Genomic DNA, 111,387 nt, shown 5'->3' with positions numbered 1-111,387 from the left:
TAGCCTTTCATGTCTCTCAGCTTGATCGAAGAATTCGGCAGGACCAAGCAGGAGTTGCTTGCGGCGGGCGGGCGCTGGTACGCGTTGCAGTTTGGCGCGCGCGAACCGCGCTCGCCAGCGAGATCATTCAGCCCGGCCCCCGCGCCAGCGGCGCGGGAGACTCCCGCTTGATCAATGGCGCGAACGGCCGCGGCGTCGCGTCGCCCTTCAGCCGGCCGTCGTCCAGAGCCCCTTGCCTTGTCGGCATATCCGACGTCAATCACGGCGCCGACGCGCCGTGGCTGGATCCCTGTGACCAGCACAGGGATGAGGGAGTTCTGGGTTGGCCGCCCAACAGCATCAACCGCCGCGGCTGGCTCGATCTTGCTCGGCCATGGCCGCGGTTGGCTCATTCCTGTGCGCGTCATGCGGATGCGGGAGTGTGTGGTCATGGCGGAGGAAAAATGAAGGCGGGGAGTGTTCGGAGGTCGCTGTTGGCCGCCTGCGGCTGACCATCCGCACCTCATTCCTGTGCTCGTCACAGGAATCCAGCCGCGCCGCGTCGGCGGCGCGTGCGGGACTCGCTCCAACAATGAGCCAGCGCGGATCACGCCCGCCAAAACTGCAACGCGTACCAGCCGCCCGCGCGCCGCAAGCAACTCCTGCTTGCTCATGCCGAATTCTTCAATCAAGGTGAGAGACATGAAAGGCTATGTCTACATCCTCGCGTCGAAACGAAACGGCACGCTTTACACAGGCGTCACCCGCGACCTGGCCCGCCGTCTCCTTGAGCACCAACACGAGCTCACACCCGGTTTCACATCGAAATACGGCGTCAAGACCCTGGTCTGGTTCGAGGAATTCGACCTTTTGACGGCTGCGATCACGCGGGAAAAGACCATGAAGAAATGGCCACGGCAGTGGAAGCTGAACCTCATCGAGGCCATGAATCCGGAATGGCAGGACATCTCGCACTATTTGCACGGCCTGTGAGGCCACGCGATACGCCGCGGCTATTCACGCCATTGATCAAGCGGAGTCTTCCGCGCCGCCGGTGCGGCGCCGGGCTGAATGACGTCTCTGGCTATCCGTCGATCGCCTGTCACGAAACCCCGATATTCCGGTTTCAGCGCTGCTGCTTTGATTCTGCGCGCTTTGTGGAAACGACATCTCCGGGCGCGCGCCCATGGTCACACAAGTAATGCGATACAACTCCGCCATTATCGACTTTCAAAGAAAACGCGGGGGCGATTCCATCGCGTTTTTCGTGCCGTTTCTGACGCGCGATATGGACCTGCTCGACGTCGGTTGCGGGCCGGGCACGATTACGGCCGGCTTCGCCGATGTCGTGCGGACTGTTACCGGCCTTGACCTGGAGCCGAAAGCCATTGCCGCCGCCAATCAGATGGTCGCGACAGCCGGCCATGCCAATCTGGGCTTTGTGGCAGGCGACATGACTTCGCTGCCATTCGAGGACGGCAGTTTTGACGCGGTCTTCTTCCACGCGGTGCTCTATCACCTCGATGCCGCGAAACTCCGGCAAACGCTCGCGGAAGCATTGCGGGTGCTGAAGCCGGGCGGGCTGATCGCCACGCGCGATGCCGATGCCGGCGGCAATGTCATATACCCGGAGACGCCAGGCATCCTGCTTTCGCTGGACCTGTGGCAGCGCTGGTACGAGCACTCATCGAACGACGCCGTTTATTTCGGGCGGCGCCAGGGGGCTGTGCTGCGATCTCATGGTTTCGTGCCGGTCTGGAGCGGCGCAAGTCATGTCAATCACAGCGCCGATGCGCCGACCCGGCGGGAAACCGTTGAGGACGCGAAAAGGAGCCTCGAAAGCCTCGCCGAAGGCCTTGTTCAACGGGGTCTCGCCGACCGCCAGGAGATCGAGACGGCGCTCTCGGCCTGGGACAGGTGGGGCAGCGATCCGGATGCGGTCTACCTGCGTTGTCGATGCGAATGCGTCGCTACAGCGCCGCGCGTCTGATCAGGGCGCGCAAGGGTCGCTGTAGGTCTTTGAACTGCACACATGCAGTAAAACCTTTGGCTGCGGCTCGATGACCTGCTCCCCGAACGGCGTGACAGGCGCAGCGCCCAAGGCTGTGGCCGACCTGTGAGTGGCCTCGGAATCGATTGGCCCATCCAGTCAGTTGTGTCTCGCGCCGCCGACGTAGCGCTGCTGATTGTGGAATGGGAGCCTCAGCGCCCGTTGCGGACCATCGGAAATCAGTTAATGGATGGAGAGCTCATTGGAGGGTCTCTGATTGTGCGCCTGAACCAGGTGACAGTTACGATGCCGGACTTGGACGCGGGATGGCGTTTCTATTCCACGCTGGGCCTCAAGCCTGTGGTTGACGCGCGTCCCCGGTATGCACGTTTTGTTTGCCCGGACGGAGAGAGCACCTTTTCCCTGGTTCAGGGCGAAGGTGGTGGCCGCGGAACAACCGTGTATTTCGAGTGCGAGAATCTGGACGCAACGGTCCGCGCTCTTCGCGACGTCGGCCTCCAGTTCGCAAGCGAGCCCGAGGATAAGAGCTGGCTCTGGCGAGAGGCCGAGCTATTCGACCCCGGCGGAAACCGAGTGGTCCTTTACTTTGCCGGACGGAATCGCATCGATCCTCCGTGGCGCGTGTTCCCACGGTGACGCGACACGGACGGAGCGCCTTGTGACAAGGTTTCCGGACGAAAAACCTTTCCCGGAATTGCTCTAACTACGCCCGGTCAGCCGCTCAGGGGGCTGTCGGCGGGGGCGTGACTCCCAGGTAGTAATCGCCCTGGTGGCTACCCTGGTATTCGTTGGTATAGCGATCGCGGGCTGCGCCGAGGTTGGCCGGCGGTATCCGCTCGACGTAGATGCTGCCGGTCGGCGCCGGATCGACATAGATCACTCCCGGGGGTGCCGGCTCGACATAGACGCTGCCTGTCGGCGCGCGATCTACATAGTACATGTCGGCAAGGGCCGGCCCGGCCGCGCCGAAAAGGGCGGCGGAGAGGACGAATGCAGCGGATGATGTTCTCAGGGATACTCTCATGGCATTGCTCCTGTTCCGTTCGGCATCCGGCCGCGGCACGCCCCATCGGACATGCAAAGGCCGCTTCGATGCTGCGGTCGGAAGAATAACGCCTTATCGGTCAGACCGTTCCGACGGTCGTGAGGACTCCGGGGGGTACCGGATACGGATTCCGGCAAATTCTCGGTTCCGTTATCCCGCAATCCGGATCGGCGTGCCGTCCGGCACCCGCGACCAGATTTCGCGCATTTCCTCGTCGGTGACGGCGATGCAGCCGTCGGTCCAGTCGAGGAAGAGGTGGAGCCGGCCGATGAAGCCCCAGCCATTCGGCAGGCCGTGGATCATGATGTCGCCGCCGGGGTCTTCGCCGGCGGAGGCGGCGCGGGTCTTGTCGGCTGCGTCGGGGTAGGAGATGTGGAGGCTCAGGTGGTAGCGCGATTTCGGGTTGCGCCAGTCGATCAGGTAGTCGCCCTCCGGCGTCCGCCGGTCGCCCTGGCGCTCCTTGTGGCCCAACGGATTGCCGCCGAGCGACACACTGTATTCGCCAAGCGTCGTGCCGTCGCGCAGCAGCCGCAGGGTGCGCTCGGACTTGTCGACGAGCACTTCCTTGGCCTGGAGCTCGGGCGCCGCCATTTCGGGCGGGGTGCCGGAGCCGTGGTTTCCCGCCGAAAGCGTGTAAACGCCGGCGCCGGCGATGAGGAATATCGCCGCCAAAAGCGTTTGCTTCAATATCCGTAAGACCGTCATCGAACGTCCGTTATCGAGAACTAAAAAGCGGGGTGAGGAAAAGTGTGAAGCGGTTTTTCGTCCCACCCCGCGCCAAAAAAAGCGGGGTGAGGAAAAGTGTGAAGCGGTTTTTCGTTCCACCCCGCGCCAAAAAAAGCGGGGTGAGGAAAAGTGTGAAGCGGTTTTCCGTCCCACCCCGCGCCAAAAAAGCGGGGTGAGGAAAAGTGTGAAGCGGTTTTCCGTTCCACCCCGCGCCGACCATGTTTGCCTAAAGGATAAAAACATGCAGCAGTTCAAAGTGCTACAGCGATTTTGTGCGTCTGAAAGCATGCACGGCGCTGCACGCATCGCTATGCAACCTACGTGCCGGTTTCGCGTTGTTCTACTACATGGCGGCCGTTTCGATCGGTGCGTGTGATCGGCGCGTTTTGCGAGCGACAAAATCGCGATTTTTCCGCGCCGGGCGACGCTCCACCGCGATTCGGCCATTATTGACAGGAATGATTTCCTGTTGCTGCATAATTGCTTGAACCGGAACAGGATTTCGGGACAGAATTATGCGGCAGGTTCAAGGTGCTGCGGCGTCCTTTGCGCGTCATGTCCGACGGCGGGCGCCGTAGAGGAAAAGGTGAAGCCAATGAAGAGGCTAGCAATCATTGCCTTGTCGCTGGCGACGGCGCTGACCAGCGTCCCGCCCGCCATGGCGTTTCCTACCATTGTCGTGCCGAAGATCGATGTTCAGGAGGCAGAGCCGGTCCAGTACAGGCGCTACCGTGGCGGCTATCGCGGCGGCTATCGTGGTGGCTACCGTGGTGGTTATCGCGGCGGCTATTACGGGCATCGACGCCATTACGACGATGACGATGACGAATTGGGCTGGGCGCTCGGCGGGTTAGCGGCCGGCGCGATCCTCGGCGGCCTGTTGGCGCAGCCGAGGTATTACGGCCCAAGCTACTACGATCCTGGCTACTATGGCTCGGGCTACCCGGCCTATCGCCCGCGCTACTATGGTGCGCCGCGTTATTACCGCCCGGCCTATGGCGGCAATGCGCACACGCGCTGGTGCTTTGCGCGCTACCGGTCCTACAGGGCTTACGACAACACGTTCCAGCCCTATTACGGCCCGCGCCAGCCCTGCGTCTCGCCCTACTATTGACGGCGAGCCTGCGTGAGGCGATCTCAAGCGCCGTGCGCCCTTCCGGGCGCGCGAAGGTCTCGGTCGCGACGGTCCGAAACTTTTGACGCCCGCGTCATCGAGCCGGAAGGTGCCTTCAAGCGCCGCCGACTTGCGGCGCTGCCGGATTCCCGTGATGAGCGCAGGAAGAGGGCGTTAGCGGCTGCGGCCGGGCAAAAAAACCGGCGACGCGGCGGACGGTAAATGGTCATCGCCCGTGGGCGGTTTTTACCGCACACCTCATTCCCGTTACTCGGCGCGTCTGCGCCTGAGCGAGTCCCTTGGCACCGGACGCGCGGCGCCATAGGGCGAGCGGGCGCTTTTCCGAATCGTGCGTCCTTTCGCCGGCAGATGGTATAAGGTGGCGCGTTGGATCATTTCCTCCATGAAAATCGTTCCCTCTTGAGAAAAGGGAAAAGGTGAAGCCCGTTGAAGATTGCAGCCACCATCGCGCTTGCGCTTATAACCGCCGCCTCCAGCGTGCCGCCGGTCGCGGCCCAGACGACGTGCATCGGCATATGCCCGCCGCTCAGGGGCGATTACGGAAAGACCTACCGGAACAACCCCGCGGGTCCCTCCCGCCACGAGCTCTTCATCGACCGGGAATACCGCGACTTCCTCAACAGGCGCTATCCGAGCTATGGCGGGCGCTTTCGCGGCCAGCGCTACGACATCGGCATCGGCCCGGGCGCCATCGTCGGCGGCCCGCCGCCCGCCGCGCTCGACCGGGGCCGCGTGCGCCAGCGGCTCCGCTACGACGCCACCGCGCATGCTCGCTGGTGCCGCCAGCGCTACATCTCGTACCGGTCGACCGACAACACGTTCCAGCCCTTCGACGGGCCGCGGCGGAGCTGTGACTCACCGTATAATTGAGGCGGGGTAGGGGCGCCTGAGTGTGTTGCCGCCGGAATCGGGCGAGGCCGTGAGGGAAGGGCGCCTCGACCGCTTGCGACCGACGCGTCTAAATCGACTGCGATTCAAGCGGTAGCTGGACGAGGAGAAAATCCGATGACCAGCGAAAAGGCTGAAGGATACGAGCTCCGACTGGAGGGCCTCCTGGATGCGCCGCGCGCGAAAGTGTGGCGCTGCTGGACGGAGCCCAGGCTCTTGGAGCAATGGTTCGCGCCGCAGTCCTGGACGACCGAGGTGAAGATCCTCGAGCCCCGCCCCGGCGGCACGTCTCACATCGTCATGCGCGGCCCGAACGGCGAGGAGTCGGACGGCGTCGGCGTGTTCCTGGAAGCGGCTCCGGAGCGTCGGCTGGTGTTCACCAACGCCTTTGCCCCGGGCTGGATCCCCTCCGCCCAACCGGCGGTCGTTCCCTTCATGACCACGATCGTCGAGATGTCCGACGAAGGCGGCAAGACCCGCCATGTCGTGCGCGCCCTGCACTGGACTGAGGAGGCGCGCAAACAGCATGAGGAGATGGGCTTTTATGAAGGCTGGCGACAGACGACCGGCCAGCTCGAAGCTCTCGCCCGGACGCTCTGAACCGGACCCCAGGATAACGGGAGGCCGCACATGACGGTCGCCGCGGCAGGGCCGGGCCTGACCCGGTAGCGCCGCCGCTTCAATGTTGCCCGGATCAAGCTGATGCGGCAGCGCACAATAGCGGTTGTCCTTGACGGCTCATTTTCATATAAGGGCACCACTCACCACGGACCCGGTGAAACTCCGGGTGGCTCTTCTGGCCGCCGATCCGCCAGACAACGCAACAGCATCAAATCCAAGCAGGACCTCCCGCCTGCAGCGATCCAGCGTGTTACAGCGGCCTTTGTGCGTCCGAAAAGACGCATGGCGCCGTAGCGCAGTACTTTTGCGAAGAAAAATCATGACATTGACAATTGCCAGCTACAAACGCGAATGGTTCTCCAGCATCCGCGCCGACGTCCTTTCGGGCATCGTCGTGGCGCTTGCCCTGATACCGGAGGCGATCGGCTTCTCGGTCATTGCCGGCGTCGATCCGAAGGTGGGGCTGTTTGCCTCCTTCGCCATTGCCTGTGTTTCCGCCTTCGCCGGCGGCCGTCCGGGCATGATTTCGGCGGCGACCGCCGCCACCGCCGTGCTGATGGTCACGCTCGTCAAGGAGCACGGTCTCGAATACCTCTTCGCCGCAACGCTGCTGATGGGCCTCATCCAGATCGCAGCCGGCTTCCTGAAGCTCGGCCGGGTCATGCGCTTTGTCTCGCGCTCGGTCATCACCGGCTTCGTCAACGCGCTTGCCATCCTGATCTTCATGGCGCAGCTTCCGGAACTCATCGGCGTGCCGCAGGCGACTTATGTGATGATCGCGGCGGGATTGGCGATCATCTATCTCTTCCCCTATGTCACAAAGGCCGTTCCTTCGCCTCTGGTCGCGATCGCCGTTCTGACCGGCATCGCCTACTGGACCGGCATGGATATCCGCACCGTCGGCGACCTTGGCGAATTGCCCTCGAGCCTGCCGATCCTTGCCCTGCCTCACGTGCCGTTCACGCTCGAGACGCTGCAGATCATCTTCCCCTATTCGGTGGCGCTGGCCGCGGTGGGGCTGCTTGAATCCCTGCTGACCGCCCAGATCGTCGACGACATGACGGACACGACGAGCAACAAGAGCCAGGAATGCATCGGTCAGGGCGCGAGCAACATCGCTTCCGGCCTCATCGGCGGGATGGGCGGCTGCGCCATGATCGGCCAGTCGGTCATCAATGTCAGTTCCGGCGGGCGAGGGCGGCTCTCGACGTTCGTCGCCGGCGCCTTTCTCCTCTTCCTCATCCTCGTTCTCGACGATCTCGTGCGGATCATCCCGATGGCCGCCCTCGTCGCCGTCATGATCATGGTGTCGATCGGCACCTTCTCCTGGCGCTCGATCGTCGATCTCGGCCGCAATCCGCTGCCGTCCTCCGTCGTCATGCTGGCGACGGTCGTCACCACGGTCGGCACGCACGATCTGGCCAAGGGGGTGCTCGTCGGCGTGCTGCTCTCCGGCGTGTTCTTTGCCGGCAAGGTCGCGCGCCTCTTCCATGTGCGCTCGACGGTCGACGAGAGCGGGAAGGTGCGCACCTATCATGTCGACGGCGAGATCTTCTTCGCTTCGACCGAGGCCTTCATCGCTGCCTTCGACTTCGCCGAGCCGCTCGAGAAGGCCATCATCGATGTCAGCGAGGCGCATCTCTGGGACATCACCGCCGTCGGCGCGCTCGACAAGGTCGTGCTCAAATACCGCCGCCATAATGTCGCCGTCGAGGTTATCGGGCTGAACGAGGCGAGCGCGCATATGCTCGACCGGTTCGCCGTGCATGACAAGGGTGAGGGCGGGGCACTGACGGCGCATTGAGCGGGCCGGCAACGGAACCCACATGGCAGTCGCGGCTCTTCCGGCTGGAAACCGGCGATGGCTGGCAGGTGGGGTCCTGCCGTGCGTTTTTCTTTCTTCGGGCAGTTTCCTGCCTGGAAACGCACCTTCTCCGATCGCCGTGGCGCCGCAAGCGTCCGGCGGAGGGCTCCAATGGCCTGCGTACCTGGCGGTGTGGTAAGGTCCCCGTTCGGCCCATCTGGAGAGGCCATCTGGAGAGTGCCATGACGGGTGCATCGACGTTCAACGCCAGCACTGGTGAGGGTTATGAACTGCAGATGGGGCGTTGGAGCCGCCGGCTTGCTGTACCGTTTCTGGCATTTGCCGGGGCCTCGAGCGGTGAACGCGTGCTGGACGTCGGCTGCGGCACCGGCAGCCTGACGTTTCTATTGTCCGAGCGGCCCGACCTCGAAGCGATCTGCGGAATAGACTACGCGCCCGCCTACATCGAGCACGCGAGCCGCAGCAATTCGGATCCGCGCGTCTCCTTCCGCGTCGGCGACGCATGCGCTCTGCCTTTCCCCGACGCGGCATTCGACCGGGTCCTGTCGCTCCTGATGCTGCACTTCGTTTCCGAGCCGCATCGGGCCGTCGCGGAGATGCGCCGCGTCGCGCGGCCGGGAGCGACGGTCGCGGCCACCGTATGGGACGCGCGCGGCGGCTTCGTCGCCGGTCGCATGTTCCTCGATACCGCGGCTACGCTTGATCCCACCGCTGGATTGCTTCGGGCGCGCGCCTGCACGCGCCCGATGACCCGGCCGGGCGAACTGGAATCGGCCTGGCGTCAGGCCGGCCTTGCCGAGGTCGAGACGGCAGAGCTTGCGATACGCATGGAGTACTCTTCCTTCGACGACTACTGGGCGCCATACCTCGGCAAGGATGGGCCGGGTGCCGAATACGTCGCGACACTCGATGACAAGGCACGCATGAGACTGCGCGATGCGGTCCGTTCCGCTTACCTCGACGGTGACGTCGATGGCCCGCGATCCTACATGGCGGTCGCCTGGGCCGTGAAGGGAATCGTGGCACCCTGAGCCTGGGGAGCGCGCATCTGCTCGATCGGTTCGCCGTGCCTGATAAAGGCGAGGGCGGGGCGGCGCAGTGCCCCCTCATTCCTGTGCTCGTCACAGGAATCCAGCAGCGGCCAAGTCCTTGGGCGCGAAAGACTCCGCTGGATTTCACGGTCCCGCTTCCGGTGTCTGCTTACGTCCAGGCGCTGAATGCAAGTCATTCACGGCGCCGACGCGCCGTGGCTGGATCCCTGTGACGAGCACAGGGATGAGGGCCGGGAGAGAGCACTGTCGGCCGGTACGGGAACGGGAGCTCTCCGCAATTCCGGACGGAAGCTGGAATTGCTTAGGCCGGACGCTCCGCCATCACCAGCAGCAGGAAGGCGGCGAGGTCTCGCCAGCGGGCGAACCGGGGAACGGCGTCGCAGGCCTCGGGCGATGGCTGCGGCTCTTCAATTCGCCTGATCCGGAACCCGGCCGCGGCGATCGCATTGAGGTAATCGCCGATCGTTCGGGGAAAGCGCGGCACGGCGAACGGCACGACCTCCTCGTCCTTCGGGCGGTCTCCAAAGCGCCAGTGCTCGGTGAAGCTGGTCCGATCGAAATAGTTCGAGACGCAGAGCGCCACCGTGCCTCCCTCGCGATCCTTCTCCCAATGCAGCCCCGGCGTGATGAAGCAGGGATGAAGAACGCTGAAGGCGATGAAGCCGCCGGGGCGCAGCAGCCGATGGGCCTCCTTCATCGCACCTTCGAAATCAGGCCCGTCCATCAACGCCATGGTGGAAAGGACGGCATCGAAGGAGGCATCGGGAAACCCTGTGTCGGCGCTGTAGGACGACACCCTGTAGCCGATCCCCAGCGGGTCGGCCTCTTCCTCCCGGCGGGCGTGATCGATCAGCCGTTCGGAAATGTCGATGCCGGTCAGCCGGGCACCCATCCGTGCGAGCCGCCGCGTGTTCGTGCCCTCGCCACAGCCGAAATCGATGACGTCAAGGCCATCGAGCGGCGGCAGGAATTCCTGAAATGCAGGGAAGGTGAAGAGGTCGCGGTAAACGTCGTAGCCACCCCGGACATCGCGCGTCCACTGATCGGCATTCGCGTTCCAGCGCGCGGCCACTTCGGCGTGAGACCCATCCGTCATTGCGCAACCTCCTGCTGCATGATTCCTTAAATCGGAATCGATTCATGGGCAAAGCCATGCGGAAATTCAAAGCGCCACAGGGTTACGTCCCAGGCGGAGGTAGCGCGCGCCCAATCCGGCGAAGTGTCCACAGAAACAATGCAGTTTGAGGATACCCACCCGCAGGCGCTTCGGGTAGCGTGCGCATCAGGATTAGGAGGACACATGGGCCTATCAGATATTTTCGGTCGACTGGTCGCACTGATCGGCGCCGTAGCAATCCGTTTGCGGCACCAGGACGGTGATTCTCTGGAACCGGCCTATGGCAGCGCACCGAAAATCCCGAGAGCCAAGCCGCAGGGCATTCCGACCCTGAAGATGCCCACAGCCAAGGGATGGACAGCGGAGCAAGTGCCGACTGCGGCGGCCGGGCTCAAGGTGAACGCATTTGCAGCCGGGCTCAAACATCCCCGTTGGATTCACGTGTTGCCGAATGGCGACGTACTGGTCGCCGAGGCACTGAGCGAGCCGGGGGGCATCAAATCCGCCTTCGACTACGCCATGTTCAGCACAATGAAGCGCGCTGCCGCAGTGGGCGCAAGCCCGAACCGCATCACGCTGTTGCGGGATGCGGATGGCGACGGCGTGGCCGAGACACGTACGGCATTTCTCGAGGGACTCAATCAGCCGTTCGGCATGGCGTTGCTGGGCGATACGTTGTACGTCGGCAACACGGACGGGGTGGTTGCATTCCCGTATGCAACGGGCGACACGCGTATCGGCGCGACGGGGCGAAAGCTGACGGACTTCAAGCCCGGCGGGCATTGGACGCGGAGCCTGCTTGCGAGCCGCGATGGACGAAAGCTTTTCATCGGCGTCGGTTCGCTCAGCAACATAGGCGAGCGCGGCATGGCGGCAGAGGAAGGCCGGGCCGCCATTCACGAGCTTGACCTCGAGAGTAGTGAGTGCCGCATATTTGCCTCCGGCCTGCGCAACCCGGTGGGCATGGCGTGGGAGCCAACGACGGATGCGCTCTGGACGGTGGTCAATGAGCGCGACGGCCTGGGCGACGAAACGCCGCCCGACTATCTGACATCGGTGCGCGACGGCGGCTTCTATGGATGGCCCTATTGCTACTGGGGGCAGATCGTGGACGACCGGGTGCCGCAGGACCCGGCGATGGTCGCAACCGCTCTGACGCCGGACTATGCCTTGGGCGGGCACACTGCATCGCTCGGCCTTTGCTGGCTTCCCGCAGGCACTCTGCCCGGCTTCCCGGACGGTATGGTCATCGGGCAGCATGGCTCCTGGAACCGCAGCACGCTGCGCGGCTACAAGGTTGTCTTCGTGCCGTTCGTGAACGGACGTCCAGCCGGGCCTCCGCGCGACATTCTGACCGGTTTCCTTTCGCCTGACGAACGGGCGTCCTATGGACGGCCGGTTGGGGTTACCATCGGCCCGGACGGCTCCCTGTTGGTGGCGGACGATGTCGGCGATGTGATCTGGCGCGTGACGGGCGAGTGAGGCTGAACGCGCAACGGGCGCCGCGCACCGCAGGGGCCATGGCGTTGCGGTCATGGCATTGCGCGCTTGTCAATCTTCGTCGCCGATAAAGCGGTATCCGACGCCCGGCTCCGTGCGGATGATTCTCGGGTCGGCCGGATCGCGTTCGATCTTCCCACGCAGCTGGCCTATGAAAACTCTGAGGTAGTGCAGGTCTTCGCCGTGCGCCACACCCCAGACCGAGGTGAGCAGCGCCTTGTGGGTGACAACGCGGCCGGCATGCCGCGCGAGCATGACGAGCAGGTCGTATTCCTTCGGCGTCAGCCGCAGCGCCTTGCCGTCACGGCTCACCAGCCGCTTGATGATATCGACCGTCAGTCCGTCGGCAGCAAGGCTCGTTTGGCCGCCCTCCATCTGGATACGGTGGCGCAACGCCGTGCGAATGCGTGCGGTCAACTCGCCGATGCCGAAAGGCTTTTCGATATAATCATCAGCGCCGAGATCGAGTGCCGCAACCTTTTCGCTTTCCCGATCACGCGCCGAAAGAATGATGATCGGCACATTCGACCATGCGCGTAAATTGGTGACAACGTCCTTGCCGTCCATGTCCGGCAGACCGAGGTCAAGGATAATCACGTCGGGTACGCACGTCGCGGCTGCCTTCAGCGCCTCGCCGCCGGTGATCGCCTCAACAACTTCGTATCCGGCAGCCCCGAGGGCAGGGCGGAGAAACCGCTGGATTTGCGGTTCGTCGTCGACCACCAGAATGCGCGCAGCCTTCATCGCTACTCCTTCTCCGGCAGCTGATGCTGGGCTGCGGGCAGGCGCATGGAAATGCGCGTGCCGCGCCGCCGGACTGCAGGGCTTTCGGCCTTGATCTGCCCACCCATCGCCTCAATGAAGCCCTTGGCTATCGCAAGCCCGAGCCCCGTCCCGAGCGAGCGGCCGTCCGGTTTTCCCTTCCGGAAAAACTTGTCGAAGATTCGTTCGAGATCGCCCGGCGGGATGCCCTTGCCGAGGTCGGTCACGGCAAGGACCAGCTCGTCGCCCTCGCGTCGGGCGTAGATGCTGACCGGTTCATCGCCGCCGAAGCGGTTCGCGTTGTCGAGCACGTTGAAGAGCACCTGGCCGAGCAGCACGCTATCGCCGCGTATGAACGGCAGATCGGCAGAGATGCTCGTTTCAAAGACGCGGTCGGGGAAATACTTTCGCGCTCGCTCCACGGCCGAACGAACGACATCCGCGACATCGACCCAGTCACGCTTGGCGTTCACCGTTCCCGCCTCGACGCGCGTCATGTCAAGCAGGTTGGCGACGAAACGCGTCAGCCTCTCGCTTTCTTCCTCGATCGATTTCAACAGGTCGTCACGACTTTCGGCGGGCATCCGGTTGCCGAGTTGTCGAAGGCTCGTCACCGCGCCGGTGATTGTCGCCAGCGGCGTTCTCAGATCGTGCGACATGGAGGAGAGCAGCGCGGCCCGAAACTTGTCCCCCTCGAGCTGCGCAGCCCGATCGAGGCTCTCGCGGGAAAGCCGCGCGCGATCGATTGCGATGGCCGCCTGGTCGAGGACCGGTGCGAGCGCCCGCTCCTCATCGGCGTCCAGTGGCTGGTCCTTTTGCAGGAAACCGCATACTCCGACAACACCGTGCGGACTGAGAAGCGGCCGGAACTGGAACGAGATGTTCGGCAGTGTTCCGGTATCGTCGCCGGCTGCCTCGCTTTTTTCGAAGGCCCAGCGTGCAGCCATCATGTCGGTCATTCCGAGTTCGGTGTCCGGCGGCCAGGCGGCCTTCAGGGCAATGTCGCCATCTTCCGGCACCAGAAGCACGGCGTTACGCCTTAGCGTGGTCTGTATCTGGGTGACTGCGGCGCACAGCACATCCTCGGCATTGGCGGTACCGGAGAGCTTTCGGGAGAAATCATAGAGCGCCTGCATTGCCGCCGCACGCCGCTGGGCCGCCTTTGCCTGGTCGCGCACGCGAGATGCCAGCCCGCCGGCAAGGATGGCGGCGACGAGAAAGACGAAGAGGGCGAAGACCTCGTGCGGCTCGGCCACGGTGAAAGTACCGATGGGGTCAATGAAGAAGAAATTGTAAGCAAGCACCGACAGCAGTGCCGCCCCGATCGCCGCGATGTAGCCGGCATAAGTAGCCGAGATGAGCACCGCCAGCAGGTACAGAAGCGAAATATTTTGCAGAACAATGAAGCGCTCGATCAGCAGCCCGATCACCGTGGCCGCTGCGGCGGAGGCGCCGGCGATGGCGAGCGCGCGCGCTGTATTCCTGGGAAGCGTCGGAAACCGCGGTCTCTTTGGCTTTTGGACCGGCTCATCCTTGTCGGTGACGAGGTGAATCCCTATCCCCGACGCCCGCGCCGCCAAGGCATCCGGCAGAGAGCGCCGGATAAGTCGAAGCGGGAACCGGTGGCGCCGCGTGCCGATGACGATCTGCGTCGCATGCTCCCGCCTCGCGACTTTGAGAATCTCCTCGACGAAATCGCTGCCTATGATGCGGCGCGTCTCCGCACCCAGTTGCTCGGCGAGCCGAAAGGTCTCATCGAGCTGCCGCATCGCCTCGCTGTCTGCCACCTCATGGTCCGCCCGTTCGATGGAAACCACGATCCAGTCGGCGTTCAGGCCCGAAGCGAGCCGGCTTGCCGTCCTCACCACCTTGTCCGACAGCCGGTCCGGCCCGATGCAGACGATAAGCCTTTCGCCGGCCGCCCAGGGGCCCTCGATGGCGTTCTGCCGGAGGTAGTCGACCATCTGGTCGTCGACCCGGTCGGCGGTGCGCCTGAGCGCCAGTTCGCGCAGCGCCGTCAGGTTGCCGAGCCGGAAGAAGCGGTCCACGGCGCGTTTGGCGTTGTCGGGCAGGTAGATCTTGCCCTCCTTCAGCCGCTCGATGAGCTCGGCCGGCGGCACGTCGACCAGAATGACATCGTCGGCGCGTTTCAGCACCGTATCGGGGATGCGCTCGCGCACCGGGACGCCGGCGATCTGGGCGACGACATCGGAGAGGCTTTCCAGGTGCTGGATGTTGACGGCCGTCCACACGTCGATGCCGGCGTCGACAAGCTCCTTGATGTCCTGATAGCGCTTTGGATGGCGGCATTCGCCGATATTGGTGTGGGCGATCTCGTCGACGACGATGACGCGCGGACGGCGGGCGAGCGCCGCGTCGAGATCGAATTCGGAAAGAGTGCGGCCGCCATGGACGACCTCGCGGCGCGGCAGCACCTCCAGCCCTTCGAGGAGCGCAGCCGTCTCGCCGCGGCCATGCGTCTCCACAAGCCCGATGACGATATCGGCGCCCTCCTCCTTCAGGCGCCGCGCCCGCAGGAGCATGGCATAGGTCTTGCCGACGCCGGGCGCGGCGCCGAGGAATACCGTCAGTTTCCCTCTGTTGCCCTGTTCCGCCAGCGCCAGCAGGGCATCAGGATCGGGGCGGCTCGTCAGCTCGCGGTCATTCTCGGGCATTCAACATCTCGAAGTCGCTCAGGCCCCGGACGCGTCCAGGGCGAGGTTCAGTTCTAGCACATTGACGCGCGGCTCGCCTATGATCCCGAAGAGCCGGCGCTCCGTTGTCCTCTCGACGAGAGAGGCGACGTCGGCTTCGGAAAGGCCCCTTGCTTTCGCGACGCGGGCGACCTGGGCTCTTGCGAATTCCGGCGAGATGTGCGGATCGAGACCTGATCCCGACGCCGTGGCGGCGTCGGCGGGAACATCGCTGCCGATGCCTGTGGCGCGGAGCCGTTCGATATCGGCGGCAACCCGCTCCTTGAGCTTGACGGATGTGGTGCCGAGATTGGAGCCGCTGGACGCACCGGCATTGTAGGCATCCGGGCCCGTCGCCGAAGGACGCGGCCAGAAATATTTCTCGGAGACGAGGTTCTGGCCGATCAGTTGGGAACCGATGACGGTGCCATGCTTCAGGATCAGGCTGCCATTGGCCTCAGCCGGCATCAACGCCTGCGCAGCGCCGGTGATCGCCAGCGGATAGGCGAGACCCGTGATCGCAGTCAGACCCAGGATGAAGACGAGGGCGGGGCGAAGTTGCTTGAACATGATCACACCAGATTGAGGTTGGAGACGACGACGTCGATGAGCTTGATCCCGGCGAAGGGCAGCACGAGACCGCCGAGGCCGTAAACCAGCAGGTTGCGGCGCAGGAGCGCGGCCGCGCCGACGGGACGGTATGTGACGCCCTTCAGCGCCAGCGGAATGAGCGCCACGATGATCAACGCGTTGAAGATGACGGCCGAGAGGATCGCCGACTGCGGCGAGCCGAGGCCCATGATGTTGAGCGCGCCGAGCGCCGGATAGGTCGTCACGAACAGCGCCGGGATGATGGCGAAATACTTCGCTACGTCGTTGGCGATCGAGAAGGTGGTGAGCGAGCCGCGCGTCATCAGCAATTGCTTGCCGATCCCGACGATCTCAATGAGCTTGGTCGGGCTCGAATCGAGGTCGACCATGTTCGCCGCCTCGCGGGCGGCCTGTGTCCCGGTCTGCATGGCGACACCGACATCGGCCTGGGCAAGCGCCGGTGCGTCGTTGGTGCCGTCGCCGCACATGGCGATGAGCCTGCCGCCCTTCTGCTCCTTGCGGATATAGGCGAGCTTGTCCTCCGGCGTCGCTTCCGCGAGGAAATCGTCGACGCCCGCCTCGGAGGCGATTGCCGCAGCGGTGATGGGGTTGTCGCCGGTCACCATCACCGTGCGGATGCCCATGGCGCGCAGCGCTGCGAAGCGCTCCTTGATGCCGGGCTTGACGATGTCCTTCAGGTGGATGACGCCGAGAAGCCCGCTGCCATCCGCCACCGCAAGCGGCGTGCCGCCGGTGCGGGCTATCCGGTCGACCGCCTGGCGGAACTCGACGGGGACCTTATCCTCAGCGAGGCCGGCGAATTTCAGGACCGAGTCCACCGCCCCCTTGCGCAGCCGGCGACCGCCATGGTCGACGCCGGAAAGCCGGGTTTCGGCGGCGAAGGGAATGATCGCGTCGATTCTCGCATCGGGCGCCCGCCGTCCGAACTCGCCGGTTGCGAGCGCGACGATCGAGCGGCCCTCCGGCGTCTCGTCCGCGAGACTGGCGAGCAGCGCCGCATCGGCAAGCTCCGCCTCGGTGACGCCCGGCACGGGCAGGAAATCGCTCGCCATGCGGTTGCCGAAGGTGATCGTGCCGGTCTTGTCGAGGAGCAGCGTATCCACGTCGCCGGCGGCTTCGACGGCGCGGCCGGAGGTGGCGATGACGTTGAAGCGCACCAGCCGATCCATGCCGGCAATGCCGATCGCCGACAATAGCCCGCCTATGGTCGTCGGGATCAGGGTGACAAGCAGTGCGGCGAGCACCGTGACCGAAAGCACGGTCGCGGAATAGCCGGCAAGGCCCCAAAGCGTGACGACGGCGATCAGGAAGATCAGGGTCAGGCCGGAGAGCAGGATCGACAGCGCGATCTCGTTCGGTGTCTTCTGCCGCTGCGCCCCCTCGATGAGGGCGATCATGCGGTCGACGAAGGTCGAGCCGGGCGCCGTGGTGATGCGGACCTTGATCCAGTCGGAAAGCACCTCCGTGCCGCCGGTGACGGCAGAACGGTCGCCGCCAGCCTCGCGGATCACCGGCGCCGACTCGCCGGTGATCGCGCTCTCGTTGACCGAAGCCACGCCTTCGATGACTTCGCCATCGCCGGGGATCAGTTCGCCGGCCTCGACGAGGACGAGGTCGCCGACCTTCAGCATGGTGGCCGGGATCTCCTCCGTCTCCCGCCCCTCGGGGGACAGAAGCTTGCGCGCGGCGAGCTCCGATTTGGTGCGGCGCAGGAAGTCGGCCTGGGCCTTGCCGCGCCCCTCGGCGACCGCTTCGGCGAAGGTGGCGAAGAGCACCGTGAACCACAGCCAGGCGGCGATCTGGCCCGAAAAGAGCGGGCTTCCGCCAGCGGTGACGAGATCGCGGACGAAGAAGAGCGTGACCATCGCCGCCACGACCTCGGTCACGAAGATCACGGGGTTGCATACGAGCTGGCGCGGGTCGAGCTTGATAAAGGCTGCCTTCGCCGCCGGCAGAAGGATCGCCGGATCGACAACGCCCGCAGCCATTGCTTTCTTGGACATGGTGGTTTCCTTCAAAAGGTCTGGCCCGCGAGCATGGCGAAATGCTCGATGATCGGACCGAGGGCGAGCGCCGGGAAGAACTGCAGCCCGCCGAGAATGAGGATGATGCCGATCAGGAGGCCGACAAAGAGCGGCGTGTCGGTCGGGAAGGTGCCCTTCGAGGCCGGGACGCGCGCCTTGGCGGCAATGGAGCCGGCGATCGCGAGCACGGGGACGGCATAGGCGAAGCGGCCGAGCAGCATCGCGACGCCAAGCGTGGTGTTGTACCAGAGCGTATTGCCCGAAAGCCCGCCGAAGGCCGAACCGTTGTTGCCGGCGGCGGAGGTGAAGGCATAGAGGATTTCCGAAAGGCCGTGCGGGCCGACGGTGCCGATGCTGGCGACGGCCGAAGGCAGGACGGCGGAAATCGCCGTGAAGCCGAGGATTGCGAGAGGCAGGATCAGCACCGCGAACATCGCATATTTCATTTCGCGCGCTTCGATCTTCTTGCCGAGCAGTTCCGGCGTGCGGCCGACCATCAGACCGGCGACGAAAACGGCGAGGATCGCGAAGACAATCATGCCGTAGAGGCCGGAGCCGACGCCGCCGGGCAGAACCTCGCCGAGTTGGATGAGGAACATCGGAACGAGGCCGCCGAGACCGGTGAACGAACCGTGCATGCCGTTGACGCCGCCGTCTGAAAGGCCGGTCGTGACCGTCGCATAAAGCGCGGTCATGGCCTGGCCGAAGCGGACTTCCTTGCCCTCCATATTGCCCTGCGCCGGATCGAGCCCGAGCGCGGTGAGGATCGGGTTGCCGGCCGCCTCCGCCCAATAGACGACGCCGACGCTGACGATCAGGAAGGCGAAGGTAACTGCGATGAAGGCCCAGCCCTGGCGGCGGTTGCCGACGAGCTGACCGAAGGTGTAGAGCAGCGCCGCCGAGAGCGACAGCATGGCGAAGATGTTGAGGTAGTTCGATAGCGCCGTCGGGTTCTCGAAGGGATGCGCGGCATTGACGTTGAAGAAGCCGCCGCCATTGGTGCCCAATTGCTTGATCGCCTCCTGGCTGGCAACCGGACCGAGCGCGATCGTCTGCCTTACGCCTTCAAGCGTCGTCGCCTCTACGGACGCGCGAAATGTCTGCGGCAGGCCCATCGCCACGAAGGCGAGCGCCACGACGACGGCGATCGGCAGGAGCACGTAGAGGGTCGCACGGGTGAGGTCGACCCAGAGGTTGCCGACCGTAGACACGGCCGAGCGTGCGAAGGCCCTCGTCACGGCAAGCGCGATCGCGATGCCGCTCGCGGCGGAAACGAAGTTCTGCACCGTCAGGCCCGCCATCTGGCTGAAGTGGCTGAGCGTCGTCTCGCCACCGTAGTTCTGCCAGTTGGTATTGGTGACGAAGCTGACGGCGGTGTTGAAGGCGAGATCCGGAGGCACATTGCCGAAGCGCTGCGGGTTGAGGGGCCGCAAGGCCTGGCATCTCAGGATCGCGTAGAGCGACACGAAGCCCGCCATGCTGAAGGCGAGCATGGACAAGGTGTAGGCGAGCCAGCCCTGCTCTTTCGCCGGATCGACGCCGGCGGCGGCATAGAGGCCGCGCTCGACGGGACCGAAAATGGGCGAGAAGACGTTGCGCCCGCCGGAAAGGACCTGAGCCATGTAAAGCCCCAGCGGCTTGATGACGATCAGGACGGCGAGGAAGAGGAGGCTGATCTGCAGCCACCCGATGACAGTCATGGGAATTCTCCGTGGAGGCGGGTCAGAAACGTTCGGGCCGAACGAGCGTCACGAGCAGGTAGGCCGCGAGCGCAATGGCAACGGCGAGGCCGATGAGGGCTTCGAACATCGAACCTCCTACAGCCGGCTGAGCGTGCGCGCGTATACCGCAAGCACGATAAAACCGCCGATGCTGGCGGCAATGAAAAGAATGTCGGACATGGGCATTCTCCGATTGTCTGTGACATCCGGATGATGCTCCTGCCTCGGGTCAAATATCGATTGGGATCATTGGGCGGCCGCGTAAGGGAAAGATAAAGAGCCGGAATGGGCGCGGGAGCACAATTACGTGCGGGCGCGGACAGGCAGCGGCGCCATTGATCCGTGAAGTAATTGATCCGTGAAGTAGAATTTGGCGATGACGAGAGCATCTGTCGCAAAGTCAGGAATTTCGGCGCGCCTTTACTTCCGCGGGCTCGCCTGCCGGAGCAATGCCCGGTTTTGATCGAGCTACTTTCGTGCTAGAGTAGCCGAAAAATTCGGGGGCCATGTCTTGAAACGGGAGGAAGAAACATGGCTATTCAGGTCCCGACGGATTTCCGCCGTGTGATCATTGCCGCGTCGGTTGGAAACATTATCGAATGGTATGACTTCTATATTTTCGGGAGCCTGGCCGCGGTTCTGTCGGTCAAGTTCTTCGAACAGTCGCACCCGGTCGCAGCTCTGTTGAGTACGATTGCGCTGTTCACCGCGGGCTTCCTGATCCGTCCGCTCGGAGCGTTTCTCTTCGGCTGGATGGGTGACAGGGTCGGCCGCAAATACACGTTCCTCATCACGCTGAGCGGCATGGGGCTCGGCACCGGCGCGATCGGGCTGATCCCGACCTACGAGGCGATCGGCCTCACCGCTGCGTTCCTTCTCTTCGGCCTGAGGATGATCCAGGGCCTGTGCCTGGGGGGCGAGTATGGCGGCGCCATCACCTATGTCGCCGAGCATGTGCCCGACGAACGCCGCGGCTACTATACCGGCTGGCTGCAGACCTCGCCGACGCTCGGGATCGTGGTGTCGCTGGCCGTGATCATCGCGACGCGCACCTATTTCGGCAACGAGGTCTTCGACGCCTGGGCATGGCGCGTGCCGTTCCTGGTGTCGTTCCTGCTGGTTGCGGTCGCCATCTACATCCGGCTGCAGCTCCAGGAGACGCCGATCTTCGAGGAGATCAAGGCCAAGGGGCAGATGACGCGAAACCCTTGGAAGGAAGCCTTCCTCAGCTCCAACATCAAATATGTCGGGATCGCCACCATCGTGCTGATCGGGCAGGGGGTGGTCTGGTACAGCGGCCAGTTCTGGGCCTTGTACTTCCTGCAGCAGGTTTCCAAGGTGGACGCGCTGAGCTCCTCCTACATCGTCGGCGCAGCGCTGCTCATCGCAACGCCGAGCCTGATCTTCTTCGGCTGGCTCTCCGACATCATCGGCCGCAAACCGGTGATCCTCGGCGGCATGCTGCTTGCGGCGATCACCTACTATCCGCTCTATCTGTGGCTCGGAACCGTGACGCAGCCCGACAACATCAATTATCCGACCGCGATCTTCATCATCTTCATCCTCGTCTGCTATGTCGGGATGGTCTATGGCCCGGTCGGGGCGTTCCTGGCGGAATATTTCCCCGGCAGGATCCGCTACACCTCGGTGTCGGTGCCTTATCACATCGGCAACGGCTGGGGCGGCGGCCTGGTGCCCTTCGTCACCTCGGCGGCCTTCGCGGCCACCAACAGCATCGGCTACGCGCTGATCTATCCGATCGCGGTGCCTGCCGTGTGCTTCCTGCTCGCCCTGTACCTGATGCCCGAGACCCGGCAGGTCAGCATATGGAACCCGGTCGAGCCTAAAGTGGGGTGAGGAGAGGCGGCCCCGGAATTGCGTGGACTGACGGAGAGGATCGGCGCGGCCCCATCCTCTCCGGAGCCTTCGCCTCCTGACCGTATTACAGCTTGGGGCAGCCGCTATTCTCCCGCGCCGCAGACGCGGCGCTGCTGGATTCCTGTGACGAGCACAGGAATGAGGAGAGCGGGGGGTGTGGCAGAGCGAAAAGAGCTGGCGGCGGAGTGTTCGGCGGCCGATGCGTCGATGCAGCAATTCGAAGTGCGACGGCATCCTTTGCGGCGCTGTAGCCGCAGAACAATGGCCGCCCACGTCGCGTTGGTTTCCGCAGTCGCGGCCGGCAGCAGGTTGCCTCACCTCGGCCGGGCGCTGCCTTCGTACATGAAGGTCATCGGCTTTGGTCCGGCCATGTAGCCGGTCTCGACACGGTCGATCCGAAAGCCGGCGCCCTCGATCATCGAGCGGATCGGCCGGTTGAGGTGACAGCCGCCGCCGATGCGCCGCCAGATCGGCGTGAGGCAATTCTGGCACCAGCGCACGCCGCGGTCGGGCGACAGCCCGTGTTCGACAAACAGCAGCGTCCCTTCCGGCCGCAGCACCCGGCGCATTTCCGACAGAGCCGTGTCGGCCCCCGGAATCGTGCATAGCGTCCAGGTCGTCACCACCGTGTCGACGCTCCCGTCGTCGAGAGGGATCGCCTCAGCCGAGGCCTCGATGAAATCGACCCGTACGCCGGAATGCGGCGCGCGGCGGGCCATCTCCAGGAGACTCGGGGAGGGCTCGAGCGCCAGGACTTCCCGGACCGTCGTACGATAGAAAGGCAGGTTGAGGCCGGAGCCGGCGCCGATTTCCAGGACACGGCCCGCCGCCGCGCCGATCACCCGCCGGCGATAGGGGTGCAGGCGGTCGTTGCGCATGGAACGATCGCAGAGTTTCGGCAGGATGACGTCGCGGTAGATGCCCATATGCGCCCCTCCCGTTTCAATTCTCCCGCAGGTTCCGGCTTCTGACAAGCCGGCGTCCGCAAAGCCTGTCATAACCGGGCAAGAGCGCCGACTACGCCCGAACAGGACGATATCCGCCCCCGAGGCAGGGATACAGGCGTCCCTGCCAAAGCCAGTGTCAGAGAGGCGCGAGCCGCGACACATTTCCTTGGAATCGGCGTCCGCTTTGCGCCGATATCGGCCGTAGAGGAACGCTCCTCACCGGTAAGCGATCGGTTCTCGAGGTCAATCCAACCCGTCAATTCAGGCCGGCACGGGCAAGTCCCTCGATCAGGCGCGCCCGATCCTCGGCGCGGACGAAAGAAGATGTCGCTCCGACCGCGTCCCGTGAGATGTCAGGGACTAGCGACTTGAGCCGTCCGAGCAAGTCCGTGGCAGCCTCCTGGTTGTCCAGAAGTCCGGCACAGGCCGTGCCGATGATCAGCGGAACCGCGTGGCCGGACCGCAAGCGATGCGCCTCCCGTGCATAACTCAATCCAAGCTCGTAATTCGCGCCCTGGAAGTAAGCCATGGCGTAGTAGAACTGAAAGTCGCCGAGGAAAGCCTCGCGCGGGCTCAGTCTGAGGGCGTAGTCGATGCAAGGAATGGCGTCCGCCGCGCGGCCCCCGTTGGCATGCGCAAGTCCCAACTGGCCGTGTGCAAACGCGGAGTTGGGGTTGATCGCGACAGCCTGGCTGATCGCCGCCATCGCCAGGACATTGTCACGCGTCGCAAAGGCTATCATCGCCTGCGCAAGGTAAGCCCACGGTTCCTTATCGTCCGCGGCAATGGCTTGTTGGACGATACCCCTGGAAAGGGCCAGGGCAAGTCCCATGTGCTCCCACCCCTGGAACGCGCGCCACACCGTAATCCAACCTTTCATGGCGAGCGCCTGGGCATAATCGGGAGCCAGTCCGATTGCCCGATCGAGCAGGGGGAGCATCTTCCGGCTGCTCTCCTCAGACAACTGGGAACACAGGAACACCGCCCGCACGACACATTCCCAGGCATCAAGGCCATGATGCGGCTTGGGGCTTTCGCGGGCATGCTCTGCCGCCAGGAGTTCCGGCCCGATGCGGCCGACGACGCTTGCGGTGATTTCGTCCTGAATGACGAAGATGTCGCCGAGGTTGCGGTCGTACCTCTCGGCCCAGAGATGGGCTTCGGAGGCCGCATCGATGAGCTGCGCGGTCACCCTCAGGCGGTTGCCGGACTTGCGGACACTCCCCTCGAGAACATAGCGGATCCCGAGTTCGCGCCCGATGGCGCGCACATCCACGGGCTTTCCCTTGTAGGTGAACATCGTGTTGCGGGCGATCACGAAGAAGCCCTTGAGCCTGGATAGCGCGGTGGTGATGTCCTCAGTGAGCCCATCGCTGAAGAAGTCCTGCTCCGGGTCGGCGCTCATGGCGTTGAAGGGCAGCACGGCAATGGATGGTCGGTCCGGAAGCGCGGGCCTGGGCGATGCCGTTCGTGCGGTCGTCCCTTCCAGAAGGGGGCGGTACAGTCGCACCGGCCGCTCCATGTTCTTGAGCGCGCGTTCGCCGACGTACTCGTAGTCGCAGTCAAGCTTGCCCTGAAGGTGATCGTACGCCGTGCCGGAAATGCAAATGCCGCCTGGATCCGCCAAGGTCTGGAGGCGGGCCGCGATGTTGACGCCATCGCCGTAGAGATCCCCATCAACCTCGTGGATCACATCACCGAGATTGACGCCGATCCGGAAGATGATGCGTCGCTCCGTTGGGATATCGGCCTGGTTCTCGGCAACGCCCTTCTGGATGGCGACCGCGCACGCGACGGCATCGACCACCGAACCGAATTCCACGAGCGCACCGTCGCCCATCAGCTTGACAATACGGCCCTGATGCTCGGCCAGCAGCGGATCGATCACCTCCCGGCGCAGAACCTTCAGGGCCGACAACGTCCCAGCCTCGTCATGTTCGACGAGGCGTGAATAGCCCACGACGTCAGCGGCCAGGATCGCGGCCAGCCGCCGCTCCGCTCTTGCAGTTGCCATGGCTGTCTCTCCCTCAGGAGATCCGCCGGATGAAGCCCAGGCGATTGACGCGACATGCACCATCCGGCTGCCCGACACCGCGACCGTGCTGGTTCATGATACCACTGAGACGGCCATGTTGCGACGCTTCACGAGAGTGCCGCCTTCAACAGGAACAGGATCCGCGAAGCGGTCTCAGGCCTCGGGCTCGTGGCAAACCACTTCGATGTTGTGGCCGTCCGGACCAATGACGAAAGCCGCATAGTAGTTCGCGTGGTAGTGCGGGCGCAGACCGGGCGCACCATTGTCTTTGCCACCTGCCTCCAGAGCCGCGCGATAGAAAGCTTCGACTTGCTGGCGATTTTCGGCCGTGAACGCCAAGTGAAGATGCGCCGGCTTCTCTTCGGTCTGGTACAGGCACAGGGAAGCCTTCCCCTTCGGGCTAAGCTCGACGCCGTAGGAAGGCGGCCCCTCCGAGACCACAGCTACGCCGAGCGGTTCGAGTGCCTTGAGGAAGAACGCCTTGCTCGCCGCATAGTCGCTGACTCCGAATTTGACGTGGTCGAACATGAGTCCTCCTGAAGCGTGGGTCCTCGCGAGGCCTAACGCGGTTTGCAGGCATGGGCAAGCGGACGTGCCTACTGAATGTTTCCTTAAATCCTAGCCGATTTGAGGAGACATGCAGTAGCCGAGCCGGCTGCTTTGGGCCGATCTTTCCGGTTCCTATCCGTCGTGGAAGGGCATTTGCGGACTTGTGCACGCCTCCAGCGCGCCATGAGCCGCATGATCGCGCTTGCCATCCGCGAAGACTCGTAATAATTAAAGTTACATGAAACGCGACAGCCGCCTCTCGTCCGTCCTCCACGCGCTCCTGCACATGGCCGAGCACAACGGCCCCATGACTTCGGAGACGCTTGCGGAGTGCATGAACACCAATCCCGTGGTGGTGCGCCGCACGATGGGCCTCCTCAGGGAGGCCGGGATCGTCGCCTCCGCGCGCGGGCATGCCGGGGGATGGACCATCACGGCCGACCTTGGCACCGTCACGCTCCGCCAGTTGCATGAGGTGCTGGGGGAGCCTGCGATCTTTGCCATCGGCAATCGCAACGAGACGCCGGACTGTCTCGTCGAGCAATCGGTGAACGCCGCGCTGGACGCGGCCTTCACTGAGGCCGAGGCGCTGCTGCTCGACCGCTTTGCCGATGTCACCCTCGCCGATCTTGCCGCCGACTTTGCCCGTCGGCACGCGGAGCGGCGAGCCAGAAAAGGAGTGGGTAATGCAAAATGACGTGATCGTCGTCGGGGGCAGCTATGCGGGCATGGCCGCCGCCCTCCAGCTTCTCCGTGCCCGTCGCAGCGTCCTCGTGATCGATGCCGGGCTCAGGCGGAACCGCTTCGCCAGCCACTCCCACGGCTTTCTCGGCCAGGATGGCGTGGACCCCGCCGAAATCGCCGCGAAGGCGCGGGCGCAACTCGGCGCCTATCCGACGCTGACATGGATCGACGGCCATGCGGAAGCGGCCGCGGGGAGCAAGGATGCCTTTACAGTCACGATGGCGGACGGCGCGCGGCAGGAAGGGCGGCGGCTGCTCTTTGCCGTCGGCGTGGCGGACAGGCTGCCTGAGATCGACGGCGTGGCGGAACGCTGGGGGCGAAGCATCTTCCACTGCCCCTATTGCCACGGCTACGAACTCGACCGGGGCCGGATCGGCGTGATCGCGACCGGGCCGATGTCGGTGCATCAGGCCCAGCTCATTCCCGAATGGGGCGAGGTGACCTTTTTTACAAATGGTGCGGTGACGCTCGACGAGGCGGCCAGCGGCGACCTGAAGGCGCGGGGCGTGACGATCGAGGACACGCCCATCACGCGGATCGAGGGCCACGCCGACGTCCTCCTTGCGGACGGGCGGAGCCTGTCCTTCGCGGGGCTCTTTACCGCTTCGCGCAACGCCCCTGCGACGCCGATTGCCGCGTCGCTCGGCTGCGAGATCGAGGAGACGCCGGTCGGCACGCAGATCCGCACCGATGCCGCGAAGGAAACGACTGTCCCCGGCGCTTTCGCCTGCGGCGACGCGGCGCGCACGCCTCACTCGGTCTCGCTCGCCGTCGGCGACGGAGCCTGGGCGGGTGCGCAGTTGCACCGGTCGCTGGTGTTCTGATTTCGGTGAGGATCGCCCGAGCTTCGGAACAACGGACGGGGCCGGGGCGTTAATCCGGCCTCCGTCGCGTTTGTAGCTTCCCTACAGTACCACGCGTCTTACTTCCGAGAGACCAAGATGGCCATCCACTTCAATCATACCATCCTGTCGGCGCGCGACAGCAAGGCGTCGGCGGAGTTCCTGGCCGAGATGCTCGGGCTGCCGGCGCCGCGGCGCTGGGGGCCGTTCCACATGGTCACGACCGACAACGATGCCAATCTCGACTATATGGATACGCAAGGCGAGATCGGACGCCAACACTACGCCTTCCTGGTCGGCGACGCCGAATTCGACGCGATATTCGATCGAATCCGCGAGCGGAACCTCGAATATTGGGCTGACCCCGGCCAGCGGAGGCCCGGCGAGACCAACGACCACGACGGCGGGCGCGGCCTCTATTTCGAAGATCCGAACGGCCACCTGCTCGAAATCATCACGCGCCCCTATGGCAGCGGCGGCTGGAATCCCTGAGCCTGGCGCGGACCTAGCCGTCCTTGATGCCGACTATGCCTAGTCAATGTCGAGCAACGCCTGACGGTGCCCCCTGGCCTTGCTCCAGGAATTCACGCAGTCCGCTTCACCATGATTTTGCGCATCCGTTTCTCGTCGTTTCGTTCCGTGTGGCGCGCCAGACGTGCGACCGGCGTTGCCTCCGCCGCGTCTCGCGAGGAAAGCGAGTCATTCACGGCGCCGACGCGCCGTGGCTGGATTCCTGTGACAAGCACAGGAATGAGGGAGGGTGTTGTCGTGGCGCGGCAAAAAAATGGGGCGACGTGTTCGGCGGCCGCCCGTGGCCACCGAGCGGCCAAACCATGCTCCCCTCATTCCTGTGACAAGCACAGGAATGAGGGAGGGTGTTGTCGTGGCGCGGCGAAAAAAAATGGGGCGACGTGTTCGACGGCCGCCCGTGGCCACCGAGCGGCCAAACCATGCTCCCGTCATTCCTGTGACAAGCAGAGGGGATGAGGGAGGGTTTGGGGTCGCCGCATTGCCATTGCGCCGCAACTGCGGCGCGTTGCCGGCTTCGCTTCATCAAAAACAGGCGGCTCGCCGGTGAGCATTCTCCGGCTGCCGGATCTTGCTCAGTCATGGCCCAATCCACCTCATTCCTGTGCTTGTCACAGGAATCCAGCAGCGCCGCGTCGGCGGCGCGTAGACTCCGCGGCCTGTGACGAGCACAGAGACAAAACAGGCGGCTCGCCGGGGAACATTCTGCGGCTGCCGGATGTTGCTCAGTCATGGCCCCAATCCACCTCATTCCTGTGCTTGTCACAGGAATCCAGCAGCGCCGCGTCGGCGGCGCGTAGATTCCGCGGCCTGTGACGAGCACAGAGACAAAACAGGCGGCTCGCCGGTGAGCATTCTCCGGCTGCCGGATCTTGCTCAGCCATGGCCCCAATCCACCTCATTCCTGTGCTTGTCACAGGAATCCAGCAGCGCCGCGTCGGCGGCGCGTAAGACTCCGCGGCCTGTGACGAGCACAGAGATGAGAGAGGGTGTTCTCGTGACCTGGCGTTCAACAGAGCGCACCCATCACCCTTCGCCGGCGGCGCTGGCTGCGGGAGGTCGGCTTGTCTTGCCGAAGCGCTCCACGAGCCACTGGATGAAGGCCTTCAGCCTGGCGCTCTGATGCCTGCCGGGCGGATAGACGACATGGAACGGCAAGGGCGGGTGGCTCCATTCGGAAAGGATCTCGACGAGTTGCCCCGACTGCAGATAGGGCAAGAGGAATGACTTGAGGTTTTGCCCCACACCTAGTCCCGCCAGCATCATCGCGATCTGGCCATTGTCTTCATTGGTCGAGAACTGCAGATCGCTGACGACGTGTCTGCGGTCGGGTTTCATGAAGACCAGCGGCTTCATCCTGCCGTCGGCGTGGGAGAAGAAGCCGACCTTGGCGTGCTTGCTGTCGAGGTCCTCCGGCGTCATGGGCGTCCCCATCCGCTCCAGGTAGGCAGGCGACGCGCATGTGACGAACTCGGCATCGAAGAGGTGCCTTGCGACCAGGGATACATCGCCGATTTCCCCGGCCCGGATGGCGCAGTCGACGCCTTCTCCCATGATGTTCGCAGGTCGATTGCCAATGCCCAATGCGATGGAGACGTGCGGATAGCGCCGATGGAAATCCGGCAGATGAGGGATCAGAACATTCTGCGCGAAGGTCGGGTGAGATTCGATGCGAAGATGTCCTCTGGGCGCAAGCTTCTTGCCGCGCACGGCGCTGTCGGCCTCGTCGACCTCCGCGACCAAGCGCGCGGCATATCGGTAGTATTCCTCGCCCTCCGGCGTCACCACGATGCTGCGCGTGGTCCTGTGCATCAGCCTTGTTCCGAGATGTCTTTCGAGATCCGTCACAAGTTTGCTGACGGTCGAGCGCGGCACCAGAAGCTGATTGGCGGCTCCCCGGAAAGACCCTGATTCAACGACCCGCACAAACGCTCGCATCGCAAGCAACTGGTTCATCGCGTTTCTCCAAGTATGGGAGATTGTCCACGTTCATGGACAGATATGTCACGGATGAGCCATTTTGTTTCCGATTTCAATCACCAGCTATGTCCTGCTTCGGCCAGAGCGCCGATCAGAACTCCAGACTTCTGACAGGAAAGAGCGAGACCATGACAATCGATCCGAAAAAAATTCTGCGCCTGAACCTGCCGCAATGGCAGGGCGGGGACCACCCTGACTACAGAACAGGCGCGCGTGTCCTCGCCGCGATCGCCCCGGAAGCGCTGGGACCGGAGGAGACGGTGGCGGTCCCCGAAGCCCGTGACGATGTCAGGCCGGTCGAGCAAGGCATCGTCTCCCGCCGGCCGCTTCTCGATCTCATTGCTGCCGCCAGCGCGGCGATCGACCGGCACAAGCCCGACGCCGTCGTCACCCTCGGAGGCGACTGCCTCGTGGATCTCGCGCCGATCGCCTATCTCAGCGAGCGATACGGCGACGATCTGGCGGTTCTGTGGGTGGACGCCCACCCCGACGTGATGGGGCCGCAGCAGTTCAGAAACGCCCATGCGCATGTCCTTGCCATGCTGATGGGAATAGGCGATGCGGATTTCGTGGCCTCGGTGCCGAAGCCGGTGAAGGGGGGTCGAATCCTTTATGTCGGCCTCACCGAGACCACGCCGTTCGAAACGGACTTCATCGCGAAGCATGGAATGGCGCGTCTCAGCCCGGAAGATCTGGCCGGCTCGGCGGAACCGGTGCTCGCGTGGCTGCGTGCCTCGGGCGCGAAGAAGGTAGCGGTGCACTTCGACCTGGATGTGCTCGATCCCTCGCTCTACGACTTCCTTCTCTCCCAGGATCCCGCCGCCGCGCCGGATGCCTTCGAAGGCATCGCGAAAGGGCGGATGCGCTTCGAGGAGGTCGCGGGGATCCTGAGAGCAGTGGATGCCGAAGCCGACGTCGTGGGGCTGGCGATCACCGAATACATGCCCTGGAGCGCGATGCAGCTGTCGAGATCGCTGCAGACGCTCCCGCTTCTTGGCGAGCGGTAGACGGGGTACGTCACGGGCGGGGCCGCGAAAGCCCCGCCTGTCCATGCAATTCCGGCCGGAAAGCCATTACACACTTCCTGGAGTTGCCCTAAATGGACACCGGCCTCTCGAGCGACGGCCAGTCTCCAAATTTGCGCAAGTAGGCGCGGGAGAATGCCGCAGCGCTGCCGAATCCGACTTCCCGCGCCACTGCCTTCACCTTGGCCCCCTTGGATAGCTTCCGCCGGGCAATGGTCAAGCGCCATCCCGTCAGATAAGCCAGTGGCGTCGTGCCGACCACGTCGCGAAAAAGAGCCATAAAATGACTTCGGGACATTCCTGCCGCGGCAGCAAGCTCTTCGCTGTTCCAAGAGCGGGTCGGCGCATCATGCATTGCTGCCAGTGCGCGGTGCAGAGCAGGGTGGGACAGGCCCGCCAGCAACCCGGGTCGGGTGGCCCCGCGGTCAATTGCCGAGCGTAAAATAAGCAAAACCATCACTTCGCAGAGCCGATTGAGTGCCGCGCTCCGCCCGCAACGGGATTCCAAGGCCTCTGCCAAGAAAGCGGCTGTCGTGTCGCGCAGGGCCGGTATGTCGTTGATCTCGACCCGGACTTGATCCGGCAAGGCGTTCATGAGCGGGTTATGCGCACCCTCGAAATCGACGGCTACAGTCACGAGAACCGGCGGCTCGGGCGTCGCGTCGCCGCGCACACAAAGGATGACTGCTTCCGCGGGACCTCCCGGTGCACCTACCACAAACAGCATCGCTTGGCCGTCGCTGGCACGGGCTGGCTCTAACGAGGCCGCCAGCTCGAACATGTCGAAGAAGGCTGAGAGGCGATCTCTTTTCGGGTGAGAAATCAGATTTTCGATCATGTTTTTCGGACCAACGATTGCTTCAGGTATGGAAGGTTAAAGGCCCGACGTCAACGCAGCAGCGTCGGCAGCATCACACCAATGGAGTTAATCAATGTTAATCCCGCGAATGCCGGCCCCTGGCCTGACGGTCAGAACGCTGGATCATGGAACCTTCGATCTCGCCAGCGAAGCGCCCTCGCTCATGACGCTGGTGTGCTTCTACCGTGGCCTCCACTGCCCCCTGTGCGCAACGTATCTGAAGGAGCTTGACCGACTGACGCCATCCTTCGCGGAACGAGGCGTCAGCACAATCGCCATAAGCTCCGACGGCGAAGAACGCGCCCGGCAAATGGCGAACAAGATCGGCGCCGAGCACCTCCGCGTCGGCTACGGGCTCCCATTGAGCGTGGCGCGGCAATGGGGCCTTTACGTTTCGACCTCGCGCGGCAAGACGTCTCTTGGTATCGAGGAGCCCGAACTATTCTCCGAGCCGGGGGTCTTTTTGGTCAAGCCGGATCAAACGGTTTATTGGCTCTCCGTGCAATCCATGCCGTTCGCTCGACCCAATTTCGCTGAAATGGTGCAAGCGTTGGATTTCGTGATCAAGAACGACTACCCGGCACGCGGCGAGTATACCGGCGAGGTGTGATCCTCGCCTGCCGCTATCCGTCCCTCGCTCGCGTCGATGGCATTCGGACGCCGGAACACAGCTCTGGCGCATTCGGCCTCGTTTCGGATCGTGCAACCTTCGGCGTGATCATTGATCAGGCCCATCGCCTGCATGAAGGCATAAACCGGAGTGGGGTGGCCCGCCGCGAACCTTCGGGTGCTTCTCCTCCGGTGAAGCGCGATCAATGCATCGGAGGGATTGACAGACCTCATAAATAGGTAGATCGGTCTACATAGTGGTTTTGGAGAGACGACGTGACCGGGAAGACGCCAGCCAGGGAGCGCCTGCTGAACGCCGCAGCCGAGCTGTTCTATCGCGAGGGTGTCGGGGCGACGGGCATCGATACGATCACCGCCCATGCGGGGGTCGCGAAAATGAGCCTCTACAACAATTTCTCGTCCAAGGCCGATCTCGTTGAAGCCTATATGCAGAGGCGCCTCGAGGAATGGAGGGAACTCCTTCAGGAGCGGCTGAGCCATGCGGCGACGCCTCGGGAGCGCGTGCTGGCGGTCTTCGATTCCTATGTGGACCACGCGGCCCTTGCCTATGAGTGGGGATTTCGCGGATGCGGCCTTCTCAACGCCGCCGGGGAACTCGCCCCAGGCGATCCCGGCCGGGCGGTCGTCGCCTTCCAGAAGGAAGAAGTGGAGCGGCTGTTCAGGGAACATCTTCTCGACATGCAGCCGGCGGCCGGCACATCGATCGACGAGACGGCGCAGCATCTCTCCTTTCTGCTCGAAGGCGCGATGTCCCGCGCCGGCCTCGAGGGGCATGACGCGCGGCTGAAAACCGCGCGCAAGATCGCCGTCTCGATTTTGGAACAGCTATGACGTCGAGGTTCCCGCGATGTCGGGACCGTGCCTCCTGCCACCCCCGGAAACCGGATCCCCATAGATGAGTGAAGCTGTTGCCACGGCCCCGTGCCGTCCAAGGAGCGGAATCTCGGCGATTGTCATCCTGGTCATCCTCGAGGCGGCGCTGGTGATTTCCTGGAGCGCCGGGTTCGTCGGCATCCGGTTTGCGATCGACCATGCTCCGATCTTCCTGATCCTTCTGTGGCGAAGCCTGTTGTCCGGGCTGATCCTGCTTCCCTTCGCGCTCGCGATGGGGCCGGCGATCCGGTGGAAGGACGCGCTTCCGCAGATGCTGTTCGGCGCGCTCGCCATGTCCGGTTATCTCGCCGGCTTCGCGCTCGCGATCTCCCATGGCGTCCCGACGGGGCTCGTCGCCCTGATTACCGACATGCTGCCGCTGGCTGTGGCGATATTGTCCTGGCCGGTTCTCGGACAGGCGCTGACCGCGCGCCAGTGGCTCGGCTCGTTCATCGGTCTCGCAGGCGTTCTGATCGCTTCGGGCTGGTCTCTCGACATGGGCGACGTGCCGCTCTGGGCCTATGGCCTGCCGGTTCTCGGCACGCTTTCGCTGGCGATGGCGACGCTGCTCCAGAAACGCAGCCCGACCAGTTCCATGCCTGTCTATCAGAGCCTGTGCATCCAGTGCCTTGCCGCATCGGCGATCTTCGCCGTGTTCGCCTGGCACGAGGGAGGCGTACTGCCGGTGCTCGACAAGGGTTTTATCGGCGGCATTCTCTGGCTCGTCTTCGTGGCGACGTTCGGGGCATGGAGCCTCTACTACATCGCGCTTCGGAAATCGTCTCCGGCGCGGGTCACGGCGATCCTGTATCTGAGCCCGCCGGTGACGATGATCTGGGCCTGGGTGATGTTTGGCGAACCATTGTCCTTTGCGATGGCAGGGGGACTGGTCGTTTCACTGTTCGGCATCATCATCGTCGCGAGATCGCAGAAGCCGGGTGATGCGGTTTAGCCGCATGGCTCTGCAGGACGGCGCTTGCAACACGGCGTGGCAACAAAGAGCTTGGCATGGCGTGTTCGGCGGCCATTGTGCGTCCGATCGGACGCACGGCAGCCGTTTTGCTCCGCCACGAGCAAACGCCCATCCTCATTCCTGTGCTCGGCACAGGAATCCAGCGGCGCCGCGTCGGCGGCGCGGGAGACGCCATTGGATCGACGGCGCGAACGGCTTCGGGGTGCCGGCCGCCCGATTGGCAGCTCTTCCACCCCGTCTCAAGCCCTGAAAGCAAGTCATTCACGGCGCCGACGCGCCGTGGCTGGCTTCCTGTGACGAGCACAGGAATGAGGGAGGGCAAAAAATAGCACGGAATATTCGGGCGGCTGCTTGTGGCCATTGGCGGTCAACCACGCTCCCCTCATTCCTGTGCTTGTCGTAGAAATGGGGGAGGCATTGTCGTGGCGCGGCAAAAATAGTGGGAGTATTCGGGCGACTGCTTGTAGCCATTGGCGGTCAACCACCCACGCCCCCTCATTCCTGTGCTTGTCACAGGAATCCAGCAGCGTCGCGTCGGCGGCGCGGGAGAATCCGCCGTATCGACGATGCCAGCGGTCTCGCATCGCCCGCTGGAGGTATCACCGGCATCTCCTCCGCCGCGTCTCCAGCGAGTCATTCACTGCGCCGACGCGCCGTGGCTGGATTCCTGTGACGAGCACAGGAATGAGGGCGGCGGAGGGTATGCGACGGCGTGTTCGGCGGCCATTGTGCGTCCGAGCGGATGCACGGCAGCCGTTTTGCTTCGCCACGAGCAAACCCCCATCCTCATTCCTGTGCTCGTCACAGGAATCCAGCGGCGCCGCGTCGGCGGCGCGGGAGACGCCATTGGATCGACGGCGCGAACGGCTTCGGGGGGTGCCGGCCGCCCGATTGGCATCTCTTCCACCCCGTCTCAAGCCCTGAAAGCAAGTCGTTCACGGCGCCGACGCGCCGTGGCTGGATTCCTGTGACGAGCACAGGAATGAGGGAGGGCAAAAAATAGCACGGAGTATTCGGGCGGCTGCTTGTGGCCATTGGCGGTCAACCACGCTCCCCTCATTCCTGTGCTTGTCGTAGAAATGGGGGAGGCGTTGTCGTGGCGCGGCAAAAATAGTGGGAGTATTCGGGCGACTGCTTGTAGCCATTGGCGGTCAACCCACGCCCCCTCATTCCTGTGCTTGTCACAGGAATCCAGCAGCGTCGCGTTGGTGGCGCGGGAGAATCCGCCGTATCGACGATGCCAGCGGTCTCGCATGGCCCGCTGGAGGCACCACCGGCATCTCCTCCGCCGCGTCTCCAGCAAGTCATTCACGGCGCCGACGCGCCGTGGCTGGCAACTGTGACGAGCACAGGAATGAGGGCGGCGGAGGGTATGCGACGGCGTGCCCGGCGGCCATTGTGCGTCCGATCGGACGCGCGGACCCCGTATCTTGAACTGCTGCACACACCCGAACGCATTGACAGCCACGACCTGGGGCGGAACACTCCGGGGCATGGCTTCTGCTTTCATCATCGGCGGTACCGGACAGATAGGCATCGCGGTCGCCAGGCGCCTGGCGGAGGAGGGCTGGGCGGTGCGGCTCGGTTCGCGTACGCCGCCGCCAGCTGAAGGCCCATGGCAGCACGTCCCCTTCGACCGCAGCGCTCCAGACGCGCTGAAGACCGCGATCGACGACGGTGCAGATCTATTGATGGACTGCATAGCGTTCGACGAAGCGGATGCGGACGGACTGCTCTCGGCGCAGGCGTCCGTTGGTCACATTATCGCGGTGTCCAGCGCGAGCGTCTATCGCGATGAGCAAGGCCGCACCCTGGATGAAGCCGGTGAGCGCGGCTTCCCGCGTCTTCCTGTTCCAATCCGCGAAGATCAGCCGACAGTTGATCCGGGCCCCGGCACCTATTCCACCAGGAAGGCAGCAATGGAGAGGCGGCTCCTCGATCGCGCGCAATGCCGCGCCACCATCCTTCGTCCTGCGGCGATCCACGGGCCCTACAGCAAGCACGCTCGGGAGTGGTGGTTTGTGCGCCGGCTGCTCGATGGCCGGCAGCGAATTCCGTTGGCCTATGGAGGGCGAAGCCGGTTTCAAACGACCTCGGTCGCCGCAATCGCCGAGGCGGTGGTGTGGGCGGTTGCAGAAGACCGGCCGCCGATCCTCAACGTCGCCGACGCCGACGCGCCGACGGCTGCTGAAATCGGCCGCGCCATCATGGCCGCGATGGGGCGCAGTGCCGAGATCGTCGGGCTTTCCGACGAGCGCTATCCGCCATCCGCCGGAATGAGCCCGTGGTCGGTCGCAGGTCCGTTCGTCTGCTCGAGCCTCGCGCCGAACGCCGGTACCTATGCGCAGACCGTGCGCGATGCCGTCATCTGGCTTATCGAGGCGACACGCGGGCGAGATTGGCGAAGCGTCCTCCCGCAGCTCGCTGCCTATCCCTGGGACCTGTTCGACTATGAAGGCGAGGACCGCGTTCTGAGTGCGGCGCGATGACCGGCGCGAGCGGTTTCAGGCGGCTTCAGAAAGCAGGCGCCCTGAAGCACTCGGCCAATTGAGTCCACACTTTCAAGATCAGGTATTCCTGACCGTCTATCCGTCCACTGCATGGTTTCTTAAACGACTTAAGGATAAAACATGCAGCAATTCAAAGTGCTACAGCGTCCTTTGCGCGCTTCACAAGACGCGCGGCGCTTCAGGTGGAGTGAACGCAATGGCTGACAAGTCATCCGTCAAATCAACGAAGGCCGCAAAGACGCCGGCGGCTGCGAAGGCGGCCAAGACCACGGAGGCCAAGACCACGGCAGCCAAGGACGCCGCGATGGGCGCGAAGCCGACGCTTCTCTCAGGCGGCAATCCTCAGATCGCCAAGGCCGATGGCGATGCGCCGGTGCAGGCCTATATCGCGGCGATGCCGGGCTGGAAAAGCGACGTCGGGCGCCGCTTCGACGCGCTCATCGTCCGCACGGTCCCCGGCGTGCTGAAGGCGGTCAAATGGAACTCGCCGTTTTACGGAGTCGAGGGCCAGGGCTGGTTCCTGAGTTTCCATTGCTTCACCAGGTACATCAAGGTGACCTTCTTCCGCGGTGCGTCGCTCAGTCCCGTTCCGCCGGTCGAGTCCAAGGACAAGAACGTGCGCTACTTCCACATCCACGAGGATGAAGAGATCGACGAGGAGCTGGTGGCGTCCTGGATCCGGCAGGCATCGGAGCTGCCCGGCTGGGTGCCGTAGCGCAAGTGGACGCCCAAAGATCGCTGCAGCAAGAAATGCGGTGTCGATGCCGGACCGTTTCACCGTTTCCTCGAAACAATGAAATGGTCTAACTCTTTGGAATTGCGCAATTCCGGACGGAAGCACACTTTTCCTGGAATTGCTGTGAAGCGACGGGGAGCGACAACAAGATGAAGAAAGCGACACCCATGGAGAATCGAAAGAGCAGCTCGAATGAAGGAGACGCTTCTCCCTCCGAGCTGATAGACGCGAGAATCGAGGAGCTGAGTGACTGGCGGGGCGAGACGCTCGCGCGGATCAGGATGCTGATCAAGCAAGCCGATCCTGAAGTGGTCGAGGAGTGGAAGTGGAGAGGGGTTCCGGTTTGGTCGCATGCCGGAATCATCTGCACCGGAGAGACCTACAAGGCCGTGGTGAAGATGACGTTCGCCAAGGGCGCCTCGCTGGAGGACCCGTCGGGCCTCTTCAACTCCAGCCTCGAAGGCAACACCAGGCGAGCCATCGATCTCCATGAGGGCGAGAAGATCGACGAAGAGGCGTTGAAGGCGCTCATTCGCGCCGCCGTGGCGCTGAACACATCGGTGCAGGCTGCGCGCTCCAGGAAGAAAACGAAGAGCGCTTGAGGAGCGATAACCCGAGGTGCCTCCTTCACGTTTCCTCGTGGTCGCCTTGCTACCAGCGAGCGAGCATGATGGTGGCATGCCTGCGCTTGTCACGGGCAGGAGGTGTTGTGGCGCAACTTCGGATGGAAAACCGGTACACAATTTTCCCCGGAACTAATTCGTTTTAGCTAATAGACATTGCAATTCTGATTATGCAAAGTGATTCGGCTACAACTTTGTAGCGTCGACCATTACCCAATCCTTTTCAGTAGCAATTTAGAGCAGAGCCCCTGATAGAAGACTGGGGGCTCTGTTTGCTCATGCGCGCGGGTGGGCCTGCCGAAGGGCTTATTGTCCGTCGCAAGGTGCAGTCACGGTTTTCCCGGCTCGCCCTGCGTGGCGCGCAGGAGATTGTCGCGCAGCCTCGCCACGTTCCTCTGCACGTCCTCAAGTTCGTCTCCGAGCCCGGTGGCGTCGATCAGCGATGCGGCGGCATCGGTTTCAAGAAGCTGGCGGCCGGCGGGCGTCAGGGTCACGCGCACCTGCCGCTCGTCGTCGGGATCGCGGCGGCGCCGGATATAGCCGACCGACTCGAGCTTCTTCAGGATCGGCGTCAGGGTGTTGGATTCCAGAAACAGCTTTTCGCCGAGCTCCCGCACGGTCTGGTCATCCTCCTCGGAGAGCGCCTGCAGGGCGATGTACTGGGTGTAGGTCAGGCCGAGCTCGTCCAGGATCGGCTTGTAGGCGCGACCAAAGGCGAGGTTCGCCGAATAGATGGCGAAGCACAGGAAATTCGAAAGCTTCGGGCCTTTGCCGCCGGCCTGCGGGGATTGGGGCGGCGCCTTCGTTTTCTTGGAAGTGGGCATATTCACGGGTCCTTGTTGTTCGGTCCAGATATAAATCGGATCCGATTAAATTGGAAGCGCTTGACATCGGATTCCGTTTCGCTTATTTAACTCGCATCCGAATGAATCGGATCCGAGCAAAATTGGACAGAAAGGATTTCGCCATGACCGAGAAGCTTCTTTTCACAGGTAAGACCCACAACACCGGCGGCCGTGACGGCGGCACCCGCAGCAGCGACGGCAAGCTCGACCTCAGGCTGTCGCAACCGCATCCGGCTGCGGAAAACCTCTTTGGCGCCGCCTGGTCGGCCTGCTACATCGGGGCGCTGGAGCTTGCTGCCTCCCAGAGAAACATCAAGCTTCCGGCGGGTACCGCGGTCGATGCCGAGATCGATCTCAACGTCGACGATGGCTCCTATTTCCTGCGGGCGCGCCTCAATGTCAGCGTGCCGGGCATCGAGCGCGAGCTCGCGCAGGAGCTGATCGAGGCGGCGCACGGGATCTGTCCTTACTCCAAGGCGACCCACGGCAACATCGACGTCGCCACCAGCCTGGTCTGACCGGGCAGGGCCGCCGCAATTCAAAGTGTTGCAGCACCGTGCGCCTGAAAAGACGCACGGTGCTGCAAGCGGCGCCGTCCGGCACGCTCGACCGACAACTTGCCTGACAGGGGCGGACGGGTCAGCGAAGGCTCTGTTCGTCGACGAGAATTTGATGGATCTCGATGCGCTCGGGCAGCGCAATGAGGAATTCGGGGTCGCGGTCGAGGTGGTGGACCTTAGTCGGCTCGCCCTTGGTGAACGAGGTCATGGCCTCCATGTCGGCCCAGTAGGAGATCGTGGTGAACCAGATCTCCTCGTCGCGATCCTCGCGGAAGAGCTGAACGCCGAGCGCTGTCTTCTCGAGCGGCGGGATGCCCTCGGCACGGATGTAACGCTCGTATTCATCGGCGACATCAGGGCGGGTCCGGCCGCGCCAGATGCGGGCGATGGTCGGCTTGGTCGGCATGGCATTCTCCTTCGTGCAGGCAGGAGCCACAGCGCCCCGGCGCCGGCCGGGACGGCGCGGCAGTCAGGCGTGGTGACGGGTGAGAAAGTCGCGAACGAGCGGCAGCGCGGCGTCGAAATGGGTTTCCAGAAGCCAATGGCCGGCCCCCTGGATCAGATGCAGTTCGGCATCCGGCAGGTCGCGGAGATAGGCCCGGGCGGACTCGGCGGGCATGTAGCCGTCCTCCGGCCCCCAGACGATCAGCGTCGCCGGACCATGGTCGCGAAGGTACGCCTGATAGCGCGGGAACCAGGCAAGGTTCGCCTCCAGCTTCTCCATCAGCGCGACCGCCACCTGCCGGCGCACGGCGCTGTCCATCAGGGGCCAGTGCAGCTTCCATAGGTCAGGCGGGACTCGTGCGGCCACTTCCTCGGACACCTCGCCGACGAACTCGGCGCGGAAGCCTTCCTCGCTCACCGCCTTCTCGAGCGGGCGGTGCTTCTCATCGCTCTTGTCCGCCCACCAGGCCTTGATGGTCTTGTACTTCGGGCCAAGCACATCCTCGTAGATGTCGCCGTTCTGGATAATGAGCGCGGCGATGCGCTCGGGATGGGCGATCGCGTGGCGCAGGCCGATCTGCGAGCCGTAATCGTGGAGCCACAGCGCATAGCGATCGAGGCCAAGATGGTTTGCAACCGCCGTCAGCACGCTTTCGTAGGCGTCGAAGTCGTAGCCGAACGAGGCCGGGCCGGGCGTATCGCTGTAACCGAAGCCCGGCCAATCGAACGCCACGGTCCGCCAACGATCGGCGAGCGCCGGCATGAGGCGGCGGAACTGGTAGGACGAGCAGGGATAGCCGTGCGGCAGGAGCAGCACCGGCGCGTTGGCCGGCCCGGCCTCGCGCAGGAACAGGCGGTGTTGGCCGATTGTCTCATGGCGGTGTTCGACGAAGCAGTTCGGCATCGGGCTTCTCCGCTGGGTGCACTGGCCAAACGCATTTAGCCCGTCCCGGTTCCGAGCGGTTCGCCGGGCATACGGAGGAGCGGCAAGAAATCGTTGTCAGGCGTCAGCGAGCCGACCGTCGCGAAACCACCACCGCCGACGCGGGATGCAAGCCGGAAAACCGCTGCGCACTTTTCCTCATCCCGCAGTTTTTGAGACGCGGGATGCGAGCGGAAAACCGCTGCGCACTTTTCCTCATCCCGGAGCTTTTGAGACGCGGGATGCGGGCGGAAAACTGCTGCGCACTCTCATCCCGCAGCTTTTTGAGACGCGGGATGCGAGCCGGAAAACCGCTACGCACTTTTCCTCATCCCGCTTGGGGATCAGCCGCGTCTCTCGAGGAGCTTCTTCGCCGCATGGGCGGCGGCCTGCGCCTGGAGCGGGGAGGCAAATTGACCCTCGGCCGGATAGGTCACGCCGCGATAGGTGAGCACGAAGGCCCAGCGGCCGTTTGCTCGCTTCTCGACCTTGATGGTGGCGTCGGGCGTGTTGTCGGCGTTCAAAGCAGTTTCCTCGAAAATTCTCGTCGCGTCGGGCAGGGCCCATTCGCGCGTAACTTGCCCATTCGCGGGCGAAAGGCAAGACGGGATGGGGCGGCATGCCGCCTTCGTCGATGCTCCAACACTACGCTTGCGCCGGGGCGCGGTTTTTCTTCGCCCGATTTTCCATTTCTTAAGAAGAACCCATCAAGTTACTGCATGATTTCCGAGGTCGCAGACGATTTAAGGAATCGCACAGTAATTCAAAGCTTTACAGCGGCCTTTGCGCCTCGGGAGAGACGCGCGCTGTAAGGCGAGTGAGTGTTCGGAGCACATGATGGGCTACGATTGGACCGGCGAGAAAACCCGGCGAATGAAAATGTTGCGCGCCTGCGCCTATGCGGTGCTCTGCGGCGCCGTTGCCGCCTTCATCGTCACGGCGGTTGTCCGATGACCAATGCGGTGCGGTGCGTCTTTCCGATGCAGCAGGCAATGAAAAACCCCGCCGAAGCGGGGTTTCGTCTGGTTACTGCATGATGACGCAAGGCGGCTCACAGGATGAAATAGTCCTTCGTCAGCGTGACGGCGTCGTCGAGATGGATCTTGAGGTCGGCAACCTTGTCGCCGTTCACGTCGGCATAGATGTAGGTGTCCGATAGCTGTTTCTCGTAGCGAAGCTCCCCCGCGACACCCTTGAAGGCCGCCGTGCCGACGAAGCTGAACGCCTGGTTTCCCGTCAGTTTGGTGCTGGCGTCGATGGCCGAAAGATCGATCCTGTCCTGCTCGCTCGTGAGAAAGTCGTAGATCGAATCATAGGACGTTCCGGCGGATTCGGTCGTGGCCTTGAAGACGAACCGGTCGGCGCCGGTGCCCCCGTAAAGCAGGTCGCGGCCGGCGCCGCCGTAAAGCAGGTCGTTGCCGGCATAGCCCGCCAGCAGGTCGTTGCCGGCGCCGCCGGTCAGGCCGTTGGCGACGGCATTGCCGTAGAGCTTGTCCGCGTAGCTCGTGCCGATAAGGCTTTCCACCTCGGAATAGATGTCGCCCTTGGCGTCGTTGGTGTTTGCCGCAGCGCTCGTAAGATTGGCGACCACGCCGGCCGTGGCACCCGCATAGGAGACGGTGTCGGTGCCGCTGCGGCCATAGAGCCTGTCCGCACCGGCGCCGCCGATGAGCGTGTCGTTGCCGAGCCCGCCATCAAGCGTATTGGCGCCGGCATTGCCGGTGAGCACGTCGTTGTAGCTCGACCCGGTGAGGTTCTCGATCGAGGAGTAGGCGTCGCCCCTGGCGTCGTTGGTGTTTGCCGCAGCGGTGGTGAGATTGGCGACCACGCCGAGCGAAGCGCCGGCGTAGGAGGCGGTGTCCGTGCCGGTGCCGCCATAGAGCTTGTCACCGCCGGTGCCGCCGATCAGTGTGTCGTTGCCGTCGCCACCACTCAGAATGTTGGCCCATCCATTTCCGATAAGAATGTCGCCATAGCGCGAGCCAGTCAGGTTCTCGATGGAGGTGTAGGTGTCTCCATAGGCATCATTGGTGTTACTCGATGGCGTTGCGAGACTTGCCCTGACCGATGCCGAGGCGGTTCCGTAAGATGCTGTGTCGCTTCCGGTCCCGCCGTTGAGCTCGTCCTGACCGGCCCCTCCGATGATCGTGTCGTTGCCGTCATAGCCCCAAAGGACATCGCTTCCGCTGTTGCCATTGATCCAGTCGTTGCCAGCAAAGCCCAACAGCACATCGGCGAAGTTTCCGCCGGTGAGAGTATCGTTACCGCTGAGGACCTGAATCATCAGGCCATAGTCATCATTGAGACTGTAGGTTTGCGCCGCCGCAACGATTGCCGTGGCGGCGACGGAGCCTTCGACGGAGTAGAGCCGCTGCCCGCCATAATAGCCGGCGAAGCTCGTCACCGTGCCGGAGATCGCTTCGCCGTAGGCGTTATAGGTGAACCCATAGCCCTGGAACTCTTCCACGAAACCATTCGAGTAGGTGACCCGGAAAAGCGTTCCATCCCCGTAGTAGGAAACGCCCGAATAGAACGCGCTAAAATCCATATTCGTCTGATCGAAGCTGTAGTTCGACGCAACGGTAATCTTTGCCATGCCATGCCCCCATGCCTGTACACGCGATGCATAAAACAGTTTCAGGTTGCAGACAATCGCCATATTGGACGCAAAATTTGCTCGCCGACCACGAATGAAGTCGAATCGAAGCGCTGTGCTGAGAGGCACGGTTCAGTCGGTTTCCTTTCCTCTTGGGCAAAGAAACCTCCGCAGTAGCGGGTGCATTCAGGTACTTTCTGGAACTTTTTCCTAACACTGCCAGTTAACTCACTCTACGTCGTCGTCAGACGCGTAAGGGATGCTGTAACGCCTTGAATTGCTGCATGCTTTTTTAACCAGGGAAACATGCAGCAGCTCGTCGAAAGAATGCGAGCGTTGGCATGGATTTGCAGAAGGCAGGGATGGCCAGGCTGCTCTTGGCAGCCCCTGAATTGCGAGACAGTCCTTGGATGGCCCGGGATCTCGTATTCCTGCATCTATGCGAGGTCTATGAGCATGCGTGCTTGCGGCGCGATGCCATGCGATGCTCTCCCGAGAAAGACGATGAGACCCTGCTCCGGTTCGAGGAGGAGTGCAGAGCCCTGCAGGCTGCGGCAGTCGCTTACATCCGCGAGCAGCGGAAATTTTCCGGCATTGTCTGAACGGCGACGTCGATCAGGGGAGCAGCGTTGCGATCATTAACGCCGCGACGAGAGCGAATGCGGCAACCACTGCAATCCACTCGATCATCCTGGCACGCCGGACAGGAATCATTGCCAGTCCTCCGTACTTTTGGGCGCATGCACTGTTGCAGGCTGCAAGGAAACGTTCGGCGAGCAAAAATGTTCATGTCACCGCTGCTCGACACCGGCAACGCGACGATGAAATCTTCCACGCTCGGCTGCGACAGACGACGCCACAACACGATCGGCCGGAAGCGCCAGCGTGTTTTCCGGCCGATTGCGATGCGGATTCAAATCAAGGACTGGCTGCGCGGCGGCTATTCCACCGAGCGCGCGGGGCCGAAGCGTTCCATGACGAACGACGCCTGGACGGCGGGGCCCTGGACGCGGTCTGTCTTTTCGAGTTTCACCGTCGGCATCCCGGTCGGCGGCGTGCGCTGCCAGGAAGTGGCGAGAAACAGGCCGGCGCCGGCAACAAATCCTAAAGCAACATAGATCCAGTGATTACGCATGACTGAAACTCCTTCTGTCGGAAGGCAAATGCGTGGAGGGCTTGTCTGGTTCCCCCGGTATCGGTCCGGGAGCCATGGGGTTATCAAAGACTAAAATATATGCGCCGCACCGTCATTTCTTGGCATTACAAGTATAAATATCTATCGGCTTGCCGGTTTTTCTAGCCTCGCTCACGCGTTTTTTACCGGCAGGTCAGGCAATGGCTTCCCTGGGCACGCGCATCGGCTCGCCATCGGCCTCAAAGGCGCGATCGGTCTTTCCGTCGCTCTGCTTGCGGAGATTTCCACCAGTATAATCATGCCCAAGCCCCTTGAGCATCGACCCGTTTTCGATTGAAGCAGAGGGCTTTGTCTTATGCAAGAAAATTATAATATACGTTCGTACAACAACGGCTTGAGCCGGATTTACGTGCTCGCGGCGTGAGGCAAGCCCGCCGCGGCCAAGGCCAGGGGAGGTGCCGGCTGCGGGTCCGGGCGGGCAAGGCGTGAGCGGCGGCGGGCAAAATTGCTGTCGCTAAATGGGCGATCGGAAGCTTTGTCCTTTGCCGGCTCTTGCAAGGGCGAGGTGAATCGGATTATTCCGTAAATCAAGGATAGGAATTTTGTCCTGATGCGACGGCTGCTTCGGCAGCCGTTTCGATTCCGGCGGCTGATTGCCGGATGAGCTTATCAAACCATCGTCACACAACGGATTACGGCAGCCGCCGCGCGTCTCACGCTGCGGCGCGGCGCCGTATGCGGCCGGTGATGCGCCTGAACGGAACAGCGACCTTGAGGCGTCCGAAAGGATGCGCGGCGCTGCGGCCGTGGCAGTATCACCGGCCGCTCCCCGCAGCCGCCCGGCCGATCGCAAGGCGCAAGACGCTTGAACGACGTTGACTGAGAGGCGCAACGCGACGGCCGGGCGGGTGCGATGAGCGGGAGAGAGTCTACGGGGAACCGTATAAAAGCGAACCTCAACTGAGAGGTGAAGAGTGGGCGCCTTGGGACAATCCAAACCGCATGCGTCCTACTTTGCGAGAGCCGCTTTCCAAATAGGTCGATGATCCGGCTACCGCAAATCCTCGAGTGCGATGAAGAGCGTGCCGAATTCCACGCGACCCCTGTCCGCGAGCGCATCGGGGGCCGAAAATAGAGCTTCTCGGCGTGTGGCGATCCTCCGCCGACGAAAACCTCTTCGGACCTGTTGGCGAAGACGCAGCAGGTGGCGGGGTCGTCGGGCGTTGCGCGCACGCTCAAGCGGTAGCTCTCGCCCGACAGAAAGAAGCGAATGCGGATATCGTGCTCGCCGACTTTGAGCGTGCAAAGGTCGCCGGTGCCGCACCAGCCGGTCGCGTGTACGAAACTCTTGTCGTATTTCTGAATCCATGCCTTGACGAGGTAGCGCGGATCCCCGGTCTGACCCTCTGCCAAGGCCGGGGAGCCGCATAGGGCGGCCAAAGTGGCGGTGGCAAGAACCTTCAGCATGTTGCTGCTCCGTGACATTGCTGCGTGCCGAGTCCGTATCCAGAGTGTTGCGGGCGGTCGCGAGCTAATCTGAGTCGCGATTCTGGCGCAATTGTGGGTAGCGAAGCGCGAACTGTTGCACGTTCGATCGCGGGAACTCCCGGCGGATAGAGACGGATGCAAAAGAGGCGGTGCAGATGATCGACGACGATTTCTCGAGCATGCCTTCGGGCGAAGCAATCAACGACGTTGTCGACGAGACTAACGTCGGTCCTACGTGTGCCGCGAAGGGCTCGCGGACCCGGCTCGGCGGGGCCTTCCTCGAGGCGGTGCAGGCGGATTTCGAGGCGCATGGCGTCGACGTGATCGCGCGGCTGCGCGAGGAGAAGCCGGAATCCTATCTGAAGCTCCTGGCCTCGATCCTGCCAAAGGATCTCTCGGCGAATGCCAACGCGCTGGACGAGCTTACGGATGAAGAGCTTGTCCGGCGCATCCGGATGCTCGATCAGACGATCCGGCCGCTGATCGAAGCGCCGGCGAAGAACAGGGCGGCGCGCAAACCCGCACGGACGCGGCGCCCCGCGGGGCGGTGCCCCGGATCGAAACTGGCTCAGGGCTGAATCCTGCGGCAATTCCCAAGTGCTGCAGGGCGTTTTTAATGTCAGGCGTACGTGTGCCGCCGCGGGTGGATCTGCGCAGATTGCTTCAGGATTTCAGCCTTAACAGGCAGGTAGGATGAGGTGGAGGCCACCTCATCCCGATTGCATCAGCGCACCGGCGAGACACCGGCTGGAACCGTGGCCTCGCTGCTCGAGAAGATGATGACCGCAAACATCAGGACGCCGGCGAAGGCGATGAGCGAGGAAATGGCGACGACAGGCTCCATCGCGGCGTTTCCGGAAAGCATCAGGTAAAGCGACGGGATCAGCACGGCGACGCCGAAGGTGTAGACGACATACTGGATCATCGCCAGGCGCTTCTCGGCCTTGCGCGGATTGAGCGCGTGGTAGACGCCGAAGAGCGCCATGGTGACCCAGCCGAGCAGGTTGGCGTGGGCGTGGGCGCCGGTTGGCGCGTGATTACCCGAAATCGACATGTGAAGGCCGATCGAGATGCCGGCGATCAGGAAAATGATGGCGGTTTTGAAAAAAAGATTTGCGATACGTGGCATTGGTTCTCCCCCTCTTTTTGCCGAAGGAATTTTAGCACGTTCTCAAGGGTCTGAGAACGAACCGATAAAAGGATCTTTGGCGCGCCGGCGCTGTTACCGATGTTACATCCGAAATAGCGCCGCGCGGCGAGCGGGCGAGCGGGATTTACCTGACCGCCGGGCGTGCGGTTCGCCGGAACTTATTGCTCCGGTAGGCATTCGTTAGGAATGACAACCATCCGCTGCGGCAGCGCGTCCGCGCCAATAATTGCCGCGGCACGTTGCATTGCTGCAGGAATTCGTCCGCGGGTCGAATCATGCAGCGGAGGACCGCGACATGCTTGGAACCGTACTTCTTGTTATTCTGATCCTGCTTTTGATCGGCGCCATCCCCACATGGCCGTATTCGAGCGGCTGGGGCTATGGCCCCTCCGGTATTCTCGGCATTCTGGTGATCGTGCTGATCGTCCTCCTGTTGATGGGCAGGATCTGAGCGGGGGAGGACAGGCCAAGGCGCGAGTCGCGCCGGCTACCAGCTTGCGCCGTCGATCAGCCGGTGGGGGATTTCCTCCCAGACCGAACGGTCGAATATCCGCATGTTGACGCCCATGCGGGTGCCGTCGCGCCCGCGCGGCGACCAATGGGTCGTGCAGCCGCAGCGGCCGCAATGGTGCATGGTCAGGCTCGCGGCACCCTGGACGTAGCCGACGAGCGTTTTGTGCTCGTCGCTGACCGTGACACCGTTCACAGGATAATAGCCCCAAAGCGCGCCGAGCCGGCTGCAGAGCGAGCAGTTGCAATCGCCGAGCGTCTCGGGGCGGCTGGGAACGGTGATGCGCACCGACCTGCAATGGCAATGACCTTCGATCATGGGAATGCCTCCTTCCGTGACCCGGCTCGTCCAAGCATTGGCCAGTGCCAGTGGAAGCGCAAGGGGCTTCGAAGATTTGGCGAAGCGAGACCGGGCATGGAACCGAGGCTGGGGCCCGGACGTTTTCAGGGCAAGTACGAAGGCCCAGCGCGGCCACGGCGCCCGCGTGTCCTGGCAGGCGCGCAAAGGTTGCTGGAACATGTAGATTGCTGCATGCAGCAGGCCGCGCCAGAGCCCCGTCCAGCCGGGCCTTCCCGGACGGGGTCTGTTCACATCATCGCGGGATCGACGAGGTGATTTCGCCTGACACGGCGGGGAGAGCGCCTGTGCGGTACTGGGACAGCGCGAAATGGAGAACGCCGGCGACGACCAGCGAGAAGGTGAGAGCGGCTAACGAAGCGCCAAGACCTGTTTTGACCATGCCATACCCCCTTCAAGGCCTCGTTTTCGGCCCGTTGTCTTCAGATCGTGACATGGAGTTATTCTTGTGGCGCCGGTCGCTCTGTTCCCCGAGTAACGCGAAACATGGTTAACGGGCGGTTTAAGACCAATTCGGCCGGCGCGTGAAATGCGCTGCGCGCGCGGCGCGTGAGCGCAGCGCCGTTTGTTGCGGCGTCCTTTGCGCGTCGAGCGCGCGGCACACGCGGGTGGCTTATTTTGTGGTGACGCCGTGGTCGGGAGCGCCTGCGCTCGACCAGCAGGAGCAGGGTTCGCCGGCCGGACCGGTGCCATAGTAGCACTGCGTCTGGCGGGTCGTGCATTGCCGCGGGGAATTATCCACGACGGCGGCGGCCACCTTGGGGCGGCGCGTGGGCGCGGGGGCGTCGGCGATCTCGGTGCACGAGGACGCCAGCGCCGAGAGGCAGAGCGTAATCAATAAGGTACGGCTGATTCTCATTCCGATGGAATTTCCACGCCTGATCGCCAAAGGCAAGAGCCAATAATGGAACAATGCGCGAACCGGCGGGGAAAAACGTGTCAAACCGATCCTGCGACCCCCTGACCGCAACGCCTGAAGCCTCGTCGCGCCCCGAGCCCTCCGATCTGCACGCGCTGCTGAAGGAGCAGGCTGTGCTGATGGCGGAGCTCGACCGCCGGCGGCGCACCAATATTCTCGCCGGCTACCGGCCCTATGCCAGGCAGCGCGATTTCCATGCGGCGGGTGCCACCTTTCGCGAACGCCTGTTCATGGCTGGAAACCAGCTCGGCAAGACGCTGGCCGGCGCGGCGGAAGCGGCAATGCACCTGACGGGGCGCTACCCAAACTGGTGGGTGGGCCGGCGGTTCGACAAGCCGATCGTGATGCTGGCGGGCTCCGAATCCTACGAGCTGACGCGCGACGGCGTGCAGCGCTTGCTCGTCGGCCCGCCGCTCAACGAGGAGGACTGGGGCACCGGCTTCATCCCCAAGGCGGCGATCCAGGCGACCACGCGGCGTTCCGGCGCCTCCGGCGCGCTCGACAGCGTGACGGTGCGCCATGTCACGGGAAACACCTCGACGCTGCTCTTCAAGGCTTATGAGCAGGGGCGCGGCAAATGGCAGGCGAACACGGTCGACTATGTCTGGTTCGACGAGGAGCCGCCGGAGGACGTCTATTTCGAGGGGATCACGCGCACCAATGCGACACGCGGGTCGGTCGCCGTCACCTTCACGCCGCTCAAGGGCTTAAGCAGCGTGGTGGCGCGATATCTCATGGAAAAGTCGCCGGATCGCGAGGTCATCACCATGACGATCGAGGATGCCGAACACTATACGGCGGAGGAGCGGCAGCGCATCATCGACAGCTATCCGGCGCATGAGCGCGAGGCGCGCACGAAAGGCGTGCCGGCGCTCGGTTCGGGGCGCGTCTTCCCGATTGCGGAGGAGGCGATCCGCGTCGATCCCTTCGAGATCCCGAAGCACTGGGTGCAGATCGGCGGGCTCGACTTCGGCTGGGACCATCCCTTCGCGGCCACGGCCTGCGCCTGGGATCGGGACGCCGACGTTTTTTATGTGACGAAAACCTATCGCGAGCGCGAGGCGACGCCGATCATCCATGCGGCGGCGCTGAAACCCTGGGGGCCGTGGCTGCCCTTCGCCTGGCCGCATGACGGCTTGCAGCACGACAAGGGCAGCGGTGAACAGCTTGCCGCGCAATATCGCGGGCAGGGGCTGGCGCTGCTTCCCGACCGAGCAACCTTCGACGATGGCACCAACGGCGTCGAGGCGGGGCTTTCCGACATGCTGCAGCGGATGCAGACCGGGCGGTGGAAGGTGTTTTCCACCGCGACTGAATGGTTCGAGGAGTTCCGCCTCTACCACCGCAAGGACGGCCGGATCGTCAAGGAACGCGACGACCTCCTCTCCGCCTCGCGCTACGCGCTGATGATGAAACGGTTCGCGAGGGTGAAGGCCGATGCCGCGGCGTGGAGGTTCACGGATCGGAAGGTGGTTTGAGGGGGGATGCCGAGGAAGCGGCTGACGAGGGATTAGCCCGCAGGTGGTAGAGATCCACGCTTCGTTCGCGAAGCGTTCCGCCGCCGTTCGTAATTACTTGAGCCGAGCGTTGTGTAAGCGGCGAGCAACGGGCGTGGCGAACTGCGCAATCGCGGACGGAATTGCTTCCAGATCTAGTTTTCCGGAATGATTGGCGGCGTGGTGGGCGGCTGTGGCGCTTCAGGTTTGAACGCGAGGATGCTCACCACCAGAGCGATGAGGATGAGTATGAGCGCCAGAAACGCGATGCCTGCCTTGTCCATTTCCCATCATGGGGAACCGAATGTGAGCAAATCTAGGCATGATGGGCTCGCGGGACGCAAAAGCCTTGTTTTCAGGTCCAGCCTGTCATTGCGCCTGGGTCTGGGCAGCCGGCAAGTAAACCTTGGCGGCGGCGTGCTCCTCGCTGGTCAAGGATCCTGCGAGTAAAAGATAGCCTGATATGGCGACCGCAGAGAGCAGTAGAATGCTCACGGGCAGGCCCGTCGAAGCGTGATATTCCGGTCCTCGGTAGTCTTTTCCAGCCATGATAACGAACTCCACTCTTGCACATACGACAACGTGCCATCTGCGCGGCTGGTTCCGGCAAGATGGTTGGTTATGGATAACAAAGGTCGAGGCTTTGTAACGCACCGGCATTATACCATGCCGGTCTGCGTACGGCCGGAGATTACGGGTGATGGGCAGCCATCTGCCGCCACAAGTTCACGATCCGTTCGTAGCTATTCCTGGCAACGCTGGGAATCCAGGAAACATGCAGCGGGGGGCGCCCTACCGACATCACTGCGTCAGGCGATCGGACTGGTTGATTTGATCTGCCGTTGGCGGCGTTTTGTAGCCGGTAAAGATGGTAGGCTCCGGTCGGAAAGCCCAAACCACCATGATGCTTATCGTGACGAGGATCAGAGAGAAAACAAGACGATGTGACATGGCGCTTACCTCCTTGAGTGGAGCGCTGGGAATGCAGGTTTCAGCATTCGTCGCCGTTGTCAGGTCAGGCATCTCTGGCAAGGAAACGCGCAAGCGGCTTTTTAAGTCCTCGCGGGCCGTGCGGCTCAGGAATGGTCGCCGCATGGCAACACGAGTGGGAGCGTAGCATGTTCTTTGCTTGCCGTCCCCGACCGTGGTCGCGGCAGCCTCAAATTATCAATTGCACGATATGGGAGAAGGGCGTCATCGCCCACTTGCCGCTATCGTCCTTCGCCGTCTTGTAGATGATGAAGTCCCGGCCGACAGTGAACTTTCCGTGCATGGTGATCTCATTGCCGGTCGAGAGAATTGCTCGAAGTTCGTTCGTGTGGCGTTGCTCGATTTGGGCACTGATCAGATCGGCGAGGACCTGATCCAGAGTATCCGGTTTCGTATCGGTCATTGGAAGCCCCAGAGCGTGTTGCGACAGGCAGGCTGTTGATGGCGCCATAAATCGAGGCGGTAGGCAAGGGTTACGCGGTTTCTCCAATTATCGCCATCCCATTCACGAGGAGGCGGCCGATAGCTCGCCAGCCTCCCCGCAACCATTTCGCAACGGCCGTTCAAGGCGTCGGCAATCGTTCAACGATGTCGAAGCGCTGGCATGTGCTGGCTGCTGGCACGATATCGAGGCGATCACCGATCTTGTAGCCGTCCTCCGGGACGCCCAGTTCCACCGACGCTTCGCACTGATAGGTCTTTCGGTTGTGCGTCCTGGTGAATTAAATCGTGCCCACCGTGACAGTCTTTCGCCGGCCGGTGTCCAAACCTCGTGATCTGACGGCAATCACCTCGTCACGCACGCTCGTGACCGTTGCGACCGAATGCGGGAAACTGTTCACGCGCCATGCCCAAAAGGCAAGGCAAAGGGCGAGAAAGATCGCGGCGCTTCCGCAGAACGCGCCGTAAACGGCAAGGCTTATCGCCTTCCGGTCTTTGTCAATAGTCATTTGTGCCCCCGCAATCGATGCGCAAGCTAACGGCTCGCGCAGGCTTAGCCAAGCGCGCCGAGACGAAGCCCCGGGCGCACCATCACAACACAAAATGGAAATCCCACCGCCCGAAAGGTTCTCCGATGGCTGCAATGACCGATGAACGCCTGGCCGCACTGGTCAGCCAACTGGTGAAGGACTGCGAAGACTATCGCGATACGCTCGCGGTCGATCGCATCAAGGCGATGGAATATTACGACGGCACGATGAGGGACGTTCCGGCGGACGCCAACCGCTCGAAAGTGGTTTCGCGTGATTGCCGCGCGGCGATCAAGAAGGTGCTGCCGTCGCTGATCCGCACCATCCTCGGCAACGACAAGGTGGTGGAATACGCGCCCGTCAACGAGGGCGACGAGGCGGCGGCGGAACAGGCGACCGACTACATCAACTACATCGTCTTTCCCGAAAGCGACGGCTACGACGCCGTGCAGGACGCGGCGCACGACGCCTTGAAGCTCCGCAACGGCATCATCCGCTGGTGGTACGAGAACAAGATTTCCGTCGCGGTCTCCACCCATACGGGGCTCGACGAGGCGGCGCTCGTCCAGCTCGTCGGCGACGACGCGGTGGAGGTGCTGGAGCAGTCGCGGACGATCGAGAAGATCCAGACACTCGAGGGCGTGATCGAGCAGCCGAGCTACAGCGTGAAGATCCGCCGAAAGGTGGAGCGCGGCACGCCGCGACTGGCGGCGGTGCCGCTCGAAGAGTTCATGATCCATCCGGACGCGCTCTCGATCGAGGAGAGCCCGATCACCGGCATTGCCACACGCATGCGCCGCTCGGATCTCATCGCGATGGGGCATGACCGCGACCTCATCGAAGGCCTGCCGGCCTCGACCGGCGATAGCGGCCGCGACGACGAAGAGTTCATCCGACGGCGCGATGCCTTCGCCGCAAGGGATGCGGTGCCGAAGGCGCTGGAGGAGGTGGATTATTACGAGCTCTACGTGAAGGTCGACGCGGACGACGACGGCATTGCGGAGCTACGCCGGCTCGTCTTTGCCGGCGGCACGGGCGCGGAGAACCTGCTTTCGAACGACGAATGGGACGAGGTGCCGTTTGCCGACTTGATCGTCGAGCGGCGGCCGCACCAGCGCGAGGGCGGCTCGGTCACCGACGACATGGCGGAAATCCAGCGGGTGAAGACCGTGCTGATGCGCCAGACGCTCGACAATCTCTACTGGCAGAACAACCAGCAGCCGATCGTCCAGGAAGGGGCGATCGCCAATCCGGAAGCCGTGCTCAACCCGAAATTCGGGCAGCCGATCCGCGTCAGCCAGGGCATCGATGCGCGCGCGGCGCTCGGCTACACGATGGTGCCGTTCGTCGCGAAAGAGTCTTTCGCGATGCTTTCCTATCTTGACCAGGAGGCGACAGACCGCACCGGCATTTCCGACGCCTCGAGCGGGCTTGCCCCGGACGCGCTTCAGAACATGACGGCGCGGGCGACGGCGCTGGTCGAGCAGGCGGGGATCGGCCAGACGGAACTGATGGTGCGCACCTTTGCGCAAGGGTTGCGGCGCGTGTTCAAGGGGCTGCTCAGGCTTGTCATCAAGCACCAGGACCGGCCGCGCACAGTCAGGCTGCGCGGCCAATGGGCGAGCTTCGACCCGCGCCACTGGAACGCCGAGATGGACGCGACCGTCAATACCGGGCTCGGCGCCGGCACCCGCGAGCGCGACATGATGATGATCCAGATGATCCAGCAGCTGCAGGAAAAGCTTCTGATGACGCTCGGGCCGGACAATCCTTATGTCTCGCCGGACAACCTCTACAACGGCATTGCCAAATCGGTGGAGGCGGCCGGGCTGAAATCGCCCGATCTCTATTTCACCAAGCCGACGCCGGAGGAGATTGAGCGGCGGATGCAGGCAAGCGCCAGCCAGCCGAACCCGGAAATGCAGAAGCTGGAGATGCGGGCCAAGGCCGATGCCGAGAGGGCGCGGCTTTCAGCGGAGAACGACCGGCGGAAGCTGGAGATCGACCGCGAGCTGAAGCTTGCCGAGATCCAGCAGAAGGGTGCTCTCAAGCGCTACCAGATTGACGCGGAGCTGAACCTGAAACGTCAGCAGAACGCCGCGGAAATGATGGGCGGCGAGCCGCTGGCGGCGGCGCATATTGGGGGGCTCCCGGGGTGAGGAGAATTAGCGACTTAGACGACTTTTACGAAGCGCCGATGGGAATCGGCGGCGCCCTAGAACTGCGCGATTTCGGCGAGGGGGCGAGAAGCCACTTACCGACGTGGGGCCGCAGCGAGAGCCGGCATAGCTGGGGCGGCACTGAATTTGCCCAGGCTCGGCCGCCTGCAAGGCGCGGCCTCCCGGCAAGAACGCCGGCGCAAGAACAGATGGCGGATCAAATAGGGATCCTCATGAGGCAGATACGACGCCTCAACCGACGCGTTTCTGGAGCCGCCGGGCGGCTCCTCTTCCATTCAGGCGAGAGACAATTTGCAGCGGCGGCTGGAAGAGCTTCAAAGAGCTCAGACTGTGGATCCCTGCACCGGGCTACCCATTCAACGCTACATCGTCGACCGGAGAGGCAACATCGCCTTCGAACCGCTGGGAGGAAGTACGGTACCTGGCGCAAATCCTGTCGATACACACACGCGCTATCCGAATGGCTCGAACTATCACAGAATGAACCCCCAGGGGCATGGCTCCAGAAAAACGCCGCATGGACATGGACACCTGTTGGGCACTGGTACAGGCAAGACGTATCAGGGCCCTTCGATTGACATTTGGGGTAATGTGGTGCCGTACAACAGCCCTGATGCACATTGGCCGATGAGGTAAGAGAATGAAGCCCGACGAATTCCTGAACACGATCTATCTCGGCGACCGCGCCTGCAAGACCATCATGCTTGATGGTTGGAAGAAGGAGGTCAAAATCCAGGTCGACGCCATATCGCGGGTTCGCGGAGAGACCTGGGATTTCTATACGGCCGAAGATATTGAGGATGGCTTCTTGGTGTTCGAGGGGGTCGATTACATCTCATTCGATCCGCCTGGCATCATCCCGAATGACGATTTCGGTGATATCGAATTCCTGGGTTTTGACGACGGCCGATTCACGGTGATGATCAGTATGGGTTTTTGTGACGAAGCTGGAGTTTATGGTTCCGTGAAAACCAAAATCCGGGCGAAGGCGGTGGCCATCGAGAAGCCGGGCGAGGAAGATGCGCGGATTCGGGACTAGATTGGCGGCTGCAATTATCGGACGAGGCGAGTGCGCCTCCGTTGACCGTCCGGGGGCAAATCCTTAATCACCAATACGGAAGTCGTGCCTCAACCCAAAATCGGTCAGAGACTGGCCTACGATCCGGGCGGGGCAATGTCATCCTGGTGCCGGGACGGAACTTAACGCCATCACAGCGGCAACGTCGGCGGCAGGATCCGACCGGTAGCCAGACTCACGTTTTCGTCGCAACGACGAGGAATATAACGAGCGTAAATCTGCCGCAGCGAGGAGGCGAACTGGGAGTGGCCGTAGTCCATGCAGCCGTGGCGGCATTTCGGCGGAGGCCCTCGTCATCGGCGGTGCGTGCATTCGGGGAGTTGAAACATGTTTCTGGGCAGCGGCGAGTTGGAAGAGATCACGGCGTTTCGGCGCGCGCTGCATCGTCGGCCCGAGCTTTCCGGCGCGGAGGCGGAGACTGCAAGGTCGGTCGCGGCGGCGCTTGAAGAAACCGGGGCGGACGAGATCGTCACCGGGCTTGGCGGGCACGGCGTGGCGGCGATCTACCGCGGCCCGGGCGATGGGCCGACGGTGATGATCCGCGCCGAGCTCGACGGGCTGCCGATCGAGGAGGTTTCCGACCTGCCGCACCGCTCGGAGGTTATCGGCAAGGGGCACCTCTGCGGGCATGACGGGCACATGGCAATCCTGATGGCGCTGGCGAGGGGGCTCGGCCGCTTGCGGCCGGCGCGCGGAAGGGCGATCCTCCTGTTCCAGCCGGCCGAGGAGAACGGGGCAGGGGCGGCGGCGGTGCTCGCCGATCCGAAGTTTCACGCGCTGAGGCCCGACTTCGTGTTCTCGCTGCACAATTTTCCCGGCCTGCCGCTTGGTCATGTGGCGCTCGCCGAGGGGCCGGTCAACTGCGCCTCGCGCGGCATGAAGATCGCGCTTTCGGGCAGGACGGCGCACGCCTCTTCGCCCGAAGACGGGATCGCGCCGACCTTTGCGCTGGCGAAGCTACTTAGCGGCCTGACCGCGCTTGGTGTTGGCGGGGCGCTCGACGAGAATTTCACGCTGGTGACAGTAACGCATGCGAAGCTCGGCGAGGAGGCCTTCGGCATCAGCCCCGGCTACGCCGAGATCTGGGCGACGCTGCGCACGTTGACGGACGAGAGGATGGCGGCGCTGGTGTCGGCCGCGGAGGTTCTCGTCCGCAAGGAGGCCGAGGCGGCGAAGCTCAAGGCGACGATCGGCTACGAGGACGTCTTCCACCAGTGCAGCAATGCGGCGCCGGCGGTCGACGAACTCAGGCGGGCGCTCGACGAGGAAGGCGTCAGCCATGATCCGGGCGCGGGCGCGCTGCCGATGAAGGCATCGGAGGATTTCGGCCTTTTCGGCCGGGTCGCGCCTTCGGCCATGTTCTTCCTCGGCGCCGGCGAAAACCATCCGCGGCTGCACAATCCGGATTATGATTTTCCCGACGCGCTGATCGGCATCGGCGCCCGTGTCTTCATGCGCGCGATCCGCAACCTGGCGGGGTGACTGCAGGCACCAAGATCGTCGGCGCCGCGAAAGGGGATGCAATGAGATATGCCGTCCGTAAGTTCGCCCTTTCGTTCGCGTTCGCCGTTGCCAGTGCTGTGGCCGCGCTTTCGGCCGAGGTCGGGGCGGCCACAGGAACGACTCAAACGCAGGACGACAGCTTGAAGGAATTCATGGTGGCCAATCCGGATTGCCTGGAGTTCAACGACCAATGTTCTTTCTGTGCGGTGGTGAACGGCGCGGCCGAGTGCTCGACGCCGCAGATCGCCTGTGTGAAGCAAAAGATCCAGTGCACCAAGCGGGCGGACAAATAGGCAAGCGATGTGCCGGCGTCGGCTGCCGCCTTGACCGGCGTCCAAACCGGGCGTGAATATAGCGGTGCAGTTCATCGGGAAATGGACCGACGGTTCAGCTACCCCTCGGGTTCCCCGGAAACGGCTCAACTCATTCGCTTGGTCACCGAGGTATGGCAATGGCAGGAAAGACGGAAATCGGCGACGGACGGCGCGGGCGCTTCTGGAGGATGACGCCTTGGGCAATCGCAGTGCTTCTGTTGCTGCTGCCCTTGCTGGCGATGCAGTTCACCGATGAAGTGAACTGGGATGTGACCGATTTCGCTGTCTTCGGCACGATGCTGTTCGGTGCTTGCGGCGCCTGGGAGCTGGCGGCGAGAATGACGAGCAACAAGGAGTACCGGGCCGCCGTCGGCATAGCACTCGCGGCGGCATTCCTCCTCATATGGATAAACCTTGCCGTCGGCATTATCGAAACCGAGGATAACCCTGCCAACCTGATGTATGGCGGAGTGCTTGCCGTCGGGCTCATCGGCGCTGTCGTCGCCCGTTTCCAGCCACGTGGAATGGCGCGCGCGTTGATCGCGATGGCGCTCACTCAGGCGTCGGTCGCCGTCATCGCGCTGATCGGCGGATTAGGCTCCACGGGGGCGAGCATCGTCCTGGCCGGGTTCTTCGCCGCGCTGTGGCTCCTGTCGGCCTCGCTGTTTGGCAAAGCGGCGCGGGCGCAAGCTTCCGCTTAGGTTCGCCCCGGCTACCGCTTTCATCCTTTGCGGTCCAAGACCGCGGTACGAGGATCGATGAGTCATGTGTGGCGACGTGTGACGTCGCTAATCCTAACAAACAGTGACGAAACCAGCATCCCGCCCGTCTCCATATGCGGGCGGGGCGTGGGCTTCGCGCAACAAGGAGAGTTTTATGTATCCTTTCTTGATCAAACAGCGACTGAAGAAGGTCGGCCGCAAGCTGGGTAAGTCTATGTTCAACGACACCCTCAACCCGGATGAAGCCTATGCGGATCGCATAGCGCGAGACTTCGGCATCGAATGGCACGATGCCCGTGATGCGTACCATCAGAATCCGGGGTTCTGGGAAGAGTCCTACAAGGAAGATCCGGTGGGTTCCCCCGGCGGCCCGGCAATGGCACCGTCGGAGCGTACGTCTCGACTACCTGCCGCGACTGTACCACCCGACGGCGTCTCTTCACCGGAGAAGAGCGGCATTTGGGATAAGTTGTTTCCCGGCAGAGTTTCCCTCAGGCGGGCGCAAGACGACTGGCGCGAATGAAGCCAATGCGGGGTCACGGAGAACCGCACGCTTTTCCTCGAGCTAGACCCCGCGGGTGAAGCTCAGATAGGCGACAAGGCAAAGCAGCCAGAAGAGCGCACCGGCAAACTTGCTCATGGTGGAACTGAGAAGGAAGCGGCCGGACGGAAGGCGCTTCAAACCCAGCCAGTTGAAGGCGATGTCGTCAGTATAGATTTCTTCGACTTTCACTCTACCGAAACTGACCAGCGGCACGACGATGCGCGCCGTCCGATGCAGGAAAAACTCGACGATGAGAAGGTCGAGGATATCGAGGATGAGGCCGACGACAGCATCGAACGCGAAGCCGATTTTCTTCATGTTTCAGGGACCCATTGGCGAAATTGCCGGATACAAACTTGATGCTCCAGCGGTCGTCGGGTTTTGAGGAATCTCTCCACAAGGACGATGCTGCGCATGCAAATGGGTAGTCCAGAACAAAACAGGAATCAATCCTGCCGTGTAACGATTTTTTGGCACGGGAGCGTGCACGGCGCGGATCCTTCAAGGGGGGCAACGTGACATGAAACCAGAGGAAAGGGCTGCCGCGGCGCGGGCGCTCATAGACAATCCGCTGTTCGATCGGCTGATGGACGAATTGGAAGCGGCGGCGATCAACGGCTGCATCAATGCGAAGACTACAGACCATGAGACGCGCGCGGCCTTTGCGGCGGAGGCGCGGGCGATCCGGAATTTCCGCGGCAAGCTCAGGTTCCTGACGGAGCAAGCCGGGGCCGAGGGAACGAGCGCGCCGGCGTAACGCGTATCATGGGCGGCGCGCCCGATGGCGCTTCGCCGTTGGCCGGTTTTATTGTCGGTTTGATTCAGGAAACCGATGTAGCCGTTTGAATTATCTCAAGGATTTCGCGAAGGGGCGTCTGCCGTTTCGCCGAGGTCCCTCTCTTTAGCGCATTTGGGCGAATCCCACTTCGCCTGAAAATGCTTTGAAAGGTCATTCCATGATGAACGATAGTGCCAACCTGCCTTTCGGCGGGAGCAAAACCGTTGACGGCTCGCTCGAGCCCGCAAGTTTCGACGACCTCGATTTCCGGGAGCTGCACGAGGCCGATCCGGACGACGAGGGTGAAGAGGCGCGGGGCGCAACGACCACGGAATACGCCGATGAGGATGACGATCCTGACACCCAAGGCGACGAGCCGGGCCTCGATGACGAGGAGCCGGCCAACGAAGCCGAGGATCTGGTCGTGACGCTCAAGGGCGGCGAGCAGGTTCCGCTTGAGGAACTGAAGCTCGGCTACATGCGCGACCGCGACTACCGCCACAAGACCCAGGACCTTGCCAACGGGCGCCGGGCGCTGGAAACGATGAGCAGCCGCGTCGCGGCCACCGCCAACGCCGTTGCCGAACTCATCGCCGGCCAGATCCCGGACGAGCCGCCGGAGGAACTGAGGCTCTACGATCCGCAAGCCTATCAGCGGCAATGGGCGCTGCACCGGGCGGGGCTGGAACAGCTCTCCCAGGTGATGGCGCTTGGTGATGAGCCGGCAAGCGTCACGGCGGAACTTCAGGCCGCGGCGAACGAGGAGAGGCTGGAGGCGGAGAACGCCAGGCTTCTCGAAGCCTTCCCCGAGACGGGACACGACGAGGGGCGGCAGGCCTTCTTCGCCGATGCCTTCGAGACGGCGCGCGAGCTCGGCTTCTCCGACGAGGAGGTGCGCGAGGCTGTCGACCACCGGCTTTTCAAGCTGGCGCACTACGCCCGGCTCGGCCTCATCGCCGAACGGTCGCGGGCGAAGGCCTTGCAGAAAGTGGCCGCGGCACCCGCCGCAGCGCCGCGCATGAAGGCGAGAAACCAGGCGCAGCGCCACCAGCGCCAAAGTCGCGAGGCGATGCAGCGGCTGGCAAGGACCGGCTCGATCCGCGACGCGATGGCGGTCGATTTCGAGTAGCACCGCTCGCGGGGCGTTTTGCACGCCCCTCATCCGGCCTGCCGGCCACCTTCTCCCCGCTTGCGGGGCGAAGGAGACGCGTGGCGGTGCCCCGCCCAATTCTCCCCGCGTGCAAGGGAGAGAGGGTCGGGCGAGGGGCAAGCCGGGCTGACACCGATCATTTCAACGACATCAAGGCTTTACCGCGTGAACTCCACGCGTGGGCGGCCGATCTCATTTTCACAGAAGGACCAGAAAATGGCAGTTCTCACCAATACCTTCCAGACCACCCAGGCCGTCGGCAACCGCGAGGAGCTTTCCGACGTCGTGTCGCGCATCACGCCGGAAGATACGCCGATCTACTCGCTGATCGAAAAGGGCAAGTGCACCACCTATCATCCGGAATGGGAGACGGACGAACTGGCCGCGCCCGGCGCCAACATCCGCGAGGAAGGCGAGGAATACGCCTTCGGCGCGATCACGCCGCCGACGCGGCTCGGCAACTACACCCAGATCATGCGCAAGGACTGGATCATCTCCGCCACGCAAGAGGTGACGGCGGAGGCCGGCAACGTGCAGAAGCGCAAGTACCAGAAGCTGAAGAAGGGCGTCGAGATCCGCAAGGACGTGGAATTCGCGATCGCCGACACCAATGCGTCCGTCAGCGGCGCCACCCGCGAGTTCGGCTCGCTGAGCACCTGGCTCACGTCCAACGTCTCACGCGGCGCCGGCGGCGCCAATGGCGGGTTCAATGCAGCCACCGGCCTGACGGTGGCGCCGACCGACGGCACGCAGCGCCCGTTCACCAAGGCGATCCTCGATACGGTGATGCAGCAGGGCTACCAGAACGGCGCGAACTTCCGCCATGTCTCGGTCTCGCCCTATGTCAAATCCGTGTTCGTCACCTTCATGTCCGACAGCAATGTCGCGCCGTTCCGCTATGCGGTTTCGCAGGGCGGCGAGCGCAACACCATCGTCGCGACGGCGGACTATTATGAAGGCCCGTTCGGCACGGTGATGATCCACCCGAACCGGGTGCAGGCGGTGAGCGCCGGGCTCGCGCGCAACGCCTTCTTCATCGACACGGACATGCTCTCCTTCCTGTGGCTGCGCCAGATCCAGGAGGACCGCGACGTCGCCAAGACCGGCGACGCCGACAAGGGCGTCATCATCGGCGAGGGCGCACTGAAGGTGCATAACGAAAAGGGCCTCGGGTTGCGGCCGATCTCTTCGGATTGAGCGACGCAAGCTGAGCATGGCGGACTACTCCCCGGTTCCATCACCCCTGTTCAACACAGGGGTGATCATTGCAGGAGATACAGATGGACAAGAGCAACATCAAGAAGCGCATAAAGCTCCACTTCGATGGAGAGCGCTTAACGGCGACCGAGAACGGCAGACATGCTGGCTCCTGGGCTGGGGTGAGCGGCAAAGAGGGTCTTCAAAAGCCGAATTTGCAGCACTTAGGGAATGAGGGCCCGATACCCGAGAGTGTATATTCAGTTGGACAACTGCAGTATCCGCCGGAAAAGGGTACTTGGGATCGGTTGTGGGGGCGCATGCACCACGGTACTTGGCCCGGTCTTGAAGCCGCGTGGGGGAACTCAAGAGCATGGCTAAAGCACAAATCCGGCGAGAACCCGGTCTTCCACTACCGGGGCAAAGACGGCTTCTCCATTCATGGCGGCGCCGAGGCGGGTTCGGCCGGATGCATTGATCTCACGGATCAAATGGATAGTTTCGCAGACTTTTACAGAAAAACGGGGCAGTCAGCGGATCTGATCGTGTCCTACCCCAACTACGACCCAGCATCGGACCCGGCGATCCAGTCTATACTAAGAAAGCAGTCAAGAGAGCAGCCAGAGATGAGGAGTCCGAGCGAAGAAAATCGATGGGAACCGGATCCAGCGTCAGAAACCCGACGTCCTTTCGGCGGTCTTTCGCTAAGGGATGCACTCAGGATTTTTGAGTGACGTTCGGCCTTGGTGGCAGCAGCCGGCTGACGTGTGAATATTTTCCTTCTCTCCTTGCGGTTGTTCCCGTAATGTTCTATTACTTGGCGGATTTCGCGTAATTTTTGACGTCGGGGGCTGCAGAGGGGGAATGAAGAACTGGTTGCTGGGCACCCTCTATTTTTTTGTCGTGCTGTCGATCCTGGGCGGTGTGGCTTTAGGTGGCGCGATGCTTTGGTCCTCCTATCCTTATGGATATGAGGACCAAAGCCGCGCGGCCATTTGCAAGAGAAGCGCGGGGACGGCGCCCGAATGTGCGATGTTGCCAGAAAGCGCCGAGAAGGTGCTTGATGCCTTGCTTGCCTGTGACAACGACTTCTTCGAAGTTTTGAAGGAGGAAAGGGCGGCATTCGGCCGCGTCCCCGAGATTGTCCACATCAACAGGTACGGTTATCGGCGAACACACGTCGCTTTCGCTAAACCGATCGAAGCCTATGGTCTTCGCCTGACCGCCTACACGCAAGTCGCCGTCGATTCGGACCACGGATGGGCGCCGACGCAGTACGCTTGGGGGTTTCAAGTAATAGCGCTGCCAAAGGACGTCGCAAAGGCGATAGAGTTGCGGCGCCCGCAAATCGAAAAATTCAGAGAATACTATGGCGGGTGGCTGCAGGAGAGTGCGTTTGGAGCGCCGGTCAGCTTTATGATCCATGCCCGCCGGGATGAGCTCTTTCCGGGAACGTATCTCGAATGCAACGCGGGAGAGGAGGCTTCGGCGAAGATGGGGAAACTACCCCGGGTTTCGAAGCTTTTCCAGGTTTATGGCATGTGAGTTGTCCAATTTCCGAGGAAGGCCCGTCCCGCGCTGTCACCGTAACCGTCGGCGTGTACATGTCGACGTTAATGTAGCCCCTCTCTTACGCGAACGCGACGCGCTTTAGTGTCCACGCGGCGTGCCGGGTTGTGAATATATTCTCTTTCTTATCTTGCGTGTGTTCATGAAATGTTCTATCCCGCAACGATTTAGTAGACGGGGCGCAAGACGCCGGGAGAACGCATGAGAAACTGGTTTTTGCGCATCCTCTACCTATTTGCTGGCGTCTTCGGGCTATTCCTCGTTCTGGGCGTCATGGTCTTCGCTACAATCGATCCATACTCGGACGAGGACATGAGTCGAGGCGGCATTTGTGAAAGAAGCGGAGATGTGGCACCAGAGTGCGTCATGCCGCCCGAGGACCCGGATAAGGTGCTTGATGCCTTGCTTGACTGCGACGCCGGCTTCTTCAAGGTCCTCGCAGAAGAGAGGGCGGCTTTTGGGCGGACGGAAATTCAGCCGCTCGCCTACAATATGCTCGATTCCGAAGAGCCACGAGCAACTTTCGTGAGGTTCCGCGAGCCGGTGGAGGCTTACGGACTCCACCTGATCGGTTACCTGCAGGAGATGGATCCAAGCAACGTAAGTTGGGGTTTTCATGCGACCGAGAAGCCGGCCGACGTCGCGAGGGCAGTCGAAGCACGGCACCCGGAGAAGGGCAGATTCAGCCAGCATGGCAACTCCTGGCGGCCGGAGGTATCGACGGCCAACGCGCCCCGCCAATGGATCGTTATCAGCCCACCGAGCGAGTCCCGGAACGAGCCTTTATTGCCACCGTGCCCGGGGGACGGGTGCGATGGAAGAATTGCCCGATGGTTTCGATCTGTTCCTGTCGCAAGGATTGGCAACGAATTTTGTCCGAAGGGTCGACGCGTTCACTGCTGTCGAGAAGACGATTTCCGATTTCGCCCGATAATCGCGGTAATCGTTGGCGTCAGACCTGACGATGGCATCGGGGCGAAGTGGCTCCCCCGATTGAGACGTTGGAATTGCCGAAGATAACAAATGTGCAGTGCGGCGCCGCCGCCGATATGACCGGCGGCATGAATGCCCCGCCGGCACATCGCTCCTTGACCGGCTATGAATATTCTCCGCGCGACTCTTGCGTGTGTTCTCTGTTTGTTCTACAACAAAAGAGTTGCGCGATGGACTGTCAAGCGGCTCGTGGCACGGAGGGGGCCGGGCGGATGTGCGTTCCTGGGGCCATCCGATCTGAAAGACGGCGTCGGCACACTAGCGATGGTCGCCGCGCAAACGGAAATGGTGTCTCACGCGTTTCCTGTCGGCCAGGGCACGGGCGATAGCGAGCGCGGAAACAAGCAGTTGAATTCATTTGCGTTGAGAGGAGCAATGTTGTTCAGGAGTTTCATCGCGGCCCGGGTCGCTCTCGTCGCACTCACTTTCGCCGCACTCACTTTCGCCGCACCGGCCTTTGCCGCGCCGGACCGGCTGTTCGATGCGCTGCTTTCCTGCAAGCCGGAGTTTTTCTCGGTGCTGAAGGAGGAAAGGGCGGCGCTGGGACCGGTAAGGATCGATTTCGATGAAGGCGAGAGCAACTCGCCGCACGGTCCGCCGCGGGAAAACTACTACAAGCAAATGGCGATCTTCGCAAAGCCGATCGCGATAGGTGGTTTCCCGATTATCGGTTATTCTCAAGACTACTCTGTTCGAAAAGGCGAGGCGCTCTCCTGGTATAATGTGTGGCTTCACGTTGCTTGGCCGCGGGACAAAGTTGTCCAAGCGCTCGAGGCACGAACGGGGATCACATTTGAGGAATCACGATATTACGACTGGAGGAGCAACGAGGCGAGGGAGGACGGTCGTGTATCACCGGAGTTCGCAGTTTCGGAAATGGATACCCCGGAGGGGCAGTCGATTTTGATATGTGACAGTGTTGGTGCCAACGACACGGAGGTCTTGCGGCTCCCCGATATTACGGAATTGTTTGGAGCGCCCGAACTGGGCCCGCTGCCGCTCGGCGACGCCGACCGGCTGATGAAGGGGTTGCTTTCCTGTACGCCGGAATTCTTCGATTTGTTGAAAGCCGAACAAGAAGCCTTCGGAGCGGTGCAAATTAGCCGCATATCTAGATGGGGCAAGAGCAGCGACCCGATTGAAACGCGGGTAAAGTTTCAATCGATCGTGCACGCGTGGGGACTCGATCTCACCGGCTATGTCCAAAGGGTAGATCGATCGGGCGGCAGGGAGAAGATTTCGTGGGGATTTGAAACAGCAGAATGGGTGCTCAAGCTCGAGCATACCATCGCAAAGCGCACCGGAAGCGTACACGTGGAGGGACAGGGATGGATGTTGAACCTGCCCACGGAAGCAACAGGCTACACGCCTTCACAGAGCTTCGCTATCGGTGATGCAGGTATCGAAGAGGGAGGACTCTTGTTCTGTTCATTCAGCTCGGGTGATTTTCCCGCGGCCGCCCTGCCTGAGCCCTCCGATTTGTTCCTGACGGCGGCGCGGTAGTTCAGAAAACTTACTGGTGCGTAGCCGCAATTGCGGCCGAGAGTATTTCCTGGAACCCCAGATTTTTCTCCGATCAGCCGACGGATTCTTTCGACAGTTGTGCAGTGGTGGCGGGCGACTTCTCAGGTCCTGAGACGTCTGGACCGGCCGTCGGCGCCTGCTCTGGATTCGTCGTTTCAATCCAATTGCTAAGGTGAATGAATGACCAAGCGAAAGTTAATGAATGCCGAGAGAAGCCTGAATTGGATGGGCTTCCCAGTGCAGAGCTATTCGATGCGCGACGCAATGGAGGATTTTGATGATCGTCCGACCGTTGACCTGAGGTGGATGAAAGAACTTGGCAACCGGGATAGCGGTGGCTCCCGTCCCTTTGCGCCGGACCATAGGCGGCTCGTCGAGCCAATGGCGAAAGCGCCGATGGATTATCGAGGAGCGTTGACGGAAACGACGGCATTTGGCAAGCGGGCGCAATTGCCGGCCGATCATTTTCAGAAGTTGAAGGCCACCGATATACTATCGGACAATATCGCCGCCCGCCTGAAGCGCGATTTTCAGCAAAAGCTGAAGATGAGCGAGGAGCAGGCTGCCGCCATCGTCGGAAACTCCGACCACGAGAGCGGCGGGTTCGGGCGAACCTTTGGCAATCTTTGGCAAAACGGACGTGTGGGTGAGAACGCATTCGGCTATGCGCAGTGGGACGGTCAGCGGAAGAAAGACTTCTTCGAGTGGGCGAACGAGCGAGGGTTGGATCCACACTCCTACGAAGCCAACTATGGCTTCCTGGAGCACGAATTCAAGAAAGGTGACGAATTCGATAATGGTGAAGAGCGCAGGGCACTCACCGACTTTTATGCGACCCAGAATGTTGATGAGGCAACTGAACTGCTGGCTCGAGGGTATTTGCGTCCCAACGACAGGAAGCTGCAACTGCGTAAACGGCAGATGGCGGCGAGAAACGCAATGAAGCTCCCAGGCTACCAGAAAGATATCCCTTATGACCATCCGCCGTGGCGAACGCCGGTCCCGGCAGCCCGCCGGGACTTTGATGGCAAGCCCTGGCGGTATTGAGCGCGCATATCGAAACATCGTTAGCAAGGCGGTTCTTCGGAGCCGCCTTTTTCATTGGAGAAAGCAATGTCCGAAACAAAGAAGTCGGTGCCCGTGCGGCTGGTCCATGACGTCTGGCTCAACGATGGCGAGCGGACGCCGGCCGGAACCGTCGTATTCTTGAGTCTCGCCGAGGCTAAGGCGCTGATCACCAACGGCAAGGCCGAGCGGGCCGATCCGCTGCCGGGAGAGTGACCATGGTGATCCGCGACGGCGAATGGAAGCTCTTCGACTATGATTTTCAGACCGGCCGCTCCGTCTGGGTGATGGAGGACGGCAACAGGACCCATTGGCGGACCGACTATCCGGTCGAGAACCTCGTCCGCCAGAACGAATTCACGCGCCACGCCACCGCCGGCAATGCCTTCGGCGAGTGGACGAAGGTCGCCTCGATCCCGCTCAACCTGGCGCATTCCGAGAACCTGGTGCGCGCGCATTCCGAAGGCGACGACCGCTATGTGAAGCGGTGGCTCAATGACGGCGACAACCGCGCCTGGCGCAGCTTCGAGGGACATCTATGACCATATCCGACTATGCGTCGCTCCTCGTCGACGCCGGCGACTATTCCGGCCGCGACGACATTGCCCATCTCTTCCCGCGCTTCCTCGTGATCGCCGAGCTCAAGCTCAACCGCGTGATGCGCGTTGCCGACATGGAGAAGACGGCGACGTTGCCGCTGGCCGAAGGCGAGGGCAGCCTGCCGGCGGATTTCCTGGAGGCGCGGCAGGTGCTTGCCGGCGACGGCCGTGCGCTGCGGGCGCTGGCGTTGCAGGAGCTCAGCGGTCACGGGACATCCGGCGGTCCGCCGATCGGTTACGCCATCGCCGGCAGCGCGATCAAGGTGCGGCCGAAGGATGGCGAGGACATCTGCCTGACCTACTACGCGAAAATCCCGCCGCTGACGGCTGCAGCACCAAGCAACTGGCTGATCGAAAAAGCGCCGGACGTCTATCTCTACGCGCTGGTCGAGGAGATCGCCATCTGGGAGCGCGATGCCGCCAAGGCGGGTGCTGCCGAGGCACTGAAGCGCCAGGCGATGGCGGGGCTCGGGCTTTCCGACGAGCGCCTGCGCTGGGGCAATTCCGAAATCGTCATCGGAGGGCTGACGCCATGACGCTTCTGACCGTGATCAACGAAGTCTCCGACATCGTCTCGCTCGACCGCTTCGACAGCGTCTACGGGACGAACGATCCGAATGCACAGACGATGGTGGCGCTGGCCGAGGAGGCGGGCGCGGAGATCGCACGGCGCGCCGACTGGAGGCGGATGCTGAAGACGCATGCCGTCTCCGCATCACCGGAGATGCTGGCAGCCGACTATCAGCGGCTGGCACCCGGAGGGCCGGTGCGGGCGGCGGATGGCCGCTTCTTCCGGCCGGTGACCAACGGCGCGCAATGGGCCGTGATCGTCGGCGTCGCCTCGGCGGAACCCTATTGTCACCTCCGGGGCGGGGAGATGCTTTTCTCGCCAGCCGCTTCCGCCGCCGGCGCGACGATCGATTATGTTTCCAAAAACTGGGTGCTCGGCGATCCCTACGAGGAACGCGATGCGTTCCGGGCGGACGACGACACTACGCTCTTTCCCGAGCGGCTGCTGAAGAAGGGGCTGATCTGGCGCTGGAATCGGCAGAAGGGCCTCTCCTTCGAGGATAACCTTGCCGAGTTCGAGGCGGATCTGCTGCAGGAGATCAATGCGGACAGGGGGACATCATGACGGAAGTTCGCATGATGACAGTTCGCCCTGGCCGCCTGCCGCAGACCAACCGCGGGCAGGCGAGCATCGGCCGGCCGCAGACCTCGCAATCAGTGACCTTTCCGGCGCCGAAACAAGGTCTCGTGACCACCGCCGACATGGCGTCGCAGACGCCGGGCTCGGCGACCGTGCTCATGAATTTCCTGCCGACCCTTGCCGGCTGCAAGATCCGCGGCGGCTCACGCAAGGTCGGGCTTGCGGCCGAGGGCGGCGCCATCCGCAGCGCCTTCAAATACAAGTTCGGCAGCAACGAGAAGCTGTTCATGGCAACCGCGAGCGCGATCTACAACATGACCGCGCCGGCCGCCCCGCCGGCGACGACGGCAGCGGCGGTGAGCGGGCTTTCCGGCGGCGACTGGTGCGCCTTTCAGCACACGACCGCCGGCGGCTCCTTTCTCGTCTGCCTCAACGGCGCCGACACGCGCCGCATCTATGATGGCACCACCTGGACGACGACGCCGACGATCACGTTTTCGGATGCGACGACCATGGCTCAGCTCAACTACGGCTGGCTGTTCAAGAACCGCGAATTCTTCCTGAAGAACGCGACGCTCGACGCATACTACCTGCCGGTGAACGCCATCGGCGGCGCGGCGGCCGTGTTCCCGCTCGGCGGGGTGATGAAGAAGGGCGGGTCGCTCATCACCGGCTTTTCCTGGTCGCTCGAAAGCGGCGACGGGCTTTCGGATCTCTGCGTCTTCGTTTCGACCGAAGGGGAGATCGCGGTCTATGCCGGCTCCGACCCTTCGAGTGCCAGCGATTTCGCGTTGAAGGGCGTCTACCAGATCGGCAAGCCGCTCGGAAAGAACGCCTGGATCCGCGTCGGCGGCGACGTGCTGATTGCGACCTCGGACGGGCTGACGCCGATGTCGCAGGTGTTTCAGCGCGACCGGCAGGCGCTGAGCCAGGTTTCGGTCTCGCGACCGATCGAGCACGACTGGCGGCAGGCGGCAAACGCCACCGGATCCGGCTGGACGCTGAAACCCTGGGCCGAGCAGAACCTGGTCTTCGTTGCCTTTCCGGACAACAGCGTGGTCAGCGACAGGACGTTCGTCTTGAATGTCTTGAGCGGGCGCTGGGCGACGATCAGCAACTGGCGGGCCAACTGCTTCGAGACGCTGCAGGGTGGGCTCTTCTTCGGCTCGCGAGAAGGCTATTGCTGGCAGGGCGACACCGGCGGCACCGACGACGGGCTCACCTTTGCCGCCACCTATCTCTCGCAGTTCACGCCGGCCGGACAGTTCGGCAAGCGGACGGCGGCGACGATGGCGCACATGTATTTCCGCGCCAAGACCCGGCCCAAGGTGCAGCTTTTCGCCCGCGCCGATTTCGACCGCACCGCGCCGCCCTTCGACCGGGTGACGGAAGGGGACGCGGCCTCGCCGGAATGGGACGTGGGCGTTTGGGACGTGGCGCGCTGGGACGGCGTTTCGGAGGCGCTGCGCTACGATTTTCGCCAGAACGTGCGCGCCAGCGGCGACATGCTGGCGGTCGGCTGCGTCATCACCTCCGGCGGCGCGGTGAAACTCGACATCGAAGTGGACCTCGCCACGCTGCAGGTCGCGGCCGGGGAGGCGAGCGCGTGATGATCATCTGGGGCGGGGCGGGCGACCCTGCGAAGAACGACGCGATCGCCGGCTTCGTCGCCGCCCATATCGACGGCTGCGGACGCGGCTTTGCCGACTTCACCACGCTCGGCGTGACGGAGGAGGGCAGGCTCGTCGCCGGCGTCGTCTACCACAACTATTCGCCCGAAGCGGGCGTCATCGAGCTTTCGGCCGCCGCCACCAGCAAACGCTGGCTGACGCGGCCGGTGCTGAAGGCCATGTTCGGCTATCCCTTCGACGAGATCGGCTGCCAGATGGCGGTGCTGCGCGTCTCCGAGGAGAACGCCGGCATGGTCGGGATCGCCCGGCGCTTCGGGTTCACGAGCCACCGCATTCCCCGCCTTCGCGGGCGGGAGGAGGCGGAAATCATCTTCACCCTGACAGACAACGACTGGCGGGCGCATCCCGTCAATCAACGATAGGTGCTCTATGGGAAAATCGAAAGCGCCCACTCCCCCGGATCCGAAGGCGACGGCGGCGGCACAGACCGCGACCAATGTCGGCACGGCGGTTGCCAAGGGCTACATGGGCAATGTCAACCAGCTGACGCCGGACGGCAGCCTCACCTACAGCTATACGACGCAGAAATGGACCGATCCCTTAAGCGGGAACGTCTACGATCTGCCCGTGGCGACGGCGACGCAGAAGCTCTCGGAGATGCAGCAGAAGATCAAGGATCAGAACGATGCGGCGAACCTCAATCTCGCAACGCTCGCCACATCGCAATCGAGCCGGCTGAACGACCTGCTCGGCAAGCCGATGGACATTTCCAAGGCCCCGGCCGCCGGCGACCCTTCGAAGCTCCAGCTCCCGCAATACCAGCAGTTTTCGGGCGGGCCAGCGCTAGCAACTTCAGTCGGCAATGCGGGCAACATCAACCGCAGCTACGAGACGGATTTCGACACCTCGAAATACGAGAATGCGCTGATGGCGCGGCTCAACCCTGAGCTGGAGCGCGACCGCGCGGCGCTGGAAACGCGGCTTGCGAACCAGGGCCTGCAGCCGGGATCGGAAGCCTATAACCGCGCGATCGACGAGGCGAACCGGACGTCCAACGACGCCCGCATCGCCGCCGTGCTGAACGCCGGCCAGGAACAGACGCGGCTTGCCAACCTCGCCAACCAGAAGGCAAGCTTCGAGAATTCGGCGCAGGCGCAGGCCTACGGCCAGGCGCTGCAGAACGCCGACCTCGGCAACAACGCCAGACAGCAGATGCACCAGAACAGCCAGTCTGCGACGGCGGCGAACAATGCGCTCAAGGACCAGAGCTTCAATGCCGAACAGGCGCGGATCAACGCACAGAACACCGCGCGCTCCAACTATCTCAACGAGCAATATGCGCAGCGCAACCAGCCGATCAACGAGATCTCGGCGCTGCTTTCCGGCGCGCAGGTGACGAACCCGAATTTCGTGCCCACGCAGGGGCAGTCGATCCAGCCGGTCGACTATGCCGGGCTGGTGCAGCAGAACTACCAGAACCAGATGGCGTCCTACAACGCCCGGCAGCAGGCGGGCGGCAACCTGCTCGATTCCCTGTTGAACTTCCTCCCCAAGTCCGATCGCCGCGCCAAGAAGAACATCGAGAAGGTCGGCAGGCTCAAGGGGCACAGCCTCTACGAGTTCCGCTACAAGGGCGAGCCGGCCTCCGGGCCGAAGCATATCGGCGTGATGGCGCAGGAGGTGGAGAAGACCCGCCCCGACGCCGTGGTCCGCGGGCCGGACGGCATGCGGCGGGTGGATTATGGCCGGCTTTTCGCGGCGGGGAAGAGGGGGCAGTAGATAGCCTTAGATTTCGTCTCGCGTTGTTTGGGAACCGAACGCGGCCGCTCGTGCAGCGGTCACAAGTACTAGAAAGGACTTTCAATGGATATGGGACCGCGGCCGCGAAGAAGCGATACGCCGCATTTGTTCGATCTTCAACAAACGATTGCAGACGCCGTGCGGCAGTCGATGACCATCGGCAAGGCACCGGCGACGTCGATCGATTCATTGAGCGCAGCGATGGATGCGGGCTTCCTTGATGAAGTTCGATCCGGAAAGGTCTCGATGGCGGAAGTTCGTGAGCGGCAGCGCCAACAGGAGGCGCTGAGGCGCAAGCGTGACGAGGCGCTTCGACGCAAGCAGGCCGAGTGGCAAGAGCGGAAGCGCCGGGAGATGATGGCAAGATTTGAAGAAATCGAGCGGTTGGAGGAGCGAGATCGCGTTGCAGCGATGGGCAATTTTGCGGAAGAAGGTGAGACAATCGGCGACGTCTTGGGCTCCGACCTGGGCGGTCTCGCTGGTCTGGCGAGCGCACCTTTCGTGAGCCCAGCGGCCGCCGTCTTCATCGGAGGGGCTGCGAGTGCAGCCGGTAGCCGCGCCGGCGGTGCTCTCGGTCGGGCGATCGGCGAAAAAACCGGTCGCAGCGGGCCTAGAAACTACGAGAACTTCAACCCGATGGGCGACTTTACCGGTGACTATCTCGGCGACAACCTGCCTTCGCCTTACCGGTTCCGGCGTTGACGGACAGGCAGAGCCACGTTCCGTGATTTGCGTGCCCCCCTGCTTCCAGCTTACGGGAGCCTTCCTGCGCGCATTCAGTAAACCGAGATACGGCAAGAAAACCATTGGCGGCCTTTTTCAATGTTGCCTATGGTTGTGACGCGATTGGCGTTCGCGTGAAATCGGCCGAAGCGAATATGGAGAGCTCGTCTGCATGACTCGTCGCAACGGAGCCGACGTTCCCGGGAGGAGTAATGAAGCATATCTATGTTGGCGTTGTAACTTTTGTTCTTTTGCTGTCGGCTCATTATGTCTTGCAGTACTTTGGCCTAAGGTTGTCCAAAGGTAGAACTGCATTGCTTTGGGCATTTATTGGCGGCTTCTCCGCGGTGCTCGTTCGCTGGCTTTCCGCATGATCCGACACCTTGGCGGCGTCGAAGATTGGCTCCGATAACTGCCGGGAGCGGCGAAGGTCACGCAGCCACAATCATCACCATATCCAATCTTTTTGGCGGCCTCCCATCGGGGGGCCTTTTTCATGGAGGCTATCTTGCCAAGAACAGGCGGAGTCTATTCCCCACCAGCCGGTACCAAGGGGGTGCCGAACACGACCATCCAGAGCGTTCCCTATAACGCGCTGATCGATGATCTCACGGCCGACGCCAATGCCGCGCGGCCGATCACCGCGGGCGGAACCGGTGCCACCAGCGCCAGCGCCGCCCGCACGGCACTCGGCGCGCAGACGGCCAGCGCGGCGCTGAGTTCGATCGCCGGGCTCGCGACCAGCGCGGACAAGACGATCTACACGACCGCGGCGGACGCCTATGCGACGACGGCGCTGACGCCGTTCGGTCGATCCCTGATCGACGACGCGGACGCGGCGACGGCGCGCTCGACGCTCGGCCTCGTCATCGGCACGAATGTCCAGGCGTTCGACGCCGGGCTTCAGTCGATCGCCGGGCTGACGACGGCCGCTGACCGCATGATCTATACGACGGCGGCCGACACCTATGCCATCACCCCGCTCACGGCCTTTGCCCGCACGCTCCTCGACGACGCCGACGCGGCGACGGCGCGCGCGACACCGGGGCTTACCATCGGCACCAACGTCCAAGCCTACGACACCGGCCTCGCGGCCATTGCTGCGCTTCCCGTCACGAACGGCAACTTCATCGTCGGCAACGGAACCACATGGATCGCCGAAAGCGGCGCAACGGCCCGCGCCTCGATGGGGGCGGCATCAACCGCGACGACCATGACGGCCGGTAACGGACTGACCGGCGGCGGCGACCTCTCCGTAAGCCGCACGCTTGCATTGGGCACGCCGTCAAGCATCACCAACGACACGACGAATAGCGTGACCAGCACCAGCCACACCCACGCGCTGGGGTTCACGGCGGCGGAGGTCTATACGGGTTCCACGCAGGATGCGACGAGTCTGCCGATTGGCCATGTATTGAGTGCGTCCACGAATACATGGATCAACCGTAACCAGAGCGTCGGCATTTACATCTACACCGGCCAAGCGATGAGTTACGTCACCCAATACTATTCTGGTTTGGGAGCTCAATTGGCGGGCACATGGAGGGCGAGGGGTGTGGTTGCCGGTAACGATCAAATTCAATTGTTCCAGAGGACCGCGTGATGACTGAAATCTCCTTTGGAAAGCCGTCGCTTAACGCTGTGTATTCTGTGCACGCGACTGCCGAACACGGCGTCTTTGTACTTGACTGCAATGTCACCGACGCATTCGGTGAGACCTACGACGCAGTTCATTGTTATCGACCGGACGACTCTTACGGTTTAAGTCAGCTCGCTGGGCAGTGGCTCGCGGACAACACGTCATTTCCCGTGCAGCCGTATGTACCTCCTACGCCGGCACAAATTCGTGCGTCCAGGTCGACCCTTACTGCGCGGCAGCTTCGTCTTGGTCTTCTGCATGCTGGGATTTCTCCCTCCCAGGTGGATACTGTCATCAACGCTTTGCCTACGGGACAGGCAAAAGAGAGTGCTCTGATCGAATGGGAATACGCGACGACCTTCTACCGAATGCATCCGCTTGTTTCCACGATAGGTGCCGCGCTGGGTCTAACTGACGACCAGATCGACTTGATGTGGAGCGCGGCGCTCGGTCTTTGATCTATACCCACATGTCTTGCCTCCGTCTTCCGCGACCGAAACCGATGCGGGAATTCTTCAGCGCATTAAAGCGACCATCTGAGCCGCTGACGACCGCATTGTCCGTCGCGGCTGGATTGAAAGATCTGCCAACGTCCGATAGTTTCCCCGCCTCTTCTCCCGGTGAGGTTGTTAATGCCCCGATTCTCCATTGTTATCCCGTCACGCAATAGAGCGGACCTCGCTCTTAGTGCCCTGCAGAGCGTTCTTGAGCAGGACTTCCGCGATTTCGAGGTAATTGTCTCTGACAACTCCGACGAAGACGAATCCAAGGCGCTCTTCAGGGCACTTCAGCCGTTTTCCGCGGATCCGAGATTTCGCTACATCAAACCGCAGCGCCCGTTGCCGATGACGGCTCACTGGGAATGGGCAGTTGCCCACGCGACCGGCGAATACGTCGGCATTCTCACTGATCGCATGATCCTCCGGCTGTATACGCTTTCGACCGTAGACGCCGTGATCGCTCGGGGCGGCCCTGAGCTTGTCGCTTATGAGAGAACGAATCTCATTGAAACGGGAACTTCGTTTGCAGTCCCGAAAAAAGGCAGCGGCGCAGCACCGCTTGTGACGATCCGGAAAACGGCGCCGATCATCGAGGCCTTCAGCCGTTCGGACTTCAGTCCGATGGACACTCCCCGTTTCCTGAACAGTTTTGTTTCGGCGACGTTTCTTGACCATCTCCGATCCGAATACGGATCGGTGTTTACCGGGGTCGCGCCCGATTATGGATTTCTCATGAGAGTGCTCGATCAAATCGATGAATTTCCCTTCATCGAGACACCTCTGTTGATCAAGCATTCCGAAGACCGCAGCAACGGCAAGAGCTTCACGCACTACAACCTCGATAAGGCTGGCAACGACTTCATCGCCTTCTCGCGAAGCGAGCAAGGGGAGTTTCTGAAATTCTCACCGGTGCCGGACGACCTGGTCATGATCACGAACGTGATGATGCGAGAGTACGAAATCGGCCGGCATAACCAACGCCGCGGCCATTTTCCGAACTTTGAGAAGCAGGCCTTTTATAACGAAAGCCTGCGGCATCTGATGGTGTTGAAGCGCGAAGGGAAGAACGTTGCACTGCTTCTCGATCGGATGGAAAAATACCGAGCGGAAAACGGCCTATCTTCGTATCGACTCAGCAGCCGTGAACGGCGCAAGCACATCAGGGCCAAAATCCGCAGGATCTTGGGGTTTTCGCCTCGGAAAAGGAAGCCGAAGTTGGAGGGTCAGACGTTCCCAACAATTATCGATGCGCTGCGGATCGAGGCTCAGGAGAGGCGAAATCGCCTCGTCTTGTCAAATGAAGAACTGGTTTCATTCGGGTGAATTCCCACTCGCAGCTAAGCCGCGACCTCGAACTCCGGAATTTCGGCCAGCTCGTCCTTCAAAGCTGCCGCCGCGATCTTCAGGTCATAGCTCGCCTGCAGGTTCAACCAGAATTCCGGAGTTGTGCGGAAGAATTTCCCGAGCCGCAAGGCGGTGTCCGTGGTGATGGCGGTATGTTCGGCTGCCAGACGCTCGATTCGGGTGCGCGGAACCCTGAGCTTTTTTGCCAGCGAGCCTGCGCTCATATTAAGAGGCACAAGATATTCCTCCCGCAGGATCTCGCCCGGGTGGACCGGCGGCAAAATGGAACTCATGGCTCAAGCCTCCGCAGTTCGTACTGTTCAATGGTAATCCACGATTTCAACATCTTCGGCGCCTGCATCGGTCCAAACGAAGCAGATGCGCCATTGATCGTTGATACGGATCGAATGTTGGCCTCGCCGGTCACCTTTCAACGCTTCCAATCGATTGCCGGGCGGAGAGCGTAGGTCTTCAAGCGCAGCAGCGCTTTCAAGCATCGTTAGCTTGCGAACCGCTGATCGCAAGATTTCTTGAGGAAATCCCTTCGGCGCTATCCCGGATGCTACTGTCCTGGTCGTGGCGTCTTTGAATGAGCGGATCACACGCTACCTCTGAAGAGATGTATCATATCATGATACATCTCTAAGTCAATCTATTTGTATCGTCTCGTGATACATCTTCCGCTTATCTGTATAGCGGGCGTTCCTAAAGGAAAAATCAAAATGCACAAAACCGTGCCTCCCGGCGCGGCGATTCTGCTTGACTTTATTCGGGAGACCGAGGTCGGGCGGAAAGACCGCGCGTCTTATGACGTGATCTATGCCAATAAGCAGAAGAGGCTGAGGCAGCCGCTGACGACCATGACCTTCGGCGAGGTCGTGGACGCGCAGAAGTCGTGGTCGAAAAGCCATGGGTCGAGCGCCGCCGGCGCCTATCAGTTCATGCGGGCGACGCTGATCGGGCTGGCGAGGGAAATGCCCTCCATCGAGGAAACGGACATCTTTACGCCCGATCTGCAGGACCGCCTCGGCTATCATCTGCTGAAGCGTCGCGGTTACCGGGAGTTCGTGGCCGGCGAGCTGTCGTTGGTCGAATTCGGCAGGCGGCTCGCGCAGGAATGGGCGTCGCTTCCGGTTCTGGCCGACACCAGGGGCAATGAGCACGAGGTGAAGCGCGGCCAGTCCTATTATGCCGGCGATGGTCTCAACAGGGCGCTGGTGAAGCCGGAGAAGGTCGAAGCCGTGCTGCGCGATGTGCTGGCCGCGGCGCGGCGGCCGGCGAAGCTGGAAGAGGAAGGGGCCGCACCGGTCGTGCCGGGCGAACCCGTGGCGGCTCCCATGCGCCCGCCGTCGAAGCGCAAGGCGGTGGCGAGATCCGGGCGCTTCTGGACGTGGCTGCTGACGGCCGGGGGCAGCATCGTCACGGGCCTGAAGGAGTTGAATCTCGTCACGCTCGACTGGCGGGTGCAGCTCGTCATCCTGACGGTGATCGTCGGCTTTGCCGTCTATGCCATCTCCTCCATGCCCGTCGTGCGCGAGGCGCTGGGCCTCGAATGATGATGTTCTGGGGAAAGATCCTTGGCGGCGGGCTCGTCCTCGCTGCCATCTCCTGGGCCGTTCTCGAAATCCGCAAGGACGGGGCCCAAGCGGTGAGACATGCAATCGAAAGGCAAAACAATGAAGCAGCGGATCGCGCTGACGCGAAGCGTCGCGCTTATGACGCCTGCCTTGATTCTGGCGGGGTGTGGGATTTCCGGACCGGCCGATGTGACGGGCCTGAGGCGCGTCATCGGCACTGATCTCCTCGGTGCCCGCGGCGCAACGCCGGCCGACCAGCGCCGCATAGACCGCACGGTCGTGAGCCTTTGTGCGGCGGCTATATGGACAAGCGCCGAATGCGGCAGACATGGAGAGCGCGGGAATGATTGACGGGAGCGTTCACCTGCAGCTCGGGACGCTGATTGCCGAAGTGAAGAACCTGCGCGAGGATTTTCGGCGATCGGAGGACAGGTCCGACACCAGCCGCGCTTCGATGAACCACCGCATGGATGCGCTCTTCGCGCGGGTGGGGACACTCGAAGGGGCGCTGTCGCTCGCCAACGAAGACATTGCCGACATGAAGCCGGTGACCGAGGACGTGCGGAAATGGAAGCTGATGGGAATGGGCGCGCTCGGCGTCATCGGCATCGGCGGCGCGGCACTCGGGGTGACGTTTGCGGACGCGGCGAAACGGGTGCTGATGCTGTTGCGCGGCGCGTGAAATCGCTCGTGGCGACGCGTTGCGGGCACTGCATCCATCGGCTGTCCATCGGCGTGGGACGCGGCATCGGGTAGTGCGGAAATGTGAGGGAACAACACTCCAGGTTGCGGTCACTTGCGACCAAGCGTAGAGCGAGAACAGCCGCCTGCACTGGTGCAACATGGTTGTGGATATCAGACCCGGAAGGTGTTGCTTCCCTGAAATTCCCGGGTGCGATCAACGCGATTGCGGTTACCTTTCTGCCCGGGGGAGGACCAAGGGGATGGTGACTGTCGCCGACATCAATCTGACGTGGGTGGAGAAGCGGGCGGACGCTTATTGCGCCAAGCTTGGCGAGCATGAACTGGGCATCGTGTTGAAGCGCCATGCACGCGGAGACTGGGCCTGGACGATCTGGCACTTCAACGGATCCGGCAGTGGCGATTTCCATCACGCCGGGACGCTCGATGCGGCCCAGGCCGAAGTGCTGGCGGGTGTGAAGGACTGGTTCCGACAGGCCGGCTTTTCCTAAAACAAGGAGGAAACGTTCTCCGGACGGGTGCGACCCGCTGCCTTCACAAAGGGGCCGGCGGCGGACCGCTCATATCAAAGATTCGCTGCGAAGCTCCGCATGGATGCAGCGACTTTGTGGCGGGTGCGGATACGGGAGGCTTGTGCGCGCCGCCGCCCTGCCGGGCGGGGCTTCGGGGAAGGCTCCCGGCGGGCGAAATCAGTCGAAGTTGAAGAAATCGTAGCGGTAGCGCCGGCTGACGAGGCGCAGCGAGCGGTCGGGCTCAATCACGTAGGTCTCATAGACGGTGCGCCCCGCGCGATCGTTGAACTGGTGCGGCACGATGCTGCCGATCGGCGCCTTGGTGAGCCTTGTCCGCGGCTGGCCGCCATAGGTAATGCTGCCGGGTATCGGCTCAAGATAGGGCGAATAGTCGAATGTGGTGGCCGTGGCCGTGCAGCCGCTCAAGCTCGAAGCGAGCAGGATGGCGGACAGCAAGGTGGGCAATAGCGCAGCCAGGGGGATCTTCATGGCTCTTCCTCGTCGCTCGATATCGCCTGCGAGGTGCCGGCGGCCTCGCAGGCTGTCAATCACGCCTCGTCCTTTGCGCGTCCGACTACAGCGCCGCGCGCCTTATCGGACGCGCAAAGGTCGCTGCAGCACTTTGAAATGCTGCGTGTCTTTCTCCTTGTATCGAAGTCGATTCAAGAGACATGCAGTAGACGCGCGGCGCTGTAGAAGGGCAAGAGGCCCCGCGTCTTGCAAGGGCGCGGGGCCTCCTGCTGTCGAATTCACGCGGAGGTTGGACTCGCTATTGCTGCCGGTTCGGTTCATCATCACGGGGAACCCTCGCTGGCGAGGGGCGTTCTGGTAAAGCGCCTCGGTGTGCGCCGGAACGCGGTGTGAGAAGCGCATAGCTTAGTGATACTCGAGAGGAGAAATCGAGATGTCACCAGAGTGGCCAATGTTCATTCTACAGTGCATCGTCGTCTTCGGCCTCGTCAGCGCGCTGTTCATTCGGTTCGGCGAGTAGCGAGCGCCACTCGCCTTCCATCCGCGGTACCCTATTGGGCCGACCAGACCGCCAGCTCGTATCCGTCCGGGTCGGCGAAGTGGAAACGGCGGCCGCCGGGGAAGGAGTAGATCGGCTTGACGATCTTGCCGCCGGCCGCCTCGACGCGCCGCGCGGCCTCCTCTAGGTCGTCTGCATAGACGATGACGAGCGGCCCGCCGCTTCTGACAGGCCCAAGCGTCGTGAAGCCGCCGGTCAGGCGGCCGTCGGCGAATTCGCAATATTCCGGCCCGTAATCGGTGAAGGTCCAGCCGAAAGCGCGGCCATAAAAAGCCTTGCTCGCCTCGATGTTCGCCACGTTGAACTCGATATAGTCGATGCGGCGATCGTTGCCCTTGTTGCTCATGTGCGCCCGGTTCCTCCTGTTCGTTGCTTACCGCTCGGATTCCATGATGGACTTGAGCGTCGCGAGATCCTTTTCAACGGCTGCCGCATCGGCGGCGAATTGCTCGTCGTTCATGTCCGGTTGCCGCAGCAGGGTGAACATGACCTCGGCACCGTCGCCGTTCGGCACCACGCGCAGTGCGTTGTGGACTTTCAGACCGTTCTCGAGCGTCACCAGGTGATCGACGACGCCGAAGTCATTATCCGGCGCAAAGCGCACCCGCGCGTTTCCGAGCGGGCCGGGCGCGATCCATTCGTCGCCGTCGCGGGTGAGCCCCGTTGAAAGCCCGGCCGCCCAAAGCGGCATTTTCTCGTGGTCGGCCATGAAGGCATAGACGTCGCGCCAGTCGCGCGCGATCGATATGTGGATGATCCTGGCGGCCATGGTTGCCATGCGTTCACTCCCTTTGGCGCGCTATCGCTAACACGTCCCGCGACTGCCGTCGTGAACGAAACGGCCAAGCGTCGCTGCACAGCTTTCCAACAGCAGAACCATTTCAGATCAAACGTTTACAGCGCCAATCTCAACTTCTTTCCTGGAATTGCGCTGAGACAGTTGCCTTTGGATCTCGCGTGGCGTCAGGGAGGTAAGCTGCCTCGTCTCCCGGGTAAGATGGGCCTGATCCGCATATCCGGCGTCCATCGCAAGCAACGCCAGCTCTCCTTGAGACCGATGTCGGCAGACGGTGAAGAAGCGCTGCAGGCGAAGGATGCGGTCGAGGGTCTTCGCACCGTAGCCGAAATATTCATGACAGCGGCGTCGAAGCGTGCGTTCGCTGATGCCGGTTTTCCAAGCGATGGCTCGAACAGGATCGGCTGCCGCCCCGCGCACTTCGTTCAAATGCTCGATGCATGCGGCGATGTCCGGCGGAGGGGGTTGAACAGCCGACAGGCGGCATCGGAGCGCAGCGGCAAGAACGACGAACCGCTCCGAAGCGCCACGCGCCTCCCGCATCCTGGCGTCGATCTCCCTAGCCTCGCGTCCCCAAAAGAAATCCAGCGGTAGGGTCTGGCCGGTGATTTCATGAAGCGGCACGCGCAGCCAGGGTGCCGCCGCGCCGATCCGAAAACGGGCGCCGAAGATGATCTCGCCTGCAGTGATTTTCGGACAAGCGGCGACCCTGTCGGGGCCGACGACCGCCAGGCCGCGGGACGTCCAGATGATATCGGCGCAGCCGTCGGGAACGACGGCGATGCGCGGCGACTCTCCTTCGGCGAACTGGTGTATCCACAGGCACTTCAGATGGGAGGCAAGCGGGGCCGTCGCCGGTCGTTCGAGATAGACACCCGAGCTTTGGGCCAAGCGGAGACCGGGGGCGCAGCGCGAGCGCCGAGCTGTTGGCTCCTGCTGCGGCCTGCGGAAAGTGATCCCGTTCATGACTTCCGATCCGACTTGACGCATTGAAATGGCGCGTCCCTCGCGGTCCTCTCCTTGAGTGTCGCCGAAATCAGGACGGGCGGCAACCGCCGCCTGTCGTCGACAAAATGAAAAGGCGCGCCAGACCGGCGCGCCAAGCTTCTAGAGCGCCGTGCGTTCAAATAGACGCGCAAAGGACGCTCTAGCACTTTGATTCCAGAGCATCTTATCCGCTTTCGGTGATTCCACCTGAAAGCGGATGCTCTAGTCGCGCGACCAGATCTCGCGATCGATCTTGCCCTGCAGCTCCGGATAGTCCGCCGCGTGAAACACGGGAGCGAGTCCCTGCTTGCGCTGATCGAAATAGTCCTTGGTCAGCTTGGCGATCGTCCCGGAAAGAAAAAGGATCGCGATGAGATTAATCGTCGCCATGAATCCCATCGTAGCGTCCGCAGCGTCGAAAACGGTGCCGATGCTCTGATAGGCGCCCCAGACCACCATCGCCAGTACGGCGCAACGCATGACAGTGACCCCAAGCCGGTTGCCGCCGCCGAGATAGGTCAGGGCGTTCTCGGCGTAAGAATAGTTGCCAATGATCGACGTGAACGCGAAAAAGAAGATCGCGATCGCGATGAAATAGGTGCCGGCTGCGCCGATATGGACGCTCATCGCGGCCTGCGTCAGTTGCGTTCCCGTAATGCCGGAACCGGGTTCCAGCGTGCCGGAAAGCAGGATCATCACCGACGTCGCCGTGCAGATGAGAATGGTGTCGATGAAGACGCCGAGCGATTGGACGAAGCCCTGAGAAGAGGGGTGATGCGGAACCGGGGTCGCGACAGCGGCGATGTTGGGGGCCGAGCCCATGCCTGCCTCGTTGGAGAAGAGGCCGCGCTTGACGCCGTTGAGCATTGCCGCGGCAACTCCGCCGGTGATGCCGCCGGCCGCTTCCTGCAGCCCGAAGGCGCTCGAGATGATTGTCCAGATCACGTTCGGCACCAGCGCGGCGTTCGCGATGAGCACATAGACCGCCGTCAGCAGATAGGCGACCGCCATGAAGGGAACGACGACCTCGGCGACGCGGGCGATCTGCCGGATGCCGCCAAAGATGACAGCGCCGGAAAGAATGGCAACGGCGATGCCGACGGTCAGCTTCGGAACGCCGAAGGCGCCCTGGACCGCATCGGCGATGGAATTCGCCTGAACCGCGTTGAAGACCAGGCCGAAAGTGAGGATCAGGCAGACGGAGAAGATCGTCGCGGCCCAGGGGGCATTGAGGCCGTGGGCGATGTAGAAAGCCGGTCCGCCACGGTATTGGCCGTCCTCGTTGCGCACCTTGTAGAGTTGTGCCAGCGCGCTTTCCGCGTAAGCCGTCGCCATGCCGACGAGCGCCACCATCCACATCCAGAAAGTCGCGCCCGGTCCGCCAAGATAGAGCGCGACCGCGACGCCGGCGAGATTGCCGGTTCCGACACGAGAGGCGAGGCTGACCATCAGTGCCTGGAAGGGGCTGATGCCGGCTGCGTCCTTGGTGCCGCCACTGCTCAAGACCCGGAACATTTCGCCGAAATGAGCGATCTGGGGAAAGCCGAGCCGAACGGTGAAATAGATGCCGACCGCCAGCAGACCATAGATGAGCACGTAGCCCCAGAAGATGGTGTTCAGAAAGCCGATGATCGTATCCATGCGGTCCTCGCTCCTTGATGTTTCGTCGATCTGGAGATGGCGCGTCGGGGTTAAATTCCCGTTTCGGTGGGTTCGACGCAATGTGCGGCATTACGGCGCAAACTTGACGCAGATCAAGGTTTCGGGCGCGCAGATCGGGCAAAACATGGCCCGATCAGTGAGATATCCCGGGAATTTCGCATAAATGCGTCCTCAGCCTGTCACCAAAGCTGCATCCGTTGAACGGCTCGAAGCCGAACCGGTCAATGCCGCGCATGTGCGCAAACCGCTTTACGAGAAGCGCCGGAAGATCTTTCCGAAGCGCGCCGAGGGCCGCTTCCGCCGGTTCAAGTGGTTGGTGATGCTGGTTACGCTCGGCATCTATTACCTGACCCCGTGGATCCGCTGGGATCGTGGGGAGCATGCGCCGGACCAGGCCGTGCTTGTCGATCTCGCGGCCCGCCGCTTCTATTTCTTCTTCATCGAGATCTGGCCGCAGGAATTCTTCTTCGTCGCCGGTCTGCTCGTCATGGCAGGCTTCGGCCTGTTCCTCGTCACCTCCGCGGTCGGGCGCGCCTGGTGCGGCTACACCTGTCCGCAGACGGTCTGGGTTGATCTCTTCCTCGTGGTCGAGCGCTTCATCGAGGGCGACCGCAACGCGCGCATGCGCCTCGACGCGGGGCCGTGGACGCTCGACAAGATCGGCAAGCGGATCGTCAAGCATGCGACATGGCTGCTGATCGGGATCGCGACCGGCGGCGCCTGGATCTTCTATTTCGCCGACGCCCCGTCGTTGCTCAAGAGCTTCGTCATGCTCGAAGCGCCGCCCGTCGCCTACATGACGGTCGCGATCCTGACGGCGACGACCTATGTCTTCGGCGGTCTCATGCGTGAGCAGGTCTGCACCTACATGTGCCCATGGCCGCGCATTCAGGCGGCGATGCTGGACGAGAATTCGCTCGTCGTCACCTACAACGACTGGCGCGGCGAACCGCGCTCGCGCCATGCCAAGAAGGCCGCGGCGGCGGGCGAGGTGGTCGGCGATTGCGTCGATTGCAATGCCTGCGTCGCAGTCTGTCCGATGGGCATCGACATTCGCGACGGCCAGCAGCTTGAATGCATCACTTGCGCGCTCTGCATCGATGCCTGCGACGGCGTGATGGACAAGCTCGGGCGCGAACGCGGCCTGATCGCCTATGCGACGCTCAGCGACTATGCGTCAAACATGGCGCTCGCGACGAACAACGGCGCGACGGCGATCGACCCGACGCGCGTGCGCGATGCGGACGGCGCCTTCGTCGACAAGGTGCGTCAATTCAACTGGCGCATCGTCTTTCGGCCGCGCGTTCTTCTTTATTTCGGCGTCTGGGCGCTGGTCGGCATCGGTCTGCTCTATGCACTGGTGTCGCGCGACCGGCTGGAGCTGAACGTGCTGCACGACCGCAATCCGCAATTCGTGATCGAGTCCGACGGCTCGGTACGCAACGGCTACATGGTCAAGCTTCTCAACATGATACCGGAGCAGCGGACGATCATGCTGACGCTCGACGGCATGCCCTCGGCGACGATGCGGATCGCCGGACAGGCGCCCGGCGACGGCCGCCGTTTCGCGGTCGGCGTCGATCCGGACAAGGTCACGGCGCTCAAGGTTTTCGTCACCCTGCCGAAGGGAAAACTCGCCGAGGCGGACGAGGGATTCACACTGACGGCCGAAGATCCGTCCAGTCATGAACGCGATGTCTATGAGGCCAACTTCAACCGTCCCGGAGAAGCAAGATGACAGAGGAACAGAGCGCGCCGCGGGGATTTACCGGCTGGCACATGCTGGGCGTGATGGGGCTTTTCTTCGGCACCATCGTTTCGGTCAATCTGGTCATGGCCTGGAACGCCAGCCGCAGCTGGAGCGGCCTTGTCGTCGAGAACACCTATATCGCCAGTCAGCAGTTCAACGGCAAGGTGGCGAAGACGCGGGCGTTCGCGGCAAGCGGCATCGAAGGCGCGCTCGTCGCCGAACCGGGCTCCATCCGCTATGCCTTGACCCGCAACGGCGAGGCGGACCGGACGGCGGACAGGGTCGTCGCGGTATTCAAGCGTCCGGTCGAGGAACATGAGGACGTGCGTGTCGAACTCGACCGCGTTGGCCCCGGCGCCTTCGTCGCCGCGCGCGCGTTGAAGCCGGGCCAGTGGATCGCCGACGTGACGGCGATGGCGGGAGAGGAAATCGTCTATCGCCAGGCCATTCGCTTCGTGGTGCCGGGAGAGCGCAAATGAGCTGCTGTGCCACAGGCGTCGAAGGCGCTCTGGACATCGAACGGGCCGGGCAGGGGCTGCCTGCATCCGAGGAACTATGGCTTGCGAGCCGCGCGCTTGGAGACGGACTGCGTCAAACCGATCTCAGCGTACCCGGCGTCCACTGCGGTGCCTGCATCACGACAATCGAGGGCGCGCTTCGCACGCGGCCGGAGGTCGTGCGTGCGCGCGTCAATCTTTCGTCGCGCCGCGTTTCGATCGTCTGGAAGGAAGAGGTCGCCGGCAGGCGCAGCGACCCGCGCGCGCTCGCCCGCGCTATCCGGGATTGCGGCTATGAAACGCATCTTTTCGCCGCGAGCGAAGAGGAGGGCGACGTCCTCATCAAGCAGCTGATCCGCGCCGTTGCCGTTTCCGGTTTCGCGGCGACCAATATCATGCTGCTGTCCGTTTCCGTCTGGTCGGGCGCCGATGCCGCGACCCGCGACCTGTTTCACTGGATCTCGGCGATGATCGCCGCACCGGCGATGATCTATTCGGGCCGCTTCTTCTACCAGTCGGCCTGGAACGCGCTTCGACATGGCCGCACCAATATGGATGTGCCGATCGCGCTCGCCGTGACGCTCTCCTACGGCATGTCGCTCTACGAGACGATCGGCCATGGCGCGCACGCCTGGTTCGACGCTTCTGTGACCCTGCTTTTCTTCCTGCTGATCGGCCGCACGCTCGATCATATGATGCGTGGTCGGGCGCGCTCGGCGATCAGCGGTCTTGCCCGGCTGTCGCCGCGCGGTGCAACGGTCGTCAACCCGGACGGCTCGCGTGACTATCGCCTGGTCGACGAGATCATGCCCGGCGAGCGCCTGCTCGTCGCAGCCGGCGAGCGCATTCCGGTCGACGGGCGCGTGCTTATGGGCGCGAGCGATCTCGACCGCTCCGTCGTCAACGGCGAAAGTGCACCGGTCGCGGTGAGTGCCGGCGATGCCGTGCAGGCGGGCACGCTCAACCTCACCGGCCCGCTGACGCTCGAGGCGACCGCGGCGGCGCGCGACTCGTTCCTGGCGGAAATCACGGGGCTGATGGAGGCTGCCGAAGGGGGCAGGGCGCGCTATCGCCGCATCGCCGACCGCGCCGCGCGATATTATTCGCCGGCCGTGCACCTGCTGGCGCTTCTTTCCTTCATTGGCTGGATGCTGGTCGAGGGCGATGTCCGCCACGCCATGCTGATCGCGGTGGCGGTTCTGATCATCACTTGCCCCTGTGCACTCGGCCTCGCGGTGCCGGTGGTTCAGGTCGTTGCCGCCGGGCGGCTCTTCCAGGGCGGCGTCATGGTCAAGGACGGATCCGCGATGGAGCGCCTTGCCGAGATCGACACCGTGCTGCTGGACAAGACCGGCACGCTCACCATGGGCGAGCCGCGGCTGATCAATGCGGGCGAGGTCGATCCCGCCGCGCTCGCGACGGCCGCCGCACTCGCTCTCCATTCGCGCCACCCGATCGCCACGGCGCTCCACGAGGTGTCGGGCGCCGTGCAGCCGCTTGTGGGCGAGGTCCGCGAAATACCGGGCGCCGGCATCGAGGCAGAGACTCGGGACGGCGTCTACCGGCTCGGCAGTCGCGCCTTTGCCTGCGGAGACGCCGGTGCGGCAAGCGGCCAGTCGGAAGCGATCCTGTCGCTCGATGGCCGCGAGCTTGCCTGCTTCCGTTTCGAGGATCGGCTGCGTCCCGCCGCGCGCGAAAGCGTGGAGGCGCTTGACCGCCTTGGGCTTACGACGGGCATCCTTTCCGGCGACCGCGAGCCGGTCGTCGCCGCCATTGCCCGCAGGCTCGGCATCGCGAGCTGGCGGGCGGAGCTTTCGCCACGCGGCAAGGTCGAGGCCTGTGCCGCTGCCGCCGAAGGCGGCCGCAGGGTGCTGATGGTCGGCGACGGCATCAACGATGCGCCGGCACTGAGAGCGGCGCATGTTTCGATGGCGCCGGCGACTGCGGCCGATGTCGGCCGGCAGGCCGCGGATTTCGTCTTCATGCATCAAAGCCTTGCCGCCGTTCCCTTTGCCATTGAGACGTCGCGGCGCGCCGGCCGGCTGATCCGGCAGAATTTCGCGCTGGCGATCGGCTATAACGTCATCGCGGTGCCGGTCGCGATCCTTGGCTATGCGACGCCGCTTGTCGCCGCCATCGCCATGTCGACCTCCTCGCTGATCGTCGTGTGCAATGCCTTGCGGTTGAAGGGGCTCGGAACCGTTTCAGGCCCGGTGTCGCCACCGCGCGCGGCTGTCTTGCGGGCGGCAAGGAGCATGCCGTGAACACGCTCGTCTATCTCATTCCGATCGCGCTCTTCCTTGGCGGCTTAGGGCTTGTGGCTTTTCTCTGGGCGCTGAAGAGCGGGCAGTACGAAGACCTGGAGGGTGCCTCCTGGCGTGTCCTCGATGATGGCGACGGCAAGCCTGAAAGAGAGTGATTTTACCAGGAGTGGCTTGTCGTAAATCGATTTGAGTGCCAAAAGAACCTCCGCCGCCGCATGTCCCATTCGCCCAATCCGCTCGCGGAGCGGGCCGAGCATGCGCAAAACAATATCGAGGGGCTATCCGCGCGTTGTTCCGACCACGGCGGCCCTTCTTTCCAACGGAGGCAATTACGTGTCACAGGCGGAAATCGGGCTTATCGGCCTCGGCGTCATGGGGTCGAACCTCGCGCTCAACATCGCTGAAAAGGGCAACAAGATCGCGGTCTTCAACCGCACGGTCGAGGCGACGCGCAAGTTCTATGCCGAAGCGGGCGAACTCAAGGGGCAGATTGTTCCTTGCGAGACGATCGAGGAGTTCGTTGCCGCGATCCGTCCGCCGCGCCCGATCATCATCATGATCAAGGCCGGCGAAGCCGTCGATCAGCAGATGGAGATCCTGAAGCCCTACCTCTCCAAGGGCGACATCATGATCGACGCCGGCAACGCCAATTTCCGCGACACGATGCGCCGCTTCGAGGCTTTGAAGGGTTCGGACCTCACTTTCATCGGCATGGGTGTTTCCGGTGGTGAGGAGGGCGCGCGCCATGGTCCGTCGATCATGGTCGGTGGCACGGAGGAATCCTACCGCCGCGTCGAAAAGGTGTTGACCTCGATCGCCGCGAAATACGAGAACGACCCTTGCGTCGCCTGGCTCGGTGAAAACGGCGCCGGCCACTTCGTCAAGACGATTCACAACGGCATCGAATATGCCGACATGCAGATGATCGCCGAAATCTACGGCATCCTGCGCGACGGGCTGAAGATGAGCGCCGCCGAGATCGGCGAAGTTTTCGGTGCCTGGAACAAGGGTCGCCTCAACTCCTACCTGATCGAGATCACCGAAAAGGTGCTGAAAGCGGCCGATCCTTTGACCGGCAAGCCGATCGTAGACATGATCCTCGACAAGGCGGGCCAGAAGGGCACCGGTAAATGGTCGGTGATCGAGGCGCAGAACATGGGGATTCCGGCGACCGGCATCGAAGCGGCCGTTGCCGCCCGCAGCATTTCCTCCATGAAGGACGAGCGCGAGGCAGCCGAGAAGATCCTCGGCCTGCCACCGGTCGGCGAGTTCACGGTTGCCGACAGGCAGGCTTTCATCGAGGATCTTGAAAACGCGCTGCTTGCCGCCAAGATCGGCGCCTATGCGCAAGGATTCGCGGTGATGTCGGCCGCTTCGAAGGAGTTCGGCTGGAACCTGCCGATGCCGACGATCGCGAAGATCTGGCGCGCCGGCTGCATCATCCGCTCGCAGTTCCTCGACGAGATCACCACGGCCTTCACCAAGGCGCCGGACGTCGCCAATCTGATCGTAACGCCCGCCTTCGCGGCGATGGTCAAGGAAACCGATGGGGCGCTCCGCCGCGTCGTTTCCGCCGCTGTGCTCGGCGGCCTGCCGGTGCCGGCGCTCGCCTCGGCGCTCGGCTATTTCGACAGCTATCGCCGCGGCCGCGGCACGGCAAACGTCATCCAGGCGCAACGCGACTTCTTCGGCGCCCATGGCTTCGACCGCGTCGACGGCGCGGATAGCCATCACGGCCCGTGGGGCAGCGGCCTGAACGCATAGCCGGATCGGCCTTCGCGGCCAAAGGGGGGCGACTTATCCGCCCCTCTTTCGATGCGGGCGCTGCAGTCCAGAGCTTTTGAAACTACGCAATTTCCCCAGGGACTTGCTCTAAATCCCATCCCAAAACCATCGATAAACCAGCATGAAATTGAGAGTGATCGAAGGCGGAAAGGCCAATGAAGCCATGTCCGCCGACAGAGAGGCAAGCATTCGCGCCGAGGCGGAACGGCGCATTAAGGCAACGGGCTACGAGCAATGGCGGGTTCGAAGCCTTGCGACCGGCGCGCCGATCCCGAGGCCAATCCAGTACCTGAAGATGCAGATCGAATTCGTCGCCGAGAAGCTCGAAGCGCTCAATCCGATTCCCGGTGATTTCACCGACGACAAATACTGGCCGGCCACCAGCACGTGAGGAGAGCGCCTGTCGCGACGCCTATCAGCCGCGTCGACGGCGCGGACAGTTTGATCTGATCGGTTCGATCCATGCCGGCCGAGCGTAAAGCTCGCAGCTACGAGCCGATTTTCGGGGCGCCCTTGCCGCAGGGGGCGTCACCTGGTTGGCGCGCTCTCGTAGATCGCCTCGCCGGAAACGGCATCCGTGACATCTATGCTTTCCCCTTGCACCTCGAGGGAGTGGCGGAACTTGTCGAGATTGCTGATCATTTTCGGCCGTGCCGCGATGATGTGATCGTAACTTTCCCACTCGCCGATCGAGCAGTAGGAGCGATCGCCGGTCTTGATGAGCGCCATTTTCCGCAAGCCTTCGAAATCGCGCCGAAGTTTACAGAACCAGTCCTCGAACTCGTCTTCCAGCCCCGGTTTCGTTCGGAATCGAACCACGTTGTATGCTGTCATGACACCCTCCCGGTTCGCATCTTTCAGAAGCGAGCATACCATTAATGGTGGAGGTTGTTCCATCACTCAATTTATCCGGGACCGGCTTGCCGGGAGTTCGCCAGCCGCGACATCGCCATTGTGTGGTAGCCGGCCATGGAGTATCTGCCACTTCGGGCAATAACGCATCGAAGCGCGTAATCCCCGGGGGGTGATGGGCACCGGGCGGTCTCCAGGCCGTGGCGCCTAAAACTTTCGCGACTTCGACATGGGCCGCTGGAATTCCGGCTGGCTGAGGCTCTGTAGCGTTTCAGGCGGCTTGCCTTCGATGCGGCCGATCACGGCCCTGGCGAGTTCGCGGCCGGCAACCCGGATATCCTCGTACATGGTCATGACCTCCGGGCGCAGCCAGCGCAGGAAGTCGCTCGGCACCTTGGAGACCATGTCGACATCCTCACCGAGCTTTTTCCCTGCCGCCTCGATCCCGGCGATCAGGGCGATCGCGCCGGAACCGCTGCCGGAAACGATGCCGTCCGGAGCGTCGACCGAGCGCATCAGTTGCTCGAAGGCGTCGCGGATCGCGACAAGGCTGTGGTCGATGTTGACGTGATGGAAGCTCACGGCTTCCGCGCCGAAATCCCTGAGGGCGCGTTCGAAGCCGGTGCGCATGTGGGAATGGAAGGTCAGGTTCGGCGGCGGCTCCAGGAGCACCAGCCGCCGCCTGCCGCGCTCGGTGAGCCGGCGCACGGCCTCATAGGCGAAACGCTCGTTGTCGAAGTCGTGGAAAGGGTGGACGATTCCCATTTCCGTGCGGCCGTGGGTGGCGAAGGGCAGGTGGCGCTCGGTCATCAGCGTGACGCGCGGGTCGTGCGGTTCGGTCCGCGAGATGATCACGCCGTCGGCGGCACCGGTGTCGAGGATATAACGGATCGGTCCGAGCGGATCCTTCGTGGAACTGTAAGGCGTCACCACCAGATGATACTGCGTGCCGGCGAGGATTTCGGTGATGCCGACGACCATGGGGCTGGTGATGCCCATGATCTCTTCCTCGAGCGTCAGCACCAGGCTGATGACATTGGTCTTGCCGGTTCTGAGGCGCACGCCGGCGCGGTTCGGCTGGTAGCCGATCTGTTTGGCGACGAGGCGCACCCTTTCCTTGGTTTCGGCGCCGATATCGGGCGCGTCCTTCAATGCGCGGGAAACGGTGGTGATCCCGAGCCCGGTCATGAAAGCGATCGTCTTCAGCGTCGGCCTGGCGCCGTCCGGTGGCGGCGTTGCCGCTGGCTTGTTCTTCGTCTTGCCGTCCATTCCGTCACCAGCCCCGTTCTCCTGAGACCCATTGCGCGAACCATCGTCATCCGGACCTACTCGCCCGGATCCTCGACATCGATGCGACCACGCCTGTCCGCCCCGCTTTCCCGCCTTATATACGAAATGCAACGGGTGGCCATATTCGTCCGCGGCGTGTCGCGGATTAAAATCTGTAACGATACAGTTGCGATGTCGAGCTTTTTCGTTGCTGCGGTGCGAAGAATGTAACCATCTGGTTGAATCCCGCGTTCGCGACGCCGCATGTTGCGTTTGCGAAGCTCACGCAAAACCAGGAATGATGGGGTGCAATGTAAAGATACATAAAATCAGTAGCTTAATGTTGCTTCTTGATGGTGCGCACGACTGCCTCTTGGGCCGATATCGCCCTGCGCCAGCGCGCTTATTATGCACGCATAGGACGTATAGAAAATTAAATCTGGAATTAACCGTTGTGGGTGTTGCGTCCGAAAATCGTTTGAACTAAGTTTTTACGGCAACGTTACAGTGAGGGAGGAGACTCATGAAATTGCGTTCTCTGGCTGCCGCTTTGGCGGCAACCGTCGTCTTGCCATTCGGCGCAGCCAATGCCGTCGATCTCGAGGTCACGCACTGGTGGACTTCCGGTGGTGAGGCCGCGGCGGTCGCCGAACTGGCGAAGGCCTTCGATGCGACCGGCAACAAATGGGTCGATGGCGCGATCGCCGGGTCTGGCGGTACCGCCCGCCCGATCATGATAAGCCGCATCACCGGGGGCGACCCGATGGCTGCAACCCAGTTCAATCATGGTCGCCAGGCGGAAGAACTGGTGCAGTCCGGCCTGATGCGTGATCTGACCGATGTCGCTACGCGCGAAAACTGGAAGGAAATCGTCAAGCCGGCAAGCCTGCTCGAGTCCTGCACGATCGAGGGCAAGATCTATTGCGCGCCCGTCAACATCCATTCCTGGCAGTGGCTGTGGCTTTCGAATGCAGCCTTCAAGCAGGCTGGCGTCCCCGTGCCGAAGAACTGGGATGAATTCGTCGCAGCGGCGCCGGCGCTGGAAAAGGCCGGTATCGTTCCGCTCGCCGTCGGCGGTCAGCCGTGGCAGGCCGCAGGCGCCTTCGACGTGCTGATGGTGGCGATCGCTGGGAAAGACACGTTCGAGAAGGTCTTCGCCCAGAAGGACGAGGAAGTGGCAGCCGGTCCTGATATCGGCAAGGTCTTCAAGGCCGCCGACGATGCGCGCCGCATGGCGAAGGGCAGCAACGTCCAGGACTGGAACCAGGCAACGAACCTGGTCATCACCGGCAAGGCCGGCGGCCAGATCATGGGTGACTGGGCGCAGGGCGAATTCCAGCTTGCAGGCCAGAAGGCCGGGGTGGACTACACCTGCCTTCCGGGGCTCGGCGTCAACGAGGTGATCTCGACCGGTGGCGACGCGTTCTACTTCCCGCTGCTTGAGGATGAGGAAAAGTCGAAGGCGCAGGAGCAACTGGCATCGACCCTGCTGAAGCCGGAGACGCAGGTTGCCTTCAACCTGAAGAAGGGCTCGCTGCCGGTGCGTGGCGACGTGGACCTCGCGGCCGCCAACGATTGCATGAAGAAGGGGCTCGACATCCTTGCCAAGGGCAATGTGATCAAGGGCACCGATCAGCTTCTGTCGGCCGACAGCCAGAAGCAGAAGGAAGACCTCTTCTCCGAGTTCTTCGCCAACCCGTCGATGACGCCGGAGGATGCGCAGAAGCGCTTCGCCGAAATCATCGCGGCGGCAGACTGATAGCCGTCGATTGAAGGCCGCGCACATTGGCGGGGCCACCCCTCTTGCCATTCGGCACGACGAGTTCGCGCCGGGCACGCGTGCCGGTGTCTGGTTGGCGTCGGCGCGCAGGAGCATCCCGCTTTCGAGCCGAATTTCGGAACGCGGACAAGATGGTCTGGAATCAAGGTGTTCGGAGCGTTCGTTGTGCGTTCGGTTGAGCGCGCACCCGGGCAGGGGACGTCGCGGCGGTGAGGCGGTTGGCACCGTCCATCGAAAACATTGCAGTTGCGGAGGAGCAAACATGACAGGCCAAACACGCGGCTCGGCTCGCCCGAATCAGTGGTTGCGAAACCTGAATGCGAAGATCGCCTCTATTCCGATGATCCTGACAGCCGTGGTCATCTTCCTCGGCGGCACGGCCTGGACAGTCCTTTATTCCTTTACGAACTCCAAGCTGCTGCCGCGCCTTTCCTTCGTCGGCCTCGACCAATATGAGCGGCTATGGGCGGCGCCACGCTGGCTCGTCTCGATCGAAAATCTCGCCATCTACGGCGTCTTGTCGCTGATCTTCAGTCTCGTCATCGGCTTTGTGCTCGCGGCACTGATGGATCAGAAGATCCGGTTCGAGAATACGTTTCGAACGATCATGCTCTATCCCTTCGCCCTGTCGTTCATCGTCACGGGCCTGGTCTGGCAGTGGCTGCTTAATCCGCAATACGGAATACAGTCGATCGTGCGGTCGCTTGGCTGGACGAGCTTCAACTTCGATCCCCTCTACAATTCCGACATCGTCATCTACGGCATCCTGATCGCGGCACTCTGGCAGGGCACCGGGCTCGTCATGTGCCTGATGCTCGCCGGCCTGCGCGGCATCGACGAGGATATCTGGAAGGCTGCGCGGGTCGACGGCATCCCGATGTGGAAGACCTATGTCCTCGTCATCATCCCGATGATGCGCGGCGTCTTCATCACGACGCTCGTCATCATCGCGAGCGGCATCGTCAAGGTTTACGACCTGGTCGTGGCGCAGACGAGCGGCGGCCCCGGCATCGCCTCGGAAGTGCCGGCCAAATACGTCTACGATTACATGTTCCAGGCCCAGAACCTGGGGCAGGGGTTTGCCGCCTCCACCATGATGCTCGTGACCGTCGCCATCATCATCGTGCCGTGGGCGTATCTGGAATTCGGAGGAGGTCGCAAGCGTGCTTAATCTCGTCGACAACAACAGCACGGTTACCGAACACGAAGCGGTTCCCGACAGGATCTCGTCCGGTCCGCGGGGCGCCAAGCCGCGCCGGACGCTCTCTCGCCGCAACATCGTCGTATACGGCACGTTGATCGTGGTCGCTCTCTATTATCTGCTGCCGCTCTACGTGATGATCATGACGTCGCTCAAGGGCATGCCGGAAATCCGCGTCGGCAATATCTTTGCCCCTCCGGTCGAAATCACCTTCGAGCCCTGGGTGAAGGCCTGGGCCCAGGCTTGCACCGGCCTCAATTGCGACGGGCTTTCACGTGGCTTCTGGAATTCCGTGCGCATCACCGTGCCCTCGACGATCATCTCCATCGCGGTCGCGTCGATCAACGGCTACGCGCTTGCGAACTGGCGCTTCAAAGGGGCCGATCTGTTTTTCACCATCCTGATCGTCGGTGCCTTCATTCCCTATCAGGTGATGATCTATCCGATCGTGATCGTGCTCAGAGAAATGGGTGTCTACGGCACGCTGACCGGTCTCATCATCGTGCATACGATCTTCGGCATGCCGATCCTGACGCTCCTGTTCCGCAACTACTTCGCCGGCTTGCCGGAGGAACTGTTCAAGGCGGCACGCGTCGACGGCGCCGGGTTCTGGACGATCTATTTCAAGATCATGCTGCCGATGTCGCTGCCGATCTTCGTCGTCGCGATGATCCTTCAGGTGACCGGCATCTGGAACGACTTCCTGTTCGGCGTGGTTTTCACCCGGCCGGAGTACTACCCGATGACCGTGCAACTCAACAACATCGTCAATTCGGTGCAGGGCGTGAAGGAATACAACGTCAACATGGCGGCGACGCTTTTGACCGGCCTCGTGCCGTTGACGATCTACTTCATCTCCGGCCGGCTGTTCGTGCGCGGTATCGCCGCCGGCGCAGTGAAAGGATAAGCAAGCATGACCAGTGTTTCAGTCAGGGATCTGTCGCTGAACTTCGGCGCCATCACCGTTCTCGACAGGCTCAATCTCGACATCAATCATGGCGAGTTCCTTGTCCTGCTCGGCTCGTCCGGATGCGGCAAGTCCACGCTTTTGAACTGCATCGCCGGCCTGCTTGATGTCTCGGAAGGGCAGATCTTCATCAAGGACCGCAATGTCACCTGGGAGGAGCCGAAGGACCGGGGCATCGGCATGGTGTTCCAGTCCTACGCGCTCTACCCGCAAATGTCGGTCGAGAAGAACCTTTCGTTCGGCCTCCGGGTCGCCAAGGTGCCGCAGGCCGAGATCGACAAGCGTGTGGCGCGGGCCGCGGAAATCCTGCAGATCCAGCCGCTTCTGAAGCGCAAGCCCGCCGAGCTTTCCGGTGGCCAGCGGCAGCGCGTGGCGATCGGACGCGCGCTTGTGCGCGATGTCGATGTCTTCCTCTTCGATGAGCCCCTGTCGAACCTCGACGCGAAGCTGCGCTCCGAACTGCGCGTCGAGATCAAGCGGCTGCACCAGTCGCTGAAGAACACGATGATCTACGTCACCCACGACCAGATCGAGGCGCTGACGCTCGCCGACCGCATCGCCGTCATGAAGAGCGGCGTCATCCAGCAGCTTGCCGACCCGATGACCATCTACAACGCACCGGAGAACCTTTTCGTCGCCGGCTTCATCGGTTCGCCGTCGATGAACTTCTTCCGTGGCGAGGTTGCGGCCAGAGACGGCCGTAGCGTCGTGCAGGTCGACGGCACCGCTTTCGACGTCACCGCCTATCCCGCGCGCACAAAATTGCAGCCGGGCCAGAAGGTCGTGCTTGGTCTTCGGCCGGAGCACGTCAAGATCGACGAGGCCGGGGCAGGCGATGCCGCGCATCAGGCCGTCGTCGACATTGAAGAGCCGATGGGCGCCGACAACCTTTTGTGGCTCACTTTTGCCGGTCAATCGATGTCCGTTCGCATCGCCGGCCAGCGGCGTTACAAGCCCGGCAGCGCCGTGCGCCTTTCCTTCGACATGGGCGTCGCGTCGATTTTTGACGCCGCCAGCGAAAATCGCCTTTAAGACCTGATATCGAGCCCGGCCACGTAGTCCGGGTTCGCAATCAACGAGAGCTACGCCGGCCTTCACCGCCGGGTCGTGAATGGATCGAAGGAAATGCCCGCCGAAACCTTGAACCGCGACGCCATCCGCATCGACTTGTCCGGTGACTGGCTGCTCGCCTCGACTGATAACAGCCACGCGCTCACCATTGCGCTTCCCGGCGACGTGCACAGCGCCCTTGAGCAGGCCGGCATCATCCCGGATCCCTATGCCGGCCGGAACGAGGCGGATGTGCAGTGGGTGGCACAGAAGGACTGGGTTCTGGAGCGCACCGTCGTCGTCGACGCGGACGATCTCGACGGCTGCTGGTACCTCGATTTCGAGAGCATCGACACGATCGCCACGGTCTTCGTCAACGATCGCTTGGTGCTCCAGGCGGAAAACTGCTTCCGCCGCTATCGCCCGGATGTGTCAAGCGCACTCGTCGTCGGCGAAAACCGCATCCGCATCGTGCTGCAATCCGCTATTGCCGAGGGCGCGCGCCGGCAGGCGGCGCAGCCCTTCTACGTGCCGTATCATGAGGGCAATTCGCCGATCGCCAATGGCAACCTGTTGCGCAAGCCGCAGTGCCATTTCGGCTGGGACTGGAACATCGCCATCGCGCCGCTCGGCATCTACGGCTCGCTGGCGCTTCGCCGGTTGGAGACGGCGCGCATCGAGCATGTCACGACGCGCCAACTCTGGCTCGCCGACGGTTCGGTCGACCTGCAGGTGACCGTCACGCTCTTTGCCGGTGAGCCGGGCATCGTGCCCGTTCATTTCGAGCTCGACGGCCTGCGGGAGCGCCTGGATTGTGCGGTCGCCGCCGGCGAAACCCGCATCACGCACGTCTTCACCGTCGCAGAACCCAGATTGTGGTGGCCGGCGGGCAGCGGCGAACAGGCGCTCTCGGTGCTTAACGTCGAACTGCCGGACGAGAGCGTGACGCGCCAGATCGGTTTCCGCACGATCGAGCTCGTCACCGACAAGGACGAGGCAGGCAGTCGTTTTGCCTTCCGCATCAACGGCCGCGATATCTTCTGCCGTGGGGCGAACTGGATCCCGGCGGATGCGCTGATGTCGCGAGTGACGCCGCGAGGGGTCGCGGATCTCTTGCAATCGGCTGTCGACGCGAACATGAACATGATCCGCGTCTGGGGCGGCGGCTTCTACGAGCCCGACTGGTTCTACGATCTCTGCGACAGGCTGGGACTGCTCGTCTGGCAGGACTTCATGTTCGCCTGCAACCTCTATCCTTCGACGCCGGATTTTCTCGACAATGTCGCAGCCGAGGTGGACTACGAGGTCAAGCGCCTGTCGTCCCACCCGTCGATCGCGCTCTGGTGCGGCGACAACGAACTCGTCGGCGCGCTGACCTGGTTCGAGGAAAGCCGCAAGGACCGCGACCGTTATCTCGTCTCCTACGATCGACTGAACCGCACGGTCGAGACGGCGATGAAAGCGGCGTGCCCGGAAGCGATCTGGTGGCCGTCGAGCCCGTCGGTCGGCTATCTCAATTTCGGCGATGCCTGGCATGCGGATGGCGCCGGCGACATGCACTACTGGTCGGTCTGGCACGAGAACAAGTCCTTCGACAACTACCGCGCCGTACGCCCGCGTTTCTGCTCGGAATTCGGCTTCCAGTCCTACACCTCGATGCCGATCGTCCGGCAATTCGCCGAGGCCCGAGATCTCAACATTGCCTCGCCGGTGATGGAGGCGCATCAGAAGAACGCCGGCGGCAACGAGCGGATCGCGGGCACGATGTTCCGCTATTTCCGCTTCCCGAGGGATTTTCCGAGTTTCGTCTATCTGAGCCAGATCCAGCAGGGGCTCGCGATCCGGACCGCCGTCGACTATTGGCGTTCGCTGAAACCGCACTGCATGGGCACGCTCTATTGGCAGCTTAACGACACCTGGCCGGTCGCCTCCTGGTCGAGCCTCGACTATGGCGGCAACTGGAAGGCCATGCATTACATGGCGCGCCGCTTCTTCCAGCCGGTCGCCGTCGCCGCCATTCCTTCTGCTGATGGCAAGGAAGTCATCTTCTCGATGGTGAACGACACCGCCGAGGCAGTGACGATCGAACTCGAGACCTTCCTCGTTTCGCTCGACGGCGAGCGTCGCCCTCTGGTCGCCGCAGCCGGCGCCTGTTCGCCGGACCACGCCGCCACGCTCGTTGCCGTCGCAACCGGCGAGATCCCGGAAGGGGCGCTCCTCTTCTGGTCGTTCGAAGCCTCCAACGGCATGCGCGGCGAGGGACATCATGTCCAGGGCACCTACAAGGCGCTCGATCTCTCGCCGTCCGGCCTGACGGTGGAGACCGTGCCGCTGCCGGACGGCGCGTTCGACGTGATCATCGCGGCGAGCGGTCTCGCGCTGCACGTGATGGTCGAGGCGGATCTCGAGGGGCGCTATTCGGACAATGCCTTCGACCTGACCGCCGGCGAGACGAAGTCGATCCGCTTCACACCGAAGACGCCGCTCCCCGCAGGCATCGTGCCGAGCTTCAGCGCCTACGACCTTGAATCCTGCCAGGGCAAGGGGTGATCCGGATGAAACGCAGCCACGTCAACGAAATCATCCGTGAAAGCGACGCCTTCATGCGCAGCCACGGCTTCGTGCTGCCGCCCTTTGCCTATTGGTCGCCGGAGGAATTGAAGGCGCGGGTCGCATCCGACAGTCCCGCGATCTTCGAGGCGCGGCTCGGCTGGGACATTACCGATTACGGCAAGGGCCGTTTCGATGAATTCGGCCTCGTCCTCTTCACCCTGAGGAACGGTGCGGCGGCTAATCTCGGCACGGGCAAGGGCATGGTCTATGCCGAAAAGCTGATGATCACGCGTGCCGGGCAGGTCAACCCGCTGCACCGGCATGCGGTGAAGACGGAAGACATCATCAATCGCGGCGGCGGCACGCTGGTGCTGCAGATGTACAATTCGCTGCCCGACGGCTCGGTCGACGAGGAGAGCGACGTCGAAGTCGCGTGTGACGCGCGCCTCAGCCGCCGGAAGGCGGGCGACCTCCTGAAGCTCGAACCCGGCGAGAGCGTCACGCTTCTACCCGGGAACTGGCACGCCTTCTGGGCGGAGGGAGGCGACGTGCTGATGGGCGAAGTCTCCACCGTCAATGACGATCTCACCGACAATTACTTCCGCGAGCCTGTCGGCCGCTTCTCCGCGATCGACGAGGACGAACATCCGCTCCACTTGCTCGTTTCAGATTACGACACCTGGCTGAAGGCAAGCGTTTGAAATGCCCGAAGTCGCTTCCAAGTACCCGTTCCTGCGCATTCAATGAGGAGAGTTTTGATGAAAGACGTCAGTTTCCAACTCTACAGCGCCCGCAATTTCCCGCCGCTCGCCGATGTGCTCGCGGCTGTCGGCGAAGCCGGGTATACCCAGGTCGAGGGGTATGGCGCACTTTACGCGTCGCTCACCGACGAGGAAGTCGCGGACTTCAAGCGCGGTCTCGAACGCAGCGGCGTCACCATGCCGACGGCGCATTTCGGGATCGACATGCTGGAGCAGGAGCCGGCGCGGGTGCTGCGGATCGCCAATGCGCTCGGCATCAGGGCAATCTACTGCCCGTATCTGATGCCGGACCAGCGCCCGAGCGATGCGGCCGGCTGGCATGCCTTCGGCGCGCGGCTGCAAGCGGCCGGCAAGCCCTTCCGCGATGCCGGGCTCGACTTCGGCTGGCACAATCATGATTTCGAATTCCATGCGCTTGGCGACGGTTCGGTGCCGCTCGACCACATCTTTGCCGGCGGTCCCGATCTCTCCTGGGAAGCCGATATCGCCTGGATCGTGCGCGGCGGAGCCGACCCCTTCGCCTGGATCGCGAAACACGGCAGCCGCATCACGGCGGTCCATGTCAAGGACATCGCGGCGCAGGGCGAGAAGACCGACGAGGACGGCTGGGCCGATGTCGGCCACGGCACGATCGATTGGAAGGGACTGGTCAAGGCGCTTTCGGCAACATCGGTCAAGTATTTCATTGCAGAACATGACAATCCCAGCGATTTCCGGCGCTTTGCGCAACGTTCGCTGGCTTCCATCCAATCCTATTGAGTGACGGAAAAATCATGAAGACGAAGGAACTTGGCGTCGGCATCATCGGATGCGGCAACATCTCCACCACCTATTTCAAGCTCGCACCGCTCTTCAAGGGCATCAGGATCGTCGCCTGCGCCGACATCAACCCGGCAGCGGCGGAAGCACGCGGTGCCGAATATGACGTGACGGCGCAGAGCATCGAGGCGCTGCTCACCAATCCGGAAGTGGATATCATCGTCAATCTGACGATCCCGGACGCGCATTTTCCGGTTTCGAAGGCCATCCTCGAAGCCGGAAAACATGTCTATTCCGAAAAGCCCCTGGTGCTGTCGCTCGAGCAGGGCGAGGAACTCAAGGCGATCGCCAAGGCGAAAGGACTGACGGTCGGCTGCGCACCGGATACCTTCCTCGGCGGCGCGCACCAGCTTGCCCGCGATTATATCGACGCCGGCAAGATCGGGCGCATCACCTCGGGCACCTGCCACGTCATGAGCCCCGGCATGGAGATGTGGCATCCGAACCCGGATTTCTTCTTCCTGCCGGGCGGCGGACCGGTGCTCGATCTCGGCCCTTATTACATCGCCAACCTCATCAACCTGATCGGTCCGGTGAAACGCGTCGCCGCGCTTTCCTCGATGGCGAGCGAGACGCGCACCATCACCAGCGCGCCGCGCAACGGCGAGATCATCCCGGTCAAGACGCCGACCAACATCCATGCGCTGCTCGAATTCCAGAACGGCGCGACGATCACGCTTTCGGCAAGCTGGGATGTCTGGTCGCATCGCCACGCCCACATGGAGCTCTACGGCACCGAAGGATCGCTGTTCGTGCCGGATCCCAACTTCTTCGGCGGCACGGTCGAGGCAAGCGGGCGCGACAAGAACATCCAGCCTCTCGAAATGTGGGACCACCCCTTCGCGGTCAACAACTGGGATCACCCGCAAGGGCCGATCTCCAACTACCGCACGGCAGGTCTCGCCGACATGGCGAACGCCATCCTCAACGGCCGCGATGCACGCTGCTCGCTCGACCGCGCGCTTCACGGCGTCGACGTGATGGTGTCGATCCTGAAGTCCGGCGAGGAGGGGCGGTTCGTCACGCTCTCGACCACCTGCATGCAGCCGGCGTCACTCGGTATCGAAGAGGCACGCGCGCTCCTGCGCTGAGCGTGAGCAAGGCCCTCCCGGCCACCCTCCCCACAAGGGGAGGGAGGGCCGCACCGGCGTTCCGGGTGATCGGGCGCCGGTGCTCCGTGTTGTCGTATTGGAAGCAGATCGCGAGCGCGAGGCATACGCGATCAAGCTCCGCCACTTGTGGGGAGGGGGTGGGGAGGGGTATCAAGCCCCACCCGAAACGAAGGAACATCATACATGGCCTGGCAACCGGCGGAAAACCGATACGAGAAGATGAAATACAACCGCTGCGGCAGGAGCGGACTGAAGCTGCCGGCAATCTCGCTCGGACTGTGGCACAATTTCGGTGGCGACACGCCGCATGACCGCAAGGTGGACATGTGCCGAACCGCCTTCGATCTCGGGATTACCCATTTCGATCTCGCCAACAACTACGGTCCGCCGCCCGGATCGGCCGAAACCGCGTTCGGCGAAATCATGCGCACCGATTTCGCCGGTCTGCGCGACGAACTGATCATCTCCTCCAAGGCCGGCTATGACATGTGGCCGGGGCCTTATGGCGAGTGGGGCAGCCGCAAATATATGATCGCTTCCTGCGACCAGAGCCTGAAGCGGATGGGCCTCGATTATGTCGACATCTTCTATTCCCACCGCTTCGACCCTGACACCCCGCACGAGGAGACCTGCGGCGCGCTCGATCATATCGTCCGCTCGGGCAGGGCGCTCTACGTCGGTATCTCCTCCTATAATTCGCAGCGCACCCGCGAGGCGGCGGCAATCCTCAAGGATCTCGGCACGCCATGCCTGATCCACCAGCCGAGCTATTCCATGCTTAACCGCTGGGTCGAGGACGACGGGCTCGTCGATACGCTTGAAGACCTCGGCATCGGTTCGATCGTCTTCTCGCCGCTTGCACAGGGCATGCTGACGACGAAGTATCTGAACGGCATCCCCGACGACAGCCGCGCGGCGCAGAACCACTTCCTCAAGAAGGACTTCATTCGCCCGGCTATCATCGACAACATCCGCAAGCTGAACGGTATCGCCGAACGCCGTGGCCAGTCGCTGGCGCAGATGGCGCTTGCATGGGTGCTGCGCGGCGGCCGCATCACCTCGGCGCTGATCGGCGCCAGCCGTTCCGCGCAGATCGTCGATTGCGTCAAGGCGCTCGAGAACGACACCTTCACGGCGGAAGAACTGGCCGAGATCGATCGCTATGCCCGCGAGGCCGATATCAATCTCTGGGCTTCGTCGGCCGAGCGCTGATTCAGCGAATGCGTTGATTTGCCTGGATTTTTGGGCAATATTAAACGGTCTCCGGCGTCTTAGACAAAAGTCGAAGATGGCGCCGGAAAACCGCTGCTGGACATGCATTAGTGAATATGTATGGTGCAGTGGTGCCGGTACCGCTTGCGCGACGCTTTTCGTGTGCGCGGCCGGCAAAACGAGGAGAGATGAGCTCTCGACGCGCTGGAGCGGGCCGAGGACGAGTTCGGCGGGAGATGTCGCGGAGAGCGGCCGCAACCGTCATGGCGGGAAATAGGGAGGAATTATGGATCGCCGTTCATTCATCAAACACGCGAGCATCGGCGGCCTAGGTGCGGCTGCCGCTACGGCGCTCGCATCGCCGGCCATCGCGCAGGCAAACCCGAAGATCAACTGGCGTCTTGCCTCGTCGTTTCCGAAGTCGCTCGACACGATCTACGGCGGCGGTGAGGTGCTGTCGAAATATGTTTCCGAAGCGACCGACGGCAATTTCCAGATCCAGGTTTTCGCCGCAGGCGAAATCGTTCCCGGTCTGCAGGCCGCTGACGCCGCTGCTGCAGGAACCGTCGAGGCCTGCCACACGGTTGCCTATTACTATTGGGGCAAGGACCCGACCTGGGCGCTTGGCGCTGCAGTGCCCTTCGCGCTCAACGCGCGCGGCATGAACGCCTGGCATCATCATGGCGGCGGTATCGACCTCTTCAACGAGTTCCTTGCGACCCAGGGCCTCGTCGGCTTCCCGGGCGGGAACACCGGCGTGCAGATGGGTGGCTGGTTCCGCAAGGAGATCAAGACCGTTGCAGACATGCAGGGCCTCAAGATGCGCATCGGCGGGTTCGCCGGCAAGGTCGTCGAAAAGCTCGGCGTCGTGCCGCAGCAGATCGCCGGCGGCGATATCTATCCGGCTCTCGAAAAGGGCACGATCGACGCCGCGGAGTGGGTCGGTCCGTATGACGACGAAAAGCTCGGCTTCTACAAGGTTGCGCCGTACTACTACTATCCCGGTTGGTGGGAAGGCGGCCCGACGGTGCATGCCATGTTCAACAAGGCGGCTTTCGACGGCCTGCCGAAGAACTATCAGTCGCTGCTGCGCACCGCCTGCCAGGCGACCGACGCGAACATGCTGCAGAAGTACGATTTCCTGAACCCGTCGGCGATCAAGCGTCTCGTGGCTTCCGGCGCGAAGCTCAGCCCGTTCAGCGCGGAAATTCTGTCCGCCTGTTTCGACAAGGCGAACGAAGTCTATGCGGAGATGGAAGCTGCCAATCCGACCTTCAAGAAGATCTGGGACTCGATCAAGGCCTTCCGCGCCGAGTACTATCTGAACGCGCAGATCGCCGAATACAACTACGACACCTTCATGATGATCCAGCAGCGGAACGGCAAGATCTGAGTTTCCGTATCAATTTTTATAACGAAGGCCCCGGAGCGACGCTTCGGGGTCTTCTTGTATCCGACGTAAACCTCCACCTTCGGTAGAGGGTCTTTATAGTATGAACCACGATGACCTTTCCGATGAAGAGCTTCTATATATCGTCGGTCAAACCGACACAGAGTTATTCCATGCCGGGAAGGACATAAAGCGCCGGTATTGGGAAGTGCCCCAGCTCGTCATGAGGAGATTCGGCTACGTTGGTTATGTTATGTCGGGAGTGGGTAAGCCGAAAATACTTGACCGCATAGAAAGGACTTTCGCTTCCATCTATAGGAAGCAGGACATCGCCATGGGTGGTCACATAGGCGTTTTCATGTATCGGGACATTTTCGCCCGTATCGGCGTACCGCATATCTACGGGCGGGTTTCCATTAATCCATTCGACTTTGTGGAGCTAACGCCAATCCAGCTGCGAATTATCCAAACTGAACCCGATCAAATGGAGAGCTACTTGGATCAGTTTTCGGACGTCGCAGACATTCAGTATGGCACTCGGGAGATAAAGAAGCCCTATTCTGAGATAGAGTTGGTTACCCGCTTCGTCGGATTGGCGCGACTCCATCTCCATTCGGCGGCCGCTGTCGTGACGGGCGGGTACGATTATCGAGGCGCGGTGCAAAGTGCGCTTCTGGCTAGCGAGCTTGGCTTGAAGGCTGGTGCGGCGGCAAATGGCATGAGAGAAGCTGACATTAAGAAGCAGTTCAACCATCGAACTGACGCAGTCCTTGATTTCGTTGCATCTTGCTGGTCATCAATAGACTGCGATCGGATGAAGCGGGTGGTTTTGGGTCAGCCCGAGTATGTCCCTAATCGATATGCCGCCACTCAGCCAGAAAGAAGAGAGGTTGGGCACTTGGTGATGGGCGCGCAATATCTAGTTTCGGAAATCGTCCGTCAAATCTCGGATCGAGATTTCAGGAAAAGCCTCAATCCTTCCATTACACGCCGCTATCCTGCGTAAAAGCCCAACTTGCGTAAATAGCAAAGGACCGGCGCGCCGCCGGTCCCCTGTGTAGCTCTTGATAGCGGTTCCGCTTTGGTCGAGACTTGGAGCCGCTTTGGTTCTTTCGGCACTCAATTGAACGAAGGCGGCGCGCTGAGATCCGGCGCCGGCTTGTTCTGCTGGGCAGGTGCGCCGTTCTGCTGAGCCGGCGCACCGTTCGGCTGGGCCGGCTGCTGCTGACCGCCGTCGAGCGGGCTGCCGCCCGGCAGTTGCAGGCCGCCCGGAAGGCCGAGACCGCCGCCGTTGTCGGGCAGTGTGAGCCCGCCGCCACCGGTTCCGAAGCCAGGAACCTCGATCTTGATGGTGGACGGATCCACGCCCGCGCCGCTTCCCTTGTAGTGCATGACCATCTGCGGGAACATGATCGTCAGCGCCACCATCAGGATCTGGATGCCGACGAAAGGCACCGCACCCCAGTAGATCTGCCCCGTGGTGACCGGTTGCGTCATCTTGCCGGTCACCTTGTCGAGGTAGGGCACCCTGGCCGCGACCGAGCGCAGGTAGAAGAGCGCGAAGCCGAACGGCGGGTGCATGAAGCTCGTCTGCATGTTGATGCCGAGCAGCACGCCGAACCAGATCAGATCGATCCCGAGCTTGTCCGCTGCCGGTGCGAGCAGCGGCACGATGATGAAGGCGAGCTCGAAGAAATCGAGGAAGAACGCCAGGAAGAAGACCAGCAGGTTGACCGCAATCAGGAAGCCGGTCTCGCCACCCGGCATCGCCGTCAGCAGATGTTCCACCCAGATGTGCCCGTTGACGCCGTAGAAGGTCAGCGAGAAGACCCGCGCGCCGATCAGGATGAACAGCACGAAGGCGGAAAGGCGTGTCGTGGCGGTCAGCGCCCCGCGGACGACGTCAAGGTTCAGCCGCCCCTTGGCAGCCGCCATGATCAAGGCGCCGACCGCGCCCATGGCGCCGCCTTCCGTCGGCGTCGCGATGCCGAGAAAGATCGTGCCGAGCACGAGGAAGATCAGTGCCAGCGGCGGGATCAGGACGATGATGACCTGTTGGGCCAGCCGCGAAAGCGCATTGATCTTGAGCGCGCGGTCGATCAGAGCGACCACGTAGATGACCGCCACGCCGACCGTCGCGCCGAGGATGTCGGCGTTCTCGCCCTGCGTCGGAGAGAGGTAGACGTGCGCCGCATAGGCGATGCCGGCCGCGGCTATGAGGGCAATGATCAGCGATGTGACGCCCGAACCCAACGTACGGGCCTCGAGCGGCAGCGCCGGCATCGAATCGCGCTTCAGGAACGACATCAGCAGGACGTAGCCCATGTACAGGCCCGTCAGCACAAGACCCGGGATGAGGGCGCCGGCATACATGTCGCCGACAGAGCGGCCGAGCTGGTCGGCAAGGACGATCAACACCAGCGACGGCGGGATGATCTGGGCGAGCGTGCCGGAGGCGGCGATGACGCCCGAGGCGACCCGCCGGTCGTAGCCGTAGCGCAGCATGATCGGCAGCGAGATCAGCCCCATTGCGATAACCGAGGCCGCAACCACGCCGGTGGTCGCCGCAAGCAGAGCGCCGACGAAGATGACCGCATAGGCAAGACCGCCGCGGACGGGACCGAAGAGCTGGCCGATCGTGTCGAGCAGATCCTCGGCCATGCCGGATTTCTCGAGCACGATGCCCATGAAGGTAAAGAAGGGGATGGCGAGCAACGTGTCGTTGGACATCACCCCCCAGAACCGTTCCGGCAGCGCGTTGAGCAGCGGCCAGGAAAGGTTGATCGAATCCGAAAGCGGCGCAAGCTCAACGCCGATGATGAAGAACAGCAGGCCGTTCGCCGCGAGCGAGAAGGCAACGGGATAACCCAGCATCAGGAACACGATCAGCGATACGAACATGATCGGTGCCAGGTTGTCGGCAATGAACGCAATCACGGGCGCACCTCCGGACCTACAGCTTCGTCAAGCGGCGCGTGCGTCGGCACATAGGGGGTGGGATCGTCCATGTTTCCCGTCATGATCGCGATCTTCTTGATGATTTCAGAAACCCCCTGCAGGGCAAGCAGGATGAAGCCGATGAGCAGGATGGCCTTGGCCGGCCAGATGATCAGGCCACCGGCGCTCGAAGAGCCTTCGCCCGACAGGTAGGACATGCGGACGTAGGGTACGAGGTAGTAGAGCATGAGCAGCACGAACGGCATCAGGAAGAAGACGTGACCGAAAAGGTCGATCCAGTGCTGAACGCGGCGCGAGAAACTGCCGTAGACGACGTCGATGCGGATGTGCTCGTTCTGGCTGAGCGTATAGGCGGCAGCGAACATGAAGGCTGCGCCGAAGAGGTACCATTGCGCCTCGAGCCAGGCATTCGACGACATGTTGAAGATTTTTCGGATGACGGCATTGCCGGCGCTGACGAGCACGGCGACCAGAATGAGCCAGCCGACCGCCTTGCCGATATTCTCGGTGATTGTGTCAATCAATCGGCTGAAGCCGAGTAACGGTTTCATCAAGATCCTCCCCGCAGTGGCTGTTTTTATCTTTTTGCCAAGCACAGCCACAGTGCCGATTTCAAGCCTCCTTTCAAGTCTGATGCCTGTTTTTCTAGGATAGCGGCGGGGTCTCAGACGAAAGTCGAACATGCGTCGGCAAAAAGTGCCCAAGAGTTAGGCACAAGAGCGTGGAGATCGCCGTTTGCTCCATACTGGCGCTCCACAGAATGGACACCGGTTTCGCCCATGCTCAGGCGATTCGGAAGCAGGACAATTCCGCCTGCTCCTTCTGCACAGGAACCGGCGTGACGGGGCTTGAAACGGTTCGGAGTTTCGGGCTGGATGCGCTCGCCGAGAATCTGGGGAGGATGCAAGACATGGCCGCGACTATCCGCAACCCGATCCTGCCGGGTTTCAACCCGGACCCGTCGATCTGCCGCGTCGGCGACGATTATTACATCGCAACCTCGACCTTCGAATGGTACCCGGGCGTGCAGATCCACCATTCGCGCGACCTCGTGAACTGGCGGCTGGTGCGCCGACCGCTCGAGCGGGCAAGCCAGCTCGACATGCGCGGCAATCCCGACAGCTGCGGCATCTGGGCGCCGTGCCTTTCCTATTCCGACGGGCTGTTCTGGCTGGTCTATACCGACGTCAAACGCTTCGACGGCAATTTCAAGGACGCGCACAACTACATCGTTACGGCCGAAGCCGTGGAGGCGACCTGGTCCGATCCGGTCTACGTCAACTCCTCGGGCTTCGACCCTTCGCTCTTTCATGACGATGACGGCCGCAAGTGGTTCCTCAACATGCAGTGGAACCACCGCACGGAGAGCTTCGGCGGCGCGCCGAAGAGCCCGGCATTCGACGGCATTCTGCTGCAGGAATGGGACGAGCGCACGCGCCGGCTCGTCGGTCCGGTCAAGAACATCTTCGCCGGGAGCTCGCTCGGCCTGGTCGAGGGGCCGCATCTCTTCAAGCGCAACGGCTGGTACTATCTGACGACAGCAGAAGGCGGGACGGGCTACGACCATGCGGTGACGATGGCGCGTTCGCGCAGCATAGACGGGCCCTACGAGATGCATCCGAATACCCATCTCATTACTTCGAAGGACCATCCGGAGGCCATGCTGCAGCGAGCCGGTCACGGCCAATATGTCGAAACGCCGGACGGTCAGGCCTATCACACCCATCTCTGCGGCCGTCCGCTGCCGCCGCAACGGCGCTGCACCCTCGGCCGCGAGACGGCGCTGCAGAAATGCGTCTGGCGCGAGGATGAATGGCTTTATCTCGAAAACGGCGGCACGGTCCCGGACGTCACCGTTCCGGCGCCGGCCCAGACGAGTGACGTCGCCGCGCCAAGAGTGATCGAGACCGATTTCGACGAGGCCGAGCTTCCCTCGGAGTTCCAGTGGCTGCGCACGCCTGTGGCCGACCGCATCTTCTCGCTGACGTGGCGGGAAGGGCACCTCAGGCTCTTCGGACGGGAAAGCATCGGCAGCTGGTTCGAGCAGGCGCTGGTGGCGCGGCGGCAGGAGCATCATTCGTTCCGGGCCGAGACCGTGGTCGAGTTCGCGCCGGAGACCTATCAGCAGGTGGCCGGCCTGACGCATTACTACAACCGGCACAAGTTCCATGCATTGGGCGTCACATGGCACGAAAAGCTCGGTCGTGCCGTCACGATTCTTTCCTGCCCCGGCGATTTTCCGCACGGCCGCCTGCAGTTCCTGGCGGGCAGCGGCGTCGCGGTTCCGGACGGACCGATCCATCTCGCGATGGAAGTGCGGGACAACGACCTGCAATTCTTCTGGCGGGCAAAGGAGCGCGATACATGGCAGGCGATCGGCCCGGTGCTCGACGCCGGCGTTGTTTCAGACGAAGGCGGCCGCGGGGAGCACGGCTCCTTCACCGGCGCCTTTGCCGGCATGTTCGCCTTCGACACCTCGGGCAGCGCCCTGCCGGCGGATTTCGATCGGTTTCGTTACGAGGCACTTGTCTGAGCGAATTCAATCTATAAGGAAGTAATCATAAGCGGCGGTTATCATTACATAATTGTAATGCTGCGTTTCATATTCGGTTCAGAAATGGAGTTCTAGTTTCGAGGGGCAGACAACGAAAGGAAGCCCCCTCATGAAACGTCTCATCATTGCCCTGGTTGCCAGTTCCTTCCTGGCAAGCCCCATGGCTCTCGCCCAGCCGTCCGGATCCTTCGAGGTCGCACAGGCGCATGACCGTTACCGGTCCAAGTCTGTCGACCGCCACGTACATAAACGCGTCGAGAAGACCGTTGAGAAGCGCGTGATCATCAAGAAGCATCGCTGGGCGCGTGGACACCGGCTGAGCCCGGGCGAGCGCCGTCATATGGCCTATGTCCGTGACTACCGCCGTTACAGGTTGCGCACCCCGCCGCGCGGTCAGCAATGGGTGCGCGTCGACAATGATTTCCTGCTGATCAGCCTTGCAACCGGGGTGATCGTCGGCCTTGCCGGCGCTTACTGAGACGGGAATGAAAGAAAGGCGGGCTTTGGCAGCCCGCCCTTCGTCGCCTTGGGAGGACGACTTTTGGATTTCGCAATTCCGGACGGAAAACCGTTACACACTTTTTCTGGAACTGCTTCAACTCGCCGAAGCGAGGCAGGATTTCATCGAAGCGCCGATATTCTCCATCATCTGGAAATAGAGGTCCGGGCCTGCATCGAGCGTTGCCGCCTCAGGATCGAGCGTTCCGGATTTCGCCGGGGTGCCCTCGATGACGACATTGATCAGCTTCGGCTCGAACTGGGGTTCGGCAAAGACGCAGGTCGCGCCCAGTTCCTTGATCTTGGCACGGATCTCCGAAAGCCGTTCGGCGCCGGGCAGCACTTCGGGACTGACGGTGATGGAGCCGGCGACCCGGACCTTGTAGCGATGTTCGAAATACTGATAGGCGTCATGGAAGACGACGAAGGGCTTGTCCTGGACCGGCGCAACCGTCTCCGCGAGATGCTTGTCCAGCGCATCCAGCCGTTGGTTGACCTTGGCTAGATTGGCCTCGTAGGCGGCGGCATTTTCCGGGTCTACTTCGGCGAGCGCCTTTTCGATCTCGGCGGCCATTGCCTTGGCGTTCATCGGATCGAGCCACATATGCATGTCGAACTCGCCTTCTGCATGTTCGTGCTCGTGGGCGGCTTCCTGTTCGCCGGCATGCTCTTCGTGTCCTTCGTGGGCCGCCTCCTCGGCGCCGTGATCTTCGCCTTCATGGCCTTCCTCGTCATGCGCCTCGAACGCGCCGCCCTCGCGGAATTTTAGCTTCTCGAGGCCGGGCGCCTCACCGAGTTCCACCACCTTGGCGTTGCTGCCGAGCGCTTCGAGCGGTTTGTCCAGGAAGGCTTCGAGGTCGTGGCCGACCCAGAACACCACCTTGGCCTCCTGCAGTGCCGCGGCATTCGATGGCTTCATGTTGTAGGTATGCGGCGAGGCGCCGCCCTCGACGATAAGCGACGGTTCTCCGACCCCCTCCATGATCGAAGCGACCAGCGAGTGGACAGGCTTGATGGAA

115 protein-coding genes, 1 pseudogene and 1 other annotated feature (1 of these 117 running past the window's edge) are annotated in these 111,387 nt (G+C 62.5%); of the genes and pseudogenes, 74 read left to right on the top strand and 42 right to left on the bottom strand.

Annotated elements, in window-relative coordinates:
* Positions 1-681: 681 nt before the first annotated feature.
* From QN224_RS15845 to QN224_RS15835, 3 genes are all read left to right on the top strand, one after another.
* Entirely contained in the window at positions 682-972 is a 291-nt protein-coding gene (locus QN224_RS15845) for a GIY-YIG nuclease family protein (protein ID WP_283977457.1), read from the top strand.
* Between the two features lie 193 nt (positions 973-1,165).
* The gene (locus QN224_RS15840; protein WP_283977456.1) at positions 1,166-1,969 is read left to right on the top strand and encodes a class I SAM-dependent methyltransferase; all 804 of its coding nucleotides are present in this window, start codon (positions 1,166-1,168) and stop codon (positions 1,967-1,969) included.
* Positions 1,970-2,248: 279 nt separating this feature from the next.
* A complete protein-coding gene (locus tag QN224_RS15835) occupies positions 2,249-2,626 on the top strand; it encodes a VOC family protein (protein ID WP_283977455.1) in 378 nt (125 codons plus the stop codon).
* Positions 2,627-2,711: 85 nt separating this feature from the next.
* Here QN224_RS15835 and QN224_RS15830 read toward each other — a convergent pair whose 3' ends face one another.
* Positions 2,712-3,014, bottom strand: a complete 303-nt coding sequence (locus tag QN224_RS15830; protein WP_283977454.1) for a hypothetical protein — start codon at positions 3,012-3,014, stop codon at positions 2,712-2,714.
* A 171-nt stretch (positions 3,015-3,185) separates the two neighbouring features.
* On the bottom strand, positions 3,186-3,740 hold the full coding sequence (locus QN224_RS15825) for a murein L,D-transpeptidase family protein (protein ID WP_283977453.1): 555 nt from the start codon (positions 3,738-3,740) through the stop codon (positions 3,186-3,188).
* A 616-nt stretch (positions 3,741-4,356) separates the two neighbouring features.
* Here QN224_RS15825 and QN224_RS15820 point away from each other — a divergent pair.
* The 5 genes from QN224_RS15820 (at position 4,357) to QN224_RS15800 (ending at position 9,261) form a co-directional block, all read left to right on the top strand.
* Positions 4,357-4,875 (top strand): BA14K family protein, encoded by a 519-nt coding sequence (locus QN224_RS15820; protein ID WP_283977452.1) that lies wholly within the window; start codon positions 4,357-4,359, stop codon positions 4,873-4,875.
* 447 nt (positions 4,876-5,322) lie between these two features.
* Positions 5,323-5,766, top strand: coding sequence for a BA14K family protein (locus tag QN224_RS15815; RefSeq protein WP_269283003.1), 444 nt, complete (start codon positions 5,323-5,325; stop codon positions 5,764-5,766).
* A gap of 135 nt (positions 5,767-5,901) precedes the next feature.
* Complete coding sequence (locus QN224_RS15810; RefSeq protein WP_283977451.1) at positions 5,902-6,384, top strand: SRPBCC family protein; 483 nt, start codon at positions 5,902-5,904, stop codon at positions 6,382-6,384.
* A gap of 165 nt (positions 6,385-6,549) precedes the next feature.
* Positions 6,550-6,605: a sequence feature (sul1 is cis-regulatory element that is thought to sense ions involved in sulfur or methionine metabolism; They are found in Alphaproteobacteria), on the top strand.
* Between the two features lie 119 nt (positions 6,606-6,724).
* A complete protein-coding gene (locus tag QN224_RS15805) occupies positions 6,725-8,209 on the top strand; it encodes a SulP family inorganic anion transporter (protein WP_283977450.1) in 1,485 nt (494 codons plus the stop codon).
* A 242-nt stretch (positions 8,210-8,451) separates the two neighbouring features.
* Positions 8,452-9,261: a class I SAM-dependent methyltransferase gene (locus QN224_RS15800; RefSeq protein WP_283977449.1), complete on the top strand. Its 810-nt coding sequence runs from the start codon at positions 8,452-8,454 to the stop codon at positions 9,259-9,261.
* A 322-nt stretch (positions 9,262-9,583) separates the two neighbouring features.
* Here QN224_RS15800 and QN224_RS15795 read toward each other — a convergent pair whose 3' ends face one another.
* The gene (locus tag QN224_RS15795) at positions 9,584-10,378 is read right to left on the bottom strand and encodes a class I SAM-dependent methyltransferase (RefSeq protein ID WP_283977448.1); all 795 of its coding nucleotides are present in this window, start codon (positions 10,376-10,378) and stop codon (positions 9,584-9,586) included.
* 204 nt (positions 10,379-10,582) lie between these two features.
* Between QN224_RS15795 and QN224_RS15790 the strand changes: the two genes are divergently transcribed.
* Entirely contained in the window at positions 10,583-11,881 is a 1,299-nt protein-coding gene (locus QN224_RS15790; protein ID WP_283977447.1) for a sorbosone dehydrogenase family protein, read from the top strand.
* Between the two features lie 69 nt (positions 11,882-11,950).
* On the opposite strand, the gene QN224_RS15785 is transcribed toward QN224_RS15790, so the two are convergent.
* From QN224_RS15785 to kdpF, 6 genes are read right to left on the bottom strand one after another with little or no spacing between them, the layout of a single operon-like run.
* Positions 11,951-12,643: a response regulator gene (locus QN224_RS15785; protein ID WP_283977446.1), complete on the bottom strand. Its 693-nt coding sequence runs from the start codon at positions 12,641-12,643 to the stop codon at positions 11,951-11,953.
* A 2-nt stretch (positions 12,644-12,645) separates the two neighbouring features.
* Positions 12,646-15,336 carry a sensor histidine kinase KdpD gene (locus QN224_RS15780; protein ID WP_283977445.1) on the bottom strand — a complete coding sequence of 897 codons (2,691 nt, stop codon included), beginning with the start codon at positions 15,334-15,336 and terminating at the stop codon, positions 12,646-12,648.
* Positions 15,337-15,354: 18 nt separating this feature from the next.
* Complete coding sequence (gene kdpC / locus QN224_RS15775) at positions 15,355-15,924, bottom strand: potassium-transporting ATPase subunit KdpC (protein WP_283977444.1); 570 nt, start codon at positions 15,922-15,924, stop codon at positions 15,355-15,357.
* Between the two features lie 2 nt (positions 15,925-15,926).
* On the bottom strand, positions 15,927-17,969 hold the full coding sequence (gene kdpB / locus QN224_RS15770; RefSeq protein ID WP_283977443.1) for a potassium-transporting ATPase subunit KdpB: 2,043 nt from the start codon (positions 17,967-17,969) through the stop codon (positions 15,927-15,929).
* Positions 17,970-17,980: 11 nt separating this feature from the next.
* Complete coding sequence (kdpA, locus tag QN224_RS15765; RefSeq protein WP_283977442.1) at positions 17,981-19,690, bottom strand: potassium-transporting ATPase subunit KdpA; 1,710 nt, start codon at positions 19,688-19,690, stop codon at positions 17,981-17,983.
* 22 nt (positions 19,691-19,712) lie between these two features.
* The gene (kdpF, locus tag QN224_RS15760) at positions 19,713-19,799 is read right to left on the bottom strand and encodes a K(+)-transporting ATPase subunit F (protein ID WP_173513349.1); all 87 of its coding nucleotides are present in this window, start codon (positions 19,797-19,799) and stop codon (positions 19,713-19,715) included.
* Between the two features lie 443 nt (positions 19,800-20,242).
* Between kdpF and QN224_RS15755 the strand changes: the two genes are divergently transcribed.
* Positions 20,243-21,568: an MFS transporter gene (locus QN224_RS15755; RefSeq protein WP_173513039.1), complete on the top strand. Its 1,326-nt coding sequence runs from the start codon at positions 20,243-20,245 to the stop codon at positions 21,566-21,568.
* Between the two features lie 335 nt (positions 21,569-21,903).
* On the opposite strand, the gene QN224_RS15750 is transcribed toward QN224_RS15755, so the two are convergent.
* From QN224_RS15750 to QN224_RS15740, 3 genes are all read right to left on the bottom strand, one after another.
* On the bottom strand, positions 21,904-22,515 hold the full coding sequence (locus QN224_RS15750) for a class I SAM-dependent methyltransferase (protein ID WP_283977441.1): 612 nt from the start codon (positions 22,513-22,515) through the stop codon (positions 21,904-21,906).
* A 277-nt stretch (positions 22,516-22,792) separates the two neighbouring features.
* Positions 22,793-24,550: an adenylate/guanylate cyclase domain-containing protein gene (locus QN224_RS15745; protein WP_283977440.1), complete on the bottom strand. Its 1,758-nt coding sequence runs from the start codon at positions 24,548-24,550 to the stop codon at positions 22,793-22,795.
* A gap of 174 nt (positions 24,551-24,724) precedes the next feature.
* Positions 24,725-25,099, bottom strand: coding sequence for a VOC family protein (locus QN224_RS15740; RefSeq protein ID WP_283977439.1), 375 nt, complete (start codon positions 25,097-25,099; stop codon positions 24,725-24,727).
* A gap of 259 nt (positions 25,100-25,358) precedes the next feature.
* Here QN224_RS15740 and QN224_RS15735 point away from each other — a divergent pair, with 259 nt between their 5' ends.
* The 3 genes from QN224_RS15735 to QN224_RS15725 all read left to right on the top strand — a co-directional run bounded on the left by QN224_RS15735 (position 25,359) and on the right by QN224_RS15725 (position 27,198).
* On the top strand, positions 25,359-25,817 hold the full coding sequence (locus tag QN224_RS15735) for an Rrf2 family transcriptional regulator (RefSeq protein ID WP_283977438.1): 459 nt from the start codon (positions 25,359-25,361) through the stop codon (positions 25,815-25,817).
* On the top strand, positions 25,807-26,688 hold the full coding sequence (locus QN224_RS15730) for an NAD(P)/FAD-dependent oxidoreductase (protein WP_283977437.1): 882 nt from the start codon (positions 25,807-25,809) through the stop codon (positions 26,686-26,688). Before QN224_RS15735 ends, QN224_RS15730 begins: the two co-directional genes overlap by 11 nt.
* A 117-nt stretch (positions 26,689-26,805) precedes the next feature.
* Positions 26,806-27,198 (top strand): VOC family protein, encoded by a 393-nt coding sequence (locus tag QN224_RS15725; RefSeq protein ID WP_269283032.1) that lies wholly within the window; start codon positions 26,806-26,808, stop codon positions 27,196-27,198.
* A gap of 1,062 nt (positions 27,199-28,260) precedes the next feature.
* Here the strand turns inward: QN224_RS15725 and QN224_RS15720 are convergent.
* On the bottom strand, positions 28,261-29,190 hold the full coding sequence (locus tag QN224_RS15720) for a LysR family transcriptional regulator (protein ID WP_283977436.1): 930 nt from the start codon (positions 29,188-29,190) through the stop codon (positions 28,261-28,263).
* Between the two features lie 152 nt (positions 29,191-29,342).
* Here QN224_RS15720 and QN224_RS15715 point away from each other — a divergent pair, with 152 nt between their 5' ends.
* Entirely contained in the window at positions 29,343-30,221 is an 879-nt protein-coding gene (locus QN224_RS15715) for an arginase family protein (protein WP_283977435.1), read from the top strand.
* Between the two features lie 88 nt (positions 30,222-30,309).
* On the opposite strand, the gene QN224_RS15710 is transcribed toward QN224_RS15715, so the two are convergent.
* Entirely contained in the window at positions 30,310-31,077 is a 768-nt protein-coding gene (locus QN224_RS15710; protein WP_283977434.1) for an AraC family transcriptional regulator, read from the bottom strand.
* A 94-nt stretch (positions 31,078-31,171) separates the two neighbouring features.
* Between QN224_RS15710 and QN224_RS15705 the strand changes: the two genes are divergently transcribed.
* The gene (locus QN224_RS15705) at positions 31,172-31,708 is read left to right on the top strand and encodes a peroxiredoxin-like family protein (protein WP_283977433.1); all 537 of its coding nucleotides are present in this window, start codon (positions 31,172-31,174) and stop codon (positions 31,706-31,708) included.
* Here the strand turns inward: QN224_RS15705 and QN224_RS15700 are convergent.
* Positions 31,672-31,941: a DNA-3-methyladenine glycosylase I gene (locus QN224_RS15700; protein ID WP_336621113.1), complete on the bottom strand. Its 270-nt coding sequence runs from the start codon at positions 31,939-31,941 to the stop codon at positions 31,672-31,674. The genes QN224_RS15705 and QN224_RS15700 overlap by 37 nt on opposite strands.
* A 42-nt stretch (positions 31,942-31,983) precedes the next feature.
* Between QN224_RS15700 and QN224_RS15695 the strand changes: the two genes are divergently transcribed.
* From QN224_RS15695 to QN224_RS15675, 5 genes are all read left to right on the top strand, one after another.
* Positions 31,984-32,559 (top strand): TetR/AcrR family transcriptional regulator, encoded by a 576-nt coding sequence (locus tag QN224_RS15695; protein WP_283977432.1) that lies wholly within the window; start codon positions 31,984-31,986, stop codon positions 32,557-32,559.
* Positions 32,560-32,623: 64 nt separating this feature from the next.
* Positions 32,624-33,553: a DMT family transporter gene (locus QN224_RS15690; RefSeq protein ID WP_283977431.1), complete on the top strand. Its 930-nt coding sequence runs from the start codon at positions 32,624-32,626 to the stop codon at positions 33,551-33,553.
* A 1,514-nt stretch (positions 33,554-35,067) separates the two neighbouring features.
* Positions 35,068-36,063, top strand: coding sequence for an NAD-dependent epimerase/dehydratase family protein (locus QN224_RS15685; protein ID WP_283977430.1), 996 nt, complete (start codon positions 35,068-35,070; stop codon positions 36,061-36,063).
* Positions 36,064-36,280: 217 nt separating this feature from the next.
* Positions 36,281-36,799 (top strand): DUF1801 domain-containing protein, encoded by a 519-nt coding sequence (locus QN224_RS15680; protein WP_283977429.1) that lies wholly within the window; start codon positions 36,281-36,283, stop codon positions 36,797-36,799.
* 170 nt (positions 36,800-36,969) lie between these two features.
* Complete coding sequence (locus QN224_RS15675; protein WP_283977428.1) at positions 36,970-37,422, top strand: DUF1801 domain-containing protein; 453 nt, start codon at positions 36,970-36,972, stop codon at positions 37,420-37,422.
* 350 nt (positions 37,423-37,772) lie between these two features.
* Here QN224_RS15675 and QN224_RS15670 read toward each other — a convergent pair whose 3' ends face one another.
* Entirely contained in the window at positions 37,773-38,267 is a 495-nt protein-coding gene (locus QN224_RS15670; RefSeq protein WP_283977427.1) for a MarR family transcriptional regulator, read from the bottom strand.
* A gap of 143 nt (positions 38,268-38,410) precedes the next feature.
* Between QN224_RS15670 and QN224_RS15665 the strand changes: the two genes are divergently transcribed.
* Complete coding sequence (locus QN224_RS15665) at positions 38,411-38,806, top strand: Ohr family peroxiredoxin (RefSeq protein WP_173513058.1); 396 nt, start codon at positions 38,411-38,413, stop codon at positions 38,804-38,806.
* A 121-nt stretch (positions 38,807-38,927) separates the two neighbouring features.
* On the opposite strand, the gene QN224_RS15660 is transcribed toward QN224_RS15665, so the two are convergent.
* From QN224_RS15660 to QN224_RS15645, 4 genes are all read right to left on the bottom strand, one after another.
* A complete protein-coding gene (locus QN224_RS15660) occupies positions 38,928-39,254 on the bottom strand; it encodes a hypothetical protein (RefSeq protein WP_283977426.1) in 327 nt (108 codons plus the stop codon).
* A gap of 63 nt (positions 39,255-39,317) precedes the next feature.
* On the bottom strand, positions 39,318-40,196 hold the full coding sequence (locus QN224_RS15655; RefSeq protein ID WP_283977425.1) for an alpha/beta hydrolase: 879 nt from the start codon (positions 40,194-40,196) through the stop codon (positions 39,318-39,320).
* Between the two features lie 362 nt (positions 40,197-40,558).
* The gene (locus QN224_RS15650) at positions 40,559-40,738 is read right to left on the bottom strand and encodes a hypothetical protein (protein ID WP_173513061.1); all 180 of its coding nucleotides are present in this window, start codon (positions 40,736-40,738) and stop codon (positions 40,559-40,561) included.
* A 527-nt stretch (positions 40,739-41,265) separates the two neighbouring features.
* Complete coding sequence (locus QN224_RS15645) at positions 41,266-42,810, bottom strand: calcium-binding protein (protein WP_283977424.1); 1,545 nt, start codon at positions 42,808-42,810, stop codon at positions 41,266-41,268.
* A gap of 341 nt (positions 42,811-43,151) precedes the next feature.
* Here QN224_RS15645 and QN224_RS15640 point away from each other — a divergent pair, with 341 nt between their 5' ends.
* Positions 43,152-43,412, top strand: a complete 261-nt coding sequence (locus tag QN224_RS15640; protein WP_283977423.1) for a hypothetical protein — start codon at positions 43,152-43,154, stop codon at positions 43,410-43,412.
* Positions 43,413-43,750: 338 nt separating this feature from the next.
* On the opposite strand, the gene QN224_RS33900 is transcribed toward QN224_RS15640, so the two are convergent.
* Positions 43,751-43,945, bottom strand: coding sequence for a hypothetical protein (locus tag QN224_RS33900; protein ID WP_173513064.1), 195 nt, complete (start codon positions 43,943-43,945; stop codon positions 43,751-43,753).
* A 1,643-nt stretch (positions 43,946-45,588) separates the two neighbouring features.
* Between QN224_RS33900 and QN224_RS15630 the strand changes: the two genes are divergently transcribed.
* The gene (locus QN224_RS15630; protein WP_283977421.1) at positions 45,589-46,011 is read left to right on the top strand and encodes a hypothetical protein; all 423 of its coding nucleotides are present in this window, start codon (positions 45,589-45,591) and stop codon (positions 46,009-46,011) included.
* Positions 46,012-46,157: 146 nt separating this feature from the next.
* On the opposite strand, the gene QN224_RS15625 is transcribed toward QN224_RS15630, so the two are convergent.
* Positions 46,158-46,562, bottom strand: a complete 405-nt coding sequence (locus tag QN224_RS15625; RefSeq protein ID WP_269283077.1) for a hypothetical protein — start codon at positions 46,560-46,562, stop codon at positions 46,158-46,160.
* A 316-nt stretch (positions 46,563-46,878) separates the two neighbouring features.
* Between QN224_RS15625 and QN224_RS15620 the strand changes: the two genes are divergently transcribed.
* Entirely contained in the window at positions 46,879-47,034 is a 156-nt protein-coding gene (locus tag QN224_RS15620) for a DUF3309 family protein (protein ID WP_173513069.1), read from the top strand.
* A 36-nt stretch (positions 47,035-47,070) separates the two neighbouring features.
* Here the strand turns inward: QN224_RS15620 and QN224_RS15615 are convergent, their stop codons facing one another.
* Together QN224_RS15615 and QN224_RS15610 are read right to left on the bottom strand one after the other, a co-directional pair.
* Positions 47,071-47,412, bottom strand: a complete 342-nt coding sequence (locus QN224_RS15615) for a GFA family protein (protein ID WP_283977420.1) — start codon at positions 47,410-47,412, stop codon at positions 47,071-47,073.
* 274 nt (positions 47,413-47,686) lie between these two features.
* Positions 47,687-47,833: a hypothetical protein gene (locus QN224_RS15610; protein WP_283977419.1), complete on the bottom strand. Its 147-nt coding sequence runs from the start codon at positions 47,831-47,833 to the stop codon at positions 47,687-47,689.
* Positions 47,834-48,489: 656 nt separating this feature from the next.
* On the opposite strand from QN224_RS15610, the gene QN224_RS15605 reads away from it, so the two are divergent.
* Positions 48,490-49,848: a terminase family protein gene (locus QN224_RS15605; RefSeq protein WP_283977493.1), complete on the top strand. Its 1,359-nt coding sequence runs from the start codon at positions 48,490-48,492 to the stop codon at positions 49,846-49,848.
* A gap of 173 nt (positions 49,849-50,021) precedes the next feature.
* On the opposite strand, the gene QN224_RS15600 is transcribed toward QN224_RS15605, so the two are convergent.
* The 5 genes from QN224_RS15600 to QN224_RS15580 form a co-directional block, all read right to left on the bottom strand.
* Positions 50,022-50,150, bottom strand: a complete 129-nt coding sequence (locus QN224_RS15600) for a hypothetical protein (RefSeq protein WP_269283084.1) — start codon at positions 50,148-50,150, stop codon at positions 50,022-50,024.
* Between the two features lie 85 nt (positions 50,151-50,235).
* Entirely contained in the window at positions 50,236-50,415 is a 180-nt protein-coding gene (locus QN224_RS15595) for a hypothetical protein (protein WP_173513072.1), read from the bottom strand.
* A gap of 252 nt (positions 50,416-50,667) precedes the next feature.
* Complete coding sequence (locus QN224_RS15590) at positions 50,668-50,817, bottom strand: hypothetical protein (protein ID WP_283977418.1); 150 nt, start codon at positions 50,815-50,817, stop codon at positions 50,668-50,670.
* Positions 50,818-51,025: 208 nt separating this feature from the next.
* Positions 51,026-51,259 (bottom strand): hypothetical protein, encoded by a 234-nt coding sequence (locus QN224_RS15585; RefSeq protein ID WP_173513073.1) that lies wholly within the window; start codon positions 51,257-51,259, stop codon positions 51,026-51,028.
* 319 nt (positions 51,260-51,578) lie between these two features.
* Complete coding sequence (locus QN224_RS15580; RefSeq protein ID WP_283977417.1) at positions 51,579-51,806, bottom strand: hypothetical protein; 228 nt, start codon at positions 51,804-51,806, stop codon at positions 51,579-51,581.
* A 125-nt stretch (positions 51,807-51,931) separates the two neighbouring features.
* Here QN224_RS15580 and QN224_RS15575 point away from each other — a divergent pair, with 125 nt between their 5' ends.
* The 6 genes from QN224_RS15575 (at position 51,932) to QN224_RS15550 (ending at position 58,147) form a co-directional block, all read left to right on the top strand.
* Positions 51,932-53,986, top strand: a complete 2,055-nt coding sequence (locus QN224_RS15575) for a phage portal protein (protein ID WP_283977416.1) — start codon at positions 51,932-51,934, stop codon at positions 53,984-53,986.
* Positions 53,987-54,647: 661 nt separating this feature from the next.
* Positions 54,648-55,046: a DUF6258 family protein gene (locus tag QN224_RS15570; protein ID WP_173513078.1), complete on the top strand. Its 399-nt coding sequence runs from the start codon at positions 54,648-54,650 to the stop codon at positions 55,044-55,046.
* Between the two features lie 366 nt (positions 55,047-55,412).
* Positions 55,413-56,567: an amidohydrolase gene (locus QN224_RS15565; protein WP_283977415.1), complete on the top strand. Its 1,155-nt coding sequence runs from the start codon at positions 55,413-55,415 to the stop codon at positions 56,565-56,567.
* Positions 56,568-56,608: 41 nt separating this feature from the next.
* Positions 56,609-56,881 (top strand): hypothetical protein, encoded by a 273-nt coding sequence (locus tag QN224_RS15560; protein ID WP_283977414.1) that lies wholly within the window; start codon positions 56,609-56,611, stop codon positions 56,879-56,881.
* Between the two features lie 152 nt (positions 56,882-57,033).
* Entirely contained in the window at positions 57,034-57,603 is a 570-nt protein-coding gene (locus tag QN224_RS15555; RefSeq protein ID WP_283977413.1) for a hypothetical protein, read from the top strand.
* A 175-nt stretch (positions 57,604-57,778) separates the two neighbouring features.
* Positions 57,779-58,147 (top strand): hypothetical protein, encoded by a 369-nt coding sequence (locus QN224_RS15550; protein WP_283977412.1) that lies wholly within the window; start codon positions 57,779-57,781, stop codon positions 58,145-58,147.
* Between the two features lie 42 nt (positions 58,148-58,189).
* Here the strand turns inward: QN224_RS15550 and QN224_RS15545 are convergent, their stop codons facing one another.
* On the bottom strand, positions 58,190-58,486 hold the full coding sequence (locus QN224_RS15545; protein WP_283977411.1) for a hypothetical protein: 297 nt from the start codon (positions 58,484-58,486) through the stop codon (positions 58,190-58,192).
* Positions 58,487-58,688: 202 nt separating this feature from the next.
* Between QN224_RS15545 and QN224_RS15540 the strand changes: the two genes are divergently transcribed.
* The 20 genes and pseudogenes from QN224_RS15540 to QN224_RS15445 all read left to right on the top strand — a co-directional run bounded on the left by QN224_RS15540 (position 58,689) and on the right by QN224_RS15445 (position 75,809).
* Positions 58,689-58,925 (top strand): hypothetical protein, encoded by a 237-nt coding sequence (locus QN224_RS15540; protein ID WP_173513083.1) that lies wholly within the window; start codon positions 58,689-58,691, stop codon positions 58,923-58,925.
* A gap of 199 nt (positions 58,926-59,124) precedes the next feature.
* A complete protein-coding gene (locus QN224_RS15535) occupies positions 59,125-60,075 on the top strand; it encodes a hypothetical protein (RefSeq protein ID WP_283977410.1) in 951 nt (316 codons plus the stop codon).
* A gap of 237 nt (positions 60,076-60,312) precedes the next feature.
* Positions 60,313-61,307, top strand: a pseudogene (locus QN224_RS15530) (DUF5309 domain-containing protein).
* 69 nt (positions 61,308-61,376) lie between these two features.
* Positions 61,377-62,027, top strand: coding sequence for a hypothetical protein (locus QN224_RS15525; protein ID WP_283977409.1), 651 nt, complete (start codon positions 61,377-61,379; stop codon positions 62,025-62,027).
* Between the two features lie 130 nt (positions 62,028-62,157).
* On the top strand, positions 62,158-62,838 hold the full coding sequence (locus tag QN224_RS15520) for a hypothetical protein (protein WP_269283112.1): 681 nt from the start codon (positions 62,158-62,160) through the stop codon (positions 62,836-62,838).
* Between the two features lie 225 nt (positions 62,839-63,063).
* Positions 63,064-63,882: a hypothetical protein gene (locus tag QN224_RS15515; protein ID WP_283977408.1), complete on the top strand. Its 819-nt coding sequence runs from the start codon at positions 63,064-63,066 to the stop codon at positions 63,880-63,882.
* Positions 63,883-64,119: 237 nt separating this feature from the next.
* Positions 64,120-65,358 (top strand): hypothetical protein, encoded by a 1,239-nt coding sequence (locus tag QN224_RS15510; protein WP_283977407.1) that lies wholly within the window; start codon positions 64,120-64,122, stop codon positions 65,356-65,358.
* A gap of 201 nt (positions 65,359-65,559) precedes the next feature.
* A complete protein-coding gene (locus QN224_RS15505; protein ID WP_283977406.1) occupies positions 65,560-66,426 on the top strand; it encodes a phage tail tip lysozyme in 867 nt (288 codons plus the stop codon).
* Between the two features lie 66 nt (positions 66,427-66,492).
* Positions 66,493-66,660 (top strand): hypothetical protein, encoded by a 168-nt coding sequence (locus QN224_RS15500; protein WP_283977405.1) that lies wholly within the window; start codon positions 66,493-66,495, stop codon positions 66,658-66,660.
* A gap of 2 nt (positions 66,661-66,662) precedes the next feature.
* Positions 66,663-66,986 carry a hypothetical protein gene (locus QN224_RS15495; protein WP_283977404.1) on the top strand — a complete coding sequence of 108 codons (324 nt, stop codon included), beginning with the start codon at positions 66,663-66,665 and terminating at the stop codon, positions 66,984-66,986.
* Positions 66,983-67,579: a hypothetical protein gene (locus QN224_RS15490; RefSeq protein WP_283977403.1), complete on the top strand. Its 597-nt coding sequence runs from the start codon at positions 66,983-66,985 to the stop codon at positions 67,577-67,579. The genes QN224_RS15495 and QN224_RS15490 overlap by 4 nt, the downstream gene beginning before the upstream one ends.
* Positions 67,576-68,178, top strand: a complete 603-nt coding sequence (locus QN224_RS15485; protein WP_283977402.1) for a hypothetical protein — start codon at positions 67,576-67,578, stop codon at positions 68,176-68,178. Before QN224_RS15490 ends, QN224_RS15485 begins: the two co-directional genes overlap by 4 nt.
* A gap of 14 nt (positions 68,179-68,192) precedes the next feature.
* A complete protein-coding gene (locus QN224_RS15480; protein ID WP_283977492.1) occupies positions 68,193-69,803 on the top strand; it encodes a hypothetical protein in 1,611 nt (536 codons plus the stop codon).
* Positions 69,800-70,246 carry a GNAT family protein gene (locus QN224_RS15475; protein ID WP_283977401.1) on the top strand — a complete coding sequence of 149 codons (447 nt, stop codon included), beginning with the start codon at positions 69,800-69,802 and terminating at the stop codon, positions 70,244-70,246. Before QN224_RS15480 ends, QN224_RS15475 begins: the two co-directional genes overlap by 4 nt.
* A 7-nt stretch (positions 70,247-70,253) precedes the next feature.
* The gene (locus QN224_RS15470) at positions 70,254-71,603 is read left to right on the top strand and encodes a tail fiber domain-containing protein (RefSeq protein WP_283977400.1); all 1,350 of its coding nucleotides are present in this window, start codon (positions 70,254-70,256) and stop codon (positions 71,601-71,603) included.
* 84 nt (positions 71,604-71,687) lie between these two features.
* Positions 71,688-72,326 (top strand): hypothetical protein, encoded by a 639-nt coding sequence (locus tag QN224_RS15465; RefSeq protein ID WP_283977399.1) that lies wholly within the window; start codon positions 71,688-71,690, stop codon positions 72,324-72,326.
* A 233-nt stretch (positions 72,327-72,559) separates the two neighbouring features.
* Positions 72,560-72,721, top strand: coding sequence for a hypothetical protein (locus tag QN224_RS15460; RefSeq protein WP_283977398.1), 162 nt, complete (start codon positions 72,560-72,562; stop codon positions 72,719-72,721).
* A gap of 134 nt (positions 72,722-72,855) precedes the next feature.
* A complete protein-coding gene (locus tag QN224_RS15455) occupies positions 72,856-73,950 on the top strand; it encodes a hypothetical protein (RefSeq protein ID WP_283977397.1) in 1,095 nt (364 codons plus the stop codon).
* A complete protein-coding gene (locus tag QN224_RS15450) occupies positions 73,950-74,444 on the top strand; it encodes a hypothetical protein (RefSeq protein WP_283977396.1) in 495 nt (164 codons plus the stop codon). The genes QN224_RS15455 and QN224_RS15450 overlap by 1 nt, the downstream gene beginning before the upstream one ends.
* A gap of 174 nt (positions 74,445-74,618) precedes the next feature.
* Positions 74,619-75,809 carry a glycosyltransferase family A protein gene (locus QN224_RS15445; RefSeq protein WP_283977395.1) on the top strand — a complete coding sequence of 397 codons (1,191 nt, stop codon included), beginning with the start codon at positions 74,619-74,621 and terminating at the stop codon, positions 75,807-75,809.
* Positions 75,810-75,823: 14 nt separating this feature from the next.
* On the opposite strand, the gene QN224_RS15440 is transcribed toward QN224_RS15445, so the two are convergent.
* Both QN224_RS15440 and QN224_RS15435 read right to left on the bottom strand, forming a co-directional pair.
* The gene (locus QN224_RS15440; protein WP_283977394.1) at positions 75,824-76,123 is read right to left on the bottom strand and encodes a HigA family addiction module antitoxin; all 300 of its coding nucleotides are present in this window, start codon (positions 76,121-76,123) and stop codon (positions 75,824-75,826) included.
* A 27-nt stretch (positions 76,124-76,150) separates the two neighbouring features.
* The gene (locus QN224_RS15435) at positions 76,151-76,432 is read right to left on the bottom strand and encodes a type II toxin-antitoxin system RelE/ParE family toxin (protein ID WP_283977393.1); all 282 of its coding nucleotides are present in this window, start codon (positions 76,430-76,432) and stop codon (positions 76,151-76,153) included.
* Positions 76,433-76,552: 120 nt separating this feature from the next.
* Between QN224_RS15435 and QN224_RS15430 the strand changes: the two genes are divergently transcribed.
* From QN224_RS15430 to QN224_RS15415, 4 genes are all read left to right on the top strand, one after another.
* Complete coding sequence (locus QN224_RS15430; protein ID WP_283977392.1) at positions 76,553-77,386, top strand: hypothetical protein; 834 nt, start codon at positions 76,553-76,555, stop codon at positions 77,384-77,386.
* Positions 77,387-77,506: 120 nt separating this feature from the next.
* Positions 77,507-77,758 (top strand): hypothetical protein, encoded by a 252-nt coding sequence (locus QN224_RS15425; protein ID WP_283977391.1) that lies wholly within the window; start codon positions 77,507-77,509, stop codon positions 77,756-77,758.
* A complete protein-coding gene (locus QN224_RS15420; RefSeq protein ID WP_283977390.1) occupies positions 77,751-78,089 on the top strand; it encodes a DUF1515 family protein in 339 nt (112 codons plus the stop codon). The genes QN224_RS15425 and QN224_RS15420 overlap by 8 nt, the downstream gene beginning before the upstream one ends.
* 262 nt (positions 78,090-78,351) lie before the next feature.
* A complete protein-coding gene (locus tag QN224_RS15415; protein WP_173513105.1) occupies positions 78,352-78,600 on the top strand; it encodes a hypothetical protein in 249 nt (82 codons plus the stop codon).
* A gap of 198 nt (positions 78,601-78,798) precedes the next feature.
* Here the strand turns inward: QN224_RS15415 and QN224_RS15410 are convergent, their stop codons facing one another.
* The 5 genes from QN224_RS15410 to QN224_RS15390 all read right to left on the bottom strand — a co-directional run bounded on the left by QN224_RS15410 (position 78,799) and on the right by QN224_RS15390 (position 83,075).
* Positions 78,799-79,110: a hypothetical protein gene (locus QN224_RS15410; protein ID WP_283977389.1), complete on the bottom strand. Its 312-nt coding sequence runs from the start codon at positions 79,108-79,110 to the stop codon at positions 78,799-78,801.
* A 533-nt stretch (positions 79,111-79,643) separates the two neighbouring features.
* Positions 79,644-79,997, bottom strand: coding sequence for a VOC family protein (locus tag QN224_RS15405; RefSeq protein ID WP_173513106.1), 354 nt, complete (start codon positions 79,995-79,997; stop codon positions 79,644-79,646).
* A 27-nt stretch (positions 79,998-80,024) separates the two neighbouring features.
* Positions 80,025-80,429: an SRPBCC family protein gene (locus QN224_RS15400; protein WP_283977388.1), complete on the bottom strand. Its 405-nt coding sequence runs from the start codon at positions 80,427-80,429 to the stop codon at positions 80,025-80,027.
* Between the two features lie 108 nt (positions 80,430-80,537).
* On the bottom strand, positions 80,538-81,413 hold the full coding sequence (locus QN224_RS15395) for a helix-turn-helix domain-containing protein (protein ID WP_283977387.1): 876 nt from the start codon (positions 81,411-81,413) through the stop codon (positions 80,538-80,540).
* 243 nt (positions 81,414-81,656) lie between these two features.
* Positions 81,657-83,075: a sodium:alanine symporter family protein gene (locus QN224_RS15390; RefSeq protein WP_269283146.1), complete on the bottom strand. Its 1,419-nt coding sequence runs from the start codon at positions 83,073-83,075 to the stop codon at positions 81,657-81,659.
* A gap of 184 nt (positions 83,076-83,259) precedes the next feature.
* Here QN224_RS15390 and ccoG point away from each other — a divergent pair, with 184 nt between their 5' ends.
* The 6 genes from ccoG (at position 83,260) to QN224_RS15360 (ending at position 89,783) form a co-directional block, all read left to right on the top strand.
* On the top strand, positions 83,260-84,834 hold the full coding sequence (ccoG, locus tag QN224_RS15385) for a cytochrome c oxidase accessory protein CcoG (protein ID WP_283977386.1): 1,575 nt from the start codon (positions 83,260-83,262) through the stop codon (positions 84,832-84,834).
* Entirely contained in the window at positions 84,831-85,325 is a 495-nt protein-coding gene (locus QN224_RS15380; RefSeq protein WP_283977385.1) for a FixH family protein, read from the top strand. Before ccoG ends, QN224_RS15380 begins: the two co-directional genes overlap by 4 nt.
* Positions 85,322-87,607 (top strand): cation-translocating P-type ATPase, encoded by a 2,286-nt coding sequence (locus QN224_RS15375; RefSeq protein WP_283977384.1) that lies wholly within the window; start codon positions 85,322-85,324, stop codon positions 87,605-87,607. Before QN224_RS15380 ends, QN224_RS15375 begins: the two co-directional genes overlap by 4 nt.
* On the top strand, positions 87,604-87,762 hold the full coding sequence (gene ccoS / locus QN224_RS15370; RefSeq protein ID WP_269283154.1) for a cbb3-type cytochrome oxidase assembly protein CcoS: 159 nt from the start codon (positions 87,604-87,606) through the stop codon (positions 87,760-87,762). Before QN224_RS15375 ends, ccoS begins: the two co-directional genes overlap by 4 nt.
* Positions 87,763-87,940: 178 nt before the next feature.
* The gene (gene gndA, locus QN224_RS15365; protein ID WP_283977491.1) at positions 87,941-89,371 is read left to right on the top strand and encodes an NADP-dependent phosphogluconate dehydrogenase; all 1,431 of its coding nucleotides are present in this window, start codon (positions 87,941-87,943) and stop codon (positions 89,369-89,371) included.
* A 142-nt stretch (positions 89,372-89,513) separates the two neighbouring features.
* Positions 89,514-89,783 carry a hypothetical protein gene (locus QN224_RS15360; protein ID WP_283977383.1) on the top strand — a complete coding sequence of 90 codons (270 nt, stop codon included), beginning with the start codon at positions 89,514-89,516 and terminating at the stop codon, positions 89,781-89,783.
* A gap of 137 nt (positions 89,784-89,920) precedes the next feature.
* Here the strand turns inward: QN224_RS15360 and QN224_RS15355 are convergent, their stop codons facing one another.
* Positions 89,921-90,226 carry an antibiotic biosynthesis monooxygenase gene (locus QN224_RS15355; RefSeq protein WP_283977382.1) on the bottom strand — a complete coding sequence of 102 codons (306 nt, stop codon included), beginning with the start codon at positions 90,224-90,226 and terminating at the stop codon, positions 89,921-89,923.
* 225 nt (positions 90,227-90,451) lie between these two features.
* Entirely contained in the window at positions 90,452-91,513 is a 1,062-nt protein-coding gene (locus tag QN224_RS15350; RefSeq protein ID WP_283977381.1) for a LacI family transcriptional regulator, read from the bottom strand.
* A gap of 523 nt (positions 91,514-92,036) precedes the next feature.
* Here QN224_RS15350 and QN224_RS15345 point away from each other — a divergent pair.
* The 11 genes from QN224_RS15345 (at position 92,037) to QN224_RS15295 (ending at position 105,364) form a co-directional block, all read left to right on the top strand.
* Positions 92,037-93,272 carry an ABC transporter substrate-binding protein gene (locus QN224_RS15345; protein WP_173513117.1) on the top strand — a complete coding sequence of 412 codons (1,236 nt, stop codon included), beginning with the start codon at positions 92,037-92,039 and terminating at the stop codon, positions 93,270-93,272.
* Positions 93,273-93,555: 283 nt separating this feature from the next.
* Entirely contained in the window at positions 93,556-94,464 is a 909-nt protein-coding gene (locus QN224_RS15340) for a carbohydrate ABC transporter permease (protein WP_173513118.1), read from the top strand.
* Between the two features lie 52 nt (positions 94,465-94,516).
* Entirely contained in the window at positions 94,517-95,401 is an 885-nt protein-coding gene (locus tag QN224_RS15335; protein WP_269284618.1) for a carbohydrate ABC transporter permease, read from the top strand.
* 6 nt (positions 95,402-95,407) lie between these two features.
* Entirely contained in the window at positions 95,408-96,493 is a 1,086-nt protein-coding gene (locus tag QN224_RS15330) for an ABC transporter ATP-binding protein (RefSeq protein WP_173513120.1), read from the top strand.
* Between the two features lie 93 nt (positions 96,494-96,586).
* The gene (locus QN224_RS15325) at positions 96,587-99,061 is read left to right on the top strand and encodes a glycoside hydrolase family 2 protein (RefSeq protein ID WP_283977380.1); all 2,475 of its coding nucleotides are present in this window, start codon (positions 96,587-96,589) and stop codon (positions 99,059-99,061) included.
* Between the two features lie 5 nt (positions 99,062-99,066).
* On the top strand, positions 99,067-99,765 hold the full coding sequence (locus QN224_RS15320) for a D-lyxose/D-mannose family sugar isomerase (protein ID WP_283977379.1): 699 nt from the start codon (positions 99,067-99,069) through the stop codon (positions 99,763-99,765).
* 57 nt (positions 99,766-99,822) lie between these two features.
* Positions 99,823-100,584, top strand: coding sequence for a sugar phosphate isomerase/epimerase (locus QN224_RS15315; protein WP_283977378.1), 762 nt, complete (start codon positions 99,823-99,825; stop codon positions 100,582-100,584).
* 14 nt (positions 100,585-100,598) lie between these two features.
* Positions 100,599-101,735, top strand: coding sequence for a Gfo/Idh/MocA family protein (locus tag QN224_RS15310; protein WP_269283179.1), 1,137 nt, complete (start codon positions 100,599-100,601; stop codon positions 101,733-101,735).
* A 204-nt stretch (positions 101,736-101,939) separates the two neighbouring features.
* Positions 101,940-102,968 carry an L-glyceraldehyde 3-phosphate reductase gene (gene mgrA / locus QN224_RS15305; RefSeq protein ID WP_283977377.1) on the top strand — a complete coding sequence of 343 codons (1,029 nt, stop codon included), beginning with the start codon at positions 101,940-101,942 and terminating at the stop codon, positions 102,966-102,968.
* Positions 102,969-103,254: 286 nt separating this feature from the next.
* Entirely contained in the window at positions 103,255-104,361 is a 1,107-nt protein-coding gene (locus QN224_RS15300; protein WP_283977376.1) for a TRAP transporter substrate-binding protein, read from the top strand.
* A 100-nt stretch (positions 104,362-104,461) separates the two neighbouring features.
* Positions 104,462-105,364: a hypothetical protein gene (locus QN224_RS15295; protein WP_283977375.1), complete on the top strand. Its 903-nt coding sequence runs from the start codon at positions 104,462-104,464 to the stop codon at positions 105,362-105,364.
* Between the two features lie 113 nt (positions 105,365-105,477).
* Here the strand turns inward: QN224_RS15295 and QN224_RS15290 are convergent, their stop codons facing one another.
* Positions 105,478-107,295: a TRAP transporter large permease subunit gene (locus QN224_RS15290; RefSeq protein WP_283977374.1), complete on the bottom strand. Its 1,818-nt coding sequence runs from the start codon at positions 107,293-107,295 to the stop codon at positions 105,478-105,480.
* Positions 107,292-107,867, bottom strand: coding sequence for a TRAP transporter small permease subunit (locus QN224_RS15285; protein ID WP_269283189.1), 576 nt, complete (start codon positions 107,865-107,867; stop codon positions 107,292-107,294). The genes QN224_RS15290 and QN224_RS15285 overlap by 4 nt, the downstream gene beginning before the upstream one ends.
* A 359-nt stretch (positions 107,868-108,226) precedes the next feature.
* Between QN224_RS15285 and QN224_RS15280 the strand changes: the two genes are divergently transcribed.
* Together QN224_RS15280 and QN224_RS15275 are read left to right on the top strand one after the other, a co-directional pair.
* Positions 108,227-109,849: a glycoside hydrolase family 43 protein gene (locus QN224_RS15280; protein WP_283977373.1), complete on the top strand. Its 1,623-nt coding sequence runs from the start codon at positions 108,227-108,229 to the stop codon at positions 109,847-109,849.
* Between the two features lie 130 nt (positions 109,850-109,979).
* The gene (locus QN224_RS15275; RefSeq protein ID WP_283977372.1) at positions 109,980-110,348 is read left to right on the top strand and encodes an RcnB family protein; all 369 of its coding nucleotides are present in this window, start codon (positions 109,980-109,982) and stop codon (positions 110,346-110,348) included.
* Positions 110,349-110,465: 117 nt separating this feature from the next.
* On the opposite strand, the gene znuA is transcribed toward QN224_RS15275, so the two are convergent.
* Positions 110,466-111,387, bottom strand: the 3' portion of a protein-coding gene (znuA, locus tag QN224_RS15270) for a zinc ABC transporter substrate-binding protein ZnuA (protein ID WP_283977371.1). 83 nt of this gene lie beyond the right edge of the window; the window shows 922 of its 1,005 coding nt (coding positions 84-1,005); its start codon lies off the right edge, out of view; the stop codon is at positions 110,466-110,468.

It is taken from the genome of Sinorhizobium sp. 7-81, assembly GCF_030124405.1.
In the GTDB taxonomy this organism is placed as follows: Bacteria; Pseudomonadota; Alphaproteobacteria; order Rhizobiales; family Rhizobiaceae; genus Sinorhizobium; species Sinorhizobium psoraleae.
The sequence above is the reverse complement of the archived record's forward strand: the minus strand, read 5'-3'. Positions and strand labels throughout refer to the sequence as shown.

Coding starts and splice junctions, on each gene's coding strand:
- QN224_RS15825 (WP_283977453.1), bottom strand. CDS start 3,740: ATGACGGTCTTACGGATATTGAAGCAAACGCTTTTGGCGGCGATATTC.
- QN224_RS15310 (WP_269283179.1), top strand. CDS start 100,599: ATGAAGACGAAGGAACTTGGCGTCGGCATCATCGGATGCGGCAACATC.
- QN224_RS15620 (WP_173513069.1), top strand. CDS start 46,879: ATGCTTGGAACCGTACTTCTTGTTATTCTGATCCTGCTTTTGATCGGC.
- QN224_RS15645 (WP_283977424.1), bottom strand. CDS start 42,810: ATGGCAAAGATTACCGTTGCGTCGAACTACAGCTTCGATCAGACGAAT.
- kdpC (WP_283977444.1), bottom strand. CDS start 15,924: ATGTTCAAGCAACTTCGCCCCGCCCTCGTCTTCATCCTGGGTCTGACT.
- QN224_RS15440 (WP_283977394.1), bottom strand. CDS start 76,123: ATGAGTTCCATTTTGCCGCCGGTCCACCCGGGCGAGATCCTGCGGGAG.
- QN224_RS15845 (WP_283977457.1), top strand. CDS start 682: ATGAAAGGCTATGTCTACATCCTCGCGTCGAAACGAAACGGCACGCTT.
- QN224_RS15320 (WP_283977379.1), top strand. CDS start 99,067: ATGAAACGCAGCCACGTCAACGAAATCATCCGTGAAAGCGACGCCTTC.
- QN224_RS15780 (WP_283977445.1), bottom strand. CDS start 15,336: ATGCCCGAGAATGACCGCGAGCTGACGAGCCGCCCCGATCCTGATGCC.
- QN224_RS15805 (WP_283977450.1), top strand. CDS start 6,725: ATGACATTGACAATTGCCAGCTACAAACGCGAATGGTTCTCCAGCATC.
- QN224_RS15345 (WP_173513117.1), top strand. CDS start 92,037: ATGAAATTGCGTTCTCTGGCTGCCGCTTTGGCGGCAACCGTCGTCTTG.
- QN224_RS15640 (WP_283977423.1), top strand. CDS start 43,152: ATGGATTTGCAGAAGGCAGGGATGGCCAGGCTGCTCTTGGCAGCCCCT.
- QN224_RS15745 (WP_283977440.1), bottom strand. CDS start 24,550: ATGGCAACTGCAAGAGCGGAGCGGCGGCTGGCCGCGATCCTGGCCGCT.
- QN224_RS15575 (WP_283977416.1), top strand. CDS start 51,932: ATGGCTGCAATGACCGATGAACGCCTGGCCGCACTGGTCAGCCAACTG.
- QN224_RS15380 (WP_283977385.1), top strand. CDS start 84,831: ATGACAGAGGAACAGAGCGCGCCGCGGGGATTTACCGGCTGGCACATG.
- QN224_RS15590 (WP_283977418.1), bottom strand. CDS start 50,817: ATGTCACATCGTCTTGTTTTCTCTCTGATCCTCGTCACGATAAGCATC.
- QN224_RS15445 (WP_283977395.1), top strand. CDS start 74,619: ATGCCCCGATTCTCCATTGTTATCCCGTCACGCAATAGAGCGGACCTC.
- QN224_RS15470 (WP_283977400.1), top strand. CDS start 70,254: ATGGGAAAATCGAAAGCGCCCACTCCCCCGGATCCGAAGGCGACGGCG.
- QN224_RS15280 (WP_283977373.1), top strand. CDS start 108,227: ATGGCCGCGACTATCCGCAACCCGATCCTGCCGGGTTTCAACCCGGAC.
- QN224_RS15755 (WP_173513039.1), top strand. CDS start 20,243: ATGGCTATTCAGGTCCCGACGGATTTCCGCCGTGTGATCATTGCCGCG.
- QN224_RS15510 (WP_283977407.1), top strand. CDS start 64,120: ATGGTCGCCGCGCAAACGGAAATGGTGTCTCACGCGTTTCCTGTCGGC.
- QN224_RS15430 (WP_283977392.1), top strand. CDS start 76,553: ATGCACAAAACCGTGCCTCCCGGCGCGGCGATTCTGCTTGACTTTATT.
- QN224_RS15795 (WP_283977448.1), bottom strand. CDS start 10,378: ATGACGGATGGGTCTCACGCCGAAGTGGCCGCGCGCTGGAACGCGAAT.
- QN224_RS15520 (WP_269283112.1), top strand. CDS start 62,158: ATGAAGAACTGGTTGCTGGGCACCCTCTATTTTTTTGTCGTGCTGTCG.
- QN224_RS15585 (WP_173513073.1), bottom strand. CDS start 51,259: ATGACCGATACGAAACCGGATACTCTGGATCAGGTCCTCGCCGATCTG.
- QN224_RS15625 (WP_269283077.1), bottom strand. CDS start 46,562: ATGCCACGTATCGCAAATCTTTTTTTCAAAACCGCCATCATTTTCCTG.
- QN224_RS15505 (WP_283977406.1), top strand. CDS start 65,560: ATGACCAAGCGAAAGTTAATGAATGCCGAGAGAAGCCTGAATTGGATG.
- QN224_RS15495 (WP_283977404.1), top strand. CDS start 66,663: ATGGTGATCCGCGACGGCGAATGGAAGCTCTTCGACTATGATTTTCAG.
- QN224_RS15565 (WP_283977415.1), top strand. CDS start 55,413: ATGTTTCTGGGCAGCGGCGAGTTGGAAGAGATCACGGCGTTTCGGCGC.
- QN224_RS15675 (WP_283977428.1), top strand. CDS start 36,970: ATGAAGAAAGCGACACCCATGGAGAATCGAAAGAGCAGCTCGAATGAA.
- kdpA (WP_283977442.1), bottom strand. CDS start 19,690: ATGACTGTCATCGGGTGGCTGCAGATCAGCCTCCTCTTCCTCGCCGTC.
- QN224_RS15500 (WP_283977405.1), top strand. CDS start 66,493: ATGTCCGAAACAAAGAAGTCGGTGCCCGTGCGGCTGGTCCATGACGTC.
- QN224_RS15515 (WP_283977408.1), top strand. CDS start 63,064: ATGAGAAACTGGTTTTTGCGCATCCTCTACCTATTTGCTGGCGTCTTC.
- QN224_RS15615 (WP_283977420.1), bottom strand. CDS start 47,412: ATGATCGAAGGTCATTGCCATTGCAGGTCGGTGCGCATCACCGTTCCC.
- QN224_RS15630 (WP_283977421.1), top strand. CDS start 45,589: ATGATCGACGACGATTTCTCGAGCATGCCTTCGGGCGAAGCAATCAAC.
- QN224_RS15410 (WP_283977389.1), bottom strand. CDS start 79,110: ATGAAGATCCCCCTGGCTGCGCTATTGCCCACCTTGCTGTCCGCCATC.
- QN224_RS15485 (WP_283977402.1), top strand. CDS start 67,576: ATGACGCTTCTGACCGTGATCAACGAAGTCTCCGACATCGTCTCGCTC.
- QN224_RS15790 (WP_283977447.1), top strand. CDS start 10,583: ATGGGCCTATCAGATATTTTCGGTCGACTGGTCGCACTGATCGGCGCC.
- QN224_RS15665 (WP_173513058.1), top strand. CDS start 38,411: ATGACCGAGAAGCTTCTTTTCACAGGTAAGACCCACAACACCGGCGGC.
- QN224_RS15330 (WP_173513120.1), top strand. CDS start 95,408: ATGACCAGTGTTTCAGTCAGGGATCTGTCGCTGAACTTCGGCGCCATC.
- QN224_RS15490 (WP_283977403.1), top strand. CDS start 66,983: ATGACCATATCCGACTATGCGTCGCTCCTCGTCGACGCCGGCGACTAT.
- QN224_RS15735 (WP_283977438.1), top strand. CDS start 25,359: ATGAAACGCGACAGCCGCCTCTCGTCCGTCCTCCACGCGCTCCTGCAC.
- QN224_RS15555 (WP_283977413.1), top strand. CDS start 57,034: ATGGCAATGGCAGGAAAGACGGAAATCGGCGACGGACGGCGCGGGCGC.
- QN224_RS15285 (WP_269283189.1), bottom strand. CDS start 107,867: ATGAAACCGTTACTCGGCTTCAGCCGATTGATTGACACAATCACCGAG.
- QN224_RS15570 (WP_173513078.1), top strand. CDS start 54,648: ATGAAGCCCGACGAATTCCTGAACACGATCTATCTCGGCGACCGCGCC.
- QN224_RS15610 (WP_283977419.1), bottom strand. CDS start 47,833: ATGGTCAAAACAGGTCTTGGCGCTTCGTTAGCCGCTCTCACCTTCTCG.
- kdpB (WP_283977443.1), bottom strand. CDS start 17,969: ATGTCCAAGAAAGCAATGGCTGCGGGCGTTGTCGATCCGGCGATCCTT.
- QN224_RS15690 (WP_283977431.1), top strand. CDS start 32,624: ATGAGTGAAGCTGTTGCCACGGCCCCGTGCCGTCCAAGGAGCGGAATC.
- QN224_RS15390 (WP_269283146.1), bottom strand. CDS start 83,075: ATGGATACGATCATCGGCTTTCTGAACACCATCTTCTGGGGCTACGTG.
- QN224_RS15315 (WP_283977378.1), top strand. CDS start 99,823: ATGAAAGACGTCAGTTTCCAACTCTACAGCGCCCGCAATTTCCCGCCG.
- QN224_RS15740 (WP_283977439.1), bottom strand. CDS start 25,099: ATGTTCGACCACGTCAAATTCGGAGTCAGCGACTATGCGGCGAGCAAG.
- QN224_RS15710 (WP_283977434.1), bottom strand. CDS start 31,077: ATGATCGAAAATCTGATTTCTCACCCGAAAAGAGATCGCCTCTCAGCC.
- QN224_RS15545 (WP_283977411.1), bottom strand. CDS start 58,486: ATGAAGAAAATCGGCTTCGCGTTCGATGCTGTCGTCGGCCTCATCCTC.
- QN224_RS15785 (WP_283977446.1), bottom strand. CDS start 12,643: ATGAAGGCTGCGCGCATTCTGGTGGTCGACGACGAACCGCAAATCCAG.
- QN224_RS15670 (WP_283977427.1), bottom strand. CDS start 38,267: ATGCCCACTTCCAAGAAAACGAAGGCGCCGCCCCAATCCCCGCAGGCC.
- QN224_RS15275 (WP_283977372.1), top strand. CDS start 109,980: ATGAAACGTCTCATCATTGCCCTGGTTGCCAGTTCCTTCCTGGCAAGC.
- QN224_RS15560 (WP_283977414.1), top strand. CDS start 56,609: ATGAGATATGCCGTCCGTAAGTTCGCCCTTTCGTTCGCGTTCGCCGTT.
- QN224_RS15700 (WP_336621113.1), bottom strand. CDS start 31,941: ATGAGGTCTGTCAATCCCTCCGATGCATTGATCGCGCTTCACCGGAGG.
- QN224_RS15395 (WP_283977387.1), bottom strand. CDS start 81,413: ATGAACGGGATCACTTTCCGCAGGCCGCAGCAGGAGCCAACAGCTCGG.
- QN224_RS15525 (WP_283977409.1), top strand. CDS start 61,377: ATGGACAAGAGCAACATCAAGAAGCGCATAAAGCTCCACTTCGATGGA.
- QN224_RS15605 (WP_283977493.1), top strand. CDS start 48,490: ATGGCGGAGCTCGACCGCCGGCGGCGCACCAATATTCTCGCCGGCTAC.
- QN224_RS15325 (WP_283977380.1), top strand. CDS start 96,587: ATGCCCGCCGAAACCTTGAACCGCGACGCCATCCGCATCGACTTGTCC.
- QN224_RS15600 (WP_269283084.1), bottom strand. CDS start 50,150: ATGGACAAGGCAGGCATCGCGTTTCTGGCGCTCATACTCATCCTCATC.
- QN224_RS15725 (WP_269283032.1), top strand. CDS start 26,806: ATGGCCATCCACTTCAATCATACCATCCTGTCGGCGCGCGACAGCAAG.
- QN224_RS15540 (WP_173513083.1), top strand. CDS start 58,689: ATGAAACCAGAGGAAAGGGCTGCCGCGGCGCGGGCGCTCATAGACAAT.
- QN224_RS15810 (WP_283977451.1), top strand. CDS start 5,902: ATGACCAGCGAAAAGGCTGAAGGATACGAGCTCCGACTGGAGGGCCTC.
- QN224_RS15730 (WP_283977437.1), top strand. CDS start 25,807: ATGCAAAATGACGTGATCGTCGTCGGGGGCAGCTATGCGGGCATGGCC.
- kdpF (WP_173513349.1), bottom strand. CDS start 19,799: ATGTTCGAAGCCCTCATCGGCCTCGCCGTTGCCATTGCGCTCGCGGCC.
- QN224_RS15550 (WP_283977412.1), top strand. CDS start 57,779: ATGTATCCTTTCTTGATCAAACAGCGACTGAAGAAGGTCGGCCGCAAG.
- QN224_RS15655 (WP_283977425.1), bottom strand. CDS start 40,196: ATGCCGAACTGCTTCGTCGAACACCGCCATGAGACAATCGGCCAACAC.
- QN224_RS15660 (WP_283977426.1), bottom strand. CDS start 39,254: ATGCCGACCAAGCCGACCATCGCCCGCATCTGGCGCGGCCGGACCCGC.
- QN224_RS15420 (WP_283977390.1), top strand. CDS start 77,751: ATGATTGACGGGAGCGTTCACCTGCAGCTCGGGACGCTGATTGCCGAA.
- QN224_RS15535 (WP_283977410.1), top strand. CDS start 59,125: ATGATGAACGATAGTGCCAACCTGCCTTTCGGCGGGAGCAAAACCGTT.
- QN224_RS15340 (WP_173513118.1), top strand. CDS start 93,556: ATGACAGGCCAAACACGCGGCTCGGCTCGCCCGAATCAGTGGTTGCGA.
- QN224_RS15415 (WP_173513105.1), top strand. CDS start 78,352: ATGGTGACTGTCGCCGACATCAATCTGACGTGGGTGGAGAAGCGGGCG.
- QN224_RS15360 (WP_283977383.1), top strand. CDS start 89,514: ATGAAATTGAGAGTGATCGAAGGCGGAAAGGCCAATGAAGCCATGTCC.
- QN224_RS15375 (WP_283977384.1), top strand. CDS start 85,322: ATGAGCTGCTGTGCCACAGGCGTCGAAGGCGCTCTGGACATCGAACGG.
- QN224_RS15685 (WP_283977430.1), top strand. CDS start 35,068: ATGGCTTCTGCTTTCATCATCGGCGGTACCGGACAGATAGGCATCGCG.
- QN224_RS15720 (WP_283977436.1), bottom strand. CDS start 29,190: ATGAACCAGTTGCTTGCGATGCGAGCGTTTGTGCGGGTCGTTGAATCA.
- QN224_RS15680 (WP_283977429.1), top strand. CDS start 36,281: ATGGCTGACAAGTCATCCGTCAAATCAACGAAGGCCGCAAAGACGCCG.
- QN224_RS15750 (WP_283977441.1), bottom strand. CDS start 22,515: ATGGGCATCTACCGCGACGTCATCCTGCCGAAACTCTGCGATCGTTCC.
- QN224_RS15705 (WP_283977433.1), top strand. CDS start 31,172: ATGTTAATCCCGCGAATGCCGGCCCCTGGCCTGACGGTCAGAACGCTG.
- QN224_RS15580 (WP_283977417.1), bottom strand. CDS start 51,806: ATGACTATTGACAAAGACCGGAAGGCGATAAGCCTTGCCGTTTACGGC.
- mgrA (WP_283977377.1), top strand. CDS start 101,940: ATGGCCTGGCAACCGGCGGAAAACCGATACGAGAAGATGAAATACAAC.
- QN224_RS15800 (WP_283977449.1), top strand. CDS start 8,452: ATGACGGGTGCATCGACGTTCAACGCCAGCACTGGTGAGGGTTATGAA.
- QN224_RS15840 (WP_283977456.1), top strand. CDS start 1,166: ATGGTCACACAAGTAATGCGATACAACTCCGCCATTATCGACTTTCAA.
- QN224_RS15465 (WP_283977399.1), top strand. CDS start 71,688: ATGGATATGGGACCGCGGCCGCGAAGAAGCGATACGCCGCATTTGTTC.
- QN224_RS15450 (WP_283977396.1), top strand. CDS start 73,950: ATGACTGAAATCTCCTTTGGAAAGCCGTCGCTTAACGCTGTGTATTCT.
- QN224_RS15820 (WP_283977452.1), top strand. CDS start 4,357: ATGAAGAGGCTAGCAATCATTGCCTTGTCGCTGGCGACGGCGCTGACC.
- QN224_RS33900 (WP_173513064.1), bottom strand. CDS start 43,945: ATGCGTAATCACTGGATCTATGTTGCTTTAGGATTTGTTGCCGGCGCC.
- QN224_RS15295 (WP_283977375.1), top strand. CDS start 104,462: ATGAACCACGATGACCTTTCCGATGAAGAGCTTCTATATATCGTCGGT.
- QN224_RS15355 (WP_283977382.1), bottom strand. CDS start 90,226: ATGACAGCATACAACGTGGTTCGATTCCGAACGAAACCGGGGCTGGAA.
- QN224_RS15300 (WP_283977376.1), top strand. CDS start 103,255: ATGGATCGCCGTTCATTCATCAAACACGCGAGCATCGGCGGCCTAGGT.
- QN224_RS15460 (WP_283977398.1), top strand. CDS start 72,560: ATGAAGCATATCTATGTTGGCGTTGTAACTTTTGTTCTTTTGCTGTCG.
- QN224_RS15400 (WP_283977388.1), bottom strand. CDS start 80,429: ATGGCAACCATGGCCGCCAGGATCATCCACATATCGATCGCGCGCGAC.
- ccoG (WP_283977386.1), top strand. CDS start 83,260: ATGCGTCCTCAGCCTGTCACCAAAGCTGCATCCGTTGAACGGCTCGAA.
- QN224_RS15595 (WP_173513072.1), bottom strand. CDS start 50,415: ATGGCTGGAAAAGACTACCGAGGACCGGAATATCACGCTTCGACGGGC.
- QN224_RS15425 (WP_283977391.1), top strand. CDS start 77,507: ATGAAGCAGCGGATCGCGCTGACGCGAAGCGTCGCGCTTATGACGCCT.
- QN224_RS15480 (WP_283977492.1), top strand. CDS start 68,193: ATGACAGTTCGCCCTGGCCGCCTGCCGCAGACCAACCGCGGGCAGGCG.
- QN224_RS15715 (WP_283977435.1), top strand. CDS start 29,343: ATGACAATCGATCCGAAAAAAATTCTGCGCCTGAACCTGCCGCAATGG.
- QN224_RS15350 (WP_283977381.1), bottom strand. CDS start 91,513: ATGGACGGCAAGACGAAGAACAAGCCAGCGGCAACGCCGCCACCGGAC.
- QN224_RS15405 (WP_173513106.1), bottom strand. CDS start 79,997: ATGAGCAACAAGGGCAACGATCGCCGCATCGACTATATCGAGTTCAAC.
- QN224_RS15830 (WP_283977454.1), bottom strand. CDS start 3,014: ATGAGAGTATCCCTGAGAACATCATCCGCTGCATTCGTCCTCTCCGCC.